The following is a 114,785-nucleotide window of genomic DNA, read 5'->3' as shown; positions in this document are numbered from 1 at the left end:
CATCAATACCTCTTGATCAGCGTCCGGGATCAGCCCCAGTGAGGCGGCCGCTGCTCCTTCAGCCACTGATCGTGGTCGTAGCCGGACTCGTCGCCCCACCGGCGGGGGTCGTCCTCCGAGGCCTTGTTGGGCAGGATTCCCGTGGAAGCGGGCTTCACAGCTGCGGACTTCGAGTCTTCAGCCTCCGCGCTCTTTCCGGACTCCGAGCCCTCGTGGGACTCGTTCGCTTCACGGGACTCGTTCGCTTCACGGGACTCGTTCGCCTCACGGGTCTCGTTGGCCTTACCCGACTCCTGGTCGACGGAGGCCGGGTCTTCGGAACCGTCGGAAGCGTTCGACAGTGCTTCCTGGCCCATTTCCTCGGGCTGCCCGTCCTTCTGTGCAGGCTCCACGGCAGGTTCCTCAGTGCTCACTGGCTCTTCTTTCACAACTTCACGTTCCGTGTTGTCCGCGCGGTCCCGAGACCCGACCGCGGACGGGGGCGCCACGAAACCGTGGACGCTGCCCATTTCCAATTGTTCGACGTCCATGTCCAGGAAACCATGGTGCGGGACGGAGGTTGCTTGCGGCACGTGGTTCTCAAGGCCCAAGTAGGAACCAATACGGTCAGCGCAGGAAGAGGGATCAGTGAACACCTCGATGGTCCACAGGGACATGTACCGCCAGCCCATCCGCTCCAGCAGTTGGGGGCGCAACCTGCTGCGTTCCCGGACGCTCATCCGCCGGTAACGCTCGGTGCCGTCGGATTCAATGGCCACCGGGGTGGGAACCTCGGCGCCTTCCCGGCCGATCGTGTGCACAGGATCGGCCGCGGCAGCGATGTCCAGCACTCCATCATAGAGGTGCCATACCCGCGCTCCCCGCGCCCGCAGGCGGTCTCCAAGATCGGCCACCAGCGGATCCTCGCCGAGGGCCTGCTCACTGGCCACGGCGCGGGATGCCGGCGTGCCCAGGTTGCTGTTCCCGGACAGCTCCCGGTCCAGCAACTCATAGAAGTCCACGGCCCCGTGCGACAAGCGGTCCAGGTCCAGGTCTTCAGGACGGAAGCAGCTCAGCACGTGCAGGGACCGGCGGGCTCGGGTCATGGCCAGGGCGAAGCGGTTGCGTCCGCCTTCAACGGACAAGGGCCCGAAGGAATGCAGGGCGCGTCCATGCGGCGTGCGGCCATATCCCAGGGAGAAGATCACGTGGTCCCGCACCAGTCCCTGGGCTCGCTCCAGGTCCACGACACGGAAGGACTCCGGTCCCGCACCAAAGAAAGCAGAGAGCAACGGATGGTTGGGCAACTGGAGCCTGATCGCTTCACCGATGCGGGCCGCATGCCGCAGGCTCGCTGTAACCACGGCCAAGGACGTGCGGGGACGCAGGCGGGCGTGCTCGAAGACAAGGTCCACCACGCGGTTGACCTCCGCCGTCACGGATTCCACACCCTCATGGTCCGCCCCGGGAAGTCCGGTACCGTCCGGGATGTACTCCACCAGGATGGAACGGTCCAGGCCCGTCACGGAGCTGCCGTCCGGGAGGCGCCGCAACCCGCCGTCGTAATAGTTCTTGCTGAGCTGGAGGACCAGGTCCTCGTCCACGGCCCGGTACACCCAGTTCAGTTGCCACGTCGGCAGGACCCTCGCCAAGGCGGTGAAGGCACTGTCCACGGGTTCGTGGCTGGCAACTCCGGCCACTGGAGGCTCGACTGCCACGCTGAAGGTTCGGGCGTTGGCGATCTTCGCGTCGCCAAAGGCAATGACCTGGCGGGCACGGGCGATGGCCGGGAGCACTGCCTGGAGGGACGTCGACTCGGCATCGATGATCACCACGGCATCGAACTTCTGCTCAGCGGGAAGCACCCCCGTCAGCAGGTACGGGCTGACCGACCACACCGGGACCAGCAGCGGCACCAGGTCGGGTGCCTGGGCGCTCAATGCCGGGAGTGTCACCCGGCCATCCTTGAGCAGCGCGCGGAGCAGTTCTGCCTGGCGCGGGTGTTCCACGATTCCTTGGCGCCACCGGCTGGCCAGCTGCCACCGCAGGCGTGCGGCACCACTGGCAATATGCGCCTGATCGGCCAAGCGGAATTCGGCCTCAAGCTGCCGCAGCGAATCGCCGTCGGACATGGCAAGGTAGTCATCGCCGCTGATCATGGCTTCCAGCGCAGACTGCCACCACGCGAGGTCAAGCTCGGCCGCGACGGATGCGGCAGGGACTTCACGCGCGGCAAGGTCGGTCAGCAATTCGCCCAGTCCATGCTCACGCATCTGCTCAATCAGGAGGGTGCGTTCAGGAAGGGTTTCCAAGGTGGCGGTATCGGCCACAAGCCGTTCCAGCCGTTCCATGAGCTCCGTGTAGGGACTTCCGTGCAGGGAGCCGCCGTCGGAGGTGTGCTGGAGGGCCTCGCCAAGACGCTGCAACTCGCCGTCGAGTTCGCGGTAAAGCGCCCCAAGGTCGGCAAGGCCGGAAGGCACGGCGGGATGCCGCTGGGTGGTGGCGTAGCCGGCCCACAACGCGCGCTGCTCCTGGACAAGGACCAGCGAGCTATGGAGATCTGCGATGTGGACACCTGGTCGCACGTATTCCTTGGCTACCCGGCGCAAACGGGAACGCTGCATGGACGGCATCTCAAGGTTGCGTTCGCGGCGCCAGGAAGAGCTCGCCGTAGCGGAGATGAGGTCATGGACGGGACGGTCGAAAATGTCCGGGGTGAACTTGTCCAGGCTCTCACGCACGGCAATCAGCAGCTCGAGTTGGGTACCCCACTCGGTGAACGTCTCCCCGAGCCGGATCTCGGCATGGTCGGCCAACTGCTTCATCCGGTCGCGAAGGACAGGAAGCTTCTCCTCGGCCAGCCGGGCAAGCTGTTGCGCTTCCTCGGTCTCTTTGCGCGTGACCAGTCGAGCACCGTACCAAGGGCTGGACGTGGATGCCTTGCTGAAGCTGCCCAGTTCCGCAGCGCGGCGCAGGCGGCCGGCCAGTTCCTCGCGGTCCTTGATGTTGTCCAGGACGCTGCGCTTGAGCCTCACGGTGGTGGACGGGGCCGGGTGGATGGACGTCAGCTCGGCGAGGGACTGCATGGCCTGGTACGGCGAGCAGCCCCACCGTTCACGCACGTTGTGCAGCGAAGCCACATGGTCCGTCAGGGCATGGCGGTGCCCCGTCAAGGTCTCGTGGAGGTTGCCCAGCTGGGGTTCCAGGGCTTTCTCGTTCCGCATGATGGCCCGGACCAGCTGACCCTTCAGCTGTTGCGGCGTAGTGCCGTTGCCGGGGCGGAAAAGCATCGATTCGAGCCCCAGGGTGTCAAGATGCGCAGAGAGGGCTGCGAGGCTCGACTGGCGCTCCCCCACCACCAGGACGGACTTGCCCTCAGCCACCAACGCACCAACCGCGTTAATGGCTGTCTGCGTTTGTCCGCTGCCGGGAGGCGTGCTGACCACCAGGGAATCGCCGGCGCGGACAGCATCCACCACGTACTGCTGGTCGGTGTCGGCGTCCAGGAGCAGGAGTTCGTCGGCGGGATCGCGCTCGTCCAGGCTGGGGAAACGACCGGCCTTGATCGGCTCGGGCTCCACGTCGCCGCCATTGGCCGCCGTAGCCAATGCGGCCACGGTGGGGTTGTTCATGTTGATCCAAGGATCGTCGAGGTTGCCGGAGAGGTCGGCAAGCGTGGTTACCAGCAGGTTGAACTCAACGTCCGCACCATGGATCGGTTGTACCAGCGTGGCGAGGCGGTCGAGGACCGGCTGCGGGTCCAGCCGCGCGGTGTTGTACGCCATCCGTGCTACCGCGTTGACGTCGAACACAATGCCATGGACAGTCTTGAGGTGCCGAACCAAGGCGGGGTTCATCCGGGCCTGTTCGGTCAATTGCAGCTCGAAGTCGTCCTCTCCAGGACGGACGGTCAACGTGATGGCGGTCAGCATGACGGGCGCCGAAACGCGCTGCGGTTTGCCTCCAACGGCGGAAGTCCACACCACGGTTCCAGCAGAAAGGTAGCCCGCCTCGATGCCACGGTCGTTGCCGAGTTCAAAGATCTTGGAACGGATATTGCGCGCCGCACGGGCAGCAACCAGGTATTGCTGGCGGTCCCGGATCAGCGTGGACAAGCGTGTTCGGCGTCCTGCGAGCAACTGTGCCAGGCCGGACGGATGCGCCGTGCTGAGGTCGATTGCGCCTTCCGGCGTCTTGACGAAGCGAAGCATGGTGTCCGCCCCGGTAACGGGCTTAAGTCCAGACAGCCATTTCCGGAGCTCTTCGGAGTCCTCTTCGTGGCCTTGACCTAATGACACAACTTCTGCCTTCTTTTCTGAACTAGCTTTAGACGCCTTGGACCATACCGGCATACTTTCGAGGGTAGCGGGAATACGCCCGGAGCCCGCTCCGCAACACTGGACATGGCAAAATTCGCCGTCATTTCACAGTCCAGCAAAGCAAGGTCCAGGCGGGCAGCACAATGGCCGGCCTCCCGAAGGAGACCGGCCATTCACACTGCTATTCCCACTCGATGGTTCCCGGCGGCTTGCTGGTCACGTCCAGCACCACGCGGTTCACACCGTCCACCTCGTTGGTGATCCGGTTGGAGATCCGGGCCAGGAGGTCATAGGGCAGGCGGGACCAGTCGGCCGTCATGGCGTCCTCGGAGGACACGGGACGCAGCACGATCGGGTGGCCGTAAGTACGGCCATCACCCTGCACGCCGACGCTTCGGACATCCGCCAACAGCACTACCGGCATCTGCCACACGTCGTTGTCCAGGCCGGCGGCGGTCAGTTCCGCACGGGCAATGGCGTCAGCCTTCCGCAGCAGGTCCAGCCGCTCCTTGGTCACTTCCCCCACGATGCGGATGCCCAGGCCGGGGCCAGGGAAGGGCTGGCGGCCGACGATTTCCTGCGGCAGGCCCAGCTGGGCGCCAACAGCGCGAACCTCATCCTTGAAGAGCGCGCGCAGCGGCTCCACGAGTTCGAACTGCAGGTCCTCGGGGAGCCCGCCCACGTTGTGGTGGCTCTTGATGTTCGCTGCACCCTCGCCGCCGCCGGACTCGACGACGTCCGGGTAAAGCGTGCCCTGGACCAGGAACTTGATCTTTTCGCCTTCGGCAGCGGCCTGGGCGATGATGGCCCGCTCCGCCTCCTCGAAGGCGCGGATGAATTCCCGGCCGATGATCTTGCGCTTGGTCTCGGGATCACTGACCCCTGCCAGAGCGGACTGGAAGCGCTCTTGCTCGTTGGCAACGTAGAGGTTGACGCCGGTGGCGGCCACGAAGTCGCGCTCCACCTGCTCGGCTTCGCCTTCACGAAGAAGTCCGTGGTCCACGAACACACAGGTCAGCTGGTCCCCCACGGCACGCTGAACGAGTGCTGCTGCTACGGCCGAGTCAACGCCACCGGAGAGGCCACAAATAACCTTGGAGTCGCCGATTTGCTGGCGGATGCGCTCCACCTGCTCCTCAAGGATGTTCCCGGTAGTCCAGTTAGGGGTCAGGCCGGCGCCCTTGAACAGGAAGTTCTCGAGGACATGCTGGCCAAGGACGGAGTGCTTCACTTCAGGGTGCCACTGCACACCGTAAAGGCGCTTCTCCTCATTGGCGAAGGCGGCCACTGGAGCTCCGGCAGTCGTTGCCAGCACCTCGAAGCCCTCGGGTGCCTCATGGACGGAGTCACCGTGGCTCATCCAGGTGTTCTGGGACGCCGGAACGCCGTCAAGGATGGAACGTGCGTCGCCAACAAGGAGGGCCTCAGTTGCGCCGTACTCCCGCAGGCCGGTCTGGGCAACCTTGCCACCCAGGGCGTTCGCCATGGCCTGGAAGCCGTAGCAAATGCCGAAGACGGGCACTCCGGCCTCGAAAAGGTCCGCTCCGACGTTCGGAGCTCCTTCGGCGTAGACACTGGAGGGTCCGCCGGACAGGATGATGGCTGCCGGGTTCTTGGCCAGAAGCTGCTCGGTGGTGAACGTGTGCGGAACAATCTCCGAATACACATTCGCTTCGCGGACGCGGCGGGCAATCAGCTGCGCGTACTGGGCACCGTAGTCAACAACCAGCACCGGCTTCTGGGAAGTCTGGGGTGCGGTGGGAGTAGTCACCAAACAAGACTACTTTGCCGGGCCGCCCCGGTGCACACCGGGGCGGCCTTGAAGAGGGCAAATCCGGGGCGTCCGTAAGGCATCTCACATGCGTCGGGGCGCGGAGGAGCCTAGTAGCGCTTGGAGGCCTGCGGATTAGCAGCGAGCTCGGCCTCAACCTGTGCGTGGAACTTCTTTTCCACGATGAAGGACATGAGCGGAACAACGCCACCTGCCGCCAGGAGAATCAGCTTGGAGAACGGCCAGCGCAGGAGTGACCACAAGCGGAAGTTGGAGATCAGGTACACCACATACATCCAGCCGTGGACGATCAGGACCGTGGTGGAAATGTTGAATCCGCCGATCACTCCCTTGGGCTCCGACTCGGCGAACCCGAAGCCGAACGGCTGTCCGGTCACGGCGTCGGTTCCGCCGGCGAAGAGGGACACCCCAAAGCCGTAACGGGCGATCAGTTCAGCGCACAGGAGGAGCAGCATGGCACCGGTGAGGTAGGCCATGACCTTGTAGAACTTCAACGCCGAACGGATCTGGGCTTCCGTTCCGCCGAACCGCCGCTTCTTGGGCTTGGGTCCGGACTGTTCGGGCTGGATGGCCGGTTTGGGCTCAATCATGGTTGCACCTTTTGTTCTGGCTCACTGTTGTTCGGCTCAGTTGCTTGTTGTTCCGGAGCTGGATGGTCATCCGGCTCGTCCTCGTACTCGTCGTCATCGCCTTCGAGGCTACGGCGATAGTCGTCCGCCACCATCCGCCACCAGATGTACAGGGCGAATCCTGCGAAGACCACCCACTCCACGGAGTAGAACAGGTTGAGCCAATTGACCTGTTGGGCCGGGGGTTGGGCAGGAATGTTCAGTGCTTTGACGGCGTCGTTGGCAGCTACGGGTCCCGCGTCCGTGGTTTGGGAGGTTGCGGCAACGAATCCGGGGTAGCTGGACACTCCCCAGTCGTTGATGAGTTCCGCAACGGCGACAGCGGACGCACGGCCTGGACCGGCGTCGACATTTGGCACCGGCGCTTCAGACGGCAGCAGGCGGCCGGTCACCGTCACAGTGCCCGACGGCGGCTGGTCGGCTTGGGCGGGATCGGCCACCCAACCGCGGGCTACCGGAATCCAGGTCTGGGGCGACGCTGCGACGCCGCTGAGCTTGGGAGCGTTGTCCACTGCGAACGCCGAGACGATCCAGTAGCCCTTGTGGTTGTCGAAGAGCCTGCCTTCGACCAGAACCTGCTTACCGGCGTCGTAGTGTCCCGTAGCGCTGACCATCTGGTCCTGGACCGAGCCGGGGAAGAATTGTCCCGGCTTGACGACGTCCACCAACGGCTTGACATCCTCCACGCTGGACGGCTCCGGCGGTTCGTGCTGCGTCGAGCGGCTCAGCTGCCACTGGCTGAGCAGCACGAACACCCCGGACAGCAGGAGCGCAAAGACCAGTCCTGCGATCCAACGGGGTTTCAACGCAGTTTTCAACACCCCTTAACCGTACTTCGTCCGGCTGTAGAACAACGAAACGGGTTGTGCCTTTAGTGGTCGAAGAACACCAGGCTTGAGTTGATGAGCTCGGAGATGACCTCGGGATCGTGCGCACGGCGGAGCGATTCGCGGAAGGACTCCTTGGACAGGGACCGGGCCAGGGTGGCCAGGACTTCCAGATGGTCGGAGAAGGAGCTTGCGGGGGTCGCGATCAACAGGACCACAGTGGCCGGGCCATCGCTGGCGCCGAAGTCGAGGGAATGCCCGAACTTGGTGACGCCCACGGCGATGGAGATCCGGTCGACGTACTCGCTGCGTGCATGCGGGAGCCCGATGCCGCCCGGCAAGCCGGTGGCCAACTGGTGTTCGCGCGAATTGACGGTCTCCAGGAACCCTTCCAGGTTGGAGATCCGGCCGGCGGCGTAGAGCCTTTCCGCAAGTTGGGCCGCGGCATCACTCTTGTCTGCAGCAACAAGTTCAAGAATGACGGTGTCCGGCGTGGTCAGTTCCGCGTCATACCGGTCAAGTGGTTCGGCCAAGTCGTGTTTCCCTCCAGTGTGGCCTTCCGGCCGCAGCTCCCCGGCTTCATGGTTCCCGACGCGCGTCAGCGAAGGGGAACGATGTCATCGACTCCCATGCGCGCGGCATCTGCCGACTCGTCGTCGGGTTGCTCCTGGCTCAGCCGTTCGGCCTCTACCCGCGCCAGATAGTGCTTGATTTCGCTTTCGCGCTGGGTTTCGCTCCAGCCGAGGATTTCTCCCATCAGCTTAGCCACTACGGGCACGGCGGACACACCCCGGTCCCACGCTTCGATGGAAATCCGCGTCCTGCGCGTCAAAACGTCGTGAACATGACGTGCGCCCTCGTGCGTCGTGGCGTAAACCACCTCGGCTGCCAGGTAATCGTCCGCGCCCGGCAGCGGTTCTCCCAGCCCGGGTTGGCGGGCGATCAGTCCCAACACTTCCGACGCCATGGACCCATAACGGTTGAGCAGGTGCTCCACCCTGGCCACGTGGACTCCGGCCTCGTCGGCCGAGCGGGCGCGACGGTTCCACGCCGCTTTGAAGCCCTCAGCACCGAGCAGCGGAATGGTCTCGGTGCAACTGGAGGGAACGCGCTCGTCCATGGCCCGGGTTGCCTCGTCCACTGCATCCTTGGCCATGACCCTGTACGTTGTGTACTTGCCGCCAGCCACCACCACGAGCCCGGGGACCGGGTGTGCCACCACGTGTTCGCGGGACAGCTTGGCGGTGGAGTCGTTGTCGCCGGCGAGCAGCGGCCGGAGGCCCGCGTAGACGCCTTCCACATCTTCCCGGGTCAGCGGACGCTTGAGGACGCGGTTGACGTGTTCCAGGACGTAGTCAATGTCCTTGCTGGACGCCGCCGGGTGCGCCTTGTCCAACTTCCAGTCGGTGTCCGTGGTGCCAATGATCCAGTGGCGGCCCCAGGGTATGACGAAGAGCACCGACTTCTCCGTGCGAAGGATCAGTCCCACGGTGGATTGGAACCTGTCCCGCGGGACCACCAGGTGAATACCCTTGGACGCCCGTACTTTCAACTGGCCCCTGTCGGTGACCATCGCTTGTGTCTCGTCAGTCCAGACGCCCGTGGCGTTGACAACCTGCTTGGCACGGACTTCGAAGACGGTGCCGTCTTCCTGGTTCTCCAGCTTGGCTCCCACCACGCGTTCGCCTTCGCGGAGGAAATCCACCACGCGGACCCGGTTCGCGGCGTAGGCGCCGTAGTGCGCAGCGGTCCTGACCACATTAACCACCAGGCGCGCATCGTCCACCTGGGCGTCGTAGTAGCGGATGGAACCCACGAAGGCGTCGTCCTTGAGGCTGGGAGCCGCCCGCAAGGTGCCACGCTTGGACAGGTGCTTGTGCATCGGCACGCCGCGGCTGTGGCCGGAGGTGACGCCGAGGGTGTCGTACAGCATGATGCCGGCGCCAACGTAGGGCCGCTCCCACACCCTGCGGGTCAGCGGGTACAGGAAAGGCACTGGGCGCACCAGGTGCGGAGCAATGGTCTGGATCAGGAGGCCGCGTTCCTGGAGGGCTTCCTGGACCAACGCGAAGTCCAGCATCTCCAGGTAGCGCAGGCCGCCGTGAATGAGCTTGGAGGAACGCGACGAGGTTCCCGAGGCCCAGTCACGGGCTTCGACGATGCCCACCGTGAGTCCACGCGTCACGGCGTCAAGCGCCGCCCCCGCACCCACCACGCCACCGCCGACAATCAGGATGTCGAGTTCCTTGCCCGATTCCGCTGTGGCTTTCAAGGCTTCGATGGAAGCGGCACGGGACTCCGGGCTCAGGGCTCCGGAGGGATTCACCTGTGGGCCGCCTGCGACATTGCTCATCGGACTCCTCCTCAAACGCAATTGCTGGTAGTCCCCCTACCCTACTTGCTGGCCGCCGTCGTGGGCAGTGCCCGCCCGGCAGGACGGCGAAGCGCCGTCGGAAGCAAAGCGAAACCCCCGCCGGGTCCGGATTGCTCCGGACCCGGCGGGGGCTGCTGATACCGCGGTATTAGTTGCCGGCGTAGGGCGAAACCACTACGTCCACGCGCTGGAACTCCTTGAGGTCGGAGTAGCCTGTGGTGGCCATCGACCGGCGCAGGGCACCGATCAGGTTGGACGTTCCATCCGTGTGGTGGCCCGGCCCAAACAGCACTTCCTCAAGCGGCCCGACCGTGCCAACGTTGACGCGGTCGCCGCGCGGGGACTCGAGGTGGTGGGCTTCGGGGCCCCAGTGCCAGCCACGGCCGGGGGCTTCCTCGGCGCGTGCCAGCGCGCTGCCGAGCATGACGGCGTCTGCGCCCATGGCGATGGCCTTGACGATGTCGCCGGAACTGCCCATGCCGCCGTCGGCGATGACGTGCACGTAGCGTCCGCCGGACTCATCCATGTAGTCGCGGCGGGCGGCAGCGACGTCGGAGATGGCGGAAGCCATGGGCGAATGGATGCCCAGTGCACGGCGGGTGGTGGTGGTGGCACCGCCACCGAAGCCGACGAGGACGCCGGCCGCGCCGGTGCGCATCAAGTGGAGGGCAGGCGTGTAACCGGCCGCACCGCCAACGATGACGGGAACATCCAGTTCGTAGATGAACTGCTTCAGGTTGAGCGGCTCGTGGTTCTTGGAGACATGCTCGGCGGAGACGGTGGTACCGCGGATCACAAAGATATCGACGCCGGCAGCCACCACGGTCTTGTAGTGTTCCTGGGTACGCTGCGGGGTCAGGGAGCCGGCCACGGTGACTCCGGCGGCGCGGATCTCGGCCAGGCGGGAGCTGATGAGTTCCGGCTGGACCGGGGCCTGGTAGAGGTCCTGCATCCGGCGGGTGACGGCCGGGCTGCTGGTCTCGTCGGCCAGGCCGGCGATCTCGTCGAGGACCTTCTGCGGGTTTTCGTAACGGGTCCAGAGGCCTTCGAGGTCCAGGACACCGAGGCCACCCAGGCGTCCCAGGGCAATCGCGGTTTCAGGAGACATCACGGAGTCCATGGGAGCGCCGATCACCGGCGTATCGAACTTGTAGGCGTCGATCTGCCACGAGACCGAGACATCCTTCGGGTCGCGCGTCCGGCGGTTCGGGACGATCGCGATGTCATCCAGGGAGTAGGCACGACGCCCACGCTTGCCACGGCCAATCTCAATCTCATAAGTCACGGCTCTTACTTTACTGGACCGCTCCCGGAACGCCGGTTCGGCCATCAAGGGGAGCACTTCACAAAGCGCGCCAACGAACCCACCGGAACGGCCCCTCCACATGGGCAGGGCTGCCCATGGCAGAGTCCGGGAACTATCCGATAGCCTGCGAAAACACAACCACACCATGCAAGGGGGGACCCATGGCGCCTGGATTCTACGGAGCCGACATTGAACAGCTCCGCTCATTATCCAAACAAATGGGACAGGCCGGCAGCCGGCTCCAGAACCAGGAACTCCAGATCAGCGGGCTGATCTCCAGCGTTGCCTGGAAGGGAACCGACGGAGACCGGTTCCGCCGCGAATGGAGCAGCACCCTGCGGCCCCTCCTGCACAAAACGGCACGGTCGTTGGATGACGCATCCAAGACCCTCCGCACCCAGGCCGATGAACAAGACAAGGCAAGCACCCCGGGCGGTGCCTCCGGTTATGGGCCAAATGGACCGGCTCTTCCGCCGGTCCCCGGCGGAAGCGGAAACCAGCCAACTCCTGTCACTGGTCTCGAAGGATTGTTCGGCGTCACCGGCAGCGAGGCATGGTGGGCAGGAAACGGGCTGGTGACCGCCGGCGGCCTGTTTGCAGACAACATCCTTGCCCAGATGGCCAAAGGCGGATTGGTCACGGAACTGACGAGGTGGCCTTGGCTGGGTGCCCAATACGGTCAGGCCGCCGGTGCCGGATACGTCAAGGGGACACAACTGCTCAACGGCACGTCGATGCTGGGCCGGCTTTCCGGAGCACTGGGCATCGTCACCGGTGGGTTGCAGGTCTACCAAGGGATCCAAACGGGACATCCCGGAATGGCCGTAGATGGCGGGATCTCCGCGGCCTTGGCCGTAGGTAGCTTTGTACCTGTGATCGGCCCTGCCTGCGCAGTTGCCGGCATCGCGTGGGGCGGCCTCGGCCTCCTGGCCACGCACCTGGGTTACGACTCCGCTTCTTCCATGGTGGCTGACGGCGCCAAGCATGTCTGGGAAGGCGCCAAGGACGTGGGGGAATCCATAGCCGACGGTGCGAAGAAGGTCTGGGGATGGCTCACCTGAACCGCCCATTTCCTAGACTGGACAGAGAATCGCTCACGAGAGGGCAGAAATGACCACCCAGACCGAAGAAACCCAGGCGTTGCTCATCACCGAACATGAGCTCATTGCCCTGATTGCGCTGGCCGGCACCGACGGCGCGCTGAGGTGCCAAACCCTGTTCCGCCTCGACCACGCCGCCGGGTCGCCGTTGGAACAGGCCGGTGTCTCCACGCTGCTGGAGCGTGGCTTGATGAAGATCGAAAACGACGCACTCTTGCCGGTGGGGCCGGCCGCGACGGTGACGGCTGTCCTGGCGGATTCCACCTCGTGGCTGGAAACAGCCTTGGTGACGCCTTCGTCGGAGCACGTCTCGTTCATGTTCGGCGCCGAGCAGGGCGCCCTGCTGCTCAACCTGAGCAAGTACGGCGTCCACGAACTCCACCCCATCACGGGCACAGAAGGCATGATCACCACGGCCGTGCAAATGGCCGACTACTACCTGAGCCAGGCGCCGGACGGATTCCCCGCCGCCGCCACAACCCGCCAGCATTTCATTGACGGTACCTCCCGCGCGGTCCACGTCAAAGCGGAAGCAGACGGTGCCTTGTCCATCGCGACAGGGGAAGGCGAGAACCTCAAATCGTCGGCGCTTGAGCGCGGGCAGCTCGACTCCCTGATCCGCGCAGGGCTGGAGCGATAACCCGGGTGAGCTACCAAACAGGCCCGTCTCCCCTCTCCCCTTCTGACCGTCCGCTGGACTACTGGCTTTCCCCGGAACTCGCAGCGGTCACCCCCGCGGGTGCGCGCTCACGACTGCGCGAAATCGCCGGGGCACGGGGCTCCTACATGGGTGCCTGGGCTGCCGGAGTGGGGATCGGCACAGTCCTGGTGCTGATGGGCGTCCTCCTGGCCGTTCGACTCGGCACGTTCGTGCTGCTTCCCTCCCTCAGCCTTCCGGGCGCAGCACTTGCAGTGCTCTGCGGCGTCTTCTACGCCAGGGTGCGGGACCGCTTGCCGCGGACAGACCGGGCGCTTGTCAATCGTGGGCCCGGGAACCTGCGGGGCGCGCTGTCCTTCGTGGCGTTCATCCTGATCGTCTTCATTGGGCTGTTTGCCTTCACGGCCAAACCATCCACGTGGCAGGATCCCGGGGTTTTGCTGACGTTGGCCATGGTGCTGGCGTTCGTCGTCTGCCTTCTGGTGGGCGCCATCATTGTCCCGGCCACCATCATGGGGCGTTCACGCGAATCCCTTCGTCGCAAGGCAGCAACTGATCCCCGTTTCCGGGCGCTCCTGGAACAGGACCTCGTGACCTGGCGCGATCCCTACGGCAACGCTGGATACGGTCCGCTCTAAGCCGCGGGATCCTGCCGGCTGGTCTCATCCACGGTGAGCTGGGACTCGAACATCCGGAAGTAGCGTCCGCGTAGGGCAACCAGTTCCTTGTGTGTCCCCTGCTCGGCAATCCGCCCGTCTTCCAGCATGTACACGACGTCTGCCTTCTCGATGGTTGCCAGCCGGTGGCTGATGGCGATGATGGTGCTGCTCCGGTCGGCGAACAGCCGGGTGAAGATCCGGTGTTCGGCCAAGGCGTCGATGGCCGAGGTGGGCTCGTCCATGACCATGAAGGACGCATCGCGGTAGAAGTTCCGGGCCATGGCCAGGCGCTGCCACTGGCCGCCGGACAATCCGCTGCCCTTCCGGCCACGCGGGTCCTCCATCCAGTTGCTGACGTGGTTCTCCAGACCGTTGGGCAATTTACTGATGAAGTCCATCGCCTCCGCATCCGAGGCCGCGCGCCGGACGCGTTGCTCGTCCCGAGGCTGTTCGACATCGCCAAGGTAGATGTTCTCGGCCGCAGTGGCGAACTCGTATTTGAGGAACTCCTGGCTCAGGACAGCCAGGTGCCGGTGCCAGCTGGCCACATCAACATGGGCGAGGTCCACGCCGTCGAGCAGTACACGGCCGGAATCCGGCCGGTAGAGCCCGGCCAGGATACGGATCAAGGTGGACTTACCGGCTCCGTTCTCCCCCACGATCGCTATGTGCTGGCCGGCTTTGATGGTCAGGGAGATGCCCTTGATGACTTCGATGTCGCTGCCCGTGTAGCTGAAGCGGATATCCTGCATCTCCACCGTCTGCGGGGACCGGGTCAACGGCGGCTCGTGTCCGCTGGAGACCGGGAGCGCCATGAACAGCTCGTAGTCCTTGAGGTTGGCCAGATCCTCGTCGATGGAGCTGAGGGAAGAGACCAGGTTGTTGGCCGTGGACAGGGCACGGCTCACGATCTGCTGGACGTACAGGAATTGCCCCACTGGTTGGGCCCGGGCGATGATCTGGCCCACCACCCAGACCAACGAGACAACTTCTGCGCCATACTGCAGTGCGTCGGCGGCCAACTGCTTGGGGATGTAGCGCCTCTGGAAATCGAGCCGGCGTCGTTCGTCCGCATCGCGCAGCCGGGAACGGAGATCCATCAGGTAATTCACAATCCCGTAGAGCCGCATCTCTGCGATGTGCTGCGGGCGGAGCAGGTTCTGCTCGATCATCCTGCGCTGGCGACGCGAATCAACCTGGGTATTCCAGTGGGCAATCTGCTCGCGGGAGAGCTTGAACTGCAGGTAGACGCTGGGAACGATCGCCACCAGGACAATCACGGCGATCCACCAGCTGACCAACACCAGGGCTCCGATGGCCAGGATGACCGAGACGAGCTGCGTGAAGATGGCGGCTATGCGGTCCAGCACCCGGGCGTAGGAATCGGAGAAGCGCTTGGCACGGTCGTAGAGGTCTACGGTTTCCTTGTCGTCGTAACGCCAGAACTCCAGCGCGAGGAACCTCTGGTACATCAGGTCCCCCACGATCGCGCCCACGCGGAAGCTCATGAGCTGCTGGATATAGCGGTCTACGCTGCTGAACCCGCCCCAGAACAACCCCAGCGCCGCGGTGATGACAACGTACAGAACTGCCCGCGGACCGGCGTCGGGGTCTCCCGCGTAACCTGCCGCCAGAGCAGTGGTGGTGAGCGCGGCGAAATAGGTCGTGACCAGCGGCAAGGTGGCCGAGATCAGCGAGCCGACAACCTTCATGATGACCGCTGCCGGCGAGGCCTTGAAACTCACTTTCAAGACCTGTCCGACGGCGCGTGCGTACGGGCGCAAGGCCAGCTTGCGGGGCGGCGTCTTGGTCACCCGGACGGATTCCGGGTGCCGTGGCCCCGGGGGTATCGCAGACATGTGCACAGCCTATGCCCACTCCCGTGCGCCGGTGGGGTGGGCCCGAAAACAAAGGTTCCCCGTGGACAATCCACGGGGAACCTTGGGTGTGTCAGCGGGAGTTGTAGTTCGGCGCTTCGACGGTCATCTGGATGTCGTGCGGGTGCGATTCCTTCAGGCCGGCCGGCGTGATGCGGACGAACTTGCCGCGGGCCTTGAGTTCGGGAACTGTGGGTGCGCCCGTGTAGAACATGGTCTGTCGGAGGCCGCCGACGAGCTGGTAGGCAACCGATGCCAGCGGGCCACGGTAGGCCACGCGGCCTTCGATGCCTTCGGGGATCAGCTTGTCGTCACCGGAGACGTCGGCCTGGAAGTAGCGGTCCTTGGAGTAGGACGTGTTCTTGCCTCGGGACTGCATGGCGCCCAAGGAACCCATACCGCGGTAGCTCTTGAACTGCTTGCCGTTGACGAAGATGAGGTCGCCCGGGGACTCCTCACAACCGGCGAGCAGGGAGCCGAGCATTACGGTGTCGGCACCGGCTACGAGGGCCTTGCCGATATCGCCCGAGTACTGCAGGCCGCCGTCGGCGATCAGCGGCACGCCGGCCGGAATCGCAGCCTTGGCGGACTCGTAGATGGCCGTGATCTGGGGAACGCCCACACCGGCCACCACGCGCGTGGTGCAGATGGAACCGGGGCCCACGCCTACCTTGATGCCGTCGGCGCCTGCGTCAATGAGGGCCTGGGCACCTTCACGGGTGGCTGCCTGGCCGCCGATGATGTCCACGTGCGCGGCAACGGGATCCGACTTCAGGCGGGAGATCATGTCCAGCACGCCCTGCGAGTGGCCGTTGGCCGTGTCCACGAACAACGCGTCCACCCCGGCGTCGATGAGCTTCATGGCGCGCTCCCAGCCGTCGCCGAAGAAGCCGATGGCAGCGCCTACGCGCAGGCGGCCCTCGTCGTCCTTGGTGGCGAGCGGGTACTGCTCAGCCTTGGTGAAGTCCTTGGTGGTGATCAGGCCCTTGAGGCGGCCCTGGTCGTCCACCAACGGGAGCTTCTCGATCTTGTTGGTGGCCAGCTTGTGGGAAGCCTCTTCCCGGCTGATGCCCACGTGGCCGGTGACCAGGGGCATCTTGGTCATGGCATCGCTGACGCGGCGGGTCGGGAACTCGGACTCCGGAATGAAACGGGTGTCGCGGTTGGTGACGATGCCCAAGAGGCGGCCTTCGGGATCCACCACCGGGAGGCCGGAAACGCGGTAACGGGAGCACAGTTCGTCGAGCTCCTGCAACGTCGCTTCGGGATTGATGGTCAGCGGGTTGGTGATCATGCCGGACTCGCTGCGCTTCACGCGGTCCACATGCTCGGCCTGGTCGTCGATGGACAGGTTGCGGTGGACTACCCCGAGGCCACCTTGGCGTGCCATGGCAATGGCCATGCGAGACTCGGTCACGGTGTCCATGGCTGCGGAGAGCAGCGGCGTCTGGACGGAGATGCGCCGGGACAGGCGGGAGGAGGTGTCAGCGTCGGAGGGAATGACGTCGGTGTGTCCGGGAAGCAGCAGGACGTCGTCGTAGGTCAGGCCAATGAAGCCAAAAGGATCGTGTTCGGGCTGGGTCATGAGTGCGCCTCTTACCTGGGTTTGGGGACTGGAACTGGTAGGGGTTGCAACTGATGACCAGCCCGTCATTACGGGACTGGCCTGTGCAGAAGTGTTGGATAAATACTAGAACCTCAGCGCCCGTCGCCATATTCCGTGGCGGCCGAGTGTGAGCAACAGCACTGGCGGCAGGCCGCCGTCGTGCTTCACCTGGTGCGCAAGCGGCTGGTGGGGCTAGCTGGCTGACCAGCCAGTCGCCGCCAGCAGCCGCTCCTCGAACATGGGAATCATGCTCTGCACGTAGGTCTTGGTGAGGTGGTTGTCGTCCTTATAGACGTAGACGTTCCCCACCACGGCAGGACATGTTCCCTGCTCGCAAATGAAGTCGCTCATGTCCATCAGGAAGAGCCGGTCCACCTTGCCCACGTAGTCATCCAGTGGCGAGGACGCGGCCAGCGACTCTTCCAGCGGGGCGTTGCAATCTGGGGAATCCGGGCCCTTTTTCTGGACGCACTCGGGCATGTTGATACTGAAGCGTGGATTGTCGCGGACTCCAACCACGTCAATCCCGGCATCCGTGAACGGTTTGATACCGTCCAAATACCCGGGCACCTCCGTCTCGAACGGCGCTGTCACGTGGGTCAGCGAGGCCACGGTGAACACCGCGTCCGGTTTGTGTTCCATGACGTAGGCGGCGCTGGCTTTGTTGAACGCGTTGCATTCGTCGGTCCGTTCGTCCGACTCCGCCCCGAAGCGGCAACTGCCCTTCAGGAGGGTGACCACTTCCCAACCGTGCGCCTTGGCAATGGGTCCCAGGGCAGCCATGTACTGCTGTGCATGCGAGTCGCCCAGGACGACGATCTTCTTGGTGACCACCTCCGGCTCGTCGTTCTGGAGGCAACCCTCCAACAAGGGATCGGACGGCACATTGTCCCCGGTGCACAATCCATCAATATCCGCCCATTCGTCCTTCATGGCTGCCGGGGCGGGGATGATCTTGGCGTCCGGTGTCGGTTGGCCTGCATTTTGCGGCGCCAGCGCGGCAGCGCCGGGAGTCAGCTCCATGGGCTGGTCGGCAATGGCAGCGCTCTCCGAAGAAATGGCACCCTGCCAGACGGTGACCGGCAAGGCGAGCAGCGCACCGCAGGAAGCAATCACGACGGCGGCACGCCAGGACCGCACGTTCGGCCACTCCCAGCGGCGCATCGGACGTTCCACGTAACGGGTGGTGGCAACGGCCAGCACCATGGAAACCGCCATGATGGCCAGGCCCTGGAGGATGTTGGGCGGGGCGGTTTCGGTGACCAGGAGGAAGAACACCAGGACCGGCCAGTGCCACAGGTAAAGGGCGTAGGAGTTGTCGCCTACCAGGACCAGCGGCCTCGAGCTGAGGAAACGATCCGCGCCAAAACGGCTATCGCTCTGACCGGCGACGATCACGGCAGCGGCGGCCAGCGTAGGCCACAAAGCGACGAAGCCCGGGAAGGAGCGGTCAACAGTCAGAATCAGCCCGCAGGACAGCATGGCGGCCAGCCCGGCCCAGCCCAGGAACACCCGCAGCCGGCGCCCCGGCTTGAGGTAGGGCAATGCCAGGGCCAGCAAGGAGCCCAGCGCGAACTCCCACAGCCGGGTGCGTGTATCGAAGTACGCAATCTCCTGGTTGGTGGCCGTTTGGTCGATCGAGAAAAGGAGCGACGCCACGAAGATCAGCCCAAAGGCCATGAACAGCAACTGCCTGTGGGCCACGGCCTTGCTGCGCGGGAACAGTTTGGCCAGGTACGGCTGAAGGAGGGCTACCCCGGCAAAGACCAACGGCCAAAGAATGAACACCTGGCCCTGGACGGACAGGGACCAGAAGTGCTGCAGCGGGCTGGCACCGGAGTGGTCCTGGGCGTAATAGTCCACCGCAGATTCAGCAAGCTGCCAGTTCTGCCGGTACAGCAGGGAGGCCCACGCCTCGGCGAGGACGTCAGGCCAACGGCTTTGCGGAATAAAGGTCCAGGTAGCGGTGAGGACCGCAAGCAAAACCACGACGACGGCGGGCAGCAGCCGCTTGAAGACGTGCAGCCAGTGCCTCAGGAGTTGGAGTGGCTTGTGGCTCTCCAGCTTCCGGGTGAAGGACAGGGTCAACAGGAATGCCGAGATGAGCAGGAACACATCCACACCGCCGGACACCCGGCCGAGCCAGATGTGGTAGGCGGCCACCATCAGCACCGCCAAGGCACGCAGGCCTTGGACCTCCGGACGGAAGGCGCGTTCCGCCGTCGTTCTTTGTGCCTTATCCATCACGGCTTTAGCCATCGCTGCTTTAGCCATCATCGCGTCCACCCCGTCGCGGCAAACCACCTCTCGTCAAACATGTCCCCCATGCTGGTGACGTACGTCTTGGACAAATGGTTATCGTCCAGATAGACGAACACGTTTCCAATGACGCTGGGGCACGTCACGCCGTCGCACAGGAGGTCGGTCATATCCAGGAACGCGGCGTTGCCAAAGGTCCCCTGCACCGCGGCAAACGGGCTTTCGGCGGCCAGTACGTCCGGCTCGTCCGACTTGCACTCCGAGCTGTCCACGCCCTTGGCCAGGGCGCACTCGGTGACGTTGTAGTCGTAGCGTGGGTTGTCACGGATGGCCACCACCTGGATGCCCAGGTCGTTGAAGTTGGTCACCGTCTGGTCAAAGCCATAGACGAGCTTCTCGTCCGGCGACGACGGCGAAGCCATGGTTCCCACCATGAACACAGCGTCCGGCGTCTTCGAGGCCACGTACTTGAAGGCCGCGGCGTTGAAGTCGTTGCACTGCGCTTCGGCGTCCGGATTCTGCGGCATGAAATGGCAACCGCCCAGCAGGAGTGCAGTGACCTTCCAATGTTCAGCCTCGGCCAGGGGGCCGATCGCCGCCAGCCATTGCTGCGAGTGGGAGTCACCCAGCACCACGATGTTCTTGACGGCGTCGTCGCCAACACCGTTGGTCTGGCAGTTGTCCGCCAGGAGTTTGTCATCCGGCTTGGTATCTCCCTCACAGGAGTCTCCAAGGTGCGCCCAGTCTTCCGGCAGCTGTTCCGCCGTCGGAAGCGTCTTCGCGCCGTCGGCCACCAAGTCCACGTAGCCCGGAAGGAGGGCGTGCGCGCCAGGGTTGTCGTTGAAGGCCTGGGTCTCGGCGGCCTTCTGGTCAAGGTACTGCTTGTACTGGAAGCCCAGGAGCGGCGTGCAGGCAATGGCCAGGCATGCAGCGATGGAAACCGCGGCCCGCCACTTCTTCACTTCAGGCCACTTCCACTCACGGAAGGGCTTCTCCACGAACTTGGTGGTCAGGAACGCCAGGACCAGGGCCAAAGCGACGATCGCTGATCCTGACAACCAGCCCGCGTGTTCCTTTCCGCTCCAGGCCAACGCAATGACCAGGATGGGCCAGTGCCACAGGTAGAGGGCGTAGGAGTTGTCACCCAACCGGACCAGGAACTTGGAGCTGAGGATCCGGTCCACGCCGAAGCGGCTTCCGGTTTGGCCGGCCGCGATCACGCAGACGGCAGCGAGCGTGGGCCACAGCGCAACGAAGCCAGGGAAAGCCGTCTGCACCTGCAGAATGATCCCGCAACTGAGCATGGCCACCACGCCAACCCAACCCATGACCACGCGGACCGGCTTGGAGAAGTTGAGGGCCGGAAGTATGAGGGCAACCAGCGTTCCCAGGGCGAATTCCCACAACCGGGCGAAGGTATCGAAGTAGGCCACAGCCTGGTTGTTGGCTGTGAAAATGATGGAGTACGCCAGCGATGCGATGAAGATGATCGCGAAGACGTAGGCCAGGGAGGCACGGTAGCGGAGGTTGAACTTCCGGCAAAGGATCGCCATGGTGGCGAAGATGACAGGCCACAAAATGAAGACCTGGCCTTGGATGGAGAGCGACCAGAAGTGCTGGACGGGGCTCGCAAGGCTGTGGTCGGTTGCGTAGTAGTTGACTGCGAGGGTCTGGAGCAACCAGTTCTCGAAGTAGAACAGGGATGCCCATGCCTGGTTCACAACCTCCACCCACCGTGTGGGCGGAAGGAAAACGAACGTTGCGGCGAGAGTGCTGAGCAGGACCACCACCACGGCCGGGAGCAAACGGCGGAACAAGTGGAGCCAGTGCCGGATGAGGTCCATGGACCTCCGCTGTTTATAACGTCCGGTGAACTGAAGTGTCATCAGGAATGCGGAGATCAGCAGGAACACGTCCACGCCGCCGGACACGCGTCCGATCCAAATGTGGTAGCTGACCACCATGAGGACAGCCAGGGAGCGAAGGCCTTGGATTTCCGGGCGGAACTTGGACTTTGCAACGGGTCCGGCGGCCCGCCTGTCGGGACGGGCGGGCTGTTGGATCGTTGGTGCAGTCACGTTAGGCGATTCCTCAAAGGCTCATTCACAAAGGTTCCATCATATGCGTTTTCGCGCATGCGACCCAGTCACGTGGGCCGGACAGACCCGGTTCCGGAGGTCAATTAGTTCATTCATCGCTATGGATCAGCACAGTTGAACCTGTGTTCTGACTGTGCCCTTCCAAGCCGATTCCGGGCCTCACAGGGGCAAACGATCCTCAGTTGCCTTATTTCAATCGTACTGAAAAATTATGTGACGTATTCCACGGACATTAATGCCTTCAGGCGCTGCGCTTCTCCGCTGGTTGGCGTTGCCTATCCGTGATTCCCCGTTGCGTGGCAGGTCGAACCGATGCCATGACGCCGGCCAGGTACCGCGCGTCCCTGCCAACTCCCGGGAGCGTGGCGGAGGCGGCAGCGAACTGGAATTCCTGGCCCAGGAAGTAGAGCCCAGGCACGGATTCCACCACGCCGCGGGGGCGGTCCAAGGAGCCTGCTTCCTGCAGTTTGAGCCACGAGTAGTCCTCCCGGTATCCGGTGCACCACACCACATTTGCCACGTCCAGGGTGGTTCCGTCCTCGAGCACCGGCTTTCCTGCGGCAATGCCGGCCATCCTCGGCACCATCTGCACACCCGCCGCGCGGAGCTCCTTGGTGCGTGTCCGAATCAAGGGTGCTGCCATGGTCTTGAATCCAGGTGCTGCCTTGCGCCCGACGGGGGTGTTCAGGGTCAGGACATACAAACCGAGGAACCTGATCACCGGAAGGAAGAACCGTGCCCCGGCCCGGCCATGGCGGACGGGAAGTTCGCCGCTCGGTTTTCCTGCCACGAACGTTTGGTGCGTCCGGCTGGCTTCCAACGCTATTTCGGCCCCGGAATTGCCGAGGCCCACCACCAGGACAGGTCCCTGTTGGAACTGCTGCGGGTTCCGGTAGTCCGTGGAATGCATGTGGACGATTCCTGGGCCCAGGTCCTTGGCGAAGTCCGGCCGCTTGGGCAACTGGTGCCCGCCTGTGGCTACCACGACGTTCCGGGCATGCCACCTCTGCTCCCCCGCCACGACGACGAAGCCGTCGGCATCCTGCCGGACCTCATCCACCCGGGCACCAAGGACCAGGGGCAGGTCGAAGCGTCGGGAGTAGTCCTCCAGGAAGTCCGCCAGTTGATCCTTGGTGGGGAACGCCAGATGGTCGCCCGGGAACGGCATACCCGGAAGGCCGTCGTATTTTGCGGGCGTGAACAGCCGAAGCGAGTCCCACCTTGCCCGCCAGGCCGCACCTGCCCGGGCATTTTCATCCAGGATCACGAAGTCCCGACGTTGGCCCGCCAGGTAGTAGCCCATCGCGAGACCGGCTTGGCCGCCTCCCACGATGACGGTGTCCACCTCAGTGCGCTGGTTCTCTTGCATGGCAGTTTGTCCTCCTGAATAGTGCTGCGAGTACTGATACGGCAAAGGTATGGCGCCAGGTGTTCCTGGCGCGTCGGGAGGATTGCCCAGTCCGATGGAGAAGGTGTGGGTATTTATGCGCAGTGAGAGAGGATCCGCCGGAAAGGGGCGTTCGGTGAAAGAGGATCCGCCAGAAAGGGGCGTTCGGTGAAAGAGGATCCGCCAGAAAGGGGCGGTCGGTGAAAGAGGATCCGCCAGAAAGGGGCGGTCGGTGAAAGAGGATCCGCCAGAAAGGGGCGGTCGGTGAGAGAGGGTCCGCCGGAAAGGGGAGTTAGGTGAGAGAGGGTCAGGGGATGAGGTGGTGTTCGAAAGCGTAGGTGGTGGCTGCCGCCCTTGAGGGGACGCCGAGCTTGGCCAGGATGTTGCTGACGTGCCGGGCCGCCGTCTTTTCGCTGAGGTAGAGCAGTCTCGCAATGGATTTGTTCGAATGCCCCGCCGCGATCAATGCCAGGACCTCGGACTCCCTGGGCGAGAGCAATGATTTGTTTCCGGATTGTCCACCCCGGAGAGCCTGAACCCCGGCCATTGCCGGTGCTGCGCCGAGGTCGGCAAAATCGGCCAAGGCTGCCTCAAATTCCATGGCCGCCGAATCGGCATCCCCCAGTGCGGCACACGCTCTTCCAGCCATGACCCGCGCCGCTGCTGCGTGGAAAGGCGCCTCCAGGGTGTACCACAGCCGCCAAGCCCGCCGGGCCGCTCCAAGGGCGCGCTCCGCTTCCCCTTCTGCCAGCAGGACGGCGGCCTCGGTCTGGGCGGCGAGGGCGACCTCCAAAGGCCGGCTTCGGGGATTCAGCCCGCCGGCCAATTCGTCGACGGCGGTTCTCGCCGCTGCCAGGTCACCGGACTGCAGATCAATCTCGACGACGGCGGGAAGCAGCCGTCGCCGGTTGGCCGGGTCAGCGGCGGCCGCGGCGCGGTGAATGCGTGCCTTCGCCTCTGCTGTCTTGCCGGCCGCGAGCCGAAGCAAGGCAAGGCCCGGTTCCGGTTCGAAGCCTGTCTCCGACGCAATCTTGAAGGCTTGCTCGGCTTCTTCCCACTGGCCACGGAGCCTGAAGACTTCGCCCTCCTGGTACCAGGCACCAAACGTCGCGTCGGGATCGCCTTTGCGGATCCGTCCCTCGGCGGCACGGGCCACGGCCAAAGCTTCGTCCCAGGCACCATGGAGGATCAGCAACTCGGCGCGGAAAGCCTGGCACTGCGCCCCGAACATCACCATGTCAGGGCGTTCCCCACACCACCGCTCCAGTGCGGCCGTCCATTCCTGGGCCCTTCCTACGTCCTGGGCCAACCGGCAACTACCCAGGACGGCGCAGTAGATGATCCCGGTGGGTATGGGTGAAACTTCGCCGGCAGTCACCGAAACCATCACTTCGTCCAGCAACAGGAGGCCCTCTTCGGGGTAGCCCAGCGCCAGCCGGGACGTACCAAGGCCAAGGCGGCCCATGGCCTGGAGGTCCTTTTCGCCAAGCGACTCCCCAATCTCCAGCGCTCTGTTGAAGAACCCGTAACCCGCTTCGGGATCGCCGCCACGCAGAGTGCCGAGGCCCGTCGGTATGAGCAGGTAGCCCTCGCCGGCAGAAGGATGTCCAAGTCCCTCCACCAGGCGCTTGGCCTTGGCCAGCCACCCGCTTCCCCGCGCGTATTCGCCCATGTCCATCAGGAACATCACCAGCCATGCGGCGCAGCGTGCAGCGCTGTCCGGATCCCCCACGGTCAGATGCTCGTCGTGCGCCCGGCTGAGGTACTCCACCCCGTCACCGTTAAGCCCCAGCAACATGGCAACCGAGGCGAGGAGCTCCATGTCCTGGGGCGGCAGCCCGCCCTCCGAATCGGCGCGGACGAGGCACTCCAAAGCGTCGCTCCAGCGGCGTTCCGTGAAAGCCGAGCGACCCAGGTCCAGGGCAGTGACAGGTGCTGTCATATTTCACTTCTCCGGTGGAAGCGGCACGGTTGGCGTACGCAACCGCCACTTCCAGCGTCAGGTTACCGCCCGCCGTCGTACGCGGACAATAGCCATCCCGAACCCCCCAGAAGGCACAAAGAAACCCCGGCCACGCAGGCATGACCGGGGTTTCCAGGAGCAGGCAGCTTAGTGCTGGTGGCCTGCGTGTGCGTCTTCTTCCTCAGCCGGCTTCTCGGCAACCAAGGTCTCGGTGGTGAGAACCAGGGCAGCGATCGAAGCGGCGTTGCGGAGAGCGGAGCGGGTGACCTTGACGGGGTCGATCACGCCGGCGGCGATCAGGTCCTCGTATTCACCGGACTTGGCATTGAAGCCGTGGTTGGCGTCCAGGTCGGAGACCTTGGAAACCACCACGTATCCGTCGAAGCCGGCGTTCTGGGCGATCCAGCGCAACGGCTGCGTCAGGGCGCGGCGGACGATGCCGACAGCGGCAGCTGCGTCACCCTCGAGAGCCTTGACGGCGGGAGCCTCATCCAGCGCCTTGAGGGCGTGGATCAGGGCGGAACCGCCGCCGGAAACGATGCCTTCTTCAAGGGCGGCACGCGTGGAGGAGACAGCGTCCTCAATGCGGTGCTTCTTTTCCTTGAGCTCAACCTCGGTGGCTGCGCCAACCTTGATCACGCCGATGCCGCCAGCCAGCTTGGCCAGGCGTTCCTGCAGCTTCTCGCGGTCCCAGTCGGAATCCGTGCGGGTGAGCTCAGCGCGGAGCTGTGCAACGCGGTCGGCTACGTCCTGCTCGGTACCGGCACCGTCCACGATGGTGGTGTTGTCCTTGGTGACCGTGATACGGCGTGCCGTACCCAGGACCTCAAGGCCAACGGTGTCCAGGCTCAGGCCGAGATCCGGGGAAACAACCTGTGCACCGGTGAGGGTGGCGATGTCCTGGAGCATGGCCTTGCGGCGGTCGCCGAAGCCCGGGGCCTTGACGGCCACAACGTTGAGCGTGCCGCGGATGCGGTTGACGATCAGCGTGGACAGGGCTTCGCCTTCGATGTCTTCGGCGATGATGAAGAGCGGCTTGGAAGCCTGGAGGGCCTTCTCCAGCAGCGGCAGGAAGTCCTGCAGCGAGGAGATCTTCCCCTGGTTGATCAGGATCAGCGCGTCTTCGAGGACGGCTTCCTGGCGCTCTGCGTCGGTGACGAAGTACGGGGAAAGGTAGCCCTTGTCGAACTGCATGCCCTCGGTGAGGACCAGTTCGGTCTGCGTGGTGGAGGACTCTTCAATGGTGATGACACCATCCTTGCCCACCTTGCCGAAAGCCTCGGCCAGCAGTTCGCCAACCTCGTCGCTCTGTGCGGAGATCGCTGCGACGTTGGCAACCTGCGTGCCTTCGACTTCGCGGGCGTTCTCCAGCAGGCGGGCGGCGATGGCTTCCACGGAAACCTCGATGCCGCGCTTGATCTCGCCCGGAGCGGCGCCGGCTGCGACGTTGCGCAGGCCTTCCTTGACCAGGGCCTGGGCGAGCACAGTTGCCGTGGTGGTGCCGTCACCGGCAACATCGTTGGTCTTGGTGGCGACTTCCTTGGCCAGCTGTGCGCCAAGGTTCTCGTAGGGGTCGTCCAGCTCAACTTCGCGGGCGATGGTCACGCCGTCGTTGGTGATGGTGGGGGCGCCCCACTTCTTGTCCAGCACCACGTTGCGGCCGCGGGGGCCGAGGGTCACCTTGACGGTGTTGGCGAGCTTGTCGATACCGGCCTCAAGCGACCGGCGGGCAGCGTCGTTAAACGCAAGCTGCTTTGCCATGGTTGTGTCCTTTCAGAACGGAAAACCCGCACCACTGGCGGCTGGAGGATATTCCAACGATGCCTGCGGTGCGGGGTTCCAGGAAGTTACTTGACGACGATCGCGAGGACGTCGCGGGCGGACAGAACGAGGTACTCGCTGCCACCGGTCTTGACTTCGGTTCCACCGTACTTGGAGTAGATAACGACGTCGCCAACGGCTACGTCCACCGGTACGCGGTTGCCATTGTCATCGAAGCGGCCGGGGCCGATTGCAACAACTTCGCCTTCCTGCGGCTTCTCCTGTGCGGAGTCCGGAATGACCAGGCCGGAAGCCGTGGTCTGCTCTGCTTCGAGCGGGCGAACAACAATACGATCCTCAAGAGGCTTAATCGAGACCGACACTCGGATCTCTCCTTTTCATGAGCTGATTCATGGACTAAGAACAAGGGTGCCGAGGCGTGCAACCGTCGTCGCGGTGCCGGTAGCTGCCTGGCGTGGTTAGCACCCACCAAGGGAGAGTGCTAACCAAGACTCTATGTAAGGCGTTAGCACTCGGTCAAGGTGAGTGCCAGCATTTCGTCATGGGTGAACCCGGCTTACTGGTCCCTCAGGTCATCGAGGTCGAAGTCCTCGTCGTCGCCGTCCGCCGCTGAGGCCCCGCGGTTGAGGTACAGAACGATGCCGGCTGCAACGGCGACGACGCCGGAAACCACCAAGCCGATGATCCCGCCTGCGCGGACTCCGCTGTACAGCTCCCGGATGTCGCGGGCCTCGTCGGTTGCGTCATTGACACTCTTGCCCGTCACCGAATAGGCGGCGGCATTGAAGGAGTCCAACGCAAAAATCACTATGAGAAGGCCGACGCAGATCACGGCGATCACGACGCCGGCAATCAAGGCCGGGCGGGCATAGGTGGAGAGGGACCGGCCGGCGGAATGCTCTGCGGCTCCTGGATGGACGGGCTGGTTCCCGTCCGGGCTGTCGGCGTCGGAGGGCTGCGGAGCTGCGGTGTCTTCCATGAAATCAACCCTATCGGGCTGATCGGTCCGGTCTCAGCCCCGGACGCGAAACGTTAAGCTGGATGCCATGCCCAATGCTCCCCAGGAACACCTCGCGCCCTTGCTCACCACCGAAGGATGGGAACTGCTTGGCTCGCTGGGACCCTACCGGGAAGCCGACGCGCTGGCCCTGAACGCCTCGCTGCGCAAGGCCGGGCACTCCCCCGAGCTTGTAGCCGCCGTCCTGACGCAGTCGCGCTTGCGGACCAAGGCCGAGGCCAAGTTCGGCGAGTTCGCCCATCAGATGCTGTTTACCCAGGCGGGCTTGGAACAGGCCACCCGCCTCAATGTTGCAGCCCGGCACGCCGAGCGGTTCCTGAAGGCAGGGATCTCCCACGTTGCTGATCTGGGGTGCGGGTTGGGTGCCGATTCCCTGGCGCTGGCGTCCATGGACGTCAACGTGACCGCGGTGGAGATGGACGAGACGACGGCCGCCTGCGCAACCATCAACCTGATGCCGTTCCCGCATGCCACGGTGGTACATTCCGATGCCACGTCTGTGGACCTCTCCGGGGTGGACGGTGTGTGGCTCGATCCGGCCCGACGGACCACCTCAACCTCTGGAACAAAGCGAATTTGGGACCCCGAGGCATTCTCTCCCCCGCTCTCGTTCGTCGGGGGCCTGGCAGCATCCGGCCGTGCGGTGGGGGTCAAAATGGGCCCGGGCATGCCCCACGATTCCGTCCCGGGCGGCTGTGAGGCCCAGTGGGTTTCCGTGGGCGGTGACGTCACCGAAGTGACCCTGTGGTTCAACGCCGTAGCCCGCCCCGGGGTTCGCCGCGCAGCGCTGGTGATCGGCGCCCAGGGCGCTGCCGAAATCACCAGCGGCGAGGATTTCGACGGCGGTCCGGAAGCCGCCGTCGGGCCCGTGGAAGGCTTCCTGTATGAGCCTGACGGCGCGGTGATCCGAGCGGGTCTCGTGGCCGACGTCGCAGAACGGATCGGCGGGCATCTGGTGGACGAACACATTGCCTACATCTGCGCCCCCGAACTCCACGACACCCCCTTTGCCCGCGCCTACCGCGTGCTGGAGGTGATGCCCTACAACGTCAAAGCCCTCAAGGCGTGGGTCAAGGCAAACGGCGTCACCGTGCTGGACATCAAGAAACGCGGCACCGCCGTCACGCCTGAAGAACTCCGGAAACAACTGCTGTCTGGGAGGACGGCCGGGAAGGCCGGCATGGCCAAAACAGCCACGCTGGTGCTCACCAGGATCGGCGAGGAGCGGGTGGTTGTGGTGGTGGAGCCGGTCAGCGTTTAGGCCTGCTCTCCCCGACATCATCAAGACCACCACCGCCATCGCTGCGAAGGCCTTCGAACGCCGCCGAGTCGGCCGGGAGGGTACGGCGAATCCGCGAACCACAACTACGTCGTCTTCTTGGCGGCCACAGGGTCCAATGTGCATTCACCGACAACTTTGATAAATGAAACAGTTTTCGTCGGCATGAAAATCACGAGCATGCCGCGCGGGGTTACAGCATGAATCTCAATTCCCGTGGTGTTCGAGCCCCGGTTGTCGAAGATATTTGTGATCTTGTAGCCCATCGACTTCCAGTGGACCTCCATAGCGTCCACAGAAGACTGCGGCTCATCAACCGGGCTGCCCTCAATCTGCCGTTGGTATAAGCGTCCGTCGGCGCGCGCGTGCACACTGCAGGGTTCCGCCACGTAATCTGCGGTATCGGCGCGGTCCCACTCGGGCCACGTCGTTCCCGAATGCTGCACCGTGTCTTCCATGGCGTCCATGAACTCCGTAAAGACTTCATGGGCACTCCGCTCGCCTGGGGCCGCCTCACCGCCTTGACCGCCTCTCGTTGAGTTTGAATGGCACCCTGTCATTGCTAAACCCGCCCCGACCACCAGCGACAGAATCATCATCTGGGAACTGGGTCCAACGGAAATCGAACCTTCTCCGTGGAATCTGCCAGCCACGGTCAGGTCGTCTTCTTGTCGGCAGCAGGGTCCAAGGTGCATTCGCTGACTACCTTGATGAAGCTGGTTTCCGATGATGGTGTGAACTGTACGAGCAATCCCCTCGAGCTGCGGGCATTGATCTGAATGCCCGTGGTGTTTCCGCCCATATTGTCGAAGATGTTGCCAATCTTGTAGCCCTTGCTCTCCCAGTGGGCCTTCATCCGTTCCACGGCGGCCCGGGGATCGTCAACGGGGCCACCTTCGATCTGTGTCTGATATGCCCTTCCGTCCTCACGGGCGTGAACCGAGCACGGCGGCGGGAAGAATCCCGCGGTGTGCTTGCGATCCCAAATGGGCCACTCGGCACCGGACTGCTGCACCGTGTCATCAATGGCATCCATGAAGTCCGTAAAGACTTCCTGGGCGCTCCGCTCTCCGGTCCCCGGCTCTCCGCCCTGGCCACCACCCGCTTGGTTTACAGCGCACCCTGACAAGCCCAAACTCACCGTGACCATCACTGCGAAGACCTTCGAACGCCGCCTCATCGGCCGGGCGGGTTTTGCGAATTCACGAACCACAACTACGTCGTCTTCTTGTCGGCAGCCGGGTCCAGGGTGCATTCGCTGTGGACGTTTATGAATGACGTACTTTTCGACGGCGTGAAAATCAGGAGCATGCCGCGCGGGTTTACAGCATGAATCTCAATGCCAGTGGTGTTTCCACCCATGTTGTCGAAGACGTGTGTAATCCTGTAACCCTTCGACTTCCAATGGACCTTCATGGCGTCCACGGCAGCCTGCGGATCCTCGACAGGGCCGCCCTCGATCTGTGTTTGGTAGGCCCTCCCATCCTCACGAGCATGAACCGAGCACGGCCCGGGGAAGAATCCTGCGGTGTGATTCCGATCCCAAATGGGCCAATCTGCGCCAGACTGTTGCACCGTGTCATCAATGGCATCCATAAAGTCCTCGAATACCTCCGACGCGCTCCGCTCGCCTGGCCACGGCTCCCTTCCGCGGCTACCGCCAGTTTGGTTTGCGCTGCAACCTGGCCCCATCAAACCCACCACGGCCACCACCGCGAAGACTTTCGAACACCGCCACGCACCCTGGGAGCGCACTGAGAATTCACGAGCCACAACTACGTCGTCTTCTTGTCGGCGGCAGGGTCCAAGGTGCATTCGCTCTGCACATCTATGAATGAGGTGTTTTTCGACGGGGTAAAAACCAGGACCATGCCCCGAGGAGTCGAGGCGCCGATTTCAATACCGGTAGCGTTGGCGCCCATGTTGTCGAAGACGTTTCCAATCTTGTAGCCCTTGCTCTCCCAATGGGCCTTCATTTGTTCCACCGCGGCTCGGGGATCGCGAACAGGTCCTCCCTCGAGTTGAGTCTGATATGCGCGGCCATCATCCCGAGAATGTACTGAGCAAGGTGGTGGGAAGTATCCTGACGTATCATTGCGGTCCCAGCTCGCCCAGGTTGCCCCTGAATGTTGCACCGTGTCATCAATGGCATCCATAAAGTCCTCGAACACCTCCGACGCGCTCCGCTCACCTGGTCCGGGCGCAGCGCCTTGACCATTATTTGTTGGGCTGGCATTGCACCCCGACGCCATCAAACACCCCAATATCATCAAGACCACCCAGACGCTGTGCTTGTACGTATATCTCGTCATTTGTCGACTTCCTTTATTTCCGCGGTGATTTCTTCCGCGGTGAGATCCCTTTCGACCATCGACCCGGCAGGATAATCCATTCCGCCGTAGCCCGTCTTGAATTCACTACGAAGCGGCAGCAATTTCTTTATCCGCGCTCCGAAGCCCGTGGAGGTCAAGGCGATATTGTGGGCTGACTCGGTGTTTCGGTCGAGGTAGCCATGCTCCTTGGTAGCAGCAAAGACTGAATCTCCGCTGCTGCTGCCTGCCCACCCTTTGGCGTCATGGCCGGTGGTCCGCTTATAGAAGTGGCCAGTGTCGGGATCGTAGCCTCCTTCAGAGGAGAAGGTCTTGCCTCCGAACCACTCACCGGTGGGATCCAGCCGCCCTTCACGGCCCTTTAGTCCACTGCCAATGATCCCCAAGGGGGCCACCCGGTCCTCACCCGCGGACGTCAGGTACACCTCCGGCCGACCAGCATCATCCTTCGCGACGTGTAGATCAGCGGCAGAGCCAACCTCCTGCCCTTCGATCCCGGCCGAGCCAAAGAACGTTGCGGTCGCAACCTCGTGGGTGATGGATTTCAAGGCATAAGAGGCCGTGGTGGTTCCGTAAGAGTGGGCCACAACGTTCAGTCGCGGTTTGACGCCGTCGTCCCCCATGACGGCGCGGGTCTCGCTGAACCCATCCAGCGCAGCTGCCAGCTTTACGCCACCGGCCTTGGCCAACTCTGTCGATAGCACCTCACCACTGGGCGGCGCCTCAGGGGTGTCATACCCAACCCAGGACACCACAGCGTTTTCCGGAAACTCTGAGTCTTTGAGGACAACGTGTTGGGCGCCATACAGGTCCTGAGCCGACTTCGTCCATGATTCCAAGCCGTCGGCCACGGTGGTTTTCATGCCCGGGACATTCCAGGTCACATTGGCTGCTGTGTCCAGGTCCCCGATCGCGATTGCCACCAGTGGCTTGCCGTTGTCATCCGGTGTGAAGGACACGATGCTTCGCGGCGGAGCGTCCGTCCTGTCGTCGGCAGGAACGAGTGAATCGTAGATAACCCCCAACACCTTCTTGTCCGCTTCGCTGGTCCGGGTGTCGTGATAAATGGCGTCAAGGTTGGCACGGTTGGCCTTCGCCCTGACCGCATATGGGATCCCGTTGAGGTTTCCGATGATCCCCGGTGCGGCCACCAACAACGCCGCCTGTTGCTCGGAGGTCAGCCCAGTCCACCATCCTTGGACGTAGGCAACGGCCGGCTGGGCCTTGAGCCCGTTGCGGAGGTAATCCGTCTCAGCCGAACCGTAGTCCAGCAACTCCCCGGCCGACATGGACTTCAGCAGGGCCAACGTCTCCACAGCACCTTCAGTGCCGCCCCCACCGCTGGCCTCCAACTTTTGCAACCGGAACCTGGTGAAGTCCGCCCGGAACTCCCTCGCCGCTCCGCCGTCGTAATACACCGGAACTGACGGGTCGATCGAATAGATGCGATTGATCTGGCGGGCGCAGTCCTGCTGCGCTTGTTCATGCTGCGAGGCCAGCAACCGCACCCGGCGCTCCAGGTCCGCGGCCCGCAAAGCAAGAGCAGCACCGCCCGACGAAGCCAGCAGGTCACCCGCTTGCTCCATGAACGCCGCCCGCTCCTCATACCGGTCCCGCCCGCGATGAAACTGCCCGATCTCATCCAGCAACAAAGCACGACGCCGGTTCAGGTCTCGGATGTCATCCGCATACGCCATCAACGCCCTATACACCACAGCAAGACCGGCCCGGATCCCCTCACTCTTTTGGGTTACCGGCTTGAACAAGGCCAACAATTCCGGTGCCTCCGGAGCCCGGTACGCATCCGCCATGGCAGACCACTCCGACGCCGCCATTTGCACAATGTTCACGATGCCTTGCGCGTTCTCTGTCAGAGGATTTGCCGTTATCTCCAACGCTTCAGGATCCGGCCATCCGTCCATCGCGGATGCATCAACTTGATACACGACAGCCCTACTTCGCCGGATTCCAGGGGGACATGTCACGTGGGAAATCCCTGGAGTTGGGATTCCAGTAGGACATGTCCAGCGGCAAATCGCCGGGACGCAACACCACGATGCTCCGGGCGTTCGCCAGGGCCGTGGCCGCCATGGTCTCGTCGCACGCCACGTAGGCAGCTACCGCCTCGCGGGTACCACCAAAGATGTTGGCCGTTCGCCGCGCCAGCCCATGGACATCCACCGTGAGTACAGAGTCCTCATAACTCTCCATCGCCGAGTAAACGGGCCCACTCCGCAGTGCGCCACGAATGTCATCACACACATGCCTCAGCTTGGCCTGAACGGCCGGGAGCTGTTCCATGCGCTGCTTCGAGGCAGCCACCACCGCCAGAGTCCTGCCCGTATCAATGTCGAACGTCACTGCTGCTCCACCAACTTCGTAAGGATTCTGATTAATCCATCGAAATGATTAATCTCTCACGAAGCGTATACCGACAGCAGACTCTCAGCTGGATCGGACTAGGACATCCGAACGTCAGCGACGGGAGAACTCCGAGGCTTCACGAACCTGTTCCGGCGTTGGCCTGACGCCGGTGTAGAGGACAAACTGCTCCTCGGCTTGGATCGCAATGACCTCCGCTCCCGTAATGACCGGCTTGCCCGCCCTGCGGGCCGCAGCGATGAGAGGCGTTTCCGACGGCAAGGCCACCACATCGAACACCGCCATCGCCGCAGCGATGGCGGAATCGTCGAAGGACTGGGCAGTCTCGTCGGCCCCAGCCATGCCCAGCGGCGTGACGTTGATGATGAGATCGGCGGTGGCTCCGTTGACGTCATCCTGCCATCCGAAGCCGTAGAGTCCAGCGAGCGCCCTGCCCGCGGTTTCGTTACGTGCCACGATGGTCACGTTGGTGAAGCCGGCATCCCGCAAAGCAGCCGCCACGGCCTTGGCCATGCCGCCCGCTCCCCGCAGTAGGACCGAGTGCGCAGTAGGCACTTCATGGTCCTTCAAGAGCCGGGCAATAGCGATGTAGTCGGTGTTGTAAGCAGTCAGCACGCCATCATTGTTGACGATGGTGTTGACGGAGTCGATGGCCTTGGCGGACGGGTCCATCACATCCACCAGCGGGATGACGGCCTCCTTGTAGGGCATGGATACCGCCGCACCGCGAATGGGAAGGCCCCTGATTCCGGCCACGGCGAGGGCAATGTCCGCGGGCGCGAAGGCCTTGTAGACAAAGTTCAGGCCGAGCAGGTCGTAGAGATAGTTGTGGAACCTGGTTCCAATGTTGCTGGGTCGGGCAGCAAGCGAGATGCAGAGGGCCATGTCTTTGTTCAGGATGGGCATGCACCCATTAAACAACTCCAAGGGGCAAGCCGGGTGAATAAGTCATATTTATTTTGCCGGCTTGCCCACGGGATGGATCAGCCCTGCCGCGCCTTCATGCGAGGGTTCTTTTTGTTGATGACAAACGTTCGCCCGCGCCGGCGGACGACCTGCGCTCCAGGGATCTTCTTCAGCGCGCGGAGCGAGTTCCTGACTTTCATGGTTATTCTCCTTGTGTTGTAGGGATCAAAGGGTTTCACTGAGCTCGAAGGGGTCGTTCCATTCCCCCGGATGCAGCGCCATTTCTGCCTCGGTAACCTGGCAATCGTCCAGCAGGCGGCGGATCTCCCCGGGGTCTACGTCCTCCGAGCGTCCAGTGATGGCCAGGACCGTACCGCGGTCACCATGGTGGGGATGCCAGTCGAGGACGGCGTCGACGTCGGCTCCCGGACCTGCGGTACCGGCCGCGTCCGCCCACCAAGGCCCGGTGCTTTCCAGCCACACGCGGGGACCAATGCCCTGGATGGCAATCCGGACCCCCGCCGCGGACGCAATCCATAGGCGACCCCGCATCCAGTGGGTTCCCGCCGCCAGTTGGGGCAAGGCCTCCCGAAAGCGCCCAGGATGGAGCGGCCTTGCCGCCTTGTGCAGGACAGTACTGAAAAGCCCGGGAGCTTCGTCCAGCGGAATGCGCACCGTACCGGGCTTGGTCCGGGCTGTCGCTTCGGCATCGTCATAGCATCCCGGCCTGAACTCATCGGCGGAGCCCACCACAGCGGCATGCGGAGCCAGTTCACCGAGCAATTCAACTCCGGATCCCCAGGCCTCCGAATCCAACCGCGAATCACCCGCGAGCTCGGCCCCCAAGCCCGCAGACAGCATGACGGTGTCCACCTGACCGAATTCGCCAATGAGGAATTCCCCACTGGTGCGGTCATCCTGTGGCATGGACGTGAACCCGGATTCGAACAGGGTATGGCGGTCCCAGACATGGTCTTCAACGTCGGCCGGATCCAGGGCCAGTACCGCATTGTCGATCACCAGCGAATTCCCCGGGCGTTGACGGAGTTCGGCTACCACCATGCCCGCGGCCACCCCCGGCGGCAGGGCAAGGACCGCGTGGTCGAAGCCGCACGAGGCGAGCCGCTCCGCCGTCGGAATAATGTCCAGCCGGACAGTGCAGCTCAGGCATCCATGCTCGAGGACGGTGGATTCGCGCTCAAAGAGTTGACCATCCCGGTATACGCGGCGGAGGACCACGGAGCCATCCAGCAGGTCATGGAAAACGACGGCGGAGTTGCTGTGGGTCCGGCCGAGCCGGGCTGCCGCCACTTCGCGGCAATGACTGTCCAGGGAACTGACGATGGAGAGATGCATGCCAGCATTCTAGTTAAGAATCATTCTCATTAGCAATTCATGGCCGGTAACTCCGGCAACTCCGGACCGGGCCGCTGCACTAGACTTGAGCCGACCGCTGGCGGCCCCGCAGCGGGGAAGCGACCGGCCGAAAGCATCAGGCCGGGAAGAACACAATGAGGGGACTACGTGCAGATTGATTTTGCGCCATCCAGGCAATCGACACTGGGTGTGGAATGGGAGCTGGCGCTCGTCAACGCACGGACAGGGGAACTGGTCTCGGTCGCCAACGATGTCCTGAAGGGCGTCGCCGCCAACCACCCCGACCTCAACGAGGACGACGAGCACCCGCACATCAAGCGCGAACTCCTCCTCAACACCGTCGAACTTGTCACAGGGGTCTGCGAAACGGTCAAAGAAGCCAAGGAAGACCTCAGCCGCTCCCTGGCCGCCGTCCGCGAAGTCACCGACACCATGAGTGTGGAGGTGTTCTGCGCAGGCAGCCACCCTTTCAGCCCTCCGCTGCTCCAGCCGGTTACGGACAAGGAACGCTACGCAAAGCTGATTGAGCGCACCCAGTGGTGGGGGCGCCAAATGGTCATCTACGGCGTGCACGTCCACGTGGGCATCGACCGCAAGGACAAGGTCCTGCCCATCCTGGACGGCCTGGTCAATTACTTCCCGCACTTCCAGGCACTGTCCGCGTCCAGCCCCTATTGGGCAGGCGAGGAAACGGGCTACGCCTCCCAGCGCGCCCTGATGTTCCAACAGCTTCCGACGGCGGGACTTCCGTTCCAGTTCGACGCCTGGGAAGGGTACGAGGCCTATGTCCAGGACATGTTTACCACCGGCGTCATCGACGCGATCTCAGAGATTCGCTGGGACATCCGCCCGGTTGCCGCCCTGGGCACCATCGAGATGCGCATTTGCGATGGCCTGGCCACCCTTGAAGAAGTGGGCGCGATCGCAGCGCTGACGCAGTGCCTGGTCCATGAGTTCTCCGGCATCCTCGACGCCGGAGGAACCATCCCCACCATGCCGCCGTGGCACGTCCAGGAAAACAAGTGGCGCGCGGCGCGGTACGGCATGGAAGCGATCATCATCCTCGACGCCGAGGGCAACGAGAAGCTGGTGACCGACCATCTGACCGAAACCCTCGAGCGCCTGGGCCCCATCGCCGCCGAACTCGGCTGCTCCGAGGAACTCGCGGATGTGGCCAGGATCATCGAACGGGGCGCGAGCTACCAGCGCCAGCGCCGCGTGGCAGCCGAGCACAACGGCGACCTCCAGGCTGTGGTGATGGACCTCGTGCAGCAAATGCGCAAAGGACCGGACGCCTGACGTCCCCTCCCAGGCAACGCGGGGCTAGGCGGGGACCGACACCGTGGTTACCGGCATGGACGAATCCGGGGCGAAGGACACTCCACTGGGACCAATGCCAGCCATGATGAGCTGCGCACCAAGAGCCGCAACCATGGCACCGTTGTCCGTGCACAGGTTCAAGGGCGGAACGTGGAGCTTGATGCCGGCCGAGGCGCAACGCTGACCCGTCAGTTCGCGAAGCCGCGAGTTGGCAGCGACGCCACCGCCCAACAGGAGATCCGTGATGCCGTGTTCCCTGCAGGCCAGCACCGCTTTGGACGTAATGACGTCCACCACGGCTTCCTGGAACGCCGCAGCGATATCAGCCACGGGGACGTCTTCGCCACGGGCTTCGAACTGTTCCACGCAGCGGGCCACAGCGGTCTTCAAGCCACTGAACGACCAGTCGTAGCGGTGCGGGCCTTTCTCTTCGGCGGTTCCCATGTATTTGGGCTGCGTCAGGCCGCGCGGGAAGCGGATGGACTTCGGATTTCCCTGCCGCGCCAGTTTGTCGATGGCTGGACCACCGGGATAGCCGAGGCCAAGGATGCGGGCCACCTTGTCATAGGCTTCGCCCGCGGCGTCATCAATAGTGGAGCCGAGGAGCTCTACGTCGTCGGTGATGCTGCGGATCCGCAGGATCTCCGTATGGCCTCCTGAAACCAGGAGTGCGCCGAGGTTCTCCGGCAGTTCCCCGGCACCGAGGCCGGCGGCAGCACCGCCGTCGTTTTTTGCATCCAGCAACCCGACTCCGACGTGGGCCACCAAATGGTTGATCGCGTAGAGCGGCTTGCCGGTAGCAACGGCGAGGGCCTTGGCCGCGCAGACACCCACCATCAGCGCACCGGCCAGGCCTGGTCCCGAGGTGACGGCGATGGCGTCGATGTCATCGAGGGTCACCCCGGCTTCATGGAGGGATTCCTGCAAAGTGGGCACGAAGGCGTCCAGGTGGGCGCGGGAAGCAATCTCCGGGATGACACCGCCGAACCGCACGTGCTCGTCCATGGACGAGGACACCGTGTTGGTCAGGAGCGTGGTTCCGCGCACGATCCCGACGCCGGTCTCGTCGCAGGATGACTCAATGCCCAGCACCAGCGGCTGCGTGGAAAGTGCGGCGCTCACGCGGAGGCTCCTTCGGTTGGGGTGGAGTTGTTCAGCGGCAAGCGCATGATCAGGGCATCCGTGCCGTCGCGGTAGTAGCGGGGACGGATGTGGATCTGCTCGAACCCAAAACGCAGGTACAGCTGTTGGGCACGGGGATTGTCCGCGCGCACCTCCAGCAGGACGTCGGCCGCACGGCGGCGCCGTGCTTCCTCGATCAGTTCGGTGAGGATCGCGGAGCCGATGCCCTTGCCTTCGAATTCAGGAACGACGGCGATCGTCTGGACATCCGCAATGGGCTCGATGCACATCAACCCGGCGTAGGCGATGATCTCCCCCGCGGCCTCGGCCACGACGTACCGACGGGTTTCCGGCTGCGAGAGTTCATCGAAGAACATCTGCAGCGGCCAGGCGTCCACAGGGAACAGGCGGCGTTCGAGGGCATCGACGGCAGCGACATCCGCCTCGGTCATGTCCCGCAGGGAGACGCCCTCGAGTTCAAGTTGGGGTGAGAGCTTCATCAGAGCGCCCGCTTCCGTGGGCCGGGAACCTGGGCATCGGACTCCCGCAGGTAGAGCGGCGTTGAATCAAGGAGCTCCTGCCCTGCCGTGAGCTTGGCCAAGGCAAATTGTCCCAGCGAAGCGGCGTCCGGTTGCGTTTCCACGAAATCCTCGTTCGCGTTGAGCACCTCTGCGTAGAGCCCGGCACCGGCACCGAAAACGGGGAGGTCCGGGAGGTCGGCGGCGAAGCCCACTTGGGGTCCGTCCACGAGCTCCGGAAGCTGGCCCTCGGCGAGGGTGTAGCGGGCCCAGTACACCTCTTTGCGCCGGGCATCCGTTGCCACGAGGAACTCCGGGACAGCGGCAGTGGATTCCGCGACTTCCAACGCGATCGCGTCGAGGCTCATCAGGCCGTAGAGGGGCTTGTTCCAGACGAAGGCCAGGGTCCGGGCTGTGGCGATGCCGGAGCGGAGACCCGTGAACGGACCCGGGCCCACGCCGGTGACGATCGCGTCGATGTCGGCTCCCGTGACCCCGGCGCCAGCCAGGAGCTTCTCGATTCCCGGCGCAAGGACCTCAGCGTGGCTGCGTGTGTCTTCCGTGGCGAAGGAGTCCACCACGCCTTCCATGGCATCCTCGGAAATCAGTGCGGCACTTGCCACGGCCGAGGTGTCGATGGCCAGGATCAGCATCAGTTGCCCCCTTCGGGAAGTGTGGTTTCAAGGAGTGCCGGGGCTTCCAGCCAGCGTGGGCCGAAGCCGCGGAAGACGATGGTGCGTGGCTCGTCGTCGTCCTCGGTATCAAAGTCGAGGACCTGACCACCGGGCGCGGCCTCACCGCCAACCGAGCGGTGCAGGTCCACGTCCAGCCGGCTCTCGGACAGGTGCTCCACCCGGTCGCGGCCCCACTCCACCACAGTGACCGAGGTGTCCATGGTGTTTTCAAGGTCGATGTCGTCAATCTCCCCCGACGACTCCAGGCGGTAGGCATCCACATGGACCAGGTCCGGCCCGCCGGGACGCGGACCGTCAGGCAGGTTTGGATGGATCCTGACCAGGACGAACGTGGGTGAGATGATGCCGGACCGCACACCGAGGCCTTCTCCGAGTCCCTGGGTGAAGGTCGTCTTCCCGGCCCCCAGTTCACCAGTCAGGACCAGCAGGTCTCCGGCCTCAAGTACCCCACCGAGCGCTGCGGCGAGCGCGTGGGTCTGATCCGACGTCGTGACTTTGACGCTACGTTCCCAATTAGCGGGCGTGCTGTTCACAGGGCGGCTGCCTTCGATGCCGCTGCGACCTCGGCCCCCGAGGGAACCTCGTTGACGTAGGTCCGGGGAACGCGGGGGCTGATGCGGGTGACGATCTCGTAGTTGATGGTCCCGGCTTCGGCAGCCCAGTCGTCGGCCGTGGGTCCGCCGTCCGTCCCGTCTCCGAACATCACCGCTTCGCTGCCCTTGAGTCCGGCAGCTTCCTCTTCCGTGAGGGGTCCAAGGTCAATGACCATCTGGTCCATGGCGATCCGACCCACCACGGGGTAGGTGACCCCGTTCACGCGGACCGGCCCGCCAGTAGCAACACGGGGTACACCATCCGCGTATCCCAGCGGGATCAGCCCAAGCGTGCTTTCGGTGGCGGTGTGGTAGTTCAGTCCGTAGGACACGCCTTGGCCTTCGGGAACTTTCTTGCAGTTGGAAAGAAGTGTCCGGACCGTCATGGCCGGGCGGAGGCCGAGTTCCGCGGAAGTCGCTCCCTGGAATGGCGAGAGACCGTAGACGCCCAGCCCCACGCGGACCAGGTCGAAATGCGAGTCGGGCCGGGACAATGTGGCAGGAGTGTTGGCGATGTGCCGGACTTCGGTGTCCACCCCGGCGTCCTCGGCCATGGCCAGGGCATCGCGGAAGACCGTAAGTTGCTCATCGGTTTCCGGCCGCTGCGGTTCATCGGCAACGGCCAGGTGGGAGAAGATCCCCACCACGCGCAGCAGGCCCTCGTCCTGGTACTCCATGGCCTGGCCCAGGAGCTGGTCCCAGTCGGCGATGGTGCAGCCGTTGCGGCCCAGTCCGGTATCGATTTTGAGGTGCACGCGCGCGGGGCGTTCCTGGTCACGGGCTGCCGCCACTACGGAGTCCAGTTCCCAGCCGGAAATTCCGACGTCGATGCCGGCGGCGACTGCCGCTTGGAAGTTGCTCTCGCGGGTGTGCAGCCAGGCAAGCAGGGGCGCATCGATGCCCGCCGCGCGGAGGGCGAGTGCTTCGGAAATATGGGCAACACCCAACCAGGAGGCCCCGGCTTCAAGGGCGGCACGGGCCACCTGTACCGCTCCGTGTCCATACGCGTCGGCCTTGACGACGGCCATGACGGAGGCGGGCGAAGCGATACCGACGAACTGGCGAACGTTGTGCCGAACAGCTTCGAGGTCGATCACGGCCGAGCGTTCAAGCATTGCCGACTTTGCTATGGAGGGCTTGGACCCGATCCCGATATCTGCTGCTGCTTCGTAAGTCACCCTAGAGATTCTAGTGCTGTGGGTGAACCGGGGTTAACTGCGCAGCGCCCCTGGCATGGCCGGCTACTGCGCGTCGGACAGGTGCGCGATGGTTGCCCGGGCCCGCCGCTGGGCCTCGGCCGGGATGTCACGCACGATCGGCTCAAGGAAAGCGAACCGCCGCAGCCACTGGCTCGACTGGCGCTCCTTCCGCGCGTTGGCCCGCTGCCACCAGTCGGCAATGTCGCCCCAGCCCGGGGCTGCCAGGGAGCCGCCCACCTGCTGTACGGCCAGCGAGGCACAGAGGTTCGCGAACCTCAGTCGGTCCCCCAGCTTCCAACCCGCGAGGCTGCCCACAATGAACGCCGCCCCGAAGCAGTCCCCTGCCCCCGTGGGATCCGAGGCGGAGACGGGCAACGAGGGCACCCATTCCTCCTCGCCGGTCTCGGAATCCACGGCCATGGCCCCCTGCGGCCCGAGCGTCACCACCGCCACGGGAACACGGTCCGCCAACGAATAGAGCGCCGCCCAAGGGTCGGCTTTCCCGGTGAAGGCCATGGCCTCGGGCGCGTTGGGCAAGAACGCGTGGTAATGCTCCAGCTGCTCCAGCCTGTGTTGGGACCATTCGCCGCTGGGGTCCCAGCCCACCACGCCGAAAAGCTTGGTGCCGGCTGTCTTGGCGGCGAGCATCCACGGTTCCAGTTCCTCGCCGAGGTCCGCTACGGCCGCGAGCGCCTTTGGCGGAAGGCCGATGAGTTCCGAGGCGTTCACCGGTGCCGGGTGCCCGTGGGTCACCATGGACCGGTCCTGGTTGACGCACATGGACACCGTCACCGGCGAGTGCCAGCCGGGCACGCGCCGGGACAAGGAGAGATCCACGTGCTCCTGGGTTTCCAGGATCTCCCAGTTGTAGTCGCCGTACCCGTCGTCGCCGAAAGTGGCTGCCAGATTGGTCCGCAGACCCAGGCGGGCCGCAGCGATCGCCTGGTTGGCCACGCCGCCAGGGCAACTGCCCATGCCTTCGCTCCACACTTCGGTGCCGGGTTCGGGTGCGTGCGGAAGGCCCGTGAAGATGATGTCCTGGAAAACCGTTCCGGTGAGCAGGAGATCGCACTGGTTTTCGCCATCGGACCGAACGGAGGCAAGGGGATCATAGCGACGCTGGGGCATGGCATCCATGCACGGCAGACTACGCTGCACGTTCGGGGCTGCATAGACTCGGACCATGCGGCTCATGATCGCCGGCGGCGGCGGATTCCGGGTTCCCCTTGTGTACCGTGCCTTGTGTTCGGGTCCTTTTGCCGGGCTCGTGGACGAGCTGGTCCTCTACGACGTGGATGCCTCACGTCTGGTGGCGATCGAGTCGGTCCTGGCGGCCATGCCGGTACCGGAAGGTTCCCGTCCCGCCGTCGTGGTATCCACGGACCTTGGCCAGGCGCTGGCCGGGACGCGCATGGTGTTCGCGGCGATCCGTCCAGGCGGGACGGCAGGCCGGATGATCGACGAACGCGTGGCTTTGGACCTGGGCGTCCTGGGCCAGGAAACAACCGGAGCGGGCGGCATCTCCTACGCGCTGCGTTCCATCCCCCGGATGCTCGAACTCGCCGAGGCCATGCGGGTGCACTGCCCCGATGCTTGGCTCATCAACTTCACCAATCCCGCCGGGATGGTCACCGAGGCATTGGTGCCCGTTCTGGGCAAGCGGGTGATCGGCATCTGCGATTCGGCCGGCGGCCTGGTGAAGCGGGCCGCGGCGGCTGCGGGGACGCCGCTGCCGGACGGGCGGCTCGACGGCGTGGGCTACTACGGGCTGAACCACCTCGGTTGGCTTTACCGGTTGGCGCCAGCAGGAACGGACCTGCTGCCCGGGTTGCTGTCCAGCCACGACGCGCTCGCCTCGATGGAGGAGGGCCGGCTGTTTGGCCAGCACATGCTGGAACTGCTCGGTTGCCTCCCCAACGAGTACCTGTATTACTACTACGAAACGCACCACGCCACGCAGGCCATCCGCAGGCAGTCCGAGACGCGCGGGGCCTCCATCCATGGGCAGCAGGCAGCGCTCTACCCTGGCTTGGCTGGTTCCCCCGATGCGTATGCCCGATGGGACGCTGCCCGGCTGTCCCGCGAGGAGGGCTATTTGGCTGAGTCGCGCGAAGAGGGCGAACAGCGGGACGAGTCGGACTTGGCCGGTGGCGGCTACGAACGGGTGGCTTTGGCGGTGATGCGGGCGCTCTCCGGTTCGTCGTCCGGGGCCACCGAGTTGATACTGAACGTGCCCAACTCCCCCGTGGCGCCCGTCGCCGGGGTGGCCACCGCGAAGGTGGCCGTGCCCGGGTTGCCGGCGGACGCCGTCGTCGAGGTTCCCTGCCAGGTGACGTCCGACGGCGCGTTGCCGCTTGCGCAGGACCGTCCCGGCGGGCAGTTCCTCACCTTGATGCGGCACGTCAAGGAGGTTGAACGGCTCACCATCCAGGCCGTCCGGGAAGGCAGCCGTGAGGCTGCGCTCCAGGCCTTCGCGGCCCATCCCCTGGTGGGTTCGGCGGATCTGGGCCAGCAGCTCCTGGAGGGCTACGAGGACGGTTTCCCTGAGCTGGCGCAGTTATGGGTGGAACACTAGAGCTTCTGATACATGACGTGCAGGCCCACGTAGCCAATCTCAGGGTGGTTGAAGGCCTCGGGAACCGTGGCAAGGATCTTGAAGCCCATGGACTGCCACAGCCACACCGCGCGGACGTTGCTTTCCACCACTGCGTTGAATTGCATGGATCGGAACCCGGCTGCCTTGGCCCCCTTCAGGGAGTAAGCGCACAGTGCCCGCGCAATGCCTTGGCCAGAATGTTGGGCACCCACCATGTAGCCTGCGTTTGCTACGTGGCTGCCGCCGCCGGCCTGGTTGGCATGGAACTCGCCGGTCCCAAGGATTGCACCATCCGCTGAACGCACGGCCACGAAGGTTTGCCCGGGGGCTTCCTTCATCCATTTGGCCTTGGCGGTTTCCTCATCGGTGTCCCTGTCCCATGTGAAGGTTTCGCCCTCGCGGATCACCGGTTCCAGGACGGACCAGATGCCCGGCCAGTCATTGTCCGTGGCAGGGCGGATGTCATAGCTGTTTTCTTGGCTCACAGCGGACACGGTAGCAGCCTTGTGGGTTCCGGGCAGGAGTAGTGTTTTCTGCAGGGAAAGCCGGTTTTGCGATGAAGGGCAGGAATCAACCGTGACATTGATCCGTCGGGTCGCGTTCCTGTCCTTGCACACCTCCCCCATGGAGCAGCCGGGGGCCGGGGATGCCGGTGGCATGAACGTCTACGTGCGTGCGTTGGCCATGGCCTTGGCAGAAACCGGGGTGGAGGTGGAGATCTTCACCCGTGCCACCAGAGCCGGGCAGCCCGCCGTCGAACACCCCGGTCCGAACGTCTGCGTCCACAACGTCATGGCCGGTCCGCGCCGCAAACTGCCCAAGGAAGAACTGCCCGCGTTGCTGCACCAGATGGTGGAGGAGATCGACCGGATCCGGCAACAACAACCGCACGGCCGCTATGACGCCGTCCATTCGCATTACTGGGTGTCAGGGGTTGCGGGTTTGGAGTTGTCCCAGCTGTGGGGTGTTCCGCTGGTCCACACCATGCACACCATGGCCAAGGTCAAGAACCTGGTGCTGGAATCCGGCGAACGGCCCGAACCCCGGCGCCGGGAAGAGGGCGAGCAGCGGATTGTCGACGGCGCCACCCGGCTCATCGCCAACACGCCCGCCGAGGCCGAGGAGCTGGTTTCGCACTATGGCGCGGACATGGACCGCATCGATGTGGCACCTCCCGGCGTGGACCTGCGCGTCTTCACGCCCTCGTTCCGGCGCAAGTCCCGCAGGGAACGGGAGGTGCGGCCGGACAGCTTCCACCTGGTTTTCGCCGGCCGGATCCAACGCCTCAAGGGGCCACAGGTGTTCGTCAAGGCTGCCGGATTGTTGAGGCAGCGTCGCCCGGACATCGACCTTGAGCTGACTGTCCTTGGTTCGCTCAGCGGCGCCAAGGATTTCGACCTGCAGCACTACATCGAAGAGGCCGGATTGAACGACGTCGTCACACACCGGCCGCCGGTTGTGGCACCGGAGCTGGCCGGCTGGTTCCGTTCAGCGGACGTCGTGGTGATGCCTTCCTTCAGTGAATCCTTCGGGCTGGTGGCCTTGGAAGCACAGGCGTGCGGTACCCCGGTGGTAGCCACCAACGTTGGCGGATTGTCCCGTGCCGTCTCCGATGGCCGGACCGGCATTCTGGTGGACGGGCACGATCCTTCCGACTGGGCCGATGCCCTGGAAGACCTGTACGACGATATCCGGACCCGGGAGGACATGGGCCGGGCGGCGGCAACCCACGCCGAGTCCTTCGGTTGGCAACGCACTGCCGCCATCACTTTGGAGAGCTACCGCGAGGCCGTCTCCGGGTTGCTGGTTCCCGGGCGCTGACATCCGTTGGTGAGGGCGTGCCGGCTGGTAGATTGACGCGCACAGCGTAAGCACCGAGTCGAAGGACAACGATGTCTGAAAACAACGTCCTGTCAGATCTGGAGATCGCCAAGCGCGCCCGGATCAGGCCCATCGAGGAAATCGCCGAACAAGCGGGCATCAACCTGGATGCACTGGAGCTCTACGGACCCTACAAGGCCAAGATCAATCCGGCGCTGCTCAACCTCCCTGCCGCGAAGCCAGCCGGAAAGGTAGTCCTCGTCTCGGCCATGTCCCCTACCCCGGCAGGCGAAGGCAAATCCACCACCACTGTGGGCTTGGCGGACTCGCTCGCGCGGGCCGGGCACAAGGTGATGATCGCATTGCGTGAGCCTTCCCTGGGACCCATCCTGGGCATGAAGGGCGGGGCGACGGGAGGCGGCTACTCCCAAGTGCTGCCCATGGACGACATCAACCTGCATTTCACCGGCGACTTCCATGCGATCACCTCAGCCAACAACGCGCTGATGGCGTTGGTGGACAACCACATCTTCCAAGGCAACGAGCTCGGGATCGATCCCCGCCGCATGACCTTCAAACGCGTGCTGGACATGAACGACCGCGCGCTCCGGGACGTCGTCATTGGCCTCGGCGGGCCGGCGCAGGGCGTGCCCCGGCAGGACGGCTTCGACATCACCGTCGCCTCCGAAATCATGGCGGTCTTCTGCCTCGCCACGGACCTGGACGACCTCCGGACAAGGCTGGGCCGGATCACCTTCGGCTATACCTTCGACCGGAAACCCGTCACGGTCGCGGACCTGGGCGTGGAAGGGGCCCTCACCCTGCTGCTGAAGGACGCCATCAAACCGAATCTGGTGCAGACCATCGCAGGGACTCCCGCCCTGGTTCATGGCGGCCCGTTTGCCAACATCGCCCACGGCTGCAATTCGCTGATCGCCACGAGCACCGCCCGGCAATTGGCGGACATCGTGGTCACGGAGGCAGGCTTCGGCGCGGACCTCGGCGCCGAGAAATACATGGACATCAAGTCCCGGATCGCCGACGTGTCCCCATCCTCCGTCGTGGTGGTGGCTACCATCCGCGCGCTCAAGATGCAGGGCGGCGTACCCAAGGAGGACCTCAAGGTTCCCAACGTCGAAGCCTTGGCCGCAGGCGTCGAGAACCTGAAGCGGCATGTGGGCAATGTGGCCAAATTCGGGATCTCACCCGTGGTGGCCATCAACAAGTTCAGCACCGACACTCCGGAAGAGATCGATTGGCTGCTTGCGTGGTGCGCCGCGGAAGGCGTGCAGGCCGCCGTCGCTGATGTGTGGGGCCGGGGTGGCGGAGGCGACGGCGGGGACGAGCTCGCCGCGATGGTGGCGGCAGCGCTGGAGTCGCCGTCGAATTTCCACCATCTGTACCCGCTGGAGATGTCGGTGGAGGACAAGATCCGGACCATCGTCCAGGAGATCTACGGGGCCGACGGCGTCGAGTTCTCCGTACCCGCGCTGAAGAGGCTTTCCGACATCGAAAAGAACGGGTGGAGCGGGCTGCCGGTCTGCATGGCCAAGACCCAATACTCGTTCACCGACGATGCCTCGCAGCTGGGCGCGCCCAAGGGCTTCCGCGTCCATGTCCGGGAACTGATTCCCAAGACCGGCGCGGGCTTCATAGTGGCGCTGACCGGAGCCGTCATGACCATGCCGGGACTGCCCAAGGAGCCTGCGGCCATGCGGATGGACGTTGGCCCCGACGGCAACCCCCAAGGCCTCTTCTGACCCTCTCTCACCAAACCGCCCCATTCGGCGAACCCCCTCTCACCAAACCGCCCCATTCGGCGAACCCCCTCTCACCAAACCACCCCATTCGGCGAACCCCCTCTCACCAAACCACCCCATTCGGCGAACCCCCTCTCACCAAACCACCCCATTCGGCGAACCCTCTCTCACCAAACCACCCCATTCGGCGAACCCTCTCTCACCGTGGTGAGAGAGCGTCAGCAGAGAAGGGGTGACTCGGTGAGAGAGCGTCAGCTGAGAAGGGGGGATTCGGTGAGAGAGCGTCGGCCGGAAAGGGTGGATTCGGTGAGAGAGCGTCAGCCGGAAAGGGGGGATTCGGTGAGAGAGGGTTTGCAACGCAACGGCCCTCCCGGAAGCAATCCGGGAGGGCCGTTTCAGTGGGCGGCGCGTGAAGCTTAGCGCTCGATGTCGCCGCGGATGAAGGCTTCAACCTTCTCGCGGGCAATATCATCGTTGAACTGCTCCGGCGGGGACTTCATGAAGTAGCTCGACGCCGAGAGCAGCGGGCCGCCGATGCCGCGGTCCAGGCCGATCTTGGCGGCGCGGATGGCGTCGATGATCACGCCGGCGGAGTTCGGGGAGTCCCAGACCTCCAGCTTGTACTCGAGCGACACGGGAGCGTCGCCGAAGTTGCGGCCCTCGAGGCGGACGAAGGCCCACTTGCGGTCATCAAGCCAGGCAACGTAGTCCGACGGGCCAATGTGGACGTCGTCTGCGTGGAGCTCGGCCTCGACGTTGGAGGTCACGGCCTGCGTCTTGGAGATCTTCTTCGATTCCAGGCGATCGCGCTCAAGCATGTTCTTGAAGTCCATGTTGCCGCCCACGTTGAGCTGGTACGTGCGGTCCAGGGTGACGCCGCGGTCTTCGAAGAGCTTGGCCATGACGCGGTGCGTGATGGTTGCACCGATCTGGCTCTTGATGTCGTCGCCAACAATCGGGAGTCCGGCAGCGGTGAACTTGTCGGCCCACTCCTTCGTACCGGCAATGAACACCGGCAGGGCGTTGACAAAGGCCACGCCGGCGTCGATGGCGCACTGGGCGTAGAACTTGGCGGCCTGGTCCGAACCGACGGGCAGGTAGCAAACCATGACATCGGCTTTGGCTTCGCGCAAGGCGGCAACGACGTCGACGGCTTCTTCGGGAGCCTCAACGATCGTCTCGCGGTAGTAGCGGCCCAAGCCGTCCAGGGTGTGGCCGCGCTGGACCTTCACGCCGGTGGCGGGAACGTCGGCGATCTTGATGGTGTTGTTCTCGCTGGCGCCGATGGCGTCCGCGAGGTCCAACCCAACCTTTTTGCTGTCCACGTCGAAAGCGGCAACGAACTCGACATCGTTGACGTGGTACGGGCCGAACTCAACGTGCATCAGACCCGGGATCGTGGACTTCGGGTCGGCATCGCGGTAGTACTCGACACCTTGGACCAACGACGCGGCGCAGTTACCTACGCCGACAATGGCAACACGAATCGGATGTGAAGACACGGAACTCCTTTGGAAAAAACCTCAGGTGCCATGCGCTGCTTCGGCTGAGCCCGGAGAGCGGCTGATAGGCACGGCGCCATTCGGCGCATACTTTTGCATTCTAACCAACAGGAGAGGGGCTGCCGTTATTCCCGGCTGGCCCCTCTCCGAATGTGTCAGTTGCTTGAGGCTATTTTTGTGCCCAGCGGTTGATGTCCGATTCCACGGCGAATTCGTCGATCGCGGTGAGCTCCTCTTCCGTGAAGGAAAGGTTGTTGAGCGCGCCCAAGGTGTCTTCGAGCTGGGTGACGCTGGATGCCCCCACCAGCGCAGACGTGACCGGCGAACCCTTGGGCTGGTCGCGGAGGATCCAGGCAATCGCCATCTGCGCCAGGGACTGCCCGCGTCCTTCGGCGATCGCGTTCAGGCCCCGCACCCGGTTCAACCTGTCTTCCGTCAAGGAGGCCTCGGACAGGAAACGCTCCTTGGCCGCCCGGGAGTCCGCGGGGACTCCGTTGAGGTAGCGGTTGGTCAGCATGCCCTGGGCGAGCGGCGAGAAGGCGATGGAGCCTGCGCCCACCTGGTCCAGGGCTTCGTAAAGGTTGGGCGAGCCATCTTCGGTCCAGCGGTTCAGCATGGAGTAACTGGGCTGGTGGATGAGCAAGGGGGTGCCGAGTTCCTTCAGGATCCGGGCCGCTTCCAAGGTCTGCTCCGGGGTGTAGGAGGAGATGCCGGCGTACAGGGCCTTGCCCGAGCGGACTGCGTAGTCCAGGGCGCCCATGGTTTCTTCCAGCGGCGTCTCTGGGTCCGGACGGTGGCTGTAGAAGATATCCACGTACTCCAGGCCCATGCGCTGCAGCGACTGGTCCAGGCTGGAAATGAGATACTTCCGGGAGCCCCACTCACCGTAAGGGCCGGGCCACATGTAGTAGCCGGCCTTGGTGGAAATGACGAGTTCGTCACGGTAGGGCTTGAAGTCATCCTTCAGGTGCCGGCCGAAGTTCGTTTCGGCGGATCCGTCCGGTGGGCCGTAGTTGTTGGCGAGATCGAAGTGGTTGACGCCCAGGTCGAACGCCCGGCGCAGGATGGCGCGCTGTTCGTCGAACCGCTTGTCGTCACCGAAGTTGTGCCAGAGGCCCAGCGAAATGGCGGGGAGCTTCAGGCCACTGCGTCCGACGCGGCGGTAGGGCATGGTTTCGTAGCGGTTTTCCGCAGCCGAATAAGTCATACGTACCATCCTGCCACCGCGCCGGGAGTGGTGACGGCGCCGTCCGCTATGTGGGCGCCGTCACCTCACTTCGGTACCGCTTAGTTGACGCGAACGACGGCGGCGCTCTCACCGGGAAGGGTGAGCTTGCCTTCGTTCAGGGCTGCTTCGTGGTCGGTGGACAGGAGCAAGGATCCCTCCACCGGGGTTTCCAAGGCCTCTGCGCCAAAGTTGCAGACCACCCGTACCCCACCGCGCGAAAACTGAAGCCAGTGCTCGTCTTCGTCGAACTCCACGGCTGTCTCGGAGAATCCACCGTCCACCAGTTCCGGGTTTTCGCGGCGCAACTGTGCTAATTCCCGGTAGAGCCCCAGCAGCCGTGCATGCCTGCCTTCCCCGGCCTCCTCCCACTTCAGCTTGGAGCGCAGGAAGGTTTCCGGGTCCTGGGGATCGGGAACCACCGCGGGATCCCAGCCCATGCGTTCGAATTCCTTGATCCGCCCTTCCGCCGTGGCCTTCCCCAGGTCTGGCTCCGGGTGGGAGGTGAAGAACTGCCAGGGTGTGGAGGCGGCGAATTCCTCGCCCATGAAGAGCATGGGCGTGAACGGCGAGGTCATGGTGAGGACGGCACCGATGGCCAGCTTCCCGTCGGACAACGTCTCCGTGAGCCGGTCCCCGATGGCCCGGTTCCCGATCTGGTCATGGTTCTGCAGGCAGACCACCAACGCGGACGGGTGCGCCAGGTCATGCCGGATGGGCCGGCCATGATGGCGTCCACGGAAGCTGGAATAGCTTCCGTCGTGCAGGAAGCCGTGCTCAAGGACCTTGGACAGGACGGCGAGGGAGTCGAAATCCCCGTAGTACCCGGTGGTTTCTCCGCTCAGGTTTACATGGAGCGCGTGGTGGAAGTCATCGCTCCACTGCCCCGCGAGGCCGTAGCCGTTGTCCTTCCGGGGATAGATGAGCCGCGGGTTGTTCAGGTCCGATTCCGCGATCAGCGTCCTCGGAATGCCGGTCTCTGCTTCGATGCGGTCCCCCAAGGCCCCGAAGTCTTCCAGGATGTGCACGGCGCGTTCGTCGCGGAGTGCGTGGACCGCGTCCAGGCGAAGGCCATCAACGTGGTAGTCGCGCAGCCACATGGCTGCGTTCTCCAGGATGTACCGGCGGACCCCATCGGAGTCCTGGCCGTCAAGGTTAACGGAGTCGCCCCACGTGTTCCCCTCTCCGGACTTCAGGTACGGCCCGAACTTGGGGAGGTAGTTGCCGCTCGGGCCGAGGTGGTTGTAGACCACGTCCTGGATCACGCCAAGCCCGGCCTGGTGGGCGGCATCAACAAACCGTTGGTAGGCTGCCGGGCCCCCATAGGCTTCGTGGACCGCGTACCACAGCACGCCGTCGTAGCCCCAATTGTGGACGCCGTTGAAGGCATTCACCGGCAGGAGTTCAATGAAGTCGACGCCCAATTCCACCAGGTAATCCAGTTTCCCGGCAGCAGCTTCCAGCGTCCCCTCGGGAGTGAAGGTACCCAAGTGCATCTCGTAAATGAGGGCACCCTTGAGCCCACGGCCTTTCCACGCCTGGTCCTGCCACTCGTGGACAGTGGCGTCGAACGTCGCCGACAATCCGTGGACGCCGTCGGGCTGCCGCCGGGACCGCGGATCCGGGAACGGACCTTCGCCATCAACTTTGTAGCCGTAACTCGCGCCGTCACCGGCCACGACGTCAGCCGGGGCGCGCCACCAACCCCGTGCTCCGGCGTCGTGGTTTTGCTCCATGGGGTACTCGCGGCCATCCGCAAGCAGCGTCACCGAAGCGGCGTTCGGTGCCCAGACATCAAAAAGTCCTTCTCCAGCGTGCTCCAACATCATGCTCCCTGTGTTTGTCAGCGTGCGTTGCCTGTGTTCGTCGGATCGTCAGTCGACGGGGACCAAAAGGGCCACCGGGTACTGCTCCAGGAGGGTGCCGAGCTGCAACGGTCCTGCAGGGTAGGCATTCCCCGTCAGTTCATCGCGACTGTCCACAGGAATCTCGATGGCCGTATCCCGCCAGCCGCCGTCGCTTGCCAAACGCTTGGGCAGGCGCGTAGCCACGGTCAGGACCCCGCGTCCCTCCGGCCCGCGGTCAAACGCAACTACGTGTCCGGCCGCTTCCCCAGTGGCCTGGACGGGACGGTAGCCGCCAAACAGCTCGGGGTGATCACGGCGCAGGCGAAGAGCGCGGGAAACCACCAACAGCTTGGCCTCTTCTTCGGTGTACTCCGGCTTGGCACCGGAATCGAGTTCGGCCAACGCCGCGATCCTGGCGTCGAAATCCACGGGCCGCCTGTTGTCCGGGTCGGTCAGCGAACCGTCCCGGAACTCGGTGCCTTGGTAGACATCCGGGACGCCGGGCATGGTCAGCTGGATGAGCTTGGCGGACAGCGAGTTGGACGTTCCGTAGGGCTCCAGTTCGGCGACGAAGTTGTCCAGTGCGGCTTCCACTTCGGGATCGTCAAAGACGGAGTCGACGGCGGCAGCCACGTGGCGTTCGAAGTCCAGGTCCGGATCGGTCCAGTTGGTGGAATTGCCCGCCTCGCGTGCTGCCTTGAGCGCGTACGACTGCAGCCGGCTGCGGTCGGCGGGCCATGCCCCGGCAATCGCCTGCCACACCAGCGCGGCCAGCGGACCGTCCGGGATGGTGACCCGCTCCTGCACGGTTCCCAGGAAGAGCTCCCATTCCGGCACCGACTCCGAGATGACGGAGATGCGGGCACGGGCATCCTCGCTGCGCTTGGTGTCGTGGGTGCTGAGCGTGGTCATGGACAACGGAAGCTCGGCCTGGCGACGGGCCATGCGTTCGTGGAACACCTCGGTGGAAATGGCGAATTCCGTGGGGTCGGCGCCCACTTCCGTCAACGTGCCCAAGCGGGTGTACCTGAAGAACGCGGTGTCCTCCACGCCCTTGGCCATCACCATGCCCGAGGTCTGCTGGAACCTGCGGGCCAGTTCTCCCGACGTGTCCGTGAGAAGCGGGAGCAGGGCATCGAGGACACCCTTGAGCTCCGGGCGGTGCCGTGCGGCGTGGTGCACCGCTTCCTCCAGTACCTCTTGGCTGTACGGCAGGTAGGTCCGGTAGATCGGGAACCAGCAGATGATCTCAGCCAAGGCATCGGCCACTTCAAGGCGGGGCAGTGCCGGCGTCTCTGCAACCAGCCGGGACAAGCGAAGGACCTCGGAGCGGAGGATGCCATCGGCGATTCGCCGCTTGGTTCCGTGGATCATGGCCTGATAGTCGGCCGGTTCCGGCTCGGCCCGCAGCCGGGCATCGAGATCGTCCAGGAAGGGTTCTGCCGCTGGGTCCACGAACAGGCGGTCCACGTCGGCGAGCGCGTCGTAGCCGGTGGTGCCCTCGCACTGGAAGGTTTCCGGGAGCTTCTCCCCCGGTTCCAGGATTTTCTCCACCAGCAGGTAGGCGCCGCCCGTTGCCTCACGCAGCCTGGCCAGGTACCCCTCGGGATCGGCGAGGCCGTCCGGGTGGTCAATCCTGAGGCCATCGACCAGGCCCTCGCGGAACCAGCGCACGATCTCCTGATGGGATTCGTCGAAGACCCAGGGAACCTCAACGCGGACGCCCGCCAGACTATTGACCGCGAAGAAACGCCGGTAGTTCAGCTCGGCATCCGCCCGACGCCACCCCACGAGTTCGTAGTGCTGCCGGTCGTGCACCTCGCGGGGATCGTCGCCCTCGCTGTAGGTTCCATCCGCCAGCGGGAAGCGGTGGTCGTAGTAGTGCAGCTCGCCGTCCGCCACCGTCAGCTGGTCAAGATCGTCATCGCTGCCCAGGACCGGGACGCGGATCTTTCCTCTGCCAAAGTCCCAGTCGACGTCGAAAGCTTCGGCGTACTTGGATGAACGCCCTTCTTTAAGGAGGTTCCACCACCAGGCGTTCTGCCGGGGGGTGGCTACACCCATGTGGTTCGGCACAATGTCCGCCAGGACCCCAAGGCCCAGCCCGTGCGCCGCCTTGGACAGAACCGCCAGGCCCTCCTCGCCTCCGCGGGAGGGATCCACCGAGGATGGATCGGTGACGTCGTAACCGTGGTCCGAGCCTTCTTCGGCGGTCAGGATGGGTGAAAGGTAGACCCAATCCACGCCCAGCCGATGGAGATATTCTGTGAGCCCGGCGGCCTCCTGCAGGGTGAACCCGGGGCGGATCTGGAGCCGGTAGGTGGAGACAGGAGTCTTCACGCCTTCTCCTCCTTGGCTTCTGCGTTGTCGGGAGCAGCGTCGGCGGCGTCATCGCCGGCAGCCTCGGCCCCGGCGTCGTCGTCCTTGTACTCCAAGGGCAGCGACGTCACAACCGGCGCCGTCATGGACGCGGTTTCCGGCGTGCTGGTGTGGGTCAGAGCGGCCAGCGATGCAGCGACAGAGTGGTCCGGCTCGATCTCCGGAGCCGTATGGGCGCGGAGCACCACGAGGGACTTACCGGCGACCATCAGGATCTGGTCCGCCTTGACCACGCCGGCATCGGCGCCTTCACCGCCGGTATCGATCATGACGTCCCACGCCGGGGCGTACTCGTCCGACGGAATGCGGAAGCCCACTTCCTCCTGGTCCGCGTTGAAGTACAGCAGGAAGTTCACGTCGGTGATCCGGCGGCCCTGGTGGTCCCGGCCGCGGATGCCGTCCCCGTTGAGGAACACGCCAACGGAGCGCCCCAGGGCGGTGTCCCAGTCCTCGGGCGTCATGGTGCTCGCGTCGGCGTCGAGCCACACGATGTCCGGGAGACGCTCACCCTCGCCACGGACCGCTGGCCGGCCATCGAAGAAGCGGCTGCGGCGCAGGCTGGGGTGCTTGGCGCGAAGCGCGCTCACTGCCGCGGTGAACTCGATCAGTGGCTGATCGACGTTCTCCCAGTTGATCCACGTGATCTCGGAGTCCTGGCAGTACCCGTTGTTGTTGCCCTGTTGGGTCCGGCCCAGCTCGTCGCCGTGCAGGAGCATGGGCACGCCTTGGGACAGGAAGAGCGAGGCAATGAAGTTGCGCTGCTGGCGTGCGCGGAGGCCCATGACCGTGGGATCGTCTGTGGGTCCCTCCACGCCGCAGTTCCACGAGCGGTTGTGGGATTCGCCGTCGTTGTTGTCCTCGCCGTTGGCCTCGTTGTGCTTCTCGTTGTAGGACACCAGGTCCGCGAGCGTGAAGCCGTCATGGGCCGTGACGAAGTTGATGGAGGCGACGGGCCGGCGGCCGGAGTGCTCGTAAAGGTCCGCGGATCCCGTGAGGCGGGAGGCGAATTCGCCGAGCGTGGAGGGTTCGCCGCGCCAGAAGTCGCGGACGGTGTCCCGGTACTTGCCGTTCCATTCCGTCCACTGAGGCGGGAAGTTACCCACCTGGTATCCGCCGGGACCGACGTCCCACGGCTCGGCGATGAGCTTGACCTGCGAGACCACCGGGTCCTGCTGGATGAGTTCGAAGAAGCTGGAAAGCTTGTCCACGTCATAGAACTCGCGGGCCAGCGTGGATGCGAGGTCGAAGCGGAAGCCGTCAACGTGCATCTCGGTGACCCAGTACCGGAGGGAGTCCATAAGGAGCTGCAGGGAGTGCGGGCTGCGGACGTTCAGGGAGTTACCCGTTCCGGTGTAGTCCATGTAGTACTTCTGGTCGTCTTCCACCAGGCGGTAGTAGGCGGAGTTGTCGATGCCCTTGAAGGACAGCGTGGGACCCAGGTGGTTGCCTTCCGCGGTGTGGTTGTAGACGACGTCCAGGATCACTTCGATACCGGCGTTGTGAAGGGAGCGAACCATGGCCTTGAAGTCCTGCACCTGCTGGCCGGTATCGCCCTTGGAACTGTAGCTGTTGTGCGGGGCGAAAAAGCCGATGGTGTTGTAGCCCCAGTAGTTGTTCAGGCCCTTGTCCTGCAGGATGCCGTCATTGACGAACTGGTGCACGGGCATGAGCTCGATCGCGGTGATGCCCAGCTTCTGCAAGTGGGAAATCACGGCGGGATGCGCGACGCCGGCATAGGTACCGCGCTGCTCTTCGGGAATCTCGGGGTGCAACTGGGTGAGTCCCTTGACGTGGGCCTCGTAGATCACCGACTTGTGGTACGGAATCCGCAAGAGCTTGTCGCCGTCCCAATCGAAGAACGGATTGATGACCACGCCCAGCATCATGTGCGGCGCGGAGTCTTCATCGTTGCGGGATTCCGGGTCTCCCAGGTTGTAGGCGAAGAGGGACGGGTCCCAGTCGATTTGCCGGTGGATTGCTTTCGCGTACGGGTCCAACAGCAGCTTGTTGGCGTTGAAGCGCTGGCCCGAGTCGGGGTCGTAGGGACCGTGCACGCGATAGCCATATTTCTGTCCGGGCTGTACCTGGGGCAGGTAACAGTGCCAGACGTAGCCGTCCACTTCCTTGAGTTCGACGCGGACTTCCTCACCGTCGTCGTCGAAGAGGCACAGCTCTACCTTTTCTGCCTTTTCGCTGAACAGCGCAAAGTTTGTGCCGGTACCGTCAAAGGTGGCACCGAGCGGATAAGCCGATCCAGGCCAGACTTCCATGCGTTCTCCTCTGGGTGATGCGAACAACTGCTGCAAGCCTACTCATGACCTATGACACGGACAGTAACCTTATGGTCTTGTTCGGTCGCATTCCGCGTACAGCGAACCAAGAACGCGGGGTACCGCGTTCTTGATCGCAGAGGCAGTAAGGGGTCCTCCATCGAATTCCTGTGACGCGGCAGAGCCTGCGCGGCCATGGACGCTTGCCGCCACGGCAGCCACGGCAGCCCATCGATCGTCCCATTCAAGTCCAAGGGCGGCGTAGGCGCCGTCGTCGTCAGTCAACGCATCCGTGGATTGGGCCGCCAAGGCGCCCAGGATGCCCGCCAGCACGTCACCACTCCCCGCGGTTGCCATCCACGGCGTGCCTTCGGACTGGCTGAAGACAACGCCCGACGGCGACGCCACCAGTGTGCTGGCACCCTTCAGGAGCACTGTGGCTCCGGTGAGTTCGGCGGCCTGGCGGACAAAGTGCAGTGGACGTGCTTCCACGTCATCGCGGGTGACGGCCACCTCGCCGGTGGCAGGCAACGCGGCCAGGAGCGTGGCCAGTTCGCCGGCGTGAGGGGTCAGGATCCAGTTTGCAGGGCACTTCTGCGGCAGCAGGGACAAGGCGCCGGCATCGACGATCATCGGCGTTCCAGCCCCAAGCGCCGCCGTCATCGCGTTCTTGACACGGTCTCGCTGCTCGTCGCCGTCGACGCCCGGCCCTACGAGCCAGGCCTGGACCCGCCCTGGTTCCCCGGCTTCCCATAATGCTTCAGGAGTAACGGAGAGGACCTGCCGGGCCGCGGCTTCGGGGCCCAGGTACCTGACCATGCCCACCCCTGACAGGGCTGCAGCGTGGACGCACAACGCGGCGGCCCCGACGTACCTGGATGAACCCGCCACCACGCCTAGGACGCCGCGCGTGTACTTCTGCGAACGCCGCTCCGGTTTGGGAAGCACGCGTGCAAGATCGGATGCCGCCAGGCGGCGCACTTCGGGAGGGAGCAACCGCAGCGGGGCCTCGATGCCGATCTCCACAACGACTACCCGTCCCGCGCAACCTTCGCCGGGATCGACCACGAGCCCCGCCTTAATACCCCCGAAGGTGACAGTAACGTCGGCCTCCAGGACCGGCCAGTGGACCTCGCCCGTGTTGGCGTCCAGCCCACTGGGGACATCACAGGCTACAACGCAAGTGGGACCAAGTTCCTGGATCAGGGAAACCAACTCGGCTGCGGCTCCACGCAAGCCACCCCGGGCACCTGTTCCCAGGAGGGCGTCGATCAGCACGTCGGCACCTGCGCAGGAAACCGCGAGCTCCTCGGCGTTGCCTGGGTCCAGCCTGAGCACCCGGCCGCCAGCCGCCTCAAACGAGGCCAAGCCCTCGGCGTGGGCACCGTCCGAGGCGAGTACCGCCGTCGTACGCATTCCACGCCGCGCGAGCATGGCCGCGGCGAAGAGGCCGTCACCGCCGTTGTTGCCCTTGCCCACCAGGACGGTGACGCTGGCTCCGGCCAGCCGGCGGCGCTTGCGTATCTCCCGGACGACTTCCTGCGCCAGCCCGTAAGCGGCCCGTTGCATGAGAACAGCGCCCCCACCGGAGTCCAGGAACGGTTTTTCCGCATCCCTGATCTGTTGTCCGGTGAAGGCGCTGATCATTATTCTTTTGTGCCCGCTCTAGCCCTCGGCAAGGACAGTTGCCGTAGCGATGCCCCCGTCGTGGCTGATGGACAAGTGCCAGCGCTTGACGCCTTTGCCCTCGGCGACCGCCAGGACCGTGCCTTTGACCTGCACGGTGGGACCGTTCTCGTCCAGGCCGATCCAGCAGTCCTGCCAGTTCATGCCGGCAGGGGCCCCCAGAACCTTGGCCACGGCTTCCTTCGCTGCGAAACGGGCAGCCAGGGACCGGGTGTTGAGTTCCCGCTCGGCAGGAACAAACAAGCGTTCCTTCAGGCCAGGGGTCCGTTCCAGCTGCCGCCCGAACCGCTCGATGTCTACGACGTCTACGCCAATGCCAACAATCATGCGGTTATTCTACGGTCACGCTCTTGGCGAGGTTACGCGGCTGGTCCACGTCGTAGCCCTTGGCACCGGCCAGCTCTGCGGCAAAGATCTGCAGCGGAACCGTGGTGAGCAGCGGCATGAGGAGCGTGGGGGTCTCGGGAACGTAGAACACGTGCTCTGCGTAGTCCTTGACCGACTCGTCGCCTTCCTCGGCAATCACCAGGGTGCGGGCACCACGTGCGCGGACTTCCTGGATGTTGCTGACTACCTTGGAGTGCAGGGAGTCGCGACCGCGGGGAGACGGAACCACCACGAAGACCGGCTGGCCGTCGTCGATCAAGGCGATCGGGCCGTGCTTGAGCTCGCCGGCGGCGAAGCCTTCAGCGTGGATGTACGCGATTTCCTTGAGCTTCAAGGCACCCTCGAGTGCCACCGGGAAGCCAACGTGGCGGCCCAGGAACAGCACGGACTTCTCGTCCTTCATGCTGCGGGCGAGTTCCCGCAGTGGACCAGCGGTGTCCAGGATCTGCTGGATCTTGGCAGGAATCTTGCCGAGGTCCGCCAGGACATCCTTGATCTGGCCGCTGAAGATGTTGCCGCGCAGCTGTGCCAGGTACAGGCCCAACAGGTAGGCGGCGGTGATCTGCGCGAGGAACGCTTTGGTGGAGGCAACGGCGATTTCCGGACCGGCGTGGGTGTACAGCACAGCGTCGGATTCACGCGGAATGGTGGAGCCGTTGGTGTTGCAGATGGAGATGGTCTTGGCGCCCTGCTCACGTGCGTAGCGGACGGCCATGAGGGTATCCATGGTTTCGCCGGACTGGCTGATGGAAACCACCAGCGTGTTGGCGTCCACGATCGGATCGCGGTAGCGGAACTCGTGGGCGAGCTCCACCTCGGTGGGGATGCGGCACCAGTTCTCGATCGCGTACTTGGCTACGAGGCCGGCGTAGGCTGCCGTACCGCAGGCCAGGACGATGATCTTGTTGACCTGCTTGAGCAGCTCCGGGTCGATACGGAGTTCATCCAGGGTCAGCTGGCCGTTGAGGTCCGAACGACCCAGGAGGGTCTGGGCCACGGCGTCGGGCTGGTCGTGGATTTCCTTCTCCATGAAGGAGCTGAAGCCGCCCTTTTCGGCGGAAGCCGGATCCCAGTCGACGTGGTATTCCTTGCCCTCTGCGGGAGCGCCGAAGAAGTCGGTGATCTCCACGGAGTCGGCAGTGATGGTGACGATCTGGTCCTGGCCCAGCTCGACCGCACGGCGGGTGTAGTCGATGAAACCGGAGACGTCGGAGCCCAGGAAGTTCTCGCCCTCGCCAAGACCCACAACCAGTGGGGAGTTACGGCGGGCAGCGACAACCACGTCAGGCTGGTCGGCGTGAACGGCCAGGAGCGTGAAGGCTCCTTCGAGGCGCTGGCAGGCCAGGCGCATCGCCTGGGTGAGGTTGCCGGCGTCGCCGTTGAGCTCGTTGCGGAAGATGTCACCCAGAAGGGCGGCCGCAACCTCGGTGTCGGTTTCGGACAAGAAGGTGACGCCCTTGGCCAGCAGTTCCTGCTTGAGCTCTGCGAAGTTTTCGATGATCCCGTTGTGGATCAAGGCGAGGCGCCCGCCGTCGGAAAGGTGCGGGTGGGCGTTGCCATCGGTGGGTCCACCGTGCGTGGCCCAACGGGTGTGGCCAATGCCGGTCAGGGATTCCGGGACCGGGTTTGCTTCAAGTTCGCTGACCAGATTGCTCAGCTTTCCGGACTTCTTCCGGGACGAGATAGTCCCGTCAGCCACTACTGCGACGCCGGCGGAGTCGTAGCCGCGGTACTCAAGACGACGCAGCCCCTCCACAACGACGTCAAGGGCGCTGTGACCAGCTGCCTTACGAGACGAATTGCCAACATAGCCTACGATTCCACACATGGGTCCAAGCCTACCGGCTCAGTCAAACAACTGACGTGGGACATCCCCCCTCCTTTCCCGCCGGTGCGGCGTGCATCACCGACAATTCACTGTGCCGTCGTCGCGCATTTCCTGTTCCGCCGCGTGAAGGGCAGAATCGTGAGCGTGACTTTGCAACGCACCGAAGCAAACGGCGACGGCGCTTCTCCCTTTGTTGAGCTCGATCGACACACCTGGTCCCGGCTTGCGGCCCAGATGGAGCAGCCCCTTAACGAAGAGGACATTTTCCGCCTCCGCGGCCTCGGCGATCCCCTGGACATGAAGGAAGTCCGGGAGGTCTATCTCCCGCTTTCGCGCCTCCTGCACCTCTACGTTGAGGCCTCGCACCAGCTCCACGCCGCCACCACCACCTTCCTCGGCGAGCAGACGCAACGTACCCCTTTTGTCATCGGGGTGGCAGGATCCGTGGCCGTAGGCAAGTCCACCATCGCCCGCGTGCTCCGCGAAATGCTGCGCCGCTGGCCCGGCACGCCCAATGTGGAACTCATTACCACCGACGGATTCCTCTATCCCCTGGCTGAGCTCAAACGCCGGCACCTCCTGGAACGCAAGGGTTTCCCGGAGTCCTACGACCGCCGCGCGCTGTTGCGTTTTGTGTCGGAGGTCAAGGGTGGAGCGGAGGAAGTCCGGGCACCGTGGTACTCGCACGTGACCTATGACATTGTGCCGGGACGGGAAGTAGTGGTCCGCCGGCCCGACGTACTGATTGTGGAAGGCCTCAACGTTCTGGCCCCCGCAAGGCCCCGCATCGATGGCAAGCAGGGACTGGCCCTGAGCGACTTCTTCGACTTCTCCATCTATGTGGACGCCAAGACCTCCTACATTGAAGAGTGGTACGTGGACCGGTTCCGCAAGCTGCGTTCCACGGCGTTCGCCCAGCCGGAATCCTACTTCCACCGCTATGCCACTCTCTCCGACGACGACGCCGAATCCACGGCCCGCGGCATCTGGAAGCGCATCAACGAGCCCAACCTCGAGGAGAACGTGCTGCCCACCCGGGGACGCGCACAGTTGGTCCTGACCAAGGATGCGGATCACTCCATCCGGCGCATGCTCCTGCGGAAGGTCTGATCCGTTGACTCATCCTGAGCCCAGCCGACGTGCTTTCGCAGGCCTTCTCACCGCAGGGGCCGGCATGCTTGCCTTGGCTGCCTGCACCCCGGACAGCACGGCCCCCTCCCCTGCCGCTGCGGACGCTCCCACAGCTTCGCCCAGCGCCACCCCCACTGCCACGCCCGGCGTGACCCCGGCGGCGGCCGCCACCAGCACCCCACCCAGCCCATCGCCGTCGAGCACGGCAACCCCGCAGTTCTCCCTCACCGACCCCTCCAGCCCGTGGGTGGTGGTCAACAAGCACAGGCCGCTCAACCCGCAGAACTACGTGCCGGCCGACCTGGTGCAGCCGAAGATCCGCCTCGCCGTCAGCGGCGAAGCCACCCTTCTGAACAGCACGACGGCGGCTGCCGCGGAAAAGATGTTCGGCGCGGCTGCAGCCGACGGCGTCATCATGGCGCTGGCTTCTGGTTACCGCTCCTACTCGACGCAGATCACCACGTACAACGGATACGTCACCAGCAGCGGGCAGGCAGCCGCGGACCGGGCCTCCGCCCGCCCGGGCTACTCGGAGCACCAAACCGGTTGGTCCTTCGACATCGCTGACGGTGGCGGCGCATGCAGCTTCCAACCGTGCTTCGCTGACCAGCCCGCAGCCGTCTGGGCAAAAGCCAACGCCCATAAGTACGGCTTCGTGGTCCGCTACCCGTGGATGTTCCATGAGATCACCGGCTACTACTACGAGTCCTGGCACCTGCGGTACATCGGCGTCGAGGCAGCCACGGCCATGGCAAGCAAAGGCATTGCCACTCTCGAAGAGTACTTCGGCCTGGAGGCTGCACCGGATTACCTGGCCTAGCCTGCACGCGAAAGGCGGCCCGCTCCAAACCGGAGCGGGCCGCCTTTTGCTGAGTACGGTGTCCTAGACAGCGACGTCGCTGGTGACGCTCAGGCGTTCCTTCACGACGGCAGCGAGGCTCTTACAGATACGCTCAGCGGTTTCCATGTCGGCGGCCTCCACCATGACGCGCACCAAAGCCTCCGTGCCGGACGGGCGCAACAGGACGCGGCCGGTCTCGCCGAGTTCCTCTTCCGCGGCAACCACGGCAGCAGCTACGCCTTCGTCGGTGGCTGCGCGGGCCTTGTCCACTCCCTTGACGTTGATCATGAGCTGCGGGAGCTTGGTCATCGCGGTGGCCAGGTCCTTCAAACTGCGGCCCGTGAGGGCTACCTGGGCTGCGAGCTGCAGGCCGGTGAGTACGCCGTCGCCCGTTGTGGCGTAATCGGAGAAGATCACGTGTCCGGACTGTTCGCCACCAAGGTTGTAGCCGCCGTCGCGCATTTCTTCCAGCACGTAACGGTCGCCAACGGCGGTTTCACGGATGGTGATTCCGGCATCGCGGAGCGCGAGCTTGAGCCCGAGGTTGCTCATGACCGTTGCCACCAGGACGTTGTCCTTGAGCTTGCCCGCCTTGTCCAAGGCCAGCGCCAGGATCGCCATGATCTGGTCGCCGTCCACTTCGTTGCCTTCGTGGTCCACGGCAAGGCAGCGGTCAGCGTCGCCGTCGTGGGCGATCCCGAGGTCCGCGCCGTATTCCACCACGGCTTCCTTCAACGGGCCGAGGTGCGTGGAGCCAACGCCGTCGTTGATGTTGAGGCCGTCCGGTTCGGCGCCTATCACCACAACGTCGGCGCCGGCGTCCTTGAAGACCTGGGGAGAGCAGCCGCTCGCTGCCCCGTGGGCGCAGTCCAGGACAACCTTCAGGCCGTCGAGTCGCTTGGGGATGGTACCCAGCAGATGGACGATGTAGCGGTCCTCGGCGTCCGAGAAGCGCTGGATGCGTCCCACGTCCCCGCCCACCGGGCGCTGCGGCTCCTTGCCGAGCTGCGCTTCAATGGCGTCCTCGACGTCGTCCGGCAGCTTCTGGCCGCCGCGGGCGAAGAACTTAATGCCGTTGTCCGGGGCCGGGTTATGGGAGGCCGAGAGCATGACGCCGAAATCGGCGTCGAGGTCGGCTACCAGGTACGCCGCGGCCGGGGTGGGCAGAACACCGGCGTCGAAGACGTCCACACCGGAGCTGGAGAGTCCGGCTTCAACGGCGGCGGCGAGGAATTCGCCGCTGGCCCTCGGGTCCCGAGCTACCACGGCACGGGGCCGCTTGCCGTCTGTTGTGCGGTCATGGCCGAGTACGACGGCGGCGGCCTGGGCGAGCTGCATAGCCAGCTCGGCGGTGAGCAATCCGTTCGCGAGACCGCGCACGCCATCTGTTCCAAATAATCTAGACATCGGCTCAAGTTTAGACGACGACGGCACAGCGACCGGCCACGGCACGTTCCGGAGCGTCACAACCGATGGATTAAACGGCGGAAGCCCGCCCCACCGGAGTGGGACGGGCTTCCTGCGAAGCGCGGTTTAGCGCTTGGAGTACTGCTGAGCCTTACGTGCCTTCTTGAGACCGGCCTTCTTACGCTCGATGACGCGGGCGTCACGAGTAAGGAAGCCAGCCTTCTTGAGGGTGGGGCGGTTGTTCTCGACGTCGATCTCGTTCAGCGAACGAGCGATGCCGAGACGCAGTGCGCCAGCCTGGCCGGAGGGGCCACCGCCGTGGATACGGGCGATGACGTCGTAGGCGCCTTCGAGGTCAAGAACGCGGAACGGTTCGTTGACATCCTGCTGGTGCAGCTTGTTCGGGAAGTAGTTGGCCAGCTCGCGGCCGTTGATGATCCACTTGCCGGAGCCCGGTACAACGCGAACGCGTGCAACGGCTTCCTTGCGGCGGCCAACAGCTGCGCCGGCAACGGTCAGTGCCGGGCGCTCCTTCTTGGGCGCATCCTCGGCGGGTGCGCTTTCAGAGGTGTAGCTGGTGAGGTTTTCCTCGGCCTCGACGGCCTCGGCGGTCAGTTCTTCGTTCTGAGCCACGGTTCTCCTTGGAATAAAAAGTTAGTTGGTGGCCAGGACTACTGGGCGACCTGGGTGATTTCGAAAGTCTTCGGCTGCTGTGCAGCGTGCGGGTGCTCGGAGCCTGCGTAGACCTTGAGCTTGCCCAGCTGCTGAGCGGCGAGGGAGTTCTTGGGAAGCATGCCCTTGATGGCCTTCTCAACAGCGCGAACCGGGTTCTTCTCCAGCAGTTCGGCGTAGTTGACGGAGGTCAGGCCGCCCGGGTAACCGGAGTGGCGGTATGCGCGCTTCTGCTCCAGCTTGGCACCGGTAAGGGCGACCTTTTCAGCGTTGATGATGATGACGAAGTCGCCCATGTCCATGTGGGACGCATAGGTCGGCTTGTGCTTTCCGCGCAGCAGTGTTGCGGTCTGGCTGGCAAGACGACCAAGGACAACATCGGTGGCGTCAATGACGTGCCACTGGCGGTTGATATCGCCGGGCTTCGGGGTGTACGTACGCACGGTTTGGCCTCGTTCTTGTTCTGGCGTTCATGTTTCAGGGCACGCAATAAGACGTGCACCTACTATGTATGCGCTACCGGAGCAGAGGTGAGGGCTCTATAGACCAGTCATCCAGGAGTCTCGATATGCCACCTGAGTTACTGACCCTGCAACTGGATCCCCTGGTGGGCATGTGTCATCGAGATAGGACACGCACAACGACTATAAACAATACCTTCAACGGTATGTCCGGGTCAAAATGGGGTGACCACACCTGGGGGCGACTGTGTTAATGGAGGAGAGCACATGACCGACGGACTTGCCCTGGCACTCCTGCTTGCCCTGGCCGGCCTGGTCCTGAGTCCGCTCTGCGAGCTGCTGATCGCCCGCGCGTTGCCACGGCTCGGCGGACTCCCCTCCTTAAAGGTACGGATCACGACGGCGGCAGTCACCGCGCTGCTGTTCGGCTTGCTTGCGTGGCGTTTTGGCTTTTCTTTCGAACTCCCGGCTTATCTTCTTTTGGCGCTTTTGGGCGTGCAGCTTTCACGCATTGATTTCACCCTCCACTTGCTCCCCAACCGGCTCGTTTTGGCCCTTCTTGGCGGCGGCCTGCTGCTCCTTGGGGTGTCCTCAGTGGTGGACCCCGGGTGGCCTGAGCTCCTCCGGGCCCTCGCAGGAGGGGCGATCCTGTTCGCCGGTTACCTCATTTTGGGAATTATTTCGCCGAGAAGCCTCGGAATGGGCGATGTGAAGCTCGCTGCACCGCTGGGAATGTACTTGGGCTACTTGGGTTGGCCGCAGGTACTCTACGGCGGACTACTGGGATTCGTGGTGGGCGGGGTGCTCACGGTGCTGATGTTACGGCTGAGATCCGCGGAAAAACCCGCCGAAACGGCCCATGGGCCAGCGATGGTGGCTGCGGCACTGGGCGTTGTCCTCTTCATGCACTGACCTCCTGAGTACCGTCCCTGGACCTGGCGACGACGCCCCCAAACTCATAAGGGGCCTTAATTTTCCAAGTAGTCACTCGCTGCTTTGGCGCCGAAAACTGAGTACCCGCCTCCACGGCATCGAGTACCTGGCAGCCGACCCTGGAAAAAAATTCGAGTACGCCTACGCATTGTTGAATCCATCCCAAACCAGCAATTCTTGTCATATCGAAATCCGAACCGCTAAAGGCAAAACGGGGGTAGTTCGGAATTCGAAGCAAATTCCGATAATTTGCTGGACCTATGTAACACAATTTCACATAAAAAATTCTGGGAAGGATTTACCATGAACTCGCTTATGGTCAACATGATTGCTTTCGTCGCCGGCATCAAGGAACGCTTCACCTCCGAGAAGGGCGCCACCGCCGTTGAGTACGGCATCATGGTCGCACTCATCGCGGTGGTCATCATCGGTGCCGTCACAGCCATCGGTACCAACCTCGACCTGAGCTTCGACAAGATCGCCGACCAGGTCAAGCCGAAGTAGATCAAACAACCGAAGACTCTGGCTACCGCCACTACTCTGCCGGCTGTCCGCCCATCCAGGACAGCCGGCAGCGTCGTTTACGGAGCACATCAAGGGGTCTGGGCCCCGGGTGAACCTCCGCGGTGTTGAGGTGTACCAAAAGGTGAGGAAGCAATCATGAAAACGCGCTTATTAGGGGGTATCGCCGCGCTGGTCCTGGCTGTCATCGGGACCGTGCTGCTGGTGAACTATGTCTCCAACGCGGACCGCAGGGCGCAATCGTCCCTGGATCCCGTCGACGTCGTTGTCGTCGAAAAGCCGGTCCCGGCCGGCACCAGTGTCCAGGAACTCAGTTCCTACGTTCAAATCCGGTCCGTCCCCAGCACCGCGAAGGCTGACGGGGCCTTGACCGCTCTCGATAAGACCAGCGGGCAGGTCACGTCCGTGGCACTGGAACCTGGCGAGCAGCTGCTCGGCAGCCGGCTTATCAACCCTGCCGAGCGGATCATGCCCGGCGCCGTTCCCGTGCCCGACGGCATGCAGGAAGTAACCGTGCTGTTGCCGCCGGAGAGCGTCGTCGGTGGCACCATCCGCGCCGGTGACCTGGTCGGGTTGTTCGTCACTCAAACGGACCCGAACAATGCCCAGGTCGCCAGCACCCAGTTGGTCTTCGACAAGGTCCTGGTCACCGCCATCCAGCAGGCCCCGGCCAGCACAGGGACCGCGCAGGAAGGCACCTCAGCCGTACCCAGCGGTGCCTCGTTCGTCACCCTGGCACGGAATTCCACCGACGCGGCCAAGGTGATCCTGAGCGCCCGGGTCGGAAACATTTGGCTGACCAAGCAGTCGGCCACGACGCCGGAGAGCCCCAAGACGCCGGTCAGCACCTCCGGGATCTTCCAATGAGCCGGTTCCTAGCCCTCACGGATGCCACCGGGTTTGAACAACGCCTGGCCCTGTCCCTGACCGCCGGCCACGAACTGCAGGTCCTTCCCGGGATGGCAGCCCACCAAGCTCCCGCCGACGTTTTGAGTCGGAACGTCGGCGGGCCCATCGACGTCGTGGTCATCGGCCCGGACATCAACGCCGAGCATTGGTTCGCCCTGGCCTCAACCGTCGACGTGGACCACCCGGAGATCGTTGTCGTTCTCGCAGCAGCACCTGGCAACGATGTAACGTTGGCCGCGCTCCGCTCGGGCATCCGCGACATCATCGACCCGGAGCTTGATGCGCACGACCTCGCCCAGGCCCTGGAACGGGCGGCCCGGACTGCGGCTGGCCGCAGGCAAGCTGCGCAGCCCCTGGCCCAGGAGGCCACTCCGCGCGGCCGGGTGGTCTCGGTCATGTCACCCAAGGGCGGGGTCGGAAAGACCACGGTGTCCACGAATCTCGCCGTCGGACTGGCCCGTACCGCCCCGATGGGCGCCGTGATCGTCGATCTGGATCTGCAGTTCGGCGATGTCGCCTCCGGCCTGGGACTGGCACCGGCCCACACCATCACCGATGCTGTACAAGGATCCGCGGCCACGGACGCCATGGTGCTCAAGGCCTTCCTGGCCCCGCACCCCAGCGGACTATACGCCCTGTGCGCGCCACTGCGACCGGCTGAGGCCGACCTCATCCAACCGGCCCACGTGGCTGCGCTGGTTCATCAGCTCTCCCTCGAATTCCCGTACGTGGTCCTGGACACCTCGCCGGGCCTGGGGGACGTGGTGCTGGCCGTCCTGGAAATGGCAACCGATGCCGTTTGGGTGTGCGGGATGGACATCCCCTCCATCCGAGGCCTCAATCACGGACTTGAGGTCCTGCGCCAACTGGACCTATTGCCGCCATCGAGCACGGTGGTGCTGAACTTCGCGGACAAACGCAGCGGCCTCACCGTCAAGGACGTCGAGGCTACCGTAGGGCTGCCCGTGGAAGTGGTGCTGCCGCATTCCCGCGCCGTGCCGTTCTCCACCAACGCCGGCGTGCCGATGCTCCAAGCCGGCCGCCGCGACCCCGTCGCCAAGGGCCTCGGATCGCTCGTGGCCAAACTCGCCGCCGGAACAACTGCTCCCACGGCACGGTCTTCACGCCGAAGGGTGGCCGTCTCATGAGCCTCATCGCACGTCTGGAAGCTGCCACCGCCTCAACGGCATCGGAAACGATCGGAACCCAGCCTCAGCCAGCACCGCTCTCGACAGCGTCAGGTATTTCTGCCGAACCGGGACTCCTGGAACAACTGGCACGGGCGTCGGTCAAACCATCAACGGACGCCTTGGCCGGTATCAAGAAACGCGCTGCGGACGAGTTGACCAGCCGCCTGGGCAGCCGCATCACCGACTCAGGGCTCGATGAAGGGGATGTCCGGCGTATGGTCCGTGAAGCCTTGAGCGAATTCATCGACGACGAACAGGTACCCCTGACACCGGAGGAACGGCGCCGCCTGATCCGCGAAATCGTCGACGAAGTCCTGGGACTGGGCCCGTTGCAGAAACTCCTCGACGATCCCCTGGTCACCGAAATCATGGTCAACGGCGCCCAGAGCATTTACGTCGAACGCGCCGGCAGGCTGCACCCGACCGGAACGACGTTCAGCTCTGACGCCCACCTGCGTCGGGTCATCGAACGGATCGTCTCCCGGATCGGGCGGAGGATCGACGAGTCCTCGCCCTTGGTCGATGCCCGGTTGGAGGACGGCTCCCGCGTCAACGCCGTCATCCCACCTTTGGCGGTGGATGGGCCCTCGCTGACTATCCGGAAATTCTCCGCTGTTCCGCTGACCGTGGAGGACCTGATCAAGTTTGACTCGATCTCCCCGGCCATGGCCCAGGTTCTGGACGCGTGCGTCAAAGCCCGCCTCAACATCATCGTCTCCGGCGGAACCGGCACCGGAAAGACCACGCTGCTGAACGTGCTCTCCTCCTTCATCCCCGAAGAGGAACGCATCGTCACCATTGAAGACGCAGTGGAACTGCAACTCCAGCAAGACCACGTCGTCCGATTGGAAAGCCGCCCGGCGAACATTGAGGGCCGCGGAGCGATCACCATCCGGGACCTAGTGAGGAACTCCCTGCGCATGCGACCAGACCGGATCGTCGTCGGCGAAGTCCGCAGCGGGGAGGCCCTGGACATGCTGCAGGCCATGAATACCGGGCACGACGGGTCCATTTCCACGGTGCACTCCAACTCCCCCAGGGACGCGATCGCCCGCATGGAAACGCTCGTGCTGATGGCCGGCATGGAACTGCCCCTGCGGGCCATCCGGGAACAGATCGCCTCGGCCGTGCACCTGATCGTGCAGTTGAGCAGGCTCAGGGACGGCACCCGCCGTGTCACGCACATCACCGAGGTCCTCGGGATGGAAGGGGAGGTCGTCACGTTGCAGGACGCGTTCTCGTTCGATTTCGCCGCTGGCGTGAACGCGGAGGGACGGTTCATCGGCAAGACCGTCGCCACCGGAGTCCGCCCACGGTTCGTGGAGAAACTGGCCGGCATGGGGATCTACCTGCCCGCCGAAGCGTTCACGCCGCAACGACAGATGGGGCGGTGATTTTGGTGCAGGACCTCACACTGCCCGCCGGAGTCGGTGCGCTCCTCGTGGCCCTGTCCCTGTTGTTGTTCGTGGCGCTCCGCCCCCGCTACCAGGACATCGCCGTCGCCCGACGACGGCAGGCCGCGCCGGTCGAGACCGGCCCCTCCATGGTCACCCGGGTGGCAGACGCCACGGTCGCCGCCGTCGAACGCGGCGTCGGGCCCGGGAAGGGCGGGGTCTTCGGCGCCACAGCCCTCCAAGAAGCCGGCCTGGCCCTGAAGGCCTCGGAATTCATCGTGCTCATCCTGGCAGGCAGCCTGGTCTTGGGAGTCGCCGGCTTCGCCGTCGGTGGGCTGCTCTTGTGCATCCTCTTCGCTGTCATCTCGCCATTGGTGGCCTGGATGCTCGTCACCGTCGGGGCCGGGAAGCGGCGCCGGAAGTTCGGGGACCAGCTCACCGACATGCTCCGGGCCATCTCCGGCAGCCTGCGATCCGGGCACAGCATCACCTCGTCCATGCACACCGCCAGCCTTGAAATGCCGGCACCAATGTCCGAAGAACTCTCCCGCATCGTCAATGAGAACCGCGTCGGACGCCCGGTCTCCGACGCCATGGCCGAGGTAGGGCGCCGGATGCAGTGCGAGGACTTCGAATGGCTGAGCCAGGCGATCGAGATCAACCGGGAAGTCGGTGGCGACCTCGCGGGTGTCCTGGACCACGCGGCCGAAACGGTCAGGGAACGGTCCCAGATCAAAGGCCAGGTCCGTGCCCTGGCAGCAGAAGGCAAATTCTCCGCCTTCATCCTCATCGGTCTGCCGTTCGTCGTTGCCATCCTCATCAACGTGGTCAATCCCGGATACATGGCCACGCTTTTCCAGTCGTTGCTCGGCTGGATCTTCATTACTGTCGGCGTGATCATGATGGCCATCGGGTCGTTCTGGATCAGCCGCATGGTCAAGATCGAATTCTAGGGAGGTGCCAGTCATGCCCGCACTTGTTTGGCTCATGATCGCCGCCGTGGTTCTGCCCGCGTCCTGGTTCGCTTGGTCGCTGATCGCCGTTGACCGTGCTTCCGGCCGGTTGATCCGTACACGGCTCCAGTCCGTGAGGCAGGGAACGGGAACCGATGCTTCCGCCGGCCCCTCCATGATGACCCGGGTGGCCCGCAAACTGACCCCCGACGCCTACGTTCAACGCCTCGACCAGATCCTGGCTAAAGCCGGACGGCCGGCTTCCATGCCGCTGGAGCGGCTGATCACCATCAAGCCCCTCGCCGCATTAGCCGGAGGCCTGTTGGTCCTGGTCCTGGGCGGGGGACGCTCCGCCGCCGGGGTGTTCCTGGCCGTGGTCCTCGCTGCCGCGGGCTATGTCCTGCCCGACCTGCTGGTCTACAACAACGGCATCAAACGGCAGCAGCGTATCGAGAAAGACCTGCCCAACGTGCTGGACCAGCTGCTGATTTCCGTCGAAGCCGGCCTCGGGTTCGAGGCCGCGGTCGCCCGCGTGGGCGGCAGCGGAACCGGTCCCTTGGCTGAGGAGCTCGTCCGCACCCTCCAGGACATCCAGGCCGGACGGTCCCGGAGGGAGGCGTACCGGGCCCTGGCCGACCGGTCCACGGTCCCTGACCTGCACAGCTTCGTCGGCGCCGTCATCCAGGCCGACATCCAGGGCCTGGCCATCGCCCGGATCCTGAAACCCCAAGCCGAACAGATGCGCATCAAGCGGAAACTGCGGGCCGAAGAAAAAGCCATGAAGCTCCCCGTCGCGGTGATCTTCCCGCTGATCCTGTTCATCTTCCCGCCACTGTTCATCATCATCTTGGGCCCGGCCATCATCAACGCCATAGCCACATTCGCTGGTAAGTGAAGCGGGGAGGAAACCATGTCAAGGTCAGTCAAGACGCGTCCCGGGACACAGGGCGACCGGCAACGCGGAGCCTCCGTTGTCGAGTTCGCCCTCATCGTCCCTCTGCTGCTGTCCATGCTGCTCGGGGTCATCGACTTCGGAGTCGCCTACAGCGAAAACATCAGCCTTCAGGCCGCAGCCCGTGAAGGCGCTCGGCAGGGTGTCACCAACGGCGACGTCATCGCCTCCGTGACCGGTTCCAAAGGCAACCTCGATGCCACGAAGCTCCAATCCAAGTTCGTCGTCGACACTACCGGCGGCACGCCAGGGAAGCTCGTAGTCTGTCTGCGCTACCCGCAACGTTCCGTCAGCGGGTTCTTCAGCTGGATGCTCGACGGCTACTTCGACACGAAATACGTCATGAAAATGGAAGGCACGGCAACCGTGACCTCAGGAGCCAAAAACTGGACCGGTGGAACATGCGCCGCCTAAAGACCTCAGGACGCCAGTCCCGGACAGCCACCTCCGCTGGGCGGAAGAATAGTGACGAGCGGGGTGCCTCAGTCGTCATCTTCGCGCTCATGGTGCCGTTGCTGTTCGCCGCACTGGCCTTGGCCCTGGATTTCGGCAAGCTCGCTTACGAACGCCAGGACCTCAGCAACGCTTTGGACGCTGCAGCCCTGGCAGGGGCGGGATCCTTGCCGAATGACCCCACAACGGCGCAGAGCGCTGCAGTCGCCTACGCGAAAATCAACGACCCGGAGGCCAACCCCGTCATTACCTTCCGGTGCCTGGTCGCTTCCACGGGTGCATCCAAAACCGTGGCGGCCGGCCAGGTACCCAATGTGTGCGATCCCGGCACCACTGCCGGCGCGAAATGCAACGAGACACTGTGCTCCATCCCGTGCGTTCCGGGCGGAACCAAGACGTGCAACACCATCATCGTGACAGCAGCGAAAGATGTTCCCTTCGCGTTTGCACCCGTCATCGGGGTCAACACAGGGAACACCGGTGCACTGTCCTCCACTGCCTGCAAAGGGTCATGCGGATCGCAGATACCGAACCCCATGGACATCGTGATGGTCGCGGACCGTACCGGCAGTATGGACACTGCGGACCGTAACGCCATGGTCGCCGGGATCAAGAGCACCCTGCAAACCATGACCAAGGAACAGCAATACGTTGCCCTGGGCACCATCGGCCGAAGCAGCACCAGCCCGGGCAGTTGCATCACCACCCCATCAACATCGCAGACCACGGGACCATGGCTTCCAGTGCCGTTCTCCAACAACTACACCACCAACCCCGCAATACCAGGCGGAACCCCACCACTGAACAACAGCAGCACGCTGGTCAGTGGCCTGAACTGCTTGGGCGCCTCCAGCACGGGAACTTATCTCGCTTCACCGCTGAAGTCGGCAGCCAGGTACGCGCTTGGACTGACGCCGAACAACCTCGGTTCACTCCCAGTCAGGTCGACTCCAGCCAAGAAGGCCATCATCTTGGAAACCGACGGCGAGCCGAACGAGCAGAACATCACCGGCGGAACCACGGCGCTGAGCAACAGCGGAGACCTGGGCACGACCAACGGTGCCACGGCTTGCCAAAACCTCAAGGACGTAGCAACCAACGCCAAGGCGCAGGGCTTGCTGATCATCACTGTGGCCTTTGGCGACGCCAACTCGGCCCGGTGCACCACCGGGGGTTCCTACGTCCGGGACGTTTTGGCGGCGGCAGCATCGCCCAAGTCAGCGGGAGTTCCCAGCGCGGCATCCAATGACTGCTCCACCACTGCGTTGAGGGCCACCGAAAACGCGGACGGTGACTTCTTCTTCTGCGCAGCAACGGGCGCGGAAATGGGCCCGATCTTCGCCTCCGCCGTCAACGCCATCAGCACAAGTTCCCGCCTCATCAGGTTGCCCGAATGAGCAGCGCTGACTAGAGACGGCCCCAGGACCGGCCGTTCGTGGATCCCAGACTACGGGCGGCCGACAGGGCCCCCTCCCGGTACCCAGAGCCGGGAGGGGGTCTGCCCAAGAAACCCGAGTACCCGGAGTCCACCCGGCAAGTAGCGGCCCGGCGAAAAGTCGAGTACCTCCAAGGCATGTTTCATCCCTTTCAGTTCATCTACACTCCACATACAGGCTGGGGTGCGCCATTATTCAGAGCATTTTGAGCATCAGGAAGCCGCCATGAAATTATCAAGCTCGTCCTGGAAACCGGGGAAGAAAGGCACAGTAACCTTCGCCATCGCCTCGGCTCTGACCGCACCGCTCTTGGGGTCTACTTCCGCCTGGGCCGACGTCAATTCGGACACCATCGACAAGTCCATCGTGTGGGTGGACACTGCGTGGTCCGCAACCGTTCAAGTCCCCTTCAAAGATGGAACCACGGAGACCTTCAAGACTACTTTGGTGACGCTTTGTACCGGTTGGTTCGTCAGCAGCACAGGGCACGTCGCGACTGCCGGCCATTGTGTGGACGCGGATGACGCCCTGTACACCAGCATCTACGCGAAGGTCATTGATGAGCAGAGCCTCACGGGCGTCAAGCCGGAAAACGTTGACTGGCCCTTGTCGCTGGCCGACCCTCAGATCAAGATTGACCAGCCCTCCGGCATCGACGGCGGCGTCCTGAGCGGCAAGACGGCCATCACGGCCCAGCTCATAGCCAAGCAAGGTTTCGAAAAAGGCGACAACGCCCTGCTCCGCATAGCGGATATGAAAGACACCCCGGCACTGGCGCTGGGCAGCGAAGCCCCCAAGGTCCGTGACAAGGTCACGTCCATAGGCTTCCCCGACCTGGTTGGCTCTACCTCCGATGTCGAACGGCAGAAGCCGTCCTACCGCTCGGGAGCCGTGAGCTCGCGAAGCTACTCGACCCAAGGCGTGCCCCGCACGGAGATTGATACAGACATCACACCAGGAATGTCCGGCGGCCCCTCAGTAAACGAAGCCGGTGAAGTCATCGGCATCAACTCCGCCTACGTCTACCAAGGGGCAGGTCAGGCCAATTACATCACCGACACGCAAACCCTTCGGGATTTCCTGACGTCCAATGGCGTCAAGCTGGCAGACGCGGCGTCCAAGAGTCCGACGCCGGCAGCCGTCGCGGATGTGCCGGCGAGCAATACCCAGGGCGGGCAGGGCATTCCTGTATGGATCATCGCCACCATCGCAGTACTGGTTCTCGCTGTTCTGGCGATGGCCGCCCTCCTGTTCGTGAACATGCGAAAACAACGGAAGCCTGCCGTGTATGCCCAGTTCCCCGCAGGCCAGTCGCCTGCCAGCCCACCGCCCGCAGGCCCCCAGTTGCCTTGGATGCAGGAACCACCGCAGCCTGGCAACGGCCCGCGCCCCTGATGTCCGGACACTCGACACCAATCACCCATGGCCAGCCATGGTGGCACCGGCAAGGTTTTTGAGGAACTCTTGAGCCATTCCCACCACCGGAGTTGAGCCAAGCCGCGCACACTCTCATCCAGAACATGAACAGATCCAGGGAAGGGACGCCAAATTCATGAGCGCGCTGACCAGCATCAACAACCCTGCGGCGTTGCCACCGGCCGCCGTCGTAGTGCCCGGCGAGTCAATCGCGTGCGCCTGCCACGATCCCGAACCGCCCATTCTGGACCTGAAACGCTTGCAGTTGCTGGCCGACGAACTTGCCTCTTCCGAGGAAGCCCAGCGGTTCCTGTCGGCCTTCGTGCTGATGCTCCCCCAACGCATTGAACGGATCGTGGACTCCGTCATGGACCACGACGACAAGGGGCTTACCGTGGCACTCCTGAGTCTGGGTACGGCATCGAACATGGTGGGTGCCCTGGAATTGGAAGCCATCTGCCACAACCTCGAAAACTTGGCCGAAGCTGGTTCGTTCCCCGCCATCGTGCTGGAACTTCCCGTGATTCGTGCAGCTTCGGCACGGTTTAGGGCTGCCGCTCAGTGGAACGGCGAGTGGATCGCCCAAAGTACGTGCCACTCTCCGGTCGCAGGGCCGTCAGGAGAGCGCCGTATGTGCGTCCGATTCGTGGCCGGAGCGCAGGTAATCCTGCATGAGGTCCACGAACACTTGCTGGTTGGTGGCAAAAGCATTCTTGGCGTGGCTAACGATTTCTTCTTTCTCCTCAGTGCTGAAGGGCGCCGAATCCAAGTGATGACGATAGGCGTCCTTGTACGGCTTGATCTTGTCGATGCCTTCGAAAGCGTAGAAGTTCAGGCCCTCCGGTCCAAGTCCGTAGTGTCGTCGTACCAATGACGAAATGATCTGACCTCCCGAGAGGTCGCCCAGGTAGCGCACATAGTGGTGAGCCAGAAGGTAGGTCACCGACCCTGGACCCAGGGATGTGAGTTCCGCAGCGTACGCTTCGGCCCCGGGTGTCACATGCAGTGATCCGGAGTCGAGCCTTGCCTCCCAGTCGCTGCCGAAATGGACGTCAAGGTCCTTCTCCAAAGCATGGACCCGAAGCAGCGCGGGGTCCGAAAAAACGGCAAGGCGGGGATCCCCGTTGCTCGCCAGCGCCGACTCGAGAGCCCGGTAGATGACCAGATTCTGCAGCAGCAGCCTTGCTACCTGCTCGGCGTCCAGGCGACCTGCAAGAAGCTCTGTAACGAAGCCCGTTTGTTCTGCCTGCTCGTGGGCCAAAGCGGTCTGGGACTTCAACACCTCAGAAAAACCGGTCATGGGTTACTCCATTCAAACGACTCGGACGAGCGGAACCCTGGCAGCTGCGCCAAGCAGCCACTTTGGTAATACTTTTATGACCTAATTCACTACGCAAGCGCAAGGCTGAGTTATCGTTCGTTACCAGATCGACCCTTGAGCTTTCCTGAGGCACTGTTCCATGCAACATTGCCTGACACTCCCCGTTCGGCCCGCACCATGCCCTTAGAGTGTCTTTGTATCAACCGTCTACTGGGGGATGGCATCCGTGCTCGCAGCGCTCCGTGGTTTGCTCGCTGGCTCATTCAAGAAATCTTTATGGTTCCTTGCCGCCATATGCGTGGTCGCAGTTCTCGCGTCCATGGCGCTTGGTGCGGAGCCTGCAGCGGCCACTAACGATCGCCAGGCCCATGGCCAAGGCAGCTACTTTGGACCGGACCTGGCGCCCGGAGCGTCCTTTGACCAGTACGTTCGTGACCTCCAGGAAGCGCCGTCCGCAACGGGGGCCACCTTCAGCTACCCACTGGACTCCGAACAGAAGACGCGTATCCGGGAATTCCTCCAGGCCGCAGCGCGCGAAGGGGCGGTTGCGCAACTGACCCTGGAACCGCGCGTCGACCTGACTGAGCTGACTGCGCGGGACGCTGAGGAACTTGCCCGCTTGGTTCAAGAACTTCACTCCCAGCTTGAATCCAGGATCGTGATCCGCTTCGCGCCCGAAATGAACGGCACCTGGGTGCGTTGGGGCCAACAGCCTGTGGACTATGTGAAGGCCTTCCAAGCCGTCGCGGATGCCGTCCACCGGACTGCCCCATCGGCAACCATGCTTTGGGCGCCGGCGTATGGCTCCGGTTACCCCTTTGACGCGAGGCCGGATGCCACCACGTCGCGCCACGTCTCCGAGGCAGACACCAATGCCAACGGCGTGCTGGACGCAGACGACGATCCATATGACCCCTACTATCCGGGGGACGCCGCGGCCGACTGGGTGGGTTTGAGCGTTTACCATTACGGGACCTTGCTGCCTGACGATTCATTCGCCATCAACCAGGCACCGGAGCCCGGCAAGTTCGCGGCCCAGCTTGCCGGTACCTACGGCTATGAAACCAGCGGCGACAGCAGGCGTGATTTTGTGACCCGCTTCGCCACGGGCAAGGGCAAGGAGCTTGCGCTCCAGACCGGCGCCCTGTTCAGCGCGGCAACCCCAGGAGCAACGGAAGAGGAGATCAAGTCCGGCTGGATCCGCCAAGTGGCAGCAGCCACGGGCAGCATCAAGCCCGCGATGGTGACCTGGCTTGAACAGGTACGTCCGGAAGATGAGGCCCGCGGAGCACAGGTGGACTGGCGCGCCACGGCCAACGCGGACGTGGCACAAACGCTCAGGGAGATTCTGGGGGCCGGAGACTCCCCCTTCATGACAGGTCCCGTCACGCCTGTCCATGACATCAGCGTCAACAACGCAGCCCCAGCCCAGATCCGCAACCCAGGCACCACAACCGGCGATCCCATGGGTTGGATCACGGCCAGTGTTGCCGCCCTCGCAGTCCTGGCTTTGGCCGGAGCTGCCACGATGCGGTTCAAACGCTCCTGGTCCTACGGCATCGACCCAGATCCACGGGACATACGACTGGACTTGCTGCGCGGCTGGATCATTTGCGCGGTCGTCGTCACGCACATCGAGGTTGCCGGCCCGTTTTCCTTCTTCGCGTTGAACATTGGCGGCGCGATTACGGGCGCGGAACTCTTCGTGCTGCTTTCCGGGATTGTCATGGGCATGGTCCATCCCCGCGCCGTGCAGAAAATTGGTGGATGGGAGGCAGCCATTGGCAACGGCCAGCGGGCACTCAAACAATACTTGACGGCGCTGGCGGTGGTCATTGCCGTCTTCCTAATTTCCCGAATTCCATTTATCGATGCAAGTGTGGTCACCACGTTCACCGACCGCGGGACCGGCGAGAACGGCACGGCTGCCGCCGGCAGGGTGTACGACCTTTACGCCAACGCGCCGTTGTTTTTTGACTACCCGGTTCCCGTCTTTGTGATTGAGCAGTTGGTGCGTTTAGATATGGGTCCCTGGGTGTACAACATCATGGGCCTCTTTGTAGTCCTTACGCTCTCTGTCCCTCCACTCATGTGGCTCCTCCGCCGGGGCTTGTGGTGGCTGGTCCTCGCCCTGAGCTGGTCACTCTATGTGTTGGACGCCCAATTCCACATCCGCCTGTTTGACTCGCAATTCCAAGACGTTTTCCCGCTTCTTACATGGCAGATCGCTTTCCTGCACGGTTTGGTCATTGGCTATTACCGCGACAGCATTGCCCGTTTCGTCCTGAGCCGCAGGGGCCTCATCCTCATCTCGATGGCTACTTCCATTTACGCGCTTGCCCTTGGCACCGTGTGGGCAAGCCATGCTTACGGCCTCCAGTTGCCTGGTGTCACCCCGGATGTTTTCGGCACACTCTATTCCTCCCAGTACGACAGGACGTTCCTCCAACCAGGCCGCCTGCTGAACCTGCTGTTCTTCCTCAGCGTGGGCTACATCGTGCTGACAGCGTTCTGGAAACCCCTGAATCGTGCCTTCGGCTGGCTATATGTCCCCCTGGGCCAGGCCAGCATGTACGTCTTCACCGTGCACGTCTTCTTCGTGCTCCTGATCGGCAACGTTCCCGGCCTCGACCGGAGCAGCGCATGGCAAGGACTGGCAATTCATGCCGTCGTCATCGCAGCGATCTGGTTGATGGTCCGTTACAAAGTCCTCTTCAACGTCATCCCCAGATAGCAAGAACCACGACGGCGGGCTGCCGGTCCGCGAGAACTTCACGTGACCGCCGGGCTACTCCCGCCGGGCCCGCGTCAGTTCAGCCCGCGCCAGCAGTTCATCATCGGACGGGTAGGCAACTTCCTCCAGCACCAAGGGATGCGGGGCCGCCAACAAGGACTTCGGATCCCGGGCACGTGCCAACAAACGCTCATGCAACCAGGCCGGCGGTTCCAGCCCCTCCCCCACCCGCAAGGCAGAGCCCACCAAAGAGCGCACCATGTTGTGGCAGAAAGCATCTGCCTGCACAGTTGCCACGATGATCCCATCAGTCCCCCGGGAGAAGGAGAACTGCTGGAGCTCACGTATGGTGGTGGCACCCTCACGGGGTTTGCAGTAGGAACGGAAGTCCTGCAACCCGAGCAACAGTGATGCTCCGGCGTTCATCAGCGACACGTCCAAGGAAGCTTTGTGCCACAACGTAATCCCACGTAGCACGGGGTCCCAGTGCCCGGGGCCATCGGCAATCCGGTAACTGTAACGGCGCCACAACGCAGAGAACCGGGCATCGAAACCCAAGGGCGCCGGACCGGCGTCGTGCACTTCGATGGCACCGGTGAGGTCACCGAGAACGCGGCTCAACGCGCCGCGCAGCCGCCGCAACAGCGAAACAGAGGGGTCGACGTCGTGACCCCGCGTCAGGCCGGACCATTCGTCTGACGTGAAGTCGACGTGAACCACCTGGCCACGGGCGTGGACACCCGCGTCGGTCCGTCCCGCAACCGTCACCCGGACCGGTCGGCGCACCAAAAGAGCAAGCGCTTCCTCAAGCGACCCTTGGACGGTCACGAGCCCTGGTTGCACGGCCCAGCCGCTGAAGGGACCACCGTCGTACGAGAGATCCATCCGGATACGCAAAAACCCGCCGCCCTCCAAAACGGGGGCAGCGGGTTTTTGTTCGTTCATAGACTCAAGTCTACTGAAATTTACTTCTTGTCCTCGTCGGCCGGGGCCTCTTCGGATTCAGCAGCTTCGGTCTCAGCAGCTTCAGCGGCAGGAGCCTCAGCAGCTTCGGTTTCTGCAGCTTCGGTCTCAACAACCTCTTCCTCAGCAGCAGGAGCTTCGGCAGCCGGAGCAGCCTTGGCAGCAGCAGCGGTTGCTTCAGCAACGACGGCCTGTTTCGGGGAAACGGGCTCGAGGACCAGCTCGATGACAGCCATGGGAGCGTTGTCGCCCTTGCGGTTGCCGATCTTGGTGATACGGGTGTAGCCACCGTCACGGTTGGCAACAGCACCGGCGATGTCGGTGAACAGCTCGTGGACAATGCCCTTGTCGCTGATCAGGCCGAGAACACGACGGCGGGAAGCGAGGTCGCCACGCTTGGCGAAGGTGACCAGACGCTCTGCGTACGGCTTGAGGCGCTTGGCCTTGGTAACCGTGGTGGTGATGCGCTTGTGCTCGAAGAGCGATGCTGCCAGGTTCGCGAGCATCAGGCGCTCGTGAGCCGGGCCGCCTCCGAGGCGCGGACCCTTAGTGGGGGTAGGCATAGTTATTTCTCCTGTTGTGGTGGCCGGTCGGTTCCATCACTGGACCCGGCGGCCAAGATCTGCTTTTTAGAGCTCGTCGTCGCTGAACGCGGCGTCGTCCTCTTCGATGGCTGCGGCGCGGGCTGCGAGATCGAAACCGGGAGGGGAGTCCTTGAGGGACAGACCCAGTTCAACGAGCTTTGCCTTGACCTCGTCGATGGACTTTGCACCGAAGTTGCGGATGTCCATCAGGTCAGCCTCGGAGCGGGCAACGAGTTCACCCACGGTGTGGATGCCCTCACGCTTGAGGCAGTTGTAGGAACGGACCGTGAGGTCCAGATCCTCGATCGGCAGAGCCATGTCAGCTGCAAGTGCAGCGTCAGTCGGCGACGGGCCAATCTCGATACCTTCAGCTGCGGTGTTCAGCTCACGGGCCAGACCGAACAGTTCCACCAGGGTGGTGCCTGCAGAAGCAACAGCGTCACGCGGAGCGATAGCCTGCTTGGTCTCGACGTCGACAATGAGCTTGTCGAAGTCGGTGCGCTGCTCAACACGGGTAGCTTCCACGCGGAAAGTTACCTTCATGACCGGCGAGTAGATCGAGTCGACCGGGATACGGCCGATCTCGGAGTCGCCGGACTTGTTCTGAGCTGCCGAAACGTAGCCACGGCCGCGCTCGATGGTCAGTTCGAGTTCGAACTTGCCCTTCGAGTTGAGGGTGGCAATGTGCAGATCCGGGTTGTGGAATTCGACCCCGGCCGGCGGAGCGATGTCCGCGGCGGTGACGACTCCGGGGCCCTGCTTGCGCAGGTACGCAACAACCGGCTCATCGTGCTCGGAGGAAACCGAAAGGTTCTTGATGTTCAGGATGATCTCAGTGACATCTTCCTTGACACCCGGAACCGTGGTGAACTCGTGCAGCACGCCATCGATCCGGATGCTGGTAACAGCGGCACCGGGGATGGAGGAGAGCAGGGTACGGCGGAGGGAGTTTCCGAGGGTGTAACCAAAGCCCGGCTCCAGCGGTTCAATGATGAAACGGGAGCGGTTCTCGGCTACAACTTCTTCAGACAGAGTGGGGCGCTGTGCAATGAGCACTTAGGTTTCCTTTCGGCGAGCATCCGCTATATGACGCAACACAGGTGGTGGAAATCGGCTTCGGTTTCCAGCCTGACCAGCCGGACCATGCTTGTGGATCCACAAGCAGGCCCGGCCGTCAGGCAGGTTGAACCTAATTAGACGCGGCGGCGCTTCGGCGGGCGGCAACCGTTGTGGGCGCTGGGGGTGACGTCCTGGATGGAGCCAACCTCAAGGCCAGCAGCCTGGAGCGAACGGATTGCGGTTTCGCGTCCCGAACCCGGTCCCTTGACGAAAACGTCAACCTTGCGCAGACCGTGCTCCTGGGCGCGCTTTGCAGCAGCCTCGGCAGCCATCTGGGCAGCGAACGGGGTGGACTTACGGGAGCCCTTGAAGCCAACCTCACCGGCGGAAGCCCAGGAGATCACAGCGCCAGTCGGGTCCGTGATGGACACGATGGTGTTGTTAAAGGTGCTCTTGATGTGCGCCTGTCCAAGCGCAATATTCTTCTTATCCTTGCGACGCGGCTTACGGACCGCTCCACGAGTCTTCGGGGGCATTGTTTCTCCTACAGAAAGTTATCGGGGGAAAACCAGGTCAATCCCGAGGGATTAACGTCCGGCCTTCTTCTTGCCGGCGACGGTGCGCTTCGGGCCCTTGCGGGTACGAGCGTTGGTCTTCGTACGCTGACCGCGTACGGGCAGGCCCTTGCGGTGGCGCAGGCCTTCGTAGCTGCCGATCTCAACCTTGCGGCGGATGTCGGCGGCTACCTCGCGGCGAAGGTCACCCTCAACCTTGTAGTTGCCTTCAATGTAGTCACGCAGCTGAACCAGTTCGGCGTCAGTCAGGTCCTTGACGCGAACGTCAGGGCTGATGCCGGTGGCAGCCAGGGTTTCGTGTGCACGGGTCTTACCCACGCCGTAGATGTAAGTAAGCGCAATTTCCAACCGCTTTTCGCGGGGAATGTCTACGCCAGCGAGACGAGCCATAGTGGCGGTACTCCTTGAATAAACCGGAGGTCGTAGGCAGTACACCCGCATTTTCCATGCGGCCCCAGCCTCCGACCGGGGGTTCGCTGTCCGGGCTCTGTAAAGCGTCCCAGCTCAGCTTGTGCTGCCTTTATTTACTTGCGTGGGTTAAGCAACCCAGGTTTGCCCTTGCGGGCGCTGGTTCCCTTGCGGGGAATCAGCCCTGGCGCTGCTTGTGGCGCGGGTTCTCGCAGATCACCATGACCCGGCCGTTACGGCGGATCACTTTGCACTTGTCGCAGATCTGCTTGACGCTCGGCTTGACCTTCATGGCGTTCCTTTGCGTGTTTAGCAGTTGATCAGCTGGAGCAACCAAGGCATTGCCTTAGCCGCCCAGCAATTTACTTGTAGCGGTAGACGATACGACCACGTGTGAGGTCGTACGGGCTCAGCTCCACCACTACCCGGTCCTCGGGGAGGATACGAATGTAGTGCTGACGCATCTTCCCAGAGATGTGCGCGAGAACGACGTGCTTGTTGGTGAGCTCAACGCGAAACATCGCATTGGGCAGCGCCTCAGTCACAACGCCCTCGATCTCAATGACCCCGTCCTTCTTGGCCATATCCTCCGCTAACTGTTGTTTGCCGCAGTCCTCCGGTTAGGCACCGGCGATCCAGCGGACGTTTTTTGTTTGCTTTGGTCCTCTTGGAACCACCACACCAAAAAGGGCGTGGCTGTACAGACAACCAACAGACAACTCTACGCCACTCGGGCGGGAAAGTTAAATCCGATCATGGTAGCGCACGCGGGCGTCCCCGTCACCCTCCAGAGGCGAGGTAAGCGGGGAAGCTGCCGGCCGCCGTCGTGATGCTTTCCGCGGCCGAAACGCCGTCCAGGATCGCCAACCGCACTGCCTCCGCCGCCGCGCTTTGGAGCGTCATCAGGGACACCTGCCGCGCCTGGTCGGTGCTGCGGTCAAGCCCGACGGCGCCAGTCGCCAGGGCGAACACGGTGTCACCGTCCGCGAGGGTATGGGACGGGTCGAGGGCCCTGGCCAGGCCAGCGTGACCCGAACTGGCGGTCCGCTTACACTCGGCGACATCCAAAACAGCGTTGGTAGCAATGACGACGAGCGTAGTGTTGAGCCCCTGCGGTTCAGCGCCGGGCGCCTCGCCACGTGGCTGCGGGCCCGCAGGAAACACCGGCGAACCCAGCGCGTTCACCACGGCGATAGCTCCAACAATGACCCCACCCTCGAGTTCGATCGACGACGTGCCCACGCCCCCTTTGTACTGGCCTCTGGCTATGACGGCACCGGTTCCGGCACCGACGTTTCCGCGCACGACGGCGGCATGGTCGCCTGAGGCGAACGCTGCGGCGGCTGCCTGGTAACCCATGCCGGTGTCAGGGCGGGCGTGAACGTCACCACCGCGACCGAGGTCGAAAATAGCGGCGGCAGGAACGATCGGAACAACGGTCCCGGGAACCGCGAAGCCCCTCCCCTGTTCTTCGCACCACTGCTGCGCCCCATGCGCGGACACCAATCCGAAGGCGCTCCCACCCGTGAGGACAACGGCGTCCACAGTGGAAACCAAGGTGGTCGGGTCCAGGGCGTCGGTCTCATGCGTCCCTGGTCCCCCACCCCGCACGTCCACCGACCCCACGGTTCCCGGCGGCGGAAGGACGACGGTCACGCCACTGAGCCACCCGCCGTCGTTCTTTTGGGTGTGGCCAATCCGGATTCCTGGAACATCGGTTATCTGACCCATGGCTCCATTCTCCACCTGAAGCGGTGCGGCCAACTGGTAGCCCGGCCTCGAATTCGAACTCCGGAGTAACGGTGAGTAAACGGGTCCGGAAGTGTCAGCCAACTATCGGTACGGTGCCCACTTTTGGTCCAACGGAGCCTCGGCACTGTGGTGAGCTAGGGCTGTCTCCCGCCGCCCCGATCCGGGCCGGCACCCAAAGTTCGCCTCACAACGTAAGTGATCCATGACTACCCGACTCGTCAACACCCTCCCTGAGCGTTCGGGCGTTCCGGTCGCGGTGCCGCCCCCAAACGGGTCCGCACCTGGCCGCTACGCCAAGCGGTGGTCCGGCCGCAGCCGCAAGGACTTCGTCGTTTTCCTCGCCATGGCCCTGCCCAACATCGCCCTGATTGCCACGTTCACCTACTGGCCGCTGATCAACAACATCTACTACTCCACCTTGGACTGGACGCTGGGTTCGGCGTCGGCAACGGTGGTGGGGCTGCAGAACTACATCACGTTCTTCACCAGCGAGGACGCAGCCAAGGTCCTCGAAACCACGGGCATCTTCACGGTCGTGACGGTGGGCGGTTCCATGGTGCTCGGGCTGCTGGTGGCCCTGGCATTGAACTCGAAGGTCCGCGGCACCACGTTCGCCCGTTCGGCGGTGTTTGCACCGTACGTGCTCTCCGGCGTGGGTGTGGGCCTGGTGTGGCTGTTTATCTTCGACCCCGGCTACGGAGTCCTCGCGTGGATACTCCGTGGCTTGGGACAGCAGAGCCCGCAGTGGATCAACGATCCCCAGTTGTCCTTGGTGATGGTCATCATCGTGTACGTCTGGAAGAACCTCGGCTACTGCGCCGTGGTGTATCTCGCGGGCCTTCAGTCCCTCCCCCGCGACGTCATGGAAGCTGCGGCGTTGGACGGAGCCAACAACATCCGCCGGTTCTTCAACATCTCGGTCCCCCTGCTCTCCCCCACCACGTTCTTCCTCCTGATCACCACCATGCTCAGCTCCCTGCAGGCATTCGACCTCATCCGCATCATGACGCCGCTGGGGAACGGCACCAGCACGCTGATCTACGAGGCCTATCTGCAGGCCTTCGGCGCCTACAACCGGGCAGGCTATTCGGCCGCGATTTCGGTGGTCCTCTTCGCCATCCTGCTGGTCATCACCGTCCTCCAACTGCGCTTTGTTGAGCGAAAGGTCCACTACTCATGAGCGCCCAGTCTCCCGCCGCCGTCGTACGTCCCACGGACCCGGACCCAGCAGCACCGCAGCCACCCCACGTACCGCGGCCGCTGTCCAGGTCCAACCTGGTCCAGACGCTGGCCGCCGGATATGTCCCGCTCCTCGTGGCAACGCTGGTGGTCTTCCTGCCCTTGCTGTGGATGCTGCTGAGCTCCTTCAAACAGCCCGGCGAGATTGTCACCACGGACCTGAAGATCCTGCCTCAGTCGCTGAACCTTGAGAACTATGCCACTGCGATGACCACCGTCCCGTTCGCGCAGTTCTTCGCCAACAGCCTGATCGTCACCTCCGTCGGTTCCACCATCAAGGTGGTCCTGGCGATCCTGACGGCGTATGCCTTAGTGTTCGTCCGGTTCCCGTACAAGAACGTCATCTTCGTGCTGATCCTGGTGGCCCTCATGGTTCCGGCGCAGGTCTCGATCCTGCCCAACTACATCCTGATCGCAGGCATGGGAGGAAAGAACACGTTATGGGGCATCATCCTCCCCGGCCTGGGTACGGCATTCGGAACCTTCCTGCTCCGGCAGCATTTCCTCACCCTCCCGCAGTCCATCCTGGAAGCGGCCGAGATCGACGACGCCGGACATTGGCGACGTCTGTGGCAAATCATTGTGCCTGTTTCCCTGCCCTCGGTGGCGACCGTGGCCTTGGTAACCGTGGTCAGTGAATGGAACGACTACATCTGGCCGCTCATCATCACCGACCGGCCCGAGACCATGACGCTCCCGGTGGGCCTGACCTTGCTGCAGAACTCCGAGGGCAACGGCGCGGGCTGGGGAATCCTCATGGCGGGCGCAGTCCTGGTGATTGTCCCCATCCTTCTGGTCTTCGCCGCCCTGCAGCGCTACATCGTCGCCGGCCTGACGCAAGGCAGCGTCACCGGCTAACAACTCCACCCGCACTATTTCGCATCGAAGTCAGTCATTGAGAGGAAGCACTATGCGCACGAATCTTGACCGTCGGCATTTCCTTGGCCTCGCAGGCCTGGGCGCCGGAGCAGCGGCACTGGCCGCTTGCGGTGGACCGTCGACGGCGGGCCCCGGAACAACCATCGAATCGGCGGCCGTCGACTTCAGCGGCGTCAAGCCAGCCGCGTCCATCGATTTCTGGACCAACCACCCGGGAAAGTCCCAGGACGTGGAAAATCCATCATCGACAAATTCCACGCCAAGTTCCCGGAGATCAAGGTGAACCTGGTGACCGCGGGCGCCAACTACGAGGAGATTGCCCAGAAGTTCCAGACCCCGCAGGCTGCCAAGACCGGCCTGCCCGGCCTGGTTGTCCTCTCCGATGTGTGGTGGTTCCGCTACTTCTCCAACGGCAGCATCATCCCCCTGGATGGGCTCGTGAAGCAGCTGGACATCAAGCTCGAAGACTTCCAGAAATGGTTGACGATTACAAGTACGACAACCAGCAGTGGGCCCTTCCCTACGGCCGTTCCACCCCGCTGTTCTACTACAACAAGGACCACTTCAAGGCTGCTGGCCTTCCGGACCGTGCTCCGGCCACGTGGCAGGAATTCGCCGAGTGGGCACCCAAGCTCAAGGCATCCTCCGGTGCGCAGCACGCCTACATGTACCCCGCCCTGGCGGGCTATGCAGGCTGGACCCTGCAGAACAACCTGTGGGGCTGGGGTGGCAGCTGGTCCAAGGACTGGGACATCACGTGTGATTCGGACAAAGCAGTGGCTGCCCTCCAGTGGGCGCAGGATTCCATCTACAAGGACGCATGGGCCGGCGTTTCCTCCAAGGAAGCTGCCGACGACTTCGCTGCGGGCATCGCCTCCGCCACGATTTCCTCCACCGGTTCGCTGCTCGGCGTGCTCAAGGCCGCCAAGTTCAACGTCGGCGTGGGCTTCCTGCCGGGCGGCCCCGAGGTTGCCACGGGCGTGCGCCCCACCGGTGGTGCAGGCTTGGGTATCCCCAGCGGCATCAGCAAGGAAGAGCAGCTCGCCGCAGCCACGTTCCTCAAGTTCATGACCGAACCCGAGAACACTGCCGCGTTCTCGGCCGCAACCGGCTACATGCCCACGCGGCTTTCGGCGGACATGTCGGCCGTCCTGGCAGCCACCCCGCAGATCAAGACTGCCATGGACCAGCTCGCGGTCACCCGTGTCCAGGACAACGCCCGTGTTTTCCTGCCCGGTGCGGACCAGGAAATGGCCAAGGCTGCCGCCAAGATCCTCACCCAGCAGGGCGATGTCAAGGCAACCATGACCGAACTCAAGAAGACGCTTGAAGGCATCTACACCAAGGATGTGAAGCCCAAGCTGAAGGCGTAGCCTCCCGGCTGCATGAAAAAGCGCGGGGCTGCATGGCAGCTCCGCGCTTTCTTTTGGGTTTGCTACGGAATCGGAACAGGCACGACGCCGAGCGGCGCCAATTGCTCTGCGCCACCGTCCGGCGCGGACAGGACCCAGATGCCCTTTTCGTGGACAGCGACGGAGTGTTCCCACTGGCAGGATCGCTTGCCGTCGGTGGTCACCACGGTCCAATCGTCGTCAAGGGTGGCGGTCTCGATGCCACCGCGCACCAGCATGGGCTCGATGGCCAGGCACAGCCCGGGGCGGACCTTGGGACCCCGGTGGTTGGTGCGGTAGTTCAGGACATCCGGTGCCATGTGCATCTCGGAACCGATGCCGTGGCCTACGTAGTCCTCAAGGATGCCCAGCGGCTTGCCGGGAACGGAGGAAACGTAATCATCGATCGCGTTGCCGATGTCCCCCACGAACTTGCCCTTGGCGAGCGCGGCGATGCCCCGCCACATGGCTGCCTGCGTGACGTCCGAGAGGCGCTGGTCCTCCGGATCGGCCGTGCCGACAATCACGGTACGGGCGGAGTCCGAGTGCCACCCGTCCACGATGCAGCCGCCGTCGATCGAAATGATGTCGCCGTCCTGCAGCACACGGCCACCCGGGATCCCGTGCACCACTTCCTCGTTCACGGAGGTGCAGATAGTGGCGGGGAAGCCGTGGTAACCGAGGAAGTTGGACTTGGCTCCGGCGTCATTCAGGACCGCCGCGAAGACGTCGTCCAGGTCCTTGGTGGTCACACCCGCCTTCGCCGCCGCAACGGCAGCGTCCAGCGCACGGCTGAGCACCAGGCCGGCCTCGTGCATCTTGCGCATCTGCTCGTTGGACTTGTATTCAATGCGGGGCTGACCGAACGCCATGTTCTCCTCTGGAAAGTTTATACGGGTGCCGATCGGGCCCCATGCTCCAACCATTTTCCAGCATCCGACAGCGAGGTCGAAATTGGCTCGACCCCCAGGCCGTCCCGGAGCCTGTCCAAGCAGTAAGTCCGTTCGCGTCCCAACTGGCTCACGGCGTACCGCGTCAGCCGCGGCGGCCTGTTGGTTGCCAAGGCGGCTGTCTCCGAAACACGCGCCATGACCATAGCCCCGGCGAAGGGGATACAGCGGATCCGCACGTCTCCATGTCCGGTCACATCCAGTACCTGCCGCAGCACGTCACCGAGCTCCACCGGTTCCGCGTCAGCGACGTTGACGGCTCCCCGAAGCCCTGAGGTGCAGGCAGCGAGCGCGGCGCCGGTCAGGTTGCTGATGTGCGTGAGTTGGTGCCTCACCGCGGGGTGGCCAACACTCAGGAGTTGTCCCCCACGGATGTTACCGACGAGCCTCGGCAAGAGGGTACGGTCCCCTGGGCCATAGACACCGTGCGGCCGCAAGACCAGGGCATTGCCGTGCTTCCTGGCCTCGATGTCCGCGAGCGCCTTGCTGCGACCATAGGCGTTGAGGTGGCGTGTTGCAGGCTCCTCTTCGCGACGGTTGCGGCACGGCTCCCACCATGGGTAGACGCTTGAGCTTGAGATGTGCACCAGGCGTGTTCCCGCAAACGCCTCAGCCACCGCCCGTGTCCCCAGGACGTTGGTGCGGTGGAACTGCCCGGCGTCGCCCCAGTCAGCGACGAAGGCACCGGCATGGACGACGGCGTCTACATCCGGTAAGCGCGCCGGCGCAAGGCCGTCGAGATCCCAGTAAGAAAGGCCATCACCTGTGCGCCGGGCAAAGCGGACCACTTCCCAGCCCCGGGCTTCCGCGGCCTGGGCTACGGCTGCCCCGATGAATCCGGTAGCTCCCGTGACGGCGATTTTCATGCGTGGTCCACGGCAAGCGCAGTGTCAGCGAACTGCCGCCGAAGGGCCGCACGGTCAGGCTTCCTGTGGCGTCCGGCGACCGGGATGGTGTCCAGTAGTTCCACGCGGTCCGGAAGGGCGGATTCGTCGATCAGCCGGGGTAGGTCCTTCGCCAGCCGTGCCCGGAGGACCTCGGCGCTGTGGCCCGGCGCCGGCACCACGGCGAGCCACACGGACTCGTCGCCAATGGAGTCGGCCACGCCGATCATCACGGCCTGTTGCACGCCTTCCACGCCGGCGATCACTGGTTCATACAAGGCCGGATAGATGTTGGTCTTTCCTCGGATGATCATGTCCTTCTTCCGCCCGATCATCACCAACCGGGCCTGCCCACCCGGCCCGTCCTTTCCGTGGTCCAGGCGAACCAGGTCCCCCGTGGCGTGTTCCGCCATGGGTTTCTCGCCAAGGTAGCCGTGGCACATGTTGGGACCGTGGGCGAACAGTTCGTGGTCCTCCCCCACCCGGATGCCGACGGCGGGCAGCGGTTCCCCGAGGAAGTCTCCTTCACCGCTTCCATCAGCCGCAGTGAACTCGGCAGTGGTCCCCGCGGCGAAGGCAAGTTTTTCCGAGCCGTCGGCGATCGCTATGGGCAACAGTTCCGTCATGCCGTAGATGAGCTTGAAATCGACGCCCGGCAGCAAGTGCATGGCACGTTGAAGGAAAGGCGCCAGGACAGGAGCCGCACCCAGCATCACTGTCTTCAACGTAGCCGGAAGCCGGACAGAGCCGTCCTCCACGGCGTCCAGGATGGGCGCCAATTGCGAGGGAACAAGGAAGAGATGGGTTGCCGCGCCATAGCCGTCTCGTTTCCCAACAACCGGCCCCAGCTCGCGTGCCAACCGGAGGGGGTCGATGTGGGCGGAGAAGCCATAGGCCGGCATGGTCCAATGGGCACCGGCGATCAGGGCGGGAAGGCCCATCATGAGCTGCTCCGAATGGATCCGGTCGCCTTCCCCGAAGGTGCAGCGGCGGGTGAGTTGGCTGAAGCCCGCGGCAAGCGAACTCCGGGTGTGGACCACACCTTTGGGGGCTCCTGTGGTCCCCGAGGTGAAGATGATCACCGCTTCCTGTCCGGAATCGCCGGAGGGGAGTTCCGAGTCCGAGCCCGCCGGTATTCCGGGAGCCGTTACGGCCTGAGGCAACGGACGCCGCAACTTCCCCACCGCCGTGGCTCCGCCCGGAACTCCGGGTAGCCACGGTCCCGCGTAATAGTGCCGGACGTTCATGGCCCCGTAATCGGGAAGGAGCAGGCCCCGCCGACGGGCCAGTGGCCGCAGGGGACTTCTGGTGCTGAGCGCATACAGCAGCGATTCCGCGGCCGCCCAGCGGGGAGCGGCGAGTTCGGCCCGGTCGTGGAAGAGGGAAGGACCGATGCCTGGATCGATGAACACTACAGAGCCGCCGGCCCTGACGGCGCCCAAGGCGAGGATGAAGGCGGCGGGGCTTGGCCTGACGGAAAAGAGCATCCGCTCTCCGGAGCCAAAGCCCTGGTCCTGGAGCCGGGTGGAGGTCGCCTCGATTCCGGCCACAAGGTCGCGGTAGGTGATGGTCTTTCCGGGTTTTCCTTGGCTGCGCTTTCCGGGAGCCCGGCCGGGGGCCGTGATTGCAGGATGGTCCGGGACCTTCGCGGCTGCTGCATACACAGCCTCCACCAAATCCGTGTGCCCGTCAGCTTCCATTGGCCAACTCCAGTTTCTGGTAACCCGGGATCAGCACGCCCGTGCTGACCTTCCTGGACGGGATGGTCCAGGGCTTCTTGAGGTACCTGTCCAGCAGCACGTCCAGGGCAGCGTTGATCTCCGCCATGGCAAGCGGCATGCCGATGCAAAAGTGGGGACCGGCCCCGAACCACAACTGCCGGGCCTGCGGCGGCGTGGGCTGGTGGGGATCAAATCCTCCCAGGCTCTTCGCGGCATGCACGGTGGACAAGAGGATACGATCGCCGGTGCGGACTGCCTTTGCCCCGATGGCTCCGTCAACAACGACGTTCCGGAGCATCATGGGTGACGGCACGGTGTACCGCAAAGCCTCGTTGACCGCCGCAGGTAGGCCGGAACGATCGGCCGCGAGCGCAGAAACCCGTCCGGAATCGCTCAGCAAGGCCACCAACCGCGGCACGAAGGAAACCAGCGTCTCCGTCCCCACCATGACGAAGGCACTGATGATGCCCAAGGCTTCTTCCTCGGTCATGCCCAAGCTGCGAAGCCGGCCGGGGAACGTTCTGGGGTCATTCCCGTGGAAGGCCGCCCTCGCAGGACCGGCCAGAAGCTCGACGGCGGCACGCCCCTTGGCGGCCTGACGCGGCGTCAGGCTGGGGCGACCCAAGCGGACCAGCGAGGAAATCGAGGAACCGAGATTGAACAGTTCCCTGTCCGGCAAACGCCCAGGCGCGTCATCGGGCACGCCCAACAGCCGGGAGATGACTCCCCCGGCCAGCTCCTTAACGCAATCCACCAGGTCCACCCCGGCCCCGTTGTCCAGTCCCTGCTCCACACGGGAGAGGAAACTTTCCTTGGCCGGTTCCACCATGGCCGCGACGGAGCCCGGAGTGAAGAGGTCGGCCAGCTTCCGCCGCAGTTCACGGTGGTCCTTTCCGTCCATGTTGACCAGCGCCCGCGGACCCACCACCGGGGTCCACAAGCCACCCGAGGCCGAGGCTCCGTTCTTCACGAATCGCTCCCCGTCCATCAGCACACCACGGACCAGGGACGCTTCGCTGACCAAAACGCCCAGCCCTGGGAGACGAAGCACGGGACCCAACGCACCCAGCGAACGGACCAGCGGATAGAGCACCGGATGGGCGCCCAGCTGGACCCTGCGTTCCCAGCGCTCTGCTGCGATGACGGAACCCGTCATCGGATGTCTACGTGCTCGGGACGGTAGCGGTGGTCCGCATACCAGGCCAGGGTGTTTTTCAGCCCCCAAGCCTTCACCCGCCGGGAAGAGCCGTACACCACCACATCTCGGCGCAGCGCGTAGTTGCGGGTCAGTTTCCGTACTTGGTTGGACAGTGCCCGGTCCTCGTGCAGATCCTCGATGCGGGTCCTCGGAAAGCCTCCGGAACGGTGGTACATGTCGGAGGTGATGGCCATGTTGCAACCCGGCAGCATCTGGTAGGGACCCAGGTAGCCCTCTCCCTTGTTGCCGGGACGGATCCTGCCGAAGAACGACGCCACTTCAACAGCCAGCAGCATCATCCTCCGCTCTGCGGCCGTGATGCCCTCGTCATGCCGCGGTACAAGCTGCCCGGCGATGAGTTCAAGCCCCGCCTCGAATCCGGCCACGATGCGGGCCGTCCAGTCGCTCGCGGCGAGGCAGTCGGCGTCGGTCCGTGCCAGCCACGTGGCGCCGTGGTCAACGCCGAAGCGCATCCCGGTATCGGCGGCCGCGCCAGTGCCCTTCTCCGCCTCGTGCAGGAGGCGGATATCCATGCCGGGGTTCTCTGCGGCGAACGCCTCCACAATGCCGCAACTGCCGTCAGTGGAACCGTTATCCACCACCACAACCGTGAAGTTGGCCTCGACCTGGGCAGCGAGGGACTCCAAGGTCTGCCTGACCAGCTTCGCTTCGTTGAGCATGGGCACGGCGATGGACAAACGCCGGGTGGGAGCCAGGCTGCCCAGGGATCCGGACTGCGCTGTGTTCACAGCCGCACCACGGCCATTCCCAGGCTCACCCCGCCGGCCAAACCAACCAGTGCCACCACGTCACCCGGGCCGCAACGCCCTCCATCAATCGCTATTTTGAGCTGCAGCGGCAAGCTCACGGACGCGAGGTTGCCGAACTCCTCTACTGTGGGCACCAATTTGCCCTGCGGCACTCCTGCGCGCTCAGCAAAGATTTCCCGGTAGGGGGCGCTGACCTGGTGCACGCAGACAACAGCGAAGTCCTCCCATTTCATGCCCAGGCTCTCCAAGGTCTGGTCCAGCACTTCACAGCCAAGGTCCAGGAACGCGTCCTTGAGCTTCTCCCCATCCATGGTGAAGTAGGTGGCTTCGGGGTCACGGGGGAAGGCCGATCCGCCCCCGGCCAACGTCCCCACGGACCAGTGGCTGCTCTTGGCCGTGAACGCCATGGCGAGGATTCCCTCCGACCCCGCCTTCGCGGAACCGGTGCCCGCGGCGGGCGGGAGCGCGGCCTCGAGCAGCACGGCAGCACCGCCGTCGCTCATGGTGTACCCGGGGAAGCTGCCTGCGAACGTCTCGAAGTCCGGCACCGACCACCGTACAGCCCGTGACGGCGACTCGCCCGTGACCACCAGAACCCGCGCATAACGCCCGGCAGCGATCAGGGAGTCTGCCACCTCTACACCGTTCAGGAAGCTGTTGCAGGCGTTCTTGACGTCCATCACGGGGCATTGCAGCCCCAGTTTTGCGGCGACCATGTGGCCGGTAGCCGGCTCCACCATGTCCTGGCTGGCCGAGGCGAAGATCAGCAGGTCAACGTCCGGGGCCTGCAGCCCGCACCCTGCCAGAACCTTTGCCGCGGCGTTGGCGGCAAGATCGGAGGCCTGCTCGGACTCAGCCATGACGCTGCGTGTCCTGATCCCGGTGACCCGTCCAATGAGGCCTCTCGGTACGCGGAACCCGGGGCTTGACTCAGCGATGCGACGCTCGACGGCGGCCGTGTCCAGGCGAGCGGGTGGCAGGTAGACCTCCAGGCCCGCGATCCGGCTGTTCCCGGAAAAGACTCCATGCATGCGGTTCCCCCAAGATTGCCGCGGAAAAGGAAAAGGGTGTGTCCCGCACCAATCGTACGGGACACACCCTTTGCGTCCGGAGCCGTTTCACGGGCTATGTGGACAAACCTGCTTAGACGGCCTTCGCCGACTCGATAGCGGTGAGGACACGGTCGGTGACCTCGTCAATGCCGCCGATGCCGTCCACCTGCGTCAGGATGCCACGCTCGGCATACTTCGCAACAACGGCCTCGGTCTGCTCGTGGTACAGGTCAAGGCGGTGGCGGATGACGGCTTCATTGTCGTCAGAACGGCCGGTTTCCTTGGCGCGACCGAGAAGGCGCTGCACCAGTTCCTCGTCGTCGGCGGTCAGCTGGAGCACGACGTCGAGCTCCTGCTCGCCCTCGGCGAGGATGTGGTCCAGGTAGTCCACCTGGGCCGTGGTGCGCGGGTAGCCGTCAAGGAGGAACCCGTTCTCGACGTCGGATTCGCCCAGGCGGTCGCGGACCATCTTGTTGGTGACGCTGTCCGGAACGAAGTCCCCGGCGTCCATGTACTTCTTCGCCTCGATGCCCAAAGGTGTTTCGCCCTTGACGTTGGCCCGGAAGATGTCGCCGGTGGAGATGGCGACTACGCCAAGGCGCTCGGAAATCCGCTCAGCCTGCGTACCCTTGCCTGAACCCGGAGGTCCGATAATCAGCATTCTCGTCATCGCAAAAGCCCTTCGTAGTGACGTTGTTGTAGCTGCGCATCAATCTGCTTGACGGTTTCCAGGCCCACACCCACCATGATCAGGATTGACGTGCCACCGAACGGGAAGTTCTGGTTGGCGTTGATCAGGACGAGTGCAACCAGCGGAATCAGCGCCACGAAGCCCAGGTAAAGGGCTCCAGGCAGGGTGATCCTGGAAAGCACGTACTGCAGGTAGTCCGCGGTCGGTTTACCCGCCCGGATGCCCGGAATGAACCCGCCGTACTTCTTCATGTTGTCCGACACTTCTTCAGGGTTGAAGGTGATGGCCACGTAGAAGTAGGTGAAGAACACGATCATGGCGAAGTAGAGCGCCATGTAGATGGGGTGGTCGCCACGGGTGAGGTTGTTGTTGATCCACTCAATCCAGGGCGCCATCTGCTCCCCTGCCTTGGGCTGGTTGAACTGGGCAATCAGGCCGGGCAGGTAAAGCATGGAGGAAGCGAAGATGACGGGCACGACGCCGGCCATGTTCACCTTGACGGGAATGTAGGTGCTGGTTCCGCCAACCGTGCGGCGGCCGATCATGCGCTTCGCGTACTGCACCGGAACGCGCCGCTGCGACTGCTCCACGAAGACAACCAACGCCACAGTGACCAAGCCGATCGCCAGCACGATGAAGAACGTACCCGGACCCTTCGACTCCCAGATGGAGCCCAGGGAGCGCGGGAAGCCGGCTGCGATGGACGTGAAGATGAGCAGGGACATACCGTTGCCCACGCCCTTCTCCGTAACCAGTTCGCCCATCCACATGATGAGGCCGGTGCCGGCCGTCAGGGTGATGATGATGAGGATCGTGGTAACGATGCTGTCATCGGGAATGATCGGCAGGTTGCAGCCAGGCAACAATTGGCCCGAGCGGGCCAGCGACACCAAGGTGGTCGCGTTCAAGAGGCCCAGCGCGATGGTCAGGTACCGGGTGTACTGGGTGAGCTTCGACTGGCCGGACGAGCCTTCCTCATACAGTTGCTGGAACCGGGGAATGACCACCCGGAGCAGCTGCACGATGATGCTCGCCGTGATGTACGGCATGATGCCGAGCGCGAAGATGGATACCTGCAGCAAAGCACCGCCGCTGAACAGGTTCACCAGCTGGTAGATGCCCTGCGAGGTCTCACCGTTATTCAAGCATTGCTGGACATTCTGGTAGTTCACACCAGGCGAGGGGATGAAAGCTCCCAAGCGGAAGATTGTGATGATTCCCAGCGTGAACAACAACTTGCGTCGCAAATCGGGCGTCCGAAACGCCCGTCCGAATGCGCTGAGCAAGCGTCCTCCTGAGTTTAAGTACAAGGATGTGGATGGGCTCAATGAAACCCAACAACCGAGTCTAGCCGCTTGTGACGCCGTCGTAATAATCGAGAGTCCACAACCACGAAAAAAATCCCGGCATGCGGGGCCGAAGCCCCGCAAACCGGGATCCTTTCACAACGGGCTTTTGCCCCGCCGACTCTTAGAGAGCGGTGGTGCTTCCGCCTGCTGCAGCAATCTTTTCAGCCGCGCTGGAAGAGAATGCGTGGGCGGTGACGTCAACCTTGACGGTGATGTCGCCGGTGCCCAGCACCTTGACGGGCTGGTTCTTGCGAACGGCACCCTTCTCAACCAGGGACTCAACGGTGACAGCGCCACCTTCCGGGAACAGCTCGTTGAGCTTCTCCAGGTTCACAACCTGGAACTCAACCCGGAACGGGTTCTTGAAGCCGCGCAGCTTCGGCAGGCGCATGTGCAGCGGCAGCTGGCCGCCGGCAAAGCCAGCCTTTACCTGGTAGCGGGCCTTCGTACCCTTGGTACCGCGACCAGCGGTCTTACCCTTGGAGCCTTCACCACGACCAACACGGGTCTTGGCGGTCTTGGCACCCGGGGCGGGACGCAGGTGGTGGACCTTCAGAGCGTTCTGCTTCTCAGCAGCCTCTGCGGCGGTCTTGTTCTCTGCCATTACTTCGCCTCCTCAACATTCACGAGGTGCGGAACCGTGTTGAGCATGCCAACGGTCACGGCGTCGGCGTCACGGACAACGGTGTGTCCGATGCGCTTCAGGCCGAGGGACCGAAGGGTGTCGCGCTGGTTCTGCTTGGCGCCAATGACGCCCTTGATCTGGGTGATTTCCAACTTAGCGTCGGAAGGAGTCAGGTTCTTAGCCATGACTAGACACCTGCCTTCTGGTTCTGGAGCGCACGCACCAGAGCAACCGGAGCAACCTCGTCCAGCGGCAGGCCACGGCGGGCTGCCACGGAAGCGGGCTCTTCGAGCTGCTTAAGGGCGTCAACGGTCGCGTGAACGATGTTGATCGCGTTGGAGGAACCGAGCGACTTGGAGAGGATGTCGTGGATGCCCACGCACTCCAGTACTGCACGGACCGGACCACCGGCGATAACACCGGTACCAGCGGAAGCCGGACGCAGCAGGACAACGCCTGCAGCAGCTTCACCCTGCACGCGGTGCGGGATGGTGCTGCCAACGCGCGGTACGCGGAAGAAGGACTTCTTGGCCTCTTCAACGCCCTTGGCGATCGCTGCGGGAACTTCCTTGGCCTTGCCGTAGCCAACGCCAACCAGACCGTTGCCGTCACCGACGACGACGAGAGCGGTGAAGCTGAAGCGACGACCACCCTTGACGACCTTGGCAACGCGGTTGATGGTTACAACGCGCTCTACGAACTGGCTCTTCTCGGCCTCACGGCCGCCGTCGCGGCCACCACGGCCACCACGGTCGCCGCGGCCCTGGCCACGCTCGCCGCGCTCGCCACGACGTCCGCCGCGGCGGTCGTCGGTAGCGGCAGCGGTCTCAGTTGCTTCAGCAGCTGCAGCTTCAGTCACCTGAATGTCCTTTTCGTTGTTTTCAGCGGTCACAGTGCCAGCCCACCTTCGCGAGCACCGTCAGCGACGGCGGCGATGCGGCCGTGGTACTTGTTACCGCCACGGTCGAAGACAACAGCTTCGATGCCTGCAGCCTTGGCACGCTCGGCGACGAGTTCGCCAACGCGCTTGGCCTTGGCCGTCTTGTCACCGTCGAAAGCGCGGAGGTCGGCTTCGAGGGTGGAAGCCGAAGCTACGGTGACGCCCTTGCTGTCATCGACAACCTGGACGAACACGTGACGTGCCGAACGGTTGACGATCAGGCGGGGACGAACAGCCGTGCCCGTGATGCGCTTGCGGATACGAAGCTGGCGGCGGCTGCGTGCAGCAGACTTGCTCTTGTTCGAACGCTTCTTGTTAATTGCGATGGCCATGGTTTACTTACCAGCCTTTCCGACCTTGCGGCGGATGACTTCGCCGGCGTAACGGACACCCTTGCCCTTGTAGGGGTCGGGCTTGCGCAGCTTGCGAATGTTGGCAGCAACCTCGCCGACCTGCTGCTTGGAGATACCCGAAACAGAGAGCTTCGTGGGGCCCTCCACTGCGAAGGTGATGCCCTCGGGAGCCGAGACGTTGACCGGGTGGCTGTAGCCCAGAGCGAACTCCAGGTCAGCGCCCTTGGCCTGAACGCGGTAACCGGTACCGACGATTTCAAGCTTCTTCTCGTAGCCCTCGGTGACGCCCTGGATCATGTTGGCGATCAGGGTACGGGTCAGGCCGTGCAGCGAACGCGAGTTGCGCTCGTCGTTCGGGCGGGTGACCGTGAGGGTGTTCTCTTCGAGGGAAACCTCGATCGGGCTGGCAACAGTGTGGCTCAGCTCGCCCTTGGCACCCTTGACGCTGATGACGGAGCCATCAAGCTTGACCTCAACGCCGGCGGGAACGGTGATGGGGAGACGTCCAATACGTGACATTATTCTCTTCCTTTCCCGTTACCAGACGTAAGCGAGGACTTCGCCGCCCACGCCCTTCTTGCCGGCCTGCTTGTCAGTCAGGAGGCCGGAAGAGGTGGACAGGATTGCGATACCCAGGCCACCCAGCACGTGAGGCAGGTTGGTGGACTTCGCGTAAACGCGGAGACCCGGCTTGGAGATGCGGCGGACACCAGCGATCGAACGCTCGCGGTTCGGACCGAACTTGAGGTCGATGGTCAGCTTCTTGCCAACTTCGGCTTCCTCTTCCTTCCAGCCGGCGATGAAGCCTTCTGCCTTCAGGATGTCGGCAACGCGTGCCTTCAGCTTGCTGTACGGCATGGTCACGGAGTCGTGGTATGCCGAGTTTGCATTGCGCAGACGCGTGAGCATGTCTGCGACAGGATCTGTCATAGTCATTTGGGCTATAGCCCTTCCTCGTAATGGTTTCCGCGGCGCTTGCTCTCATGAGCCTGCGCTGCCGGACCTGTTACGTAGTTAGTTTTCAGTCTTGAACGGGAAACCAAGCGCCTTGAGCAGCGCGCGGCCTTCGTCGTCGGTCTTGGCGGTGGTGACGACCGTGATGTCCATACCGCGAACGCGGTCGATGGAGTCCTGGTCGATTTCGTGGAACATAACCTGCTCGGTCAGACCGAAGGTGTAGTTGCCGTTGCCATCGAACTGCTTGCCGTTGAGGCCGCGGAAGTCACGGATACGCGGCAGTGCCAGCGATACCAGACGGTCCACGAATTCCCACATGCGGTCGCCACGCAGGGTTGCGTGTGCACCGATCGGCATGCCTTCGCGCAGCTTGAACTGTGCGATCGACTTGCGGGCCTTGGTTACCTGCGGCTTCTGGCCGGTGATCAGGGTGAGGTCGCGGACAGCGCCGTCGATCAGCTTGGAGTCCTTGGCGGCATCTCCAACACCCATGTTCACAACAACCTTCACCAGGCGGGGAACCTGGTTCACGTTCGCGTAGTTGAACTCGTCCTGCAGGGACTTCTTGATGGTCTCTGCGTACTTCGTCTTCAGACGCGGAACGATCTTCACTGGAGTCTCGAGAGTCTCAGTCATTAGATGTCCTTCCCGGTGGCCTTGGACACGCGGATACGAACGGTCTTGGTGCGGCCGTCCTTCTCAACGGTGTCGAGACGGAAACCAACGCGGGTCGGCTTCTTGGTCGACGGGTCTACCAGAGCAACGTTGGACACGTGGATCGGGGCTTCAACAACCTCGATGCCGCCGGTCTTGGTGCCGCGCTGGGACTGACCAACCTTGGTGTGCTTGGTGACGCGGTTGATGCCCTCGACCAACACGCGGTTGGTGTCCGGGAATACGCGCAGGACCTTGCCCTGCTTGCCGCGGTCGCCGCCGCGTTCCTGCTTGGCGCCGGTGATGACCTGAACCAGGTCACCCTTCTTGATCTTAGCCATGGACTAAAGCACCTCCGGGGCCAGCGAAACGATCTTCATGAACTTCTTGTCGCGAAGTTCACGACCAACCGGGCCGAAGATACGGGTACCGCGGGGGTCACCGTCGTTCTTCAGGATCACAGCTGCGTTCTCGTCAAACTTGATGTAGGAACCATCCGCACGGCGGCGTTCCTTCTTGGTACGAACGATGACAGCCTTGACGACGTCACCCTTCTTTACGTTGCCGCCAGGGATAGCGTCCTTGACGGTTGCGACGATGACGTCGCCAATGCCTGCGTAGCGACGGCCGGATCCACCGAGAACGCGAATGGTAAGGATTTCCTTAGCACCCGTGTTGTCGGCGACCTTGAGTCGCGACTCCTGCTGAATCAATTTTTACTCCTTGCGTCGCGCCGGTTCTCAGACCGAAATCATGCATACGGAATGAGCCTTGCGGAACGGTTGATCGGGGTGTCTCTGGACCTGCCTGGATTTTGCCAGAACAGGCCTAAACGCCCGTGCCACAAGCATCAGCTTCCCTTGCAGGAAAACCCTGCGCGGGGCAGTATGCAGTGGCACGATTGTTTACGAGGTGGTTGATGACGCACAAATGGCGCCATACAAACTCAAAATCCTAGCATGCTTTGAGGCCATACCATAACTGGCAGGAAAAGCGGAAGGGCCCGCGCTCCGTAAGGAACGCGGGCCCTTCCTGTAAGCCCGGCCGGGCATGCCCGGCGTCGGATTTACTTGGCCTTTTCGAGGATCTCCACCAGGCGGAACCGCTTGGTAGCGGACAGCGGGCGGGTCTCGGCGATCAGAACGAGGTCGCCGATGCCGGCGGTGTTCTGCTCGTCGTGAGCCTTGATCTTCGAGGTGCGGCGAATAACCTTGCCGTACAGAGCGTGCTTCACGCGGTCTTCAACCTCAACAACGATGGTCTTTTCCATCTTGTCGGAGACTACGTAGCCGCGACGCGTCTTACGGTAACCGCGCTGTTCAGCGCTGGCTGCTGCTTCCGTCACGTTTTCCTTCTCGCTCACTTGGCGTCCTCTCCAGCTTCAACCTCGGCAGCTTCTGCCTTGGCAGCCTTCTTGGACTTCTTTTCTTCCTTGGCTTCCACAACCGGTGCGGCAACCTCGGCACGAATGCCCAGCTCGCGCTCACGAAGAACGGTGTAGATGCGTGCGATGTCCTTCTTTACCGCGCGCAGACGACCGTGGTTCTCCAGCTGACCGGTGGCGGACTGGAAACGCAGGTTGAACAGCTCTTCCTTGGACTTGCGGAGTTCTTCAACGAGACGCTCGTTGTCGAAACCGTCCAGCTGTGCGGGTGCGAGATCCTTCGACCCTACTGCCATTTCTATTCACCACCTTCGCGACGCACAATGCGTGCCTTCAACGGGAGCTTGTGGATTGCCAGGCGCAGGGCCTCGCGAGCTACCTCTTCATTGACACCGGAGAGTTCGAAGAGAACCCGGCCCGGCTTGACGTTTGCGACCCACCATTCCGGGGAACCCTTACCGGAACCCATACGGGTTTCGGCAGGCTTCTTGGTCAGCGGACGGTCCGGGTAGATGTTGATCCAGACCTTACCGCCACGCTTGATGTGGCGGGTCATCGCGATACGGGCGGACTCGATCTGACGGTTGGTGACGTATGCCGGGCTCAGGGCCTGGATGCCGTACTCACCGAAAGTGACCTTGGTGCCACCCGTAGCAGCGCCGGAACGACCCGGGTGGTGCTGCTTACGGTGCTTGACTCGACGTGGGATAAGCATTTAAGCCTGTCCTCCTTCTGCTGCCGGAGCAGCAGCTTCAGCGGCCGGTGCTTCAACGGCAGCGGGTGCTGCCTCAGCTGCCGGACGGTCGTTACGACGACGGCGGTCGCCACCCGGGCGGCCCGGACGGTCTCCTCCACGGCCACGGGACGGAGCAGCAGCTGCCTGCTGTGCCAGTTCCTTGGCGGTGACGTCACCCTTGTAGATCCAAACCTTCACACCAATGCGGCCGAAGGTGGTCTTGGCTTCGTAGAAGCCATAGTCGATGTTCGCGCGGAGGGTGTGCAGGGGCACACGGCCTTCGCGGTAGAACTCCGAGCGGGACATTTCTGCGCCACCCAGACGGCCGGAGCAAGCAACACGGATACCCTTGGCACCTGCGCGCTGTGCGGACTGCATGGCCTTCTTCATCGCACGGCGGAAAGCCACGCGGGAAGTCAGCTGCTCTGCGATGCCCTGGGCAACGAGCTGTGCTTCGATCTCCGGGTTCTTGACCTCGAGGATGTTCAGCTGGACCTGCTTGCCGGTGAGCTTTTCGAGCTCGCCGCGGATACGGTCTGCTTCAGCGCCGCGGCGGCCGATGACGATGCCCGGACGTGCCGTGTGGATGTCCACGCGGACACGGTCGCGGGTGCGCTCGATCTCGACCTTGGCGATGCCGGCGCGCTCCATGCCCGTGGACATGAGCTGACGGATCTTGATGTCCTCGCGGACGAAGTCCTTGTAGCGCTGGCCCGGCTTGTTGCTGTCAGCAAACCAGTGCGAAACGTGGTCGCTGGTGATGCCGAGTCGGAACCCGTGCGGGTTTACTTTCTGTCCCACTTAGCGAGCCTCCTCTTTCTCCGGGGTTGCGACGACCACGGTGATGTGGCTGGTCCGCTTCTTGATGCGGTAGGCGCGGCCCTGGGCACGCGGCTGGAACCGCTTCATGGTCGGGCCCTCATCAACGAATGCTTCGCTGATGAAGAGGTCACTGTCGTCGAATGCAACGCCGTCACGGTCCGCGAGGACGCGTGCGTTGGCCATTGCCGACTGAAGTACCTTGAATACCGGCTCCGAAGCTGCCTGGGGGGCAAACTTCAGAATTGCCAGAGCCTCATTCGCTTGCTTGCCACGAACAAGGTTGACGACGCGCCGGGCCTTCATAGGCGTTACGCGGATGTGACGCGCAATTGCCTTGGCTTCCATTGCTTTCCTTCTCTCGTCTAAGACGTAAGGTCAGGCGCCTTAGCGGCGCTTGCCCTTACGGTCGTCCTTAACATGGCCGCGGAATGTCCGCGTAGGAGCGAATTCGCCGAGCTTGTGCCCGACCATCGACTCAGTGACAAACACCGGGATGTGCTTGCGTCCGTCGTGTACGGCGATCGTGTGCCCGAGCATGTCGGGGATGATCATCGAACGGCGGGACCAGGTCTTGATGACGTTCTTGGTGCCCTTATCGTTTTCCCGTGCGACCTTCACAAAGAGGTGCTGGTCAACGAAAGGACCTTTTTTCAGGCTGCGTGGCATGTGTCCAGGCTCCTATCGCTTGTTCTTGCCAGTACGGCGGCGACGAACAATAAGCTTGTCGCTCTCTTTGTTCGGACGGCGGGTACGGCCCTCGGGCTTGCCGTTCGGGTTGACCGGGTGACGACCACCGGAAGTCTTACCTTCACCACCACCGTGCGGGTGGTCAACCGGGTTCATGGCTACACCACGGACGGTCGGGCGAACGCCCTTCCAGCGCATACGGCCGGCCTTGCCCCAGTTGATGTTCGACTGCTCGGCGTTGCCAACCTCGCCGACGGTTGCGCGGCAGCGCACGTCAACGTTGCGGATTTCGCCGGAGGGCAGGCGCAACTGTGCGAAGCGGCCTTCCTTGGCGACGAGCTGAACCGAAGCACCTGCGGAGCGGGCCATCTTGGCGCCGCCACCCGGACGCAGTTCAACTGCGTGGATAACGGTACCAACCGGGATGTTGCGCAGCGGCAGGTTGTTGCCCGGCTTGATGTCAGCGTCGGGACCAGCCTCGACGAAGTCACCCTGGGACAGCTTGTTCGGGGCGATGATGTAACGCTTGGTGCCATCAACGTAGTGCAGGAGGGCGATGCGAGCCGTGCGGTTCGGATCGTACTCGATTTCGGCAACGCGGGCGTTGATGCCGTCCTTGTCGTGACGACGGAAGTCGATCAGACGGTACTGGCGCTTGTGTCCGCCACCCTTGTGACGGGTAGTGATCTTACCGGTGTTGTTACGGCCGCCGGTCTTGTGCAGCGGACGCAGCAACGACTTTTCCGGAGTCGACCGCGTGATTTCAGCAAAGTCGGCTACGCTCGAGCCACGACGGCCCGGGGTAGTCGGCTTGTATTTACGGATTCCCATAATTTATTTCCTCGTTAAAGTGGTCTCCGCTACGCGAGCGGACCGCCGAAGATGTCGATTGTGCCTTCTTTGAGGGTGACAATTGCACGCTTGGTGCTCTTGCGCTGTCCCCAGCCGAATTTGGTGCGCTTGCGCTTACCGGCACGGTTGATGGTGTTGATCGAGTCGACCTTGACGGAGAAGATCTTCTCCACGGCCAGCTTGATCTCGGTCTTGTTCGAGCGGGGGTCCACCAGGAAGGTGTACTTGCCTTCGTCGATCAGACCGTAGCTCTTTTCCGAAACGACGGGTGCAAGCACGACGTCGCGCGGGTCCTTGATGGTGGTTACGCTCACTTGGAGGCCTCCTCGTTCTTTGCCTTGTCAGCGACGAACGCATCGAAAGCAGCCTTGGTGAAGACCACGTCGTCAGAGATCAGCACGTCGTAGGTGTTCAGCTGGTCTGCGTACAGAACGTGAACATCTGCGAGGTTGCGCACGGACAGTGCGGCAACGTCTTCGGCGCGCTCGATCACAACGAGCAGGTTCTTGCGCTCGGAAACCGCACGCAGCGACGCCAGGGCTTCCTTGGCGGACGGCTTCGTGCCGGCAACCAGGGCCTCAATGACGTGAATGCGGTCGTTACGGGCGCGGTCAGACAGGGCGCCGCGGAGAGCAGCAGCCTTCATCTTCTTGGGGGTGCGCTGGCTGTAGTCGCGCGGGGTGGGACCGTGGACAATGCCACCGCCGGTCATGTGCGGAGCACGGATGGAACCCTGACGGGCGCGGCCGGTGCCCTTCTGCTTGAACGGCTTGCGACCGGCACCGGAAACCTCGGCGCGGGTCTTGGTCTTGTGGGTTCCCTGGCGGGCAGCAGCGAGCTGGGCGACGACAACCTGGTGCAGCAGGGGCACGTTGGTCTGGACGTCGAAGATCTCTGCAGGCAGGTCAACCTTGACAGTGCTAGTCATTGAACTAGGCTCCCTTCACGGCGGAACGTACGAGTACGACCTGGCCGCGGGCACCGGGGACGGCACCCTTGATAAGGAGCAGCGACTTCTCAACGTCAACAGCGTGAACCGTGAGGTTCAGCGTGGTGTGACGAACGGCGCCCATGCGGCCGGCCATTTTCAGACCCTTGAAGACGCGGCTCGGGGTGGATGCGCCACCGATGGAGCCAGGCTTACGGTGGTTCTTGTGGGCACCGTGGGAAGCGCCAACACCGGAGAAGCCGTGACGCTTCATAACACCGGCAAAGCCCTTACCCTTGGAGGTGCCGACGACGTCGATCTTCTGGCCGGCTTCGAAGATCTCAACAGAGAGCTCCTGGCCCAGCTCGTAGGATGCGGCGTCTGCGGTACGCAGTTCGACGACGTGGCGGCGAGGAGTTACGCCTGCCTTCTCAAAGTGACCAGCCAGCGGCTTGGTGACCTTGCGGGGGTCGATCTGGCCGTAGCCGATCTGTACGGCGACGTAGCCATCGGACTCAGCGTTGCGGAGCTGGGTGATGACGTTGGAGTCAGCCTGGACAACAGTTACCGGGATGAGCTTGTTGTTCTCGTCCCAGACCTGGGTCATGCCGAGCTTCGTGCCCAGCAGGCCCTTTACGTTACGGGTTGCGGTCATAGTCTCTCAGCACCTCCCTAGAGCTTGATTTCGATGTTCACGTCGGCAGGCAGGTCGAGACGCATAAGCGAGTCAACGGCCTTCGGCGTGGGGTCGATGATGTCGATCAGACGCTTGTGAGTACGCATTTCGAAGTGCTCACGGCTGTCCTTGTACTTGTGAGGAGAGCGAATAACGCAGTAAACGTTCTTCTCCGTGGGCAGCGGCACCGGGCCGACTACCGTTGCGCCTGCGCGCGTGACCGTCTCAACGATCTTCCGCGCTGAAACATCAATGACCTCGTGGTCATATGACTTCAGCCGGATGCGGATTTTTTGTCCCGCCATGTCGCCTGACTCTCTTTCAGCTAGTGCTGCTCTAGTTAGGGCTGCTCTGTTTACTTACCTGTTGTTGTGGCCGCCGAAGCGTTTGAGGATTTACCACCACACGCCGCACAAGCTGAATCCGGATAATTCCGGGTTCCTCAACCTGCCGGCGCACCGACCCCCGCGGTCGGGCGTGTCGCGATTTTCACGCAAACTCGACCGCATTCCATGGGGTTCAGGGTTATGTTTGGGCTTCAGCTTGGACCCTGGCACCCGGCATTATCCGGATCGGGACGCGAAGAAGCGCTTGAACAACTCATCCAGTATGCCGGAAATCGGAGCCGATGGCTAATCGGGCCTCTTCAGCCCATTGCCACAGCCGAGCCGCGGTATGGATGATAGGTGAATGACCGTCCAGGATACGGGTTCCGTGGAAGATCTTGCCGCGCGCCTTCGTCCGGGATTCACGCTCGGCGTCGCGTCAGCCGCGTTCCAGATCGAAGGGTCCCTTACTACTGACGGCCGGGGCCCGTCGGGTTGGGACGCCTTCTCGGAAAAGCCGGGAGCAATCGTCGACGGCGGCTCCCCCGCCATTGCTTGCGACCACTACAACCGCGCCGACCAGGACATCGCCCTGATGCAGGAGCTCGGGGTGGACTCGTACCGTTTCTCCTTGTCCTGGCCAAGGATCCAGCCTGATGGCCAGGGATCCATCAACCAGCGGGGCCTGGATTTCTACGACCGCTTGATCGACAAGCTGCTCGCTGCCGGGATCTCCCCCATGGTCACGCTTTACCACTGGGACACTCCCCTCCCGCTGGAGCACGCCGGTGGCTGGTTGAACCGGCAGACGGCGTTGCGCTTTGCCGCCTACAGTGCGATCGTGGCTGAGCGTTTCGGCGACCGGGTGGACTCGTGGGTCACTGTCAACGAACCGGTGTCAGTCACGTTGCAGGGATACGCTTTGGGCGCCCACGCCCCGGGTCACCAACTCCTCTTCGATTGCCTGCCCGCGGCCCACCATCAACTCCTTGGCCATGGCATGGCCGTGCAGGCACTGCGCGCCGCAGGGGTTTCCGGACAGATCGGCATTTCCAACATGCACTCCCCGGTCCGCCCTGCCACCAACAAGCTCTCCGACCGGCTCATGGCTGAGGCCCTGGACCTGATCCTCAACCGCATCTATGCCGATGCCATTCTGCTGGGCCAATACCCCAAGCCACATTTCGCGCTGTGGCCATGGTTCCGCTCCCTGGGTCCGGTCCAGGACGGCGACCTCGCCGTGATCGCCCAGCCGCTGGACTTCTACGGCGTGAATTACTACTACCCCATCAAGGTGGCCTCTGGCCGCGGACCGGCGGAAATACCCACCGGCACGGCCGAGGAAATGGTGAACGTTCCTTTCCATCTGGCCGCCTACCAGGAATACCCGGTCACGGGATTCGGCTGGCCCGAGGCGCCTGAACAGCTGGCAACGCTGCTGCAGGAGATGAAAGTGCGGTACGGGGCGTCGCTCCCGCCGATCTACATCACCGAAGGAGGCGCGAGCTTCCCGGAGCCGGACCATGTCAGCGGCCCAGTCCAGGACACCGACCGGATCACCTACCTGGCAGAGCACCTGGGCCATGCCCTCACGGCAACGGGACCAGGCGGGCAAGCCGAGGGCGTGGACCTCCGCGGCTATTACGTGTGGACGTTGCTGGACAATTTCGAATGGGCCGCCGGGTACTCCCAGCGCTTCGGACTGGTTCACGTGGACTTCGAAACCCTCGAACGGACGCCCAAGGAATCGTTCTACTGGCTCAGGGCACTTGAGCGCGCCCGGAGGCACCACGCTTAACCCGATCGGGTTAAAAACCTACTTGTTCTTGTTGGCCCGGTTGATGCGCTTGGCCCGGTCGATCTCATTCCGGAAGTACTTGCGACCCCACAGGACGCCTCCGCCGATGCCAACAACGATGACCAGGAAAATCAGGAATTCCATGCTGATCCTTTCTACCCAAGCAACACTATCCGACTCCCTCCCCGCCGCGCCCACTGCCATCGGATGCAGCGCGATCGGATGGACGGGGTCCGCGGTTCAACCGCCAGACGGCGAGGACAATGAGGGCCACGGCAACGAGTGCCAGCAGGGCAAAGGCATATGACCTCAAGGCCCACATGACGCTCGCGGCCACCCCGGCTGCGCCCCACGCCGTGAAGAGCCTTTCGGACAACAGCAATCCCACGCCTAGGAGTGCGGCATGGGCCGCCAGGACGTAGACCTGCTGCGGGGGCGTTCCGCCGAAAATGGTGGCCACTGAACTGAGCGACAAGAATCCGGAAGCAACTCCCAGCCGCAGGATGGCGTCTCCCCGGTGGCCCCGCAGATAGCGCACCCCTGCCAAAACAACTGCGGTAACCACGTACCACTGGGCTGCCCAGAACCAATCCGGGCGGGCGCCGTCCACGAACAGCAGTGCCCGCTGAAAACCGACCAGGGCAACAATGGCAGCAACTTCCGCCACCAAGTGCTTCTGATGCGGCACTTCCGCCGCAGCGATGCCGCCAGCGATTGCCAGCAGGAACGCGCCCGCCAGTGCCGTGGAGTCGTGGGCCAAGCCCACCGCTGCCCCTGCAAGGTAGGCCACCAGCGTGGTCGCAGCCAGCGATGCCCGCCTTCCTGGCTGACCAGCCACGTTGAGACCGCCAAACCAACGGAGGCCGTACAGCAGGGACCCCATGCCCACTCCCCCAACGAGCCACGGCAGGAAGTCGGCCCACGGACCCGCTGCTCCCGCATCGAGCAAACCCCCGACGGCGGTAACGGCACCCACCAAGGCGGTTGGCGCCGCGCCCGCGTAGAAGGAGGGTATTGATTCCAGGTGGGAGGCAGCGAAGAAGACGATCGCGACGGCCAGGACAGCCCCACCCACCATGCCCGGTGACGTATCAACAGTGGCCAAGCAAGCAGTGCCGGCGAAGACCACAGCCGAGACAAACCACAGCCATCGGTCCGCTCCTCCGGCGCCACGGGTAGGACGGCCCCGCAGCAACGTCTTTGCGAGCGTCACCACCATGGCGCATGCCAGCAGGAGAACCGGCACCTGGAACCTGTCCAACACCGCGTGGTGCAGGAACGTGGTGGACGGGAAGTCCAGGAATGGCCCCGCGAAAACCACCATCAAGGTGACCGCCGCGAGTCCGGGATACAGTGCCACCGCAGCACGCAGCGTCCGGCGCACCAACAACGACGCGAGGCCAGCGAGTGCGAAGCCCAGCAGGAGCACCCAACGGCCGCCGCCGTCGAAATCGCCAGCCAGGAGGTAAACGAGCGGTAGTCCGGCCTGGAGGCCCAGCGTGGACCAGAGAGCAACCCGTTGGAAGGGAACGTCATCAAGCCTGCGATGCGCCAGGCAATGCGTGATGAGCTGCAGGAAAGTGACCAACCCGAGCGCCAGCCAGGGCACCGCCGTCGAATCGGCAACGTCCGCGGCAACAAGCGTCACCAGAGCCGCGGATGCTACGCGGACCGCCACGAGGTAGGCTCCGCGAACCGGCTTGGCCTGAGCCAGCACGGCCATGATGCAACCGTAGGCCAGGAGGATGCCGAGCATGATTTCGACGTCCCTCACAGAGCCTGCCCGGAGCAGCAGCAGGGCCACGGACGCCGGCGCAAAGATCCACGCGATCCGGTGGCTGCGCAGAGCTATCGAGCAGATTGCCGCTGCGAGGGTGGTCACGATGGCCGCAGCTCCGGGCTGCCAACCACCGTACGCCGTGAGGGCGGGCACCCGCGTGGCAACGTTGAATGAGATGGTTGCCACTGCCATCGCTGCCAGAAGTACACCCACATCCGCAGTGACTGTTTGGAGCGAAGTTCCGCGTCGCCCGGCCACCAGGACCACCAGCAATTGCCCGGCCAGGACCCACACCACGACGGAGGCCACGGTCACGTCCTCACCAGCGAGGCCCAAGGCCCACCCGTGCCCCTGCAGATCGGCGTAGGCCGATGCCACGAGGACTGTGCCCGCGGCACGGGCAAGCCACCAGTAGACCCTCCGATGGACCGAGACGGGAAGGCGCAGGGCCGTAGCCAGCAGATAGGCGGTTATCGCCAGCAACACCAGGTTGGCGGCTCCGCGGGAGACAGCAGTGGCAGAAACCAGCAAAGCCACCATGCCTGCACCCGGTGCAAGGAGTTCGCCGATGGTCAGGCGCCAAGGGGTCCGGCTTTGTCCGGTGGTTGGTGGCACCAGCACCCGGGGGAAGGCCATCCATCCCGAGGCAAGCCCCGCGACCAGCAGCGCCAGCACTCCGGAAACCAACACAGGGTGTCCCGGAAGATGTTCCAGGACGGCAAGAACCAACAATCCAAGAGCCGCAGCACAGCCGAAGAGTCCGGTACTGGCCCGCGCCGCCACCACGCCGAAGCCCCGTCGCTCAAAGACAGCACTCAGCACTTGCTGAACTCCGGCCACCACCACGAACGCCAGCACGGTCAGCGGAACCCGCTCCTGGTGACCCACGAGCACCCCGGCCACGACTGCGGGGACGGCAAAGGTGAAAGCAAGGCGCCCAGCCAGCACCAGGCACCTGCCAAGGAATCCGCGGGCAAGGGCCGCCAACGCAAACCAGTAAGCCCCGGTGGCGCCAAGCATCAAAGCCAACGGCCAGGCGCCCACCAAGTCAGCGAGCACCAGGGAACAGCAAAGCACTGCCGCCGGCGCGAAGGCGACGCCTTGCCGCAGCCTCCACCCCAGCACCATCGCCGTGGGCAGCACAACCAGGAAAGGTACGTACTTGGGCAGGTCGAAGGCCCCGACGCCAAGCACCATCGTCAAGACCAAGGCAACAAGGAGTTGAAATCCCAAGCAGGACACGGCGTCGTTCCACCAGGTCCTGGGCGTGACCGCCTTGCCGGCATATGACATCCCGATCGCCTGGACACCCAGGCAGGCAACTGCCGCCAGCATGGCCAAGCTGACATCCGAGGTGCCGTCCCACACCGAGGCAATGATGGCGAGCGTGAACGCTGCACGCGCGGCGAAGAAGTGGCCATTCCGGTATCGGGCCGCGGGGACCAGCATCATCACCGCAAAGTAGGTGCCGCAGATGGCCATCACCAGCGGGTACTCGCCTTTGGCAAGAACGTTTGGCGTGACAGTTGCGGCCAGCCCTACTGCTGGAACAACAAAGGGATGCAGCGCCATCAGTGGTTGTACGTACAGCGGCGATACCCAGCGGGGGTGGGCCAGGGCGAGCAACGTCAGGACGACCGCTACAGCGATCAAGGAAATGAAGTACCAGACCAAGGCACCGCCAAGCACGGACACTCCGGACCAGGCGGTTGACACCACGAAGCTCAAGGAGAGCCAGGCCAAGACTTTGTTGTTCAAGCGCACGGCCGCAAACACGTAAGCGCCTGTACCAAGCAACGATGTTGCCAACCAAGCGAGCGGTCCGTTGTGCAGGGCAAAGTTGTACATCGCCAGGCCAGTGATCGGCACCAGGGCCAGGCCGGTGCCAGTGAACGCCAGAGCCGCCGGACGAAGCGGTGGAACGCGGGGATGAAGGACCAAACCGGCCACGTAGAACAGGACCGTGATCCCCCACAACGCAACGAACCTGAACATCTCCGGCAGGCTCGTACCCACGAACAACGCACCCGCAGCCACCAGCAGCAGGCTTGCCACGTAGAGAGTGATGTTGATGTTCTGCCGGTCGCGCTTGTCCTTGCGCGCGGCCACCTCCTCCGCGCTTTCAGGACGGACACGTGCGTGCTGCGGCGCAGGTGGCAGCGGCTGTCCTGCAAGAACGGACGACGGCGGCGCCATGGTTTGCGCTGCAAACCCCGGCTGTGCGGGTTGTTGCGGCCGCATCGGCGGCGCAGGTTGTTGCGGCTGCATCGGCGGCGCGGGTTGCCGCCAACCCATCGACGGGACGGGGTGGGTGGGCGGGTGGGGACCCGTTGTCTGCCCGGGCCATCCCGGCGGCGGGGTCCACGTTCCCGCCCCGCCACGGGTCGGGCTGGCCGAGCCAAGCGGAGCAGCCTGCGTCTTCGCCAGGGCATCGCGCCAACCAGCCATATGGCCGGCGAGATAGCCCGCGCGGTAGGCGCCGCCGTCGTCCGTTTGCTGTGCGGAACCCTTGGGAGACCGCCCGCGTCCACGCACCAGGCCCAGCGCAAATCCGCCAGCGGCGACCAGCACCAGGAACAGCAAGCCCCCGATTGTGCCCATGAATCCGTACACGGCAGCTCCCTATTATGCCCAGGGCACGGCTGTTTGCACAGGCCAGCCCGCATTAATCAAGACGATGGACTAATGGTAGCAAAGAAGAACCCCACCGCCGAAGCGATGGGGTTCTTCTTTGGTTTGTTTCCGTGTCCGGAAACCTCCCGATCTACAAGCAGAAACTACTTGATGATCTTGGTAACACGTCCCGAACCAACGGTGCGGCCACCTTCACGGATAGCGAAGCCGAGGCCCTCTTCCATTGCGATCGGCTGGATGAGCTCAACGGTCATCTCAGTGTTGTCGCCAGGCATAACCATTTCCGTGCCCTCGGGCAGGGTGATAACGCCGGTGACGTCCGTCGTACGGAAGTAGAACTGCGGGCGGTAGTTCGAGTAGAACGGGTTGTGACGTCCGCCTTCGTCCTTGGAAAGGATGTAGACGTTTGCCTCGAAGTCGGTGTGCGGGGTGATGGAACCCGGCTTGACGACAACCTGGCCACGCTCGACATCGTCGCGCTTGAGGCCACGGAGCAGGAGGCCACAGTTCTCGCCGGCCCATGCTTCGTCGAGCTGCTTGTGGAACATCTCGATACCGGTAACCGTGGTCTTCTGGATCGGGCGGATGCCGACGATCTCAACCTCGGAGTTGATGGCGAGGGTACCACGCTCGGCGCGGCCCGTAACAACGGTGCCACGGCCGGTGATGGTGAAGACATCTTCGATCGGCATCAGGAACGGCTTGTCGCGGTCACGTACGGGGTCCGGAACGGACTCGTCGACAGCTGCCATCAGGTCCTGGACGGACTTGACCCAAACCGGGTCGCCTTCCAGAGCCTTCAGACCGGAAACGCGAACAACGGGAGCGTCGTCGCCATCGAAGCCCTGCGAGCTCAGGAGCTCACGAACTTCCATTTCGACGAGGTCGAGGAGTTCCTCGTCCTCAACCATGTCCGACTTGTTCAGTGCGACCAGCAGGTAGGGAACACCAACCTGGCGGGCGAGCAGAACGTGCTCACGGGTCTGTGCCATCGGACCATCGGTAGCGGCAACCACGAGGATTGCGCCGTCCATCTGGGCAGCACCGGTGATCATGTTCTTGATGTAGTCAGCGTGACCCGGGGCGTCAACGTGTGCGTAGTGACGCTTCTCGGTCTGGTACTCCACGTGGGAGATGTTGATGGTAATACCGCGCTGGCGCTCTTCCGGAGCAGAGTCGATGGACGCGAAGTCGCGCTGCTCGTTGAGATCCGGGTACTGGTCGTACAGCACCTTGGAAATGGCGGCAGTCAGCGTCGTCTTACCGTGGTCAACGTGACCAATGGTGCCGATGTTGACGTGCGGCTTAGTCCGCTCGAACTTTGCCTTTGCCACAGGTTCCTCCTAGAACGATTTCAAGTGACGTGCTCCTCGGCCGCGCTTTTCGCGGCAGAAACTCATGCAAGTCTACTTGGGGGCTTGGTTTTGGTGAAATTTCAGATTCAGGAACCAATCTTAGTTCCTGGAGTCTGTTTGCGCAGGGGGCCGGGCCACGACTTTCGCCGTGGCCCTGCCACACACGCTGAGATGCCTTCCCGGGACCGGAATTGCATCCGTTACCGGGGTGATTACTCGCCGCGGGTCTTCTGGATGATCTCGTCGGCAACAGCCTTCGGGACCTCCGCGTAGCTGTCGAACGTCATCGAGTACACAGCGCGACCCTGGGTCTTGGACCGGAGGTCACCGATGTAGCCGAACATTTCGGACAGCGGCACGTTCGCACGGACCACCTTCACGCCTGCAGCATCTTCCATCGACTGGATCATGCCACGGCGGGAGTTGAGGTCA

109 protein-coding genes and 1 pseudogene (2 of these 110 only partly in view) are annotated in these 114,785 nt (G+C 63.6%); 26 read left to right on the top strand and 84 right to left on the bottom strand.

Going from position 1 to position 114,785, the window contains the following annotated elements; translation table 11 throughout:
- A protein-coding gene (locus ACIPY3_RS01800; RefSeq protein WP_400329313.1) for an RcpC/CpaB family pilus assembly protein crosses the window boundary here: on the top strand, window positions 1-16 show its end. Its footprint begins 737 nt before the window's first position; only the last 16 of its 753 coding nucleotides appear in the window; the start codon falls outside the window, past its left edge; it ends in the stop codon at window positions 14-16.
- Window positions 17-29: 13 nt separating this feature from the next.
- Here ACIPY3_RS01800 and ACIPY3_RS01795 read toward each other — a convergent pair whose 3' ends face one another.
- The 7 genes from ACIPY3_RS01795 to ACIPY3_RS01765 all read right to left on the bottom strand — a co-directional run bounded on the left by ACIPY3_RS01795 (window position 30) and on the right by ACIPY3_RS01765 (window position 11,205).
- A complete protein-coding gene (locus ACIPY3_RS01795; protein ID WP_400329310.1) occupies window positions 30-4,331 on the bottom strand; it encodes an AAA family ATPase in 4,302 nt (1,433 codons plus the stop codon).
- Between the two features lie 148 nt (window positions 4,332-4,479).
- Window positions 4,480-6,069, bottom strand: a complete 1,590-nt coding sequence (gene guaA, locus ACIPY3_RS01790; RefSeq protein ID WP_400329307.1) for a glutamine-hydrolyzing GMP synthase — start codon at window positions 6,067-6,069, stop codon at window positions 4,480-4,482.
- A 110-nt stretch (window positions 6,070-6,179) separates the two neighbouring features.
- Window positions 6,180-6,680: a DUF3817 domain-containing protein gene (locus ACIPY3_RS01785; RefSeq protein ID WP_400329305.1), complete on the bottom strand. Its 501-nt coding sequence runs from the start codon at window positions 6,678-6,680 to the stop codon at window positions 6,180-6,182.
- Window positions 6,677-7,540: an SURF1 family protein gene (locus ACIPY3_RS01780; protein ID WP_400329303.1), complete on the bottom strand. Its 864-nt coding sequence runs from the start codon at window positions 7,538-7,540 to the stop codon at window positions 6,677-6,679. Before ACIPY3_RS01780 ends, ACIPY3_RS01785 begins: the two co-directional genes overlap by 4 nt.
- Before the next feature lie 50 nt (window positions 7,541-7,590).
- Window positions 7,591-8,079, bottom strand: a complete 489-nt coding sequence (locus tag ACIPY3_RS01775; protein ID WP_400269639.1) for a PTS sugar transporter subunit IIA — start codon at window positions 8,077-8,079, stop codon at window positions 7,591-7,593.
- A gap of 65 nt (window positions 8,080-8,144) precedes the next feature.
- Window positions 8,145-9,899, bottom strand: a complete 1,755-nt coding sequence (locus tag ACIPY3_RS01770) for a glycerol-3-phosphate dehydrogenase/oxidase (protein WP_400329300.1) — start codon at window positions 9,897-9,899, stop codon at window positions 8,145-8,147.
- 169 nt (window positions 9,900-10,068) lie between these two features.
- Window positions 10,069-11,205 (bottom strand): GuaB3 family IMP dehydrogenase-related protein, encoded by a 1,137-nt coding sequence (locus ACIPY3_RS01765; protein WP_397322005.1) that lies wholly within the window; start codon window positions 11,203-11,205, stop codon window positions 10,069-10,071.
- A 182-nt stretch (window positions 11,206-11,387) separates the two neighbouring features.
- Between ACIPY3_RS01765 and ACIPY3_RS01760 the strand changes: the two genes are divergently transcribed.
- Genes ACIPY3_RS01760 through ACIPY3_RS01750 form a run of 3 tightly spaced genes read left to right on the top strand, consistent with a single transcriptional unit; the run spans window position 11,388 to window position 13,622 of the window.
- Entirely contained in the window at window positions 11,388-12,287 is a 900-nt protein-coding gene (locus ACIPY3_RS01760) for a WXG100 family type VII secretion target (RefSeq protein ID WP_400329297.1), read from the top strand.
- 49 nt (window positions 12,288-12,336) lie between these two features.
- Window positions 12,337-12,966, top strand: a complete 630-nt coding sequence (locus ACIPY3_RS01755; protein ID WP_400329294.1) for a hypothetical protein — start codon at window positions 12,337-12,339, stop codon at window positions 12,964-12,966.
- Window positions 12,967-12,971: 5 nt separating this feature from the next.
- The gene (locus ACIPY3_RS01750; protein ID WP_400329291.1) at window positions 12,972-13,622 is read left to right on the top strand and encodes a hypothetical protein; all 651 of its coding nucleotides are present in this window, start codon (window positions 12,972-12,974) and stop codon (window positions 13,620-13,622) included.
- Here the strand turns inward: ACIPY3_RS01750 and ACIPY3_RS01745 are convergent.
- From ACIPY3_RS01745 to ACIPY3_RS01705, 9 genes are all read right to left on the bottom strand, one after another.
- Window positions 13,619-15,502 carry an ABC transporter ATP-binding protein gene (locus tag ACIPY3_RS01745; RefSeq protein WP_400329289.1) on the bottom strand — a complete coding sequence of 628 codons (1,884 nt, stop codon included), beginning with the start codon at window positions 15,500-15,502 and terminating at the stop codon, window positions 13,619-13,621. The genes ACIPY3_RS01750 and ACIPY3_RS01745 overlap by 4 nt on opposite strands.
- Before the next feature lie 91 nt (window positions 15,503-15,593).
- On the bottom strand, window positions 15,594-17,105 hold the full coding sequence (gene guaB / locus ACIPY3_RS01740) for an IMP dehydrogenase (RefSeq protein ID WP_400329286.1): 1,512 nt from the start codon (window positions 17,103-17,105) through the stop codon (window positions 15,594-15,596).
- 213 nt (window positions 17,106-17,318) lie between these two features.
- Window positions 17,319-19,385, bottom strand: coding sequence for an acyltransferase family protein (locus ACIPY3_RS01735; RefSeq protein ID WP_400329283.1), 2,067 nt, complete (start codon window positions 19,383-19,385; stop codon window positions 17,319-17,321).
- 14 nt (window positions 19,386-19,399) lie between these two features.
- Window positions 19,400-21,463 (bottom strand): acyltransferase family protein, encoded by a 2,064-nt coding sequence (locus ACIPY3_RS01730; protein WP_400329280.1) that lies wholly within the window; start codon window positions 21,461-21,463, stop codon window positions 19,400-19,402.
- 262 nt (window positions 21,464-21,725) lie between these two features.
- A complete protein-coding gene (locus tag ACIPY3_RS01725; protein WP_400329277.1) occupies window positions 21,726-22,853 on the bottom strand; it encodes a flavin-containing monooxygenase in 1,128 nt (375 codons plus the stop codon).
- Window positions 22,854-23,178: 325 nt separating this feature from the next.
- Window positions 23,179-24,813, bottom strand: a complete 1,635-nt coding sequence (locus ACIPY3_RS01720) for a LuxR C-terminal-related transcriptional regulator (RefSeq protein ID WP_400329274.1) — start codon at window positions 24,811-24,813, stop codon at window positions 23,179-23,181.
- 168 nt (window positions 24,814-24,981) lie between these two features.
- Window positions 24,982-26,595: a chaperonin GroEL gene (gene groL, locus ACIPY3_RS01715; protein WP_397321993.1), complete on the bottom strand. Its 1,614-nt coding sequence runs from the start codon at window positions 26,593-26,595 to the stop codon at window positions 24,982-24,984.
- Window positions 26,596-26,681: 86 nt separating this feature from the next.
- Window positions 26,682-26,978, bottom strand: coding sequence for a co-chaperone GroES (gene groES / locus ACIPY3_RS01710; protein ID WP_018776625.1), 297 nt, complete (start codon window positions 26,976-26,978; stop codon window positions 26,682-26,684).
- Between the two features lie 194 nt (window positions 26,979-27,172).
- A complete protein-coding gene (locus ACIPY3_RS01705; RefSeq protein WP_400329271.1) occupies window positions 27,173-27,595 on the bottom strand; it encodes a hypothetical protein in 423 nt (140 codons plus the stop codon).
- 67 nt (window positions 27,596-27,662) lie between these two features.
- On the opposite strand from ACIPY3_RS01705, the gene ACIPY3_RS01700 reads away from it, so the two are divergent.
- Window positions 27,663-28,895 (top strand): SAM-dependent methyltransferase, encoded by a 1,233-nt coding sequence (locus ACIPY3_RS01700; protein ID WP_400329268.1) that lies wholly within the window; start codon window positions 27,663-27,665, stop codon window positions 28,893-28,895.
- A gap of 104 nt (window positions 28,896-28,999) precedes the next feature.
- Here the strand turns inward: ACIPY3_RS01700 and ACIPY3_RS01695 are convergent, their stop codons facing one another.
- The 9 genes from ACIPY3_RS01695 to ACIPY3_RS01655 form a co-directional block, all read right to left on the bottom strand.
- Window positions 29,000-29,380, bottom strand: coding sequence for a hypothetical protein (locus ACIPY3_RS01695; protein WP_400329265.1), 381 nt, complete (start codon window positions 29,378-29,380; stop codon window positions 29,000-29,002).
- 188 nt (window positions 29,381-29,568) lie between these two features.
- Window positions 29,569-30,063, bottom strand: coding sequence for a hypothetical protein (locus ACIPY3_RS01690; protein ID WP_400329261.1), 495 nt, complete (start codon window positions 30,061-30,063; stop codon window positions 29,569-29,571).
- A 65-nt stretch (window positions 30,064-30,128) separates the two neighbouring features.
- The gene (locus ACIPY3_RS01685; RefSeq protein WP_400329259.1) at window positions 30,129-30,509 is read right to left on the bottom strand and encodes a hypothetical protein; all 381 of its coding nucleotides are present in this window, start codon (window positions 30,507-30,509) and stop codon (window positions 30,129-30,131) included.
- 179 nt (window positions 30,510-30,688) lie between these two features.
- Entirely contained in the window at window positions 30,689-30,889 is a 201-nt protein-coding gene (locus ACIPY3_RS01680) for a hypothetical protein (RefSeq protein ID WP_400329256.1), read from the bottom strand.
- A gap of 332 nt (window positions 30,890-31,221) precedes the next feature.
- Window positions 31,222-33,093, bottom strand: a complete 1,872-nt coding sequence (locus ACIPY3_RS01675) for an alpha/beta hydrolase (RefSeq protein WP_400329254.1) — start codon at window positions 33,091-33,093, stop codon at window positions 31,222-31,224.
- A gap of 103 nt (window positions 33,094-33,196) precedes the next feature.
- Window positions 33,197-33,604 carry a DUF6507 family protein gene (locus ACIPY3_RS01670; protein ID WP_400329251.1) on the bottom strand — a complete coding sequence of 136 codons (408 nt, stop codon included), beginning with the start codon at window positions 33,602-33,604 and terminating at the stop codon, window positions 33,197-33,199.
- A gap of 114 nt (window positions 33,605-33,718) precedes the next feature.
- On the bottom strand, window positions 33,719-34,531 hold the full coding sequence (locus ACIPY3_RS01665; RefSeq protein WP_400329249.1) for a shikimate 5-dehydrogenase: 813 nt from the start codon (window positions 34,529-34,531) through the stop codon (window positions 33,719-33,721).
- A gap of 77 nt (window positions 34,532-34,608) precedes the next feature.
- Complete coding sequence (gene ykgO / locus ACIPY3_RS01660) at window positions 34,609-34,731, bottom strand: type B 50S ribosomal protein L36 (protein WP_133409460.1); 123 nt, start codon at window positions 34,729-34,731, stop codon at window positions 34,609-34,611.
- Between the two features lie 25 nt (window positions 34,732-34,756).
- The gene (locus tag ACIPY3_RS01655; RefSeq protein WP_400329245.1) at window positions 34,757-35,887 is read right to left on the bottom strand and encodes a GTP-binding protein; all 1,131 of its coding nucleotides are present in this window, start codon (window positions 35,885-35,887) and stop codon (window positions 34,757-34,759) included.
- A gap of 168 nt (window positions 35,888-36,055) precedes the next feature.
- Here ACIPY3_RS01655 and ACIPY3_RS01650 point away from each other — a divergent pair, with 168 nt between their 5' ends.
- Window positions 36,056-37,207, top strand: a complete 1,152-nt coding sequence (locus ACIPY3_RS01650) for a glutamate--cysteine ligase (RefSeq protein ID WP_400329242.1) — start codon at window positions 36,056-36,058, stop codon at window positions 37,205-37,207.
- A gap of 24 nt (window positions 37,208-37,231) precedes the next feature.
- On the opposite strand, the gene tsaD is transcribed toward ACIPY3_RS01650, so the two are convergent.
- From tsaD to ACIPY3_RS01620, 6 genes are all read right to left on the bottom strand, one after another.
- Complete coding sequence (gene tsaD, locus ACIPY3_RS01645) at window positions 37,232-38,350, bottom strand: tRNA (adenosine(37)-N6)-threonylcarbamoyltransferase complex transferase subunit TsaD (RefSeq protein WP_400329240.1); 1,119 nt, start codon at window positions 38,348-38,350, stop codon at window positions 37,232-37,234.
- Window positions 38,347-38,850 (bottom strand): ribosomal protein S18-alanine N-acetyltransferase, encoded by a 504-nt coding sequence (gene rimI, locus ACIPY3_RS01640; protein ID WP_400329237.1) that lies wholly within the window; start codon window positions 38,848-38,850, stop codon window positions 38,347-38,349. Before rimI ends, tsaD begins: the two co-directional genes overlap by 4 nt.
- Window positions 38,850-39,521: a tRNA (adenosine(37)-N6)-threonylcarbamoyltransferase complex dimerization subunit type 1 TsaB gene (gene tsaB, locus ACIPY3_RS01635; RefSeq protein WP_400329234.1), complete on the bottom strand. Its 672-nt coding sequence runs from the start codon at window positions 39,519-39,521 to the stop codon at window positions 38,850-38,852. The genes rimI and tsaB overlap by 1 nt, the downstream gene beginning before the upstream one ends.
- Window positions 39,521-40,096 carry a tRNA (adenosine(37)-N6)-threonylcarbamoyltransferase complex ATPase subunit type 1 TsaE gene (gene tsaE, locus ACIPY3_RS01630; protein ID WP_400329229.1) on the bottom strand — a complete coding sequence of 192 codons (576 nt, stop codon included), beginning with the start codon at window positions 40,094-40,096 and terminating at the stop codon, window positions 39,521-39,523. Before tsaE ends, tsaB begins: the two co-directional genes overlap by 1 nt.
- Window positions 40,093-41,334, bottom strand: coding sequence for an alanine racemase (alr, locus tag ACIPY3_RS01625; RefSeq protein WP_400329227.1), 1,242 nt, complete (start codon window positions 41,332-41,334; stop codon window positions 40,093-40,095). The genes tsaE and alr overlap by 4 nt, the downstream gene beginning before the upstream one ends.
- Window positions 41,335-41,397: 63 nt before the next feature.
- Window positions 41,398-42,492, bottom strand: a complete 1,095-nt coding sequence (locus ACIPY3_RS01620; protein WP_400329224.1) for a carbohydrate kinase family protein — start codon at window positions 42,490-42,492, stop codon at window positions 41,398-41,400.
- A 46-nt stretch (window positions 42,493-42,538) separates the two neighbouring features.
- On the opposite strand from ACIPY3_RS01620, the gene ACIPY3_RS01615 reads away from it, so the two are divergent.
- Entirely contained in the window at window positions 42,539-43,930 is a 1,392-nt protein-coding gene (locus ACIPY3_RS01615; RefSeq protein ID WP_400329221.1) for a 6-phospho-beta-glucosidase, read from the top strand.
- On the opposite strand, the gene ACIPY3_RS01610 is transcribed toward ACIPY3_RS01615, so the two are convergent.
- Complete coding sequence (locus ACIPY3_RS01610; RefSeq protein ID WP_400329218.1) at window positions 43,927-44,445, bottom strand: GNAT family N-acetyltransferase; 519 nt, start codon at window positions 44,443-44,445, stop codon at window positions 43,927-43,929. The genes ACIPY3_RS01615 and ACIPY3_RS01610 overlap by 4 nt on opposite strands.
- A gap of 82 nt (window positions 44,446-44,527) precedes the next feature.
- Between ACIPY3_RS01610 and mshA the strand changes: the two genes are divergently transcribed.
- Both mshA and ACIPY3_RS01600 read left to right on the top strand, forming a co-directional pair.
- On the top strand, window positions 44,528-45,772 hold the full coding sequence (gene mshA / locus ACIPY3_RS01605) for a D-inositol-3-phosphate glycosyltransferase (protein ID WP_400329215.1): 1,245 nt from the start codon (window positions 44,528-44,530) through the stop codon (window positions 45,770-45,772).
- A gap of 71 nt (window positions 45,773-45,843) precedes the next feature.
- Entirely contained in the window at window positions 45,844-47,532 is a 1,689-nt protein-coding gene (locus tag ACIPY3_RS01600) for a formate--tetrahydrofolate ligase (RefSeq protein ID WP_400329213.1), read from the top strand.
- A 416-nt stretch (window positions 47,533-47,948) separates the two neighbouring features.
- Here the strand turns inward: ACIPY3_RS01600 and ACIPY3_RS01595 are convergent, their stop codons facing one another.
- The 8 genes from ACIPY3_RS01595 to glmS form a co-directional block, all read right to left on the bottom strand.
- Window positions 47,949-49,034 (bottom strand): inositol-3-phosphate synthase, encoded by a 1,086-nt coding sequence (locus ACIPY3_RS01595; RefSeq protein ID WP_397325810.1) that lies wholly within the window; start codon window positions 49,032-49,034, stop codon window positions 47,949-47,951.
- Between the two features lie 169 nt (window positions 49,035-49,203).
- Window positions 49,204-50,241: an L-glyceraldehyde 3-phosphate reductase gene (gene mgrA / locus ACIPY3_RS01590; RefSeq protein ID WP_400329210.1), complete on the bottom strand. Its 1,038-nt coding sequence runs from the start codon at window positions 50,239-50,241 to the stop codon at window positions 49,204-49,206.
- An 80-nt stretch (window positions 50,242-50,321) separates the two neighbouring features.
- Entirely contained in the window at window positions 50,322-52,085 is a 1,764-nt protein-coding gene (treZ, locus tag ACIPY3_RS01585) for a malto-oligosyltrehalose trehalohydrolase (protein WP_400330584.1), read from the bottom strand.
- 48 nt (window positions 52,086-52,133) lie between these two features.
- The gene (gene treY, locus ACIPY3_RS01580; RefSeq protein WP_400329207.1) at window positions 52,134-54,446 is read right to left on the bottom strand and encodes a malto-oligosyltrehalose synthase; all 2,313 of its coding nucleotides are present in this window, start codon (window positions 54,444-54,446) and stop codon (window positions 52,134-52,136) included.
- On the bottom strand, window positions 54,443-56,755 hold the full coding sequence (gene glgX, locus ACIPY3_RS01575) for a glycogen debranching protein GlgX (protein WP_400329204.1): 2,313 nt from the start codon (window positions 56,753-56,755) through the stop codon (window positions 54,443-54,445). The genes treY and glgX overlap by 4 nt, the downstream gene beginning before the upstream one ends.
- 69 nt (window positions 56,756-56,824) lie before the next feature.
- The gene (locus ACIPY3_RS01570) at window positions 56,825-58,402 is read right to left on the bottom strand and encodes an NAD(P)H-hydrate dehydratase (protein WP_400329201.1); all 1,578 of its coding nucleotides are present in this window, start codon (window positions 58,400-58,402) and stop codon (window positions 56,825-56,827) included.
- An 18-nt stretch (window positions 58,403-58,420) separates the two neighbouring features.
- Window positions 58,421-58,768 (bottom strand): holo-ACP synthase, encoded by a 348-nt coding sequence (locus ACIPY3_RS01565; RefSeq protein WP_387435014.1) that lies wholly within the window; start codon window positions 58,766-58,768, stop codon window positions 58,421-58,423.
- Window positions 58,769-58,772: 4 nt separating this feature from the next.
- Window positions 58,773-60,656 carry a glutamine--fructose-6-phosphate transaminase (isomerizing) gene (gene glmS / locus ACIPY3_RS01560; protein WP_400329197.1) on the bottom strand — a complete coding sequence of 628 codons (1,884 nt, stop codon included), beginning with the start codon at window positions 60,654-60,656 and terminating at the stop codon, window positions 58,773-58,775.
- A 138-nt stretch (window positions 60,657-60,794) separates the two neighbouring features.
- On the opposite strand from glmS, the gene coaA reads away from it, so the two are divergent.
- Both coaA and ACIPY3_RS01550 read left to right on the top strand, forming a co-directional pair.
- The gene (coaA, locus tag ACIPY3_RS01555) at window positions 60,795-61,766 is read left to right on the top strand and encodes a type I pantothenate kinase (protein WP_397325817.1); all 972 of its coding nucleotides are present in this window, start codon (window positions 60,795-60,797) and stop codon (window positions 61,764-61,766) included.
- Window positions 61,767-61,830: 64 nt separating this feature from the next.
- Complete coding sequence (locus ACIPY3_RS01550; protein WP_400330581.1) at window positions 61,831-62,607, top strand: D-alanyl-D-alanine carboxypeptidase family protein; 777 nt, start codon at window positions 61,831-61,833, stop codon at window positions 62,605-62,607.
- Window positions 62,608-62,670: 63 nt separating this feature from the next.
- Here ACIPY3_RS01550 and glmM read toward each other — a convergent pair whose 3' ends face one another.
- The 3 genes from glmM to rplM all read right to left on the bottom strand — a co-directional run bounded on the left by glmM (window position 62,671) and on the right by rplM (window position 65,150).
- Window positions 62,671-64,035, bottom strand: coding sequence for a phosphoglucosamine mutase (gene glmM / locus ACIPY3_RS01545; protein ID WP_400329195.1), 1,365 nt, complete (start codon window positions 64,033-64,035; stop codon window positions 62,671-62,673).
- A gap of 126 nt (window positions 64,036-64,161) precedes the next feature.
- Entirely contained in the window at window positions 64,162-64,668 is a 507-nt protein-coding gene (gene rpsI, locus ACIPY3_RS01540) for a 30S ribosomal protein S9 (protein ID WP_387435019.1), read from the bottom strand.
- Window positions 64,669-64,706: 38 nt separating this feature from the next.
- Window positions 64,707-65,150 carry a 50S ribosomal protein L13 gene (rplM, locus tag ACIPY3_RS01535; RefSeq protein WP_347108042.1) on the bottom strand — a complete coding sequence of 148 codons (444 nt, stop codon included), beginning with the start codon at window positions 65,148-65,150 and terminating at the stop codon, window positions 64,707-64,709.
- A gap of 285 nt (window positions 65,151-65,435) precedes the next feature.
- On the opposite strand from rplM, the gene ACIPY3_RS01530 reads away from it, so the two are divergent.
- The 10 genes from ACIPY3_RS01530 to ACIPY3_RS01485 all read left to right on the top strand — a co-directional run bounded on the left by ACIPY3_RS01530 (window position 65,436) and on the right by ACIPY3_RS01485 (window position 75,305).
- Window positions 65,436-66,080: a prepilin peptidase gene (locus tag ACIPY3_RS01530; protein ID WP_400329192.1), complete on the top strand. Its 645-nt coding sequence runs from the start codon at window positions 65,436-65,438 to the stop codon at window positions 66,078-66,080.
- 324 nt (window positions 66,081-66,404) lie between these two features.
- Window positions 66,405-66,605, top strand: coding sequence for a Flp family type IVb pilin (locus ACIPY3_RS01525; protein ID WP_400329189.1), 201 nt, complete (start codon window positions 66,405-66,407; stop codon window positions 66,603-66,605).
- 156 nt (window positions 66,606-66,761) lie between these two features.
- On the top strand, window positions 66,762-67,490 hold the full coding sequence (gene cpaB / locus ACIPY3_RS01520; RefSeq protein WP_400329186.1) for a Flp pilus assembly protein CpaB: 729 nt from the start codon (window positions 66,762-66,764) through the stop codon (window positions 67,488-67,490).
- Entirely contained in the window at window positions 67,487-68,680 is a 1,194-nt protein-coding gene (locus tag ACIPY3_RS01515) for a CpaE family protein (protein WP_400329182.1), read from the top strand. Before cpaB ends, ACIPY3_RS01515 begins: the two co-directional genes overlap by 4 nt.
- Window positions 68,677-70,116, top strand: a complete 1,440-nt coding sequence (locus ACIPY3_RS01510) for a CpaF family protein (protein ID WP_400329179.1) — start codon at window positions 68,677-68,679, stop codon at window positions 70,114-70,116. The genes ACIPY3_RS01515 and ACIPY3_RS01510 overlap by 4 nt, the downstream gene beginning before the upstream one ends.
- Window positions 70,117-70,121: 5 nt before the next feature.
- Window positions 70,122-71,069 carry a type II secretion system F family protein gene (locus tag ACIPY3_RS01505; protein ID WP_400329176.1) on the top strand — a complete coding sequence of 316 codons (948 nt, stop codon included), beginning with the start codon at window positions 70,122-70,124 and terminating at the stop codon, window positions 71,067-71,069.
- Between the two features lie 13 nt (window positions 71,070-71,082).
- Window positions 71,083-71,964, top strand: a complete 882-nt coding sequence (locus ACIPY3_RS01500; protein ID WP_400329173.1) for a type II secretion system F family protein — start codon at window positions 71,083-71,085, stop codon at window positions 71,962-71,964.
- Window positions 71,965-71,979: 15 nt separating this feature from the next.
- Window positions 71,980-72,435, top strand: coding sequence for a TadE/TadG family type IV pilus assembly protein (locus ACIPY3_RS01495; RefSeq protein WP_400329170.1), 456 nt, complete (start codon window positions 71,980-71,982; stop codon window positions 72,433-72,435).
- A complete protein-coding gene (locus ACIPY3_RS01490) occupies window positions 72,423-73,871 on the top strand; it encodes a pilus assembly protein TadG-related protein (protein WP_400329167.1) in 1,449 nt (482 codons plus the stop codon). The genes ACIPY3_RS01495 and ACIPY3_RS01490 overlap by 13 nt, the downstream gene beginning before the upstream one ends.
- Window positions 73,872-74,135: 264 nt before the next feature.
- Window positions 74,136-75,305 carry a trypsin-like peptidase domain-containing protein gene (locus ACIPY3_RS01485; protein WP_400329165.1) on the top strand — a complete coding sequence of 390 codons (1,170 nt, stop codon included), beginning with the start codon at window positions 74,136-74,138 and terminating at the stop codon, window positions 75,303-75,305.
- A 637-nt stretch (window positions 75,306-75,942) separates the two neighbouring features.
- On the opposite strand, the gene ACIPY3_RS01480 is transcribed toward ACIPY3_RS01485, so the two are convergent.
- Window positions 75,943-76,626, bottom strand: coding sequence for a heme oxygenase (biliverdin-producing) (locus tag ACIPY3_RS01480; RefSeq protein ID WP_400329162.1), 684 nt, complete (start codon window positions 76,624-76,626; stop codon window positions 75,943-75,945).
- Window positions 76,627-76,966: 340 nt separating this feature from the next.
- Between ACIPY3_RS01480 and opgC the strand changes: the two genes are divergently transcribed.
- Window positions 76,967-79,381: an OpgC domain-containing protein gene (gene opgC / locus ACIPY3_RS01475; RefSeq protein WP_400329159.1), complete on the top strand. Its 2,415-nt coding sequence runs from the start codon at window positions 76,967-76,969 to the stop codon at window positions 79,379-79,381.
- Window positions 79,382-79,435: 54 nt separating this feature from the next.
- Here opgC and ACIPY3_RS01470 read toward each other — a convergent pair whose 3' ends face one another.
- The 8 genes from ACIPY3_RS01470 to ACIPY3_RS01435 all read right to left on the bottom strand — a co-directional run bounded on the left by ACIPY3_RS01470 (window position 79,436) and on the right by ACIPY3_RS01435 (window position 84,701).
- Window positions 79,436-80,326, bottom strand: a complete 891-nt coding sequence (locus ACIPY3_RS01470; protein WP_400329157.1) for a tRNA pseudouridine synthase A — start codon at window positions 80,324-80,326, stop codon at window positions 79,436-79,438.
- A gap of 20 nt (window positions 80,327-80,346) precedes the next feature.
- Window positions 80,347-80,907 (bottom strand): 50S ribosomal protein L17, encoded by a 561-nt coding sequence (rplQ, locus tag ACIPY3_RS01465; protein ID WP_400329154.1) that lies wholly within the window; start codon window positions 80,905-80,907, stop codon window positions 80,347-80,349.
- Between the two features lie 66 nt (window positions 80,908-80,973).
- Entirely contained in the window at window positions 80,974-81,984 is a 1,011-nt protein-coding gene (locus ACIPY3_RS01460) for a DNA-directed RNA polymerase subunit alpha (RefSeq protein WP_347108054.1), read from the bottom strand.
- Between the two features lie 137 nt (window positions 81,985-82,121).
- Window positions 82,122-82,523 carry a 30S ribosomal protein S11 gene (gene rpsK / locus ACIPY3_RS01455; protein WP_021472435.1) on the bottom strand — a complete coding sequence of 134 codons (402 nt, stop codon included), beginning with the start codon at window positions 82,521-82,523 and terminating at the stop codon, window positions 82,122-82,124.
- Between the two features lie 51 nt (window positions 82,524-82,574).
- Window positions 82,575-82,952, bottom strand: coding sequence for a 30S ribosomal protein S13 (gene rpsM / locus ACIPY3_RS01450; protein WP_021472434.1), 378 nt, complete (start codon window positions 82,950-82,952; stop codon window positions 82,575-82,577).
- A 196-nt stretch (window positions 82,953-83,148) separates the two neighbouring features.
- Window positions 83,149-83,262 carry a 50S ribosomal protein L36 gene (gene rpmJ / locus ACIPY3_RS01445; RefSeq protein WP_011775570.1) on the bottom strand — a complete coding sequence of 38 codons (114 nt, stop codon included), beginning with the start codon at window positions 83,260-83,262 and terminating at the stop codon, window positions 83,149-83,151.
- 70 nt (window positions 83,263-83,332) lie between these two features.
- Entirely contained in the window at window positions 83,333-83,554 is a 222-nt protein-coding gene (gene infA / locus ACIPY3_RS01440; protein WP_011775571.1) for a translation initiation factor IF-1, read from the bottom strand.
- Window positions 83,555-83,750: 196 nt separating this feature from the next.
- Entirely contained in the window at window positions 83,751-84,701 is a 951-nt protein-coding gene (locus tag ACIPY3_RS01435; RefSeq protein ID WP_400329151.1) for a P1 family peptidase, read from the bottom strand.
- A 223-nt stretch (window positions 84,702-84,924) separates the two neighbouring features.
- On the opposite strand from ACIPY3_RS01435, the gene ACIPY3_RS01430 reads away from it, so the two are divergent.
- From ACIPY3_RS01430 to ACIPY3_RS01420, 3 genes and pseudogenes are all read left to right on the top strand, one after another.
- The gene (locus ACIPY3_RS01430; protein ID WP_400329148.1) at window positions 84,925-85,902 is read left to right on the top strand and encodes a carbohydrate ABC transporter permease; all 978 of its coding nucleotides are present in this window, start codon (window positions 84,925-84,927) and stop codon (window positions 85,900-85,902) included.
- Window positions 85,899-86,819: a carbohydrate ABC transporter permease gene (locus ACIPY3_RS01425; protein ID WP_400329145.1), complete on the top strand. Its 921-nt coding sequence runs from the start codon at window positions 85,899-85,901 to the stop codon at window positions 86,817-86,819. The genes ACIPY3_RS01430 and ACIPY3_RS01425 overlap by 4 nt, the downstream gene beginning before the upstream one ends.
- Before the next feature lie 52 nt (window positions 86,820-86,871).
- Window positions 86,872-88,213: pseudogene (locus ACIPY3_RS01420) on the top strand (ABC transporter substrate-binding protein).
- Between the two features lie 62 nt (window positions 88,214-88,275).
- On the opposite strand, the gene map reads toward ACIPY3_RS01420, so the two are convergent.
- The 28 genes from map to rpsJ all read right to left on the bottom strand — a co-directional run bounded on the left by map (window position 88,276) and on the right by rpsJ (window position 106,765).
- Complete coding sequence (gene map, locus ACIPY3_RS01415) at window positions 88,276-89,103, bottom strand: type I methionyl aminopeptidase (RefSeq protein ID WP_397325838.1); 828 nt, start codon at window positions 89,101-89,103, stop codon at window positions 88,276-88,278.
- A 17-nt stretch (window positions 89,104-89,120) separates the two neighbouring features.
- Window positions 89,121-90,047, bottom strand: coding sequence for an NAD-dependent epimerase/dehydratase family protein (locus ACIPY3_RS01410; protein WP_400329142.1), 927 nt, complete (start codon window positions 90,045-90,047; stop codon window positions 89,121-89,123).
- Window positions 90,044-91,765 carry a class I adenylate-forming enzyme family protein gene (locus tag ACIPY3_RS01405; protein WP_400329139.1) on the bottom strand — a complete coding sequence of 574 codons (1,722 nt, stop codon included), beginning with the start codon at window positions 91,763-91,765 and terminating at the stop codon, window positions 90,044-90,046. The genes ACIPY3_RS01410 and ACIPY3_RS01405 overlap by 4 nt, the downstream gene beginning before the upstream one ends.
- Window positions 91,755-92,942: a cytochrome P450 gene (locus tag ACIPY3_RS01400; protein WP_400329136.1), complete on the bottom strand. Its 1,188-nt coding sequence runs from the start codon at window positions 92,940-92,942 to the stop codon at window positions 91,755-91,757. Before ACIPY3_RS01400 ends, ACIPY3_RS01405 begins: the two co-directional genes overlap by 11 nt.
- Window positions 92,939-93,733: a glycosyltransferase family 2 protein gene (locus tag ACIPY3_RS01395; protein WP_400329133.1), complete on the bottom strand. Its 795-nt coding sequence runs from the start codon at window positions 93,731-93,733 to the stop codon at window positions 92,939-92,941. The genes ACIPY3_RS01400 and ACIPY3_RS01395 overlap by 4 nt, the downstream gene beginning before the upstream one ends.
- Complete coding sequence (locus ACIPY3_RS01390) at window positions 93,730-94,785, bottom strand: 3-oxoacyl-ACP synthase III family protein (protein ID WP_400329130.1); 1,056 nt, start codon at window positions 94,783-94,785, stop codon at window positions 93,730-93,732. The genes ACIPY3_RS01395 and ACIPY3_RS01390 overlap by 4 nt, the downstream gene beginning before the upstream one ends.
- Window positions 94,786-94,897: 112 nt before the next feature.
- Window positions 94,898-95,467: an adenylate kinase gene (locus tag ACIPY3_RS01385; RefSeq protein ID WP_397325868.1), complete on the bottom strand. Its 570-nt coding sequence runs from the start codon at window positions 95,465-95,467 to the stop codon at window positions 94,898-94,900.
- Between the two features lie 5 nt (window positions 95,468-95,472).
- Window positions 95,473-96,783: a preprotein translocase subunit SecY gene (gene secY, locus ACIPY3_RS01380; protein ID WP_400329127.1), complete on the bottom strand. Its 1,311-nt coding sequence runs from the start codon at window positions 96,781-96,783 to the stop codon at window positions 95,473-95,475.
- 184 nt (window positions 96,784-96,967) lie between these two features.
- The gene (gene rplO, locus ACIPY3_RS01375; protein ID WP_347108065.1) at window positions 96,968-97,450 is read right to left on the bottom strand and encodes a 50S ribosomal protein L15; all 483 of its coding nucleotides are present in this window, start codon (window positions 97,448-97,450) and stop codon (window positions 96,968-96,970) included.
- On the bottom strand, window positions 97,450-97,656 hold the full coding sequence (gene rpmD / locus ACIPY3_RS01370) for a 50S ribosomal protein L30 (protein ID WP_347108066.1): 207 nt from the start codon (window positions 97,654-97,656) through the stop codon (window positions 97,450-97,452). Before rpmD ends, rplO begins: the two co-directional genes overlap by 1 nt.
- Before the next feature lie 2 nt (window positions 97,657-97,658).
- Window positions 97,659-98,330, bottom strand: a complete 672-nt coding sequence (rpsE, locus tag ACIPY3_RS01365) for a 30S ribosomal protein S5 (RefSeq protein WP_397325846.1) — start codon at window positions 98,328-98,330, stop codon at window positions 97,659-97,661.
- 29 nt (window positions 98,331-98,359) lie between these two features.
- Window positions 98,360-98,743 carry a 50S ribosomal protein L18 gene (gene rplR, locus ACIPY3_RS01360; RefSeq protein WP_397325847.1) on the bottom strand — a complete coding sequence of 128 codons (384 nt, stop codon included), beginning with the start codon at window positions 98,741-98,743 and terminating at the stop codon, window positions 98,360-98,362.
- A 3-nt stretch (window positions 98,744-98,746) separates the two neighbouring features.
- Window positions 98,747-99,283 carry a 50S ribosomal protein L6 gene (gene rplF / locus ACIPY3_RS01355; protein WP_347108069.1) on the bottom strand — a complete coding sequence of 179 codons (537 nt, stop codon included), beginning with the start codon at window positions 99,281-99,283 and terminating at the stop codon, window positions 98,747-98,749.
- 18 nt (window positions 99,284-99,301) lie between these two features.
- On the bottom strand, window positions 99,302-99,700 hold the full coding sequence (gene rpsH, locus ACIPY3_RS01350; protein WP_397325848.1) for a 30S ribosomal protein S8: 399 nt from the start codon (window positions 99,698-99,700) through the stop codon (window positions 99,302-99,304).
- Window positions 99,701-99,778: 78 nt separating this feature from the next.
- Window positions 99,779-100,357, bottom strand: a complete 579-nt coding sequence (rplE, locus tag ACIPY3_RS01345) for a 50S ribosomal protein L5 (RefSeq protein WP_144659421.1) — start codon at window positions 100,355-100,357, stop codon at window positions 99,779-99,781.
- A complete protein-coding gene (gene rplX / locus ACIPY3_RS01340) occupies window positions 100,357-100,716 on the bottom strand; it encodes a 50S ribosomal protein L24 (RefSeq protein ID WP_144659420.1) in 360 nt (119 codons plus the stop codon). Before rplX ends, rplE begins: the two co-directional genes overlap by 1 nt.
- A gap of 3 nt (window positions 100,717-100,719) precedes the next feature.
- Window positions 100,720-101,088, bottom strand: a complete 369-nt coding sequence (rplN, locus tag ACIPY3_RS01335) for a 50S ribosomal protein L14 (RefSeq protein WP_003803789.1) — start codon at window positions 101,086-101,088, stop codon at window positions 100,720-100,722.
- Between the two features lie 353 nt (window positions 101,089-101,441).
- Entirely contained in the window at window positions 101,442-101,738 is a 297-nt protein-coding gene (gene rpsQ, locus ACIPY3_RS01330; protein ID WP_144659419.1) for a 30S ribosomal protein S17, read from the bottom strand.
- Window positions 101,735-102,055 carry a 50S ribosomal protein L29 gene (gene rpmC, locus ACIPY3_RS01325; RefSeq protein ID WP_347108074.1) on the bottom strand — a complete coding sequence of 107 codons (321 nt, stop codon included), beginning with the start codon at window positions 102,053-102,055 and terminating at the stop codon, window positions 101,735-101,737. Before rpmC ends, rpsQ begins: the two co-directional genes overlap by 4 nt.
- A 2-nt stretch (window positions 102,056-102,057) precedes the next feature.
- Window positions 102,058-102,474, bottom strand: coding sequence for a 50S ribosomal protein L16 (rplP, locus tag ACIPY3_RS01320; protein WP_021472412.1), 417 nt, complete (start codon window positions 102,472-102,474; stop codon window positions 102,058-102,060).
- Window positions 102,475-103,296 carry a 30S ribosomal protein S3 gene (gene rpsC, locus ACIPY3_RS01315; RefSeq protein WP_387435059.1) on the bottom strand — a complete coding sequence of 274 codons (822 nt, stop codon included), beginning with the start codon at window positions 103,294-103,296 and terminating at the stop codon, window positions 102,475-102,477.
- Window positions 103,297-103,662, bottom strand: a complete 366-nt coding sequence (gene rplV, locus ACIPY3_RS01310; RefSeq protein WP_021472410.1) for a 50S ribosomal protein L22 — start codon at window positions 103,660-103,662, stop codon at window positions 103,297-103,299. It abuts the gene before it with no gap.
- Window positions 103,663-103,701: 39 nt separating this feature from the next.
- A complete protein-coding gene (rpsS, locus tag ACIPY3_RS01305) occupies window positions 103,702-103,983 on the bottom strand; it encodes a 30S ribosomal protein S19 (protein WP_011775591.1) in 282 nt (93 codons plus the stop codon).
- A 12-nt stretch (window positions 103,984-103,995) separates the two neighbouring features.
- Window positions 103,996-104,835 carry a 50S ribosomal protein L2 gene (rplB, locus tag ACIPY3_RS01300; RefSeq protein ID WP_021472409.1) on the bottom strand — a complete coding sequence of 280 codons (840 nt, stop codon included), beginning with the start codon at window positions 104,833-104,835 and terminating at the stop codon, window positions 103,996-103,998.
- A 29-nt stretch (window positions 104,836-104,864) separates the two neighbouring features.
- Complete coding sequence (gene rplW / locus ACIPY3_RS01295; protein ID WP_011775593.1) at window positions 104,865-105,170, bottom strand: 50S ribosomal protein L23; 306 nt, start codon at window positions 105,168-105,170, stop codon at window positions 104,865-104,867.
- Window positions 105,167-105,784, bottom strand: coding sequence for a 50S ribosomal protein L4 (rplD, locus tag ACIPY3_RS01290; RefSeq protein ID WP_400329124.1), 618 nt, complete (start codon window positions 105,782-105,784; stop codon window positions 105,167-105,169). The genes rplW and rplD overlap by 4 nt, the downstream gene beginning before the upstream one ends.
- Window positions 105,785-105,788: 4 nt before the next feature.
- Window positions 105,789-106,439, bottom strand: coding sequence for a 50S ribosomal protein L3 (gene rplC / locus ACIPY3_RS01285; RefSeq protein WP_347108077.1), 651 nt, complete (start codon window positions 106,437-106,439; stop codon window positions 105,789-105,791).
- 17 nt (window positions 106,440-106,456) lie between these two features.
- Complete coding sequence (rpsJ, locus tag ACIPY3_RS01280) at window positions 106,457-106,765, bottom strand: 30S ribosomal protein S10 (RefSeq protein WP_003803825.1); 309 nt, start codon at window positions 106,763-106,765, stop codon at window positions 106,457-106,459.
- A 385-nt stretch (window positions 106,766-107,150) separates the two neighbouring features.
- Between rpsJ and ACIPY3_RS01275 the strand changes: the two genes are divergently transcribed.
- Window positions 107,151-108,584 carry a GH1 family beta-glucosidase gene (locus ACIPY3_RS01275; RefSeq protein WP_400329121.1) on the top strand — a complete coding sequence of 478 codons (1,434 nt, stop codon included), beginning with the start codon at window positions 107,151-107,153 and terminating at the stop codon, window positions 108,582-108,584.
- Window positions 108,585-108,602: 18 nt separating this feature from the next.
- Here the strand turns inward: ACIPY3_RS01275 and ACIPY3_RS01270 are convergent, their stop codons facing one another.
- The 4 genes from ACIPY3_RS01270 to fusA all read right to left on the bottom strand — a co-directional run.
- On the bottom strand, window positions 108,603-108,728 hold the full coding sequence (locus tag ACIPY3_RS01270; RefSeq protein ID WP_400329118.1) for a hypothetical protein: 126 nt from the start codon (window positions 108,726-108,728) through the stop codon (window positions 108,603-108,605).
- A 25-nt stretch (window positions 108,729-108,753) separates the two neighbouring features.
- The gene (locus ACIPY3_RS01265) at window positions 108,754-112,965 is read right to left on the bottom strand and encodes a hypothetical protein (RefSeq protein ID WP_400329115.1); all 4,212 of its coding nucleotides are present in this window, start codon (window positions 112,963-112,965) and stop codon (window positions 108,754-108,756) included.
- A gap of 176 nt (window positions 112,966-113,141) precedes the next feature.
- Complete coding sequence (tuf, locus tag ACIPY3_RS01260; RefSeq protein WP_021472401.1) at window positions 113,142-114,332, bottom strand: elongation factor Tu; 1,191 nt, start codon at window positions 114,330-114,332, stop codon at window positions 113,142-113,144.
- A 233-nt stretch (window positions 114,333-114,565) separates the two neighbouring features.
- A protein-coding gene (gene fusA / locus ACIPY3_RS01255; RefSeq protein ID WP_400329113.1) for an elongation factor G crosses the window boundary here: on the bottom strand, window positions 114,566-114,785 show its 3' end. The gene runs 1,895 nt beyond the window's last position; the window shows 220 of its 2,115 coding nt (coding positions 1,896-2,115); the start codon falls outside the window, past its right edge — the gene reads right to left on this strand; its stop codon occupies window positions 114,566-114,568.

It is taken from the genome of Paenarthrobacter sp. NPDC089714 (assembly GCF_044748905.1).
GTDB lineage: Bacteria > Actinomycetota > Actinomycetes > Actinomycetales > Micrococcaceae > Arthrobacter.
Note: the sequence above shows the minus strand (reverse complement) of the source record. Positions and strands in the feature narration are given on the sequence as shown.

Coding starts and splice junctions, on each gene's coding strand:
- ACIPY3_RS01795 (WP_400329310.1), bottom strand. CDS start 4,331: ATGCCGGTATGGTCCAAGGCGTCTAAAGCTAGTTCAGAAAAGAAGGCA.
- ACIPY3_RS01785 (WP_400329305.1), bottom strand. CDS start 6,680: ATGATTGAGCCCAAACCGGCCATCCAGCCCGAACAGTCCGGACCCAAG.
- ACIPY3_RS01770 (WP_400329300.1), bottom strand. CDS start 9,899: ATGAGCAATGTCGCAGGCGGCCCACAGGTGAATCCCTCCGGAGCCCTG.
- ACIPY3_RS01760 (WP_400329297.1), top strand. CDS start 11,388: ATGGCGCCTGGATTCTACGGAGCCGACATTGAACAGCTCCGCTCATTA.
- ACIPY3_RS01755 (WP_400329294.1), top strand. CDS start 12,337: ATGACCACCCAGACCGAAGAAACCCAGGCGTTGCTCATCACCGAACAT.
- ACIPY3_RS01745 (WP_400329289.1), bottom strand. CDS start 15,502: ATGTCTGCGATACCCCCGGGGCCACGGCACCCGGAATCCGTCCGGGTG.
- guaB (WP_400329286.1), bottom strand. CDS start 17,105: ATGACCCAGCCCGAACACGATCCTTTTGGCTTCATTGGCCTGACCTAC.
- ACIPY3_RS01735 (WP_400329283.1), bottom strand. CDS start 19,385: ATGGCTAAAGCCGTGATGGATAAGGCACAAAGAACGACGGCGGAACGC.
- ACIPY3_RS01725 (WP_400329277.1), bottom strand. CDS start 22,853: ATGCAAGAGAACCAGCGCACTGAGGTGGACACCGTCATCGTGGGAGGC.
- ACIPY3_RS01720 (WP_400329274.1), bottom strand. CDS start 24,813: ATGACAGCACCTGTCACTGCCCTGGACCTGGGTCGCTCGGCTTTCACG.
- groL (WP_397321993.1), bottom strand. CDS start 26,595: ATGGCAAAGCAGCTTGCGTTTAACGACGCTGCCCGCCGGTCGCTTGAG.
- ACIPY3_RS01705 (WP_400329271.1), bottom strand. CDS start 27,595: ATGGAAGACACCGCAGCTCCGCAGCCCTCCGACGCCGACAGCCCGGAC.
- ACIPY3_RS01700 (WP_400329268.1), top strand. CDS start 27,663: ATGCCCAATGCTCCCCAGGAACACCTCGCGCCCTTGCTCACCACCGAA.
- ACIPY3_RS01695 (WP_400329265.1), bottom strand. CDS start 29,380: ATGGACGCCATGGAAGACACGGTGCAGCATTCGGGAACGACGTGGCCC.
- ACIPY3_RS01690 (WP_400329261.1), bottom strand. CDS start 30,063: ATGGTCACGGTGAGTTTGGGCTTGTCAGGGTGCGCTGTAAACCAAGCG.
- ACIPY3_RS01685 (WP_400329259.1), bottom strand. CDS start 30,509: ATGGATGCCATTGATGACACGGTGCAACAGTCTGGCGCAGATTGGCCC.
- ACIPY3_RS01680 (WP_400329256.1), bottom strand. CDS start 30,889: ATGAAGGCCCATTGGGAGAGCAAGGGCTACAAGATTGGAAACGTCTTC.
- ACIPY3_RS01665 (WP_400329249.1), bottom strand. CDS start 34,531: ATGCCCATCCTGAACAAAGACATGGCCCTCTGCATCTCGCTTGCTGCC.
- ykgO (WP_133409460.1), bottom strand. CDS start 34,731: ATGAAAGTCAGGAACTCGCTCCGCGCGCTGAAGAAGATCCCTGGAGCG.
- ACIPY3_RS01655 (WP_400329245.1), bottom strand. CDS start 35,887: ATGCATCTCTCCATCGTCAGTTCCCTGGACAGTCATTGCCGCGAAGTG.
- rimI (WP_400329237.1), bottom strand. CDS start 38,850: ATGAAGCTCTCACCCCAACTTGAACTCGAGGGCGTCTCCCTGCGGGAC.
- tsaB (WP_400329234.1), bottom strand. CDS start 39,521: ATGCTGATCCTGGCCATCGACACCTCGGCCGTGGCAAGTGCCGCACTG.
- ACIPY3_RS01620 (WP_400329224.1), bottom strand. CDS start 42,492: ATGGATGCCATGCCCCAGCGTCGCTATGATCCCCTTGCCTCCGTTCGG.
- ACIPY3_RS01615 (WP_400329221.1), top strand. CDS start 42,539: ATGCGGCTCATGATCGCCGGCGGCGGCGGATTCCGGGTTCCCCTTGTG.
- ACIPY3_RS01600 (WP_400329213.1), top strand. CDS start 45,844: ATGTCTGAAAACAACGTCCTGTCAGATCTGGAGATCGCCAAGCGCGCC.
- mgrA (WP_400329210.1), bottom strand. CDS start 50,241: ATGACTTATTCGGCTGCGGAAAACCGCTACGAAACCATGCCCTACCGC.
- treZ (WP_400330584.1), bottom strand. CDS start 52,085: ATGTTGGAGCACGCTGGAGAAGGACTTTTTGATGTCTGGGCACCGAAC.
- glgX (WP_400329204.1), bottom strand. CDS start 56,755: ATGGAAGTCTGGCCTGGATCGGCTTATCCGCTCGGTGCCACCTTTGAC.
- ACIPY3_RS01570 (WP_400329201.1), bottom strand. CDS start 58,402: ATGATCAGCGCCTTCACCGGACAACAGATCAGGGATGCGGAAAAACCG.
- ACIPY3_RS01565 (WP_387435014.1), bottom strand. CDS start 58,768: ATGATTGTTGGCATTGGCGTAGACGTCGTAGACATCGAGCGGTTCGGG.
- glmS (WP_400329197.1), bottom strand. CDS start 60,656: ATGTGTGGAATCGTAGGCTATGTTGGCAATTCGTCTCGTAAGGCAGCT.
- ACIPY3_RS01550 (WP_400330581.1), top strand. CDS start 61,831: ATGCTTGCCTTGGCTGCCTGCACCCCGGACAGCACGGCCCCCTCCCCT.
- glmM (WP_400329195.1), bottom strand. CDS start 64,035: ATGTCTAGATTATTTGGAACAGATGGCGTGCGCGGTCTCGCGAACGGA.
- ACIPY3_RS01530 (WP_400329192.1), top strand. CDS start 65,436: ATGACCGACGGACTTGCCCTGGCACTCCTGCTTGCCCTGGCCGGCCTG.
- ACIPY3_RS01525 (WP_400329189.1), top strand. CDS start 66,405: ATGAACTCGCTTATGGTCAACATGATTGCTTTCGTCGCCGGCATCAAG.
- cpaB (WP_400329186.1), top strand. CDS start 66,762: ATGAAAACGCGCTTATTAGGGGGTATCGCCGCGCTGGTCCTGGCTGTC.
- ACIPY3_RS01515 (WP_400329182.1), top strand. CDS start 67,487: ATGAGCCGGTTCCTAGCCCTCACGGATGCCACCGGGTTTGAACAACGC.
- ACIPY3_RS01510 (WP_400329179.1), top strand. CDS start 68,677: ATGAGCCTCATCGCACGTCTGGAAGCTGCCACCGCCTCAACGGCATCG.
- ACIPY3_RS01500 (WP_400329173.1), top strand. CDS start 71,083: ATGCCCGCACTTGTTTGGCTCATGATCGCCGCCGTGGTTCTGCCCGCG.
- ACIPY3_RS01495 (WP_400329170.1), top strand. CDS start 71,980: ATGTCAAGGTCAGTCAAGACGCGTCCCGGGACACAGGGCGACCGGCAA.
- ACIPY3_RS01490 (WP_400329167.1), top strand. CDS start 72,423: ATGCGCCGCCTAAAGACCTCAGGACGCCAGTCCCGGACAGCCACCTCC.
- ACIPY3_RS01485 (WP_400329165.1), top strand. CDS start 74,136: ATGAAATTATCAAGCTCGTCCTGGAAACCGGGGAAGAAAGGCACAGTA.
- ACIPY3_RS01480 (WP_400329162.1), bottom strand. CDS start 76,626: ATGACCGGTTTTTCTGAGGTGTTGAAGTCCCAGACCGCTTTGGCCCAC.
- opgC (WP_400329159.1), top strand. CDS start 76,967: ATGGCGCTTGGTGCGGAGCCTGCAGCGGCCACTAACGATCGCCAGGCC.
- ACIPY3_RS01470 (WP_400329157.1), bottom strand. CDS start 80,326: ATGAACGAACAAAAACCCGCTGCCCCCGTTTTGGAGGGCGGCGGGTTT.
- rplQ (WP_400329154.1), bottom strand. CDS start 80,907: ATGCCTACCCCCACTAAGGGTCCGCGCCTCGGAGGCGGCCCGGCTCAC.
- rpsK (WP_021472435.1), bottom strand. CDS start 82,523: ATGCCCCCGAAGACTCGTGGAGCGGTCCGTAAGCCGCGTCGCAAGGAT.
- rpsM (WP_021472434.1), bottom strand. CDS start 82,952: ATGGCTCGTCTCGCTGGCGTAGACATTCCCCGCGAAAAGCGGTTGGAA.
- rpmJ (WP_011775570.1), bottom strand. CDS start 83,262: ATGAAGGTCAAGCCGAGCGTCAAGCAGATCTGCGACAAGTGCAAAGTG.
- infA (WP_011775571.1), bottom strand. CDS start 83,554: ATGGCCAAGAAGGACGGGGTCATTGAGATCGAGGGCGTTGTGACTGAG.
- ACIPY3_RS01435 (WP_400329151.1), bottom strand. CDS start 84,701: ATGGGTCAGATAACCGATGTTCCAGGAATCCGGATTGGCCACACCCAA.
- ACIPY3_RS01430 (WP_400329148.1), top strand. CDS start 84,925: ATGACTACCCGACTCGTCAACACCCTCCCTGAGCGTTCGGGCGTTCCG.
- ACIPY3_RS01425 (WP_400329145.1), top strand. CDS start 85,899: ATGAGCGCCCAGTCTCCCGCCGCCGTCGTACGTCCCACGGACCCGGAC.
- map (WP_397325838.1), bottom strand. CDS start 89,103: ATGGCGTTCGGTCAGCCCCGCATTGAATACAAGTCCAACGAGCAGATG.
- ACIPY3_RS01410 (WP_400329142.1), bottom strand. CDS start 90,047: ATGAAAATCGCCGTCACGGGAGCTACCGGATTCATCGGGGCAGCCGTA.
- ACIPY3_RS01405 (WP_400329139.1), bottom strand. CDS start 91,765: ATGGAAGCTGACGGGCACACGGATTTGGTGGAGGCTGTGTATGCAGCA.
- ACIPY3_RS01400 (WP_400329136.1), bottom strand. CDS start 92,942: ATGACGGGTTCCGTCATCGCAGCAGAGCGCTGGGAACGCAGGGTCCAG.
- ACIPY3_RS01390 (WP_400329130.1), bottom strand. CDS start 94,785: ATGCATGGAGTCTTTTCCGGGAACAGCCGGATCGCGGGCCTGGAGGTC.
- ACIPY3_RS01385 (WP_397325868.1), bottom strand. CDS start 95,467: ATGCTGATTATCGGACCTCCGGGTTCAGGCAAGGGTACGCAGGCTGAG.
- rplO (WP_347108065.1), bottom strand. CDS start 97,450: ATGGCAGAGAACAAGACCGCCGCAGAGGCTGCTGAGAAGCAGAACGCT.
- rpmD (WP_347108066.1), bottom strand. CDS start 97,656: ATGGCTAAGAACCTGACTCCTTCCGACGCTAAGTTGGAAATCACCCAG.
- rplR (WP_397325847.1), bottom strand. CDS start 98,743: ATGGCCATCGCAATTAACAAGAAGCGTTCGAACAAGAGCAAGTCTGCT.
- rplF (WP_347108069.1), bottom strand. CDS start 99,283: ATGTCACGTATTGGACGTCTCCCCATCACCGTTCCCGCCGGCGTTGAG.
- rpsH (WP_397325848.1), bottom strand. CDS start 99,700: ATGACTATGACAGATCCTGTCGCAGACATGCTCACGCGTCTGCGCAAT.
- rplE (WP_144659421.1), bottom strand. CDS start 100,357: ATGACTGAGACTCTCGAGACTCCAGTGAAGATCGTTCCGCGTCTGAAG.
- rplX (WP_144659420.1), bottom strand. CDS start 100,716: ATGGCTAAGATCAAGAAGGGTGACCTGGTTCAGGTCATCACCGGCGCC.
- rpmC (WP_347108074.1), bottom strand. CDS start 102,055: ATGGCAGTAGGGTCGAAGGATCTCGCACCCGCACAGCTGGACGGTTTC.
- rplP (WP_021472412.1), bottom strand. CDS start 102,474: ATGCTTATCCCACGTCGAGTCAAGCACCGTAAGCAGCACCACCCGGGT.
- rplV (WP_021472410.1), bottom strand. CDS start 103,662: ATGGAAGCCAAGGCAATTGCGCGTCACATCCGCGTAACGCCTATGAAG.
- rpsS (WP_011775591.1), bottom strand. CDS start 103,983: ATGCCACGCAGCCTGAAAAAAGGTCCTTTCGTTGACCAGCACCTCTTT.
- rplB (WP_021472409.1), bottom strand. CDS start 104,835: ATGGGAATCCGTAAATACAAGCCGACTACCCCGGGCCGTCGTGGCTCG.
- rplD (WP_400329124.1), bottom strand. CDS start 105,784: ATGACTAGCACTGTCAAGGTTGACCTGCCTGCAGAGATCTTCGACGTC.
- rplC (WP_347108077.1), bottom strand. CDS start 106,439: ATGACCGCAACCCGTAACGTAAAGGGCCTGCTGGGCACGAAGCTCGGC.
- rpsJ (WP_003803825.1), bottom strand. CDS start 106,765: ATGGCGGGACAAAAAATCCGCATCCGGCTGAAGTCATATGACCACGAG.
- ACIPY3_RS01275 (WP_400329121.1), top strand. CDS start 107,151: ATGACCGTCCAGGATACGGGTTCCGTGGAAGATCTTGCCGCGCGCCTT.
- ACIPY3_RS01270 (WP_400329118.1), bottom strand. CDS start 108,728: ATGGAATTCCTGATTTTCCTGGTCATCGTTGTTGGCATCGGCGGAGGC.
- ACIPY3_RS01265 (WP_400329115.1), bottom strand. CDS start 112,965: ATGGGCACAATCGGGGGCTTGCTGTTCCTGGTGCTGGTCGCCGCTGGC.